Below are 112363 nucleotides of genomic sequence, written 5' to 3'. Positions count from 1 at the left end.
GGACGAGGCCATCGCCGCATTCCAGAGCCGCGAACGCCGCTTCGGCCAAACCTCGGCACAGGTCTCGGCCACCTCGGCCTGAAGACCTCATCACCTCCCGCATGCTCAAACAACGCATCCTCACGGCGATCGTGCTGCTCGCGATCCTGCTGCCAGCGCTGTTCTATCGAAACTACATCCCGTTCGCCTGCGTGATGCTCGTGCTGATCGGTGCGGCCGCGTGGGAGTGGGGGCGTCTCAACGGCTACGGCCACGGGGTGTCGTTGTTCCTGGGCGCCGAGACCGTGGTGCTTTGCGCGTTGTCATGGTGGCTGGGCCTGCTCGAACAACCCCTGGTCCTGATATGGACCCTGGCCAGCGCGGCCTGGGTGCTTGGCGGTGCCGCGCTGCTTCGCGTGGCAGTGCCGGGCTGGCCCCGCATTCCGCGCGGGCTGCGCCTGGTCGGCGGCCTGCTGGCGCTCTGGGTCGCGTGGCTCGCCGCGGTGCAGGCCCGCATGGTCGGCATCAACTTCCTGCTTTCGATCCTCGTGCTGGTCTGGGTGGCGGACGTGTTCGCCTATTTCGCGGGCCGCGCCTTCGGCCTGAAATTCACGCGCGGCAAGCTGGCTCCTGCCATCAGCCCCGGCAAGAGCTGGGAAGGCGTGTGGGGCGGAATGATCGGCGTCGTCGTGCTGGCTTTCGCCTGGGTCTGGGCCGACAAGGGCCTTGGCGCGACGGTGCCCAGCCTCTATACCCGCCTGAACGAACGCGGCTGGTGGCTGCTGCTGATCGGTGCGGTGTTCCTCGCCGCGATGAGTGTCGTCGGCGACCTCGTCGAATCGCTCATCAAGCGCAGTGCCGGCGCCAAGGACAGCAGCCGCCTTCTGCCCGGCCATGGCGGCGTCCTCGACCGCGTGGATGCCCTCTTGCCGGCACTTCCCATTGCCATGATGCTGGCCTTCCTGTGAACACTCCCAAACAACGCGTGACTGTGCTGGGCTCGACCGGGTCGGTCGGGGTGAGCACGCTCGACGTCATTTCGCGGCACCCCGAGCGGTTCGAGGTGTTCGCGCTGTCTGCGGCCACCAAGGTGGACGAGATGCTGGCGCAGTGCGCGCAGTTCTCACCCCGGTTCGCCGTCATGGCCAGCGCGCCGCATGCGGCATTGCTGGCCGAAAAGCTCAAGCAGAACGGGCTGAAGACACGCGTTCTGACAGGTGAGGGTGCTATTGAAAAGATAGCTTCGCACGACGAGGTCGATGCCGTCATGGCCGCCATCGTCGGCGCCGCAGGGCTCGGCCCGTGCCTGGCCGCTGCACGCGCCGGCAAGCGCCTGCTGCTGGCCAACAAGGAAGCGCTGGTCGTCGGCGGCGAGCTGTTCATGCGCACGGTGCGCGAGGGCGGCGCCACGCTGCTGCCGATCGACAGCGAGCATTCGGCCATTTTCCAGTCGTTGCCCGAAGACCCGTCCACCTGGGCCCGGCGCATCGACAAGATCATCTTGACCGCCTCGGGCGGCCCGTTCCGCACCCGCGCGCCGGACACCCTGGGTGCCGTGACGCCCGAGCAGGCCTGTGCGCATCCGAACTGGGTCATGGGCCGCAAGATCTCGGTCGACTCGGCCACGATGATGAACAAGGCGCTCGAAGTGATCGAGGCGCGCCACCTGTTCGGCGTCTCGCCCGATCAGATCGAAGTCGTCATTCATCCGCAGAGCGTCGTGCATTCGATGGTGCAGTTCACCGATGCCTCGGTCATCGCGCAGCTCGGGACGCCCGACATGCGGGTGCCTATCGCGGTCGGGCTGGCCTGGCCCGAGCGCATCGAGAGCGGCGCGGCCCGGCTCGACTTCCGCCAGATGGCCTCGCTGACATTCGATGCCCCGGACGCCGCACTCTTCCCTGGCCTGGAGCTGGCCTGGCAGGCGCTGCGCGCCGCGCCGGGCACCACCGCCGTGCTGAATGCAGCCAACGAGGTCGCCGTCGAAGCCTTCCTGGACCGGCGCCTGCGTTTTGACCGGATTCATGCGGTCAACATGGAAACTTTGGAGGCGGTTGCCCCCTCCAAGCCGGCATCGCTGGCCGACCTGTTGGCGCTCGACGCCAGCGCCCGCGCGGCGGCCAATGCCGCAGCGCTGCGTTTCGCAGCCTGACTCCCCCCAACTCGCAGAGGATCCGGATGCTCACTGTCATAGCCTTTGTGGTCGCACTCGGCGTCCTGATCGCGGTGCACGAATACGGCCACTATCGCGTCGCCGTCGCCTGCGGCGTCAAGGTGGAGCGCTTCTCGGTCGGGTTCGGCAAGGCGCTGCTGCGTTGGCAGCCCAAGCGCCAGCACCCCGGGCAGCAGACAGAATTCRTCATCGGCGCCTTCCCGCTGGGCGGTTACGTCAAGATGCTCGACGAGCGAGAGGGGCCGGTGGCCCCCGAGGAGCGGCATCGGGCCTTCAACACCCAGCCCCTGCGCTCGCGCGCGGCCATTGTGGCCGCCGGGCCCATCGCCAACCTGCTGCTGGCCGTCGTGCTCTACACCGCCGTCAACTGGGTCGGCGTGGAAGAGCCGGTCGCCAAGCTGGCGCGGCCGGTGGCGGCTTCGCTGGCCGAGACGGCTGGCCTGCGCGGCGGAGAGCACATCACGCGCGCCGGCTTCGACGGCGATCTGGAGCCGGTGCAGTCCTTCGAGGACCTGCGCTGGCGCATCACGCGCGGCGCACTTGACGGTCGCGATCTCTCGCTCGAAGTGGCCGGCGAAGACGGCAGGCCTGCGCGTCAGCTGCTGCTGCCGCTGAGCCGGATCGAAGCCAAGGACGCCGATCCGCAGATGTTCCGCAAGATCGGCGTGCTCGCACCTCTGACGCGACCGGAGATCGGCGAGGTCATGGCCGGCAGTGCTGGCGAGCGCTCGGGCCTGCGCAAGGGCGATCTGGTGCGTGCCGTCGGCAACACCGCCATCTACGACGGGCAGCAGCTTCGCGAGGTGATCCGCGCGTCGGTCGACGGTGACCAGCCACGCACCCAGGCCTGGCAGGTCCAGCGTAGCGGCCAGTCGATCACGCTCGACGTGAAGCCCGAGGTACGTGAGGAGGGCGCCGCCAAGGTCGGCCGTATCGGCGCCTATGTCGGTGCACCGCCCGACATGGTGACGGTGCGCCAGGGCCCGGTCGATGGCGTATGGCGCGGCGTGGTGCGTACCTGGGAGATGTCCGCGCTGACCGTGCGCATGATGGTCAAGATGGTGACCGGGCAGGCGTCGCTCAAGAATCTGAGCGGTCCTCTCACGATTGCCGACTACGCCGGCAAGTCTGCGAGTCTCGGCCTGACCCAGTACCTGATCTTCCTCGCGGCCATCAGCGTGAGCCTGGGCGTACTCAATCTCATGCCGCTGCCGGTCCTCGATGGGGGACACCTGATGTATTATCTTTGGGAGGGCCTGACCGGCAAAAGCGTCTCTGACGCCTGGATGGAACGCCTTCAGCGCGGCGGTGTCGCTTTGCTGCTGGTCATGATGTCGGTCGCACTTTTCAACGACGTCACGCGGCTCTTTGGTTAACTTTCTGCCGGCCCTTTCCGTGCCGGCTCAATTCACAGATGAACAAAAACTCCAATCGCTTTCGCCTGCGTAGCGTTGTCGCGGTGGTTGCAAGTGCGCTCGCGGCCACGGCCGCCTGGGCCGTCGAGCCTTTCACGGTGCGCGACATTCGCGTCGAAGGCCTGCAACGCGTCGAGGCGGGCACGATCTTCGCGTCGCTGCCATTGCGCGTGGGCGATACCTACAGCGACGAACGCGGTTCGGCCGCGATTCGCGCGCTGTTCGATCTGGGGTTGTTCAAGGATGTGCGCATCGACGTGAACGGCAACGTGCTGGTGGTGATCGTCGAAGAGCGCCCGACCATCGCGGACGTCGATTTCGTCGGCGCCAAGGAATTCGAGAAGGCAGCGCTGCAGAAGGCGCTGCGTGAAATCGGCTTGGCCGACGGCCGCCCCTACGACAAGGCGCTGGCCGACCGCGCGGAGCAGGAGCTCAAGCGCCAGTACGTGAGCCGCAGCCTCTACAACGCACAGGTCGTGACCACCGTCACGCCCATCGAACGCAATCGTGTCAACCTCACCTTCACCGTCACCGAAGGCGAATCCGCGCGCATCCGCGAAGTCCACGTGGTGGGCAGCAAGGCCTTCAGCGAATCGACGCTGCTGAGCCTGTTCGACCAGGACAGCGGTGGCTTCATGAGCTGGTACACCAAGTCGAACCAGTACTCGCGCGCCAAGCTCAACGCCGACCTCGAAACGCTGCGCTCGTACTACATCACGCGCGGCTATCTCGAGTTCCGCATCGATTCGACGCAGGTCGCCATCTCGCCGGACCGCAAGGACCTGTCGGTGACGGTCAACATCACCGAGGGCGAGAAGTTCGTGGTGGCGGGCGTCAAGCTCGACGGCAACTTCCTTGGCCGCGACGACGAGTTCAAGTCGCTGATCACGATCAAGCCGGGCGAGCCCTACAACGGCGAGCAGGTCACGGAGACCACCAAGGCCTTCAACGACTATTTCGGCACCTTCGGCTATGCGTTCGCCCGCGTGCAGGCGCGTCCCGACATCGACCGCGTCAACAACCGCGTCACGCTCACACTGCAGGCCGAGCCATCGCGCCGCGTCTATGTGCGCCGTGTCTCCGTTGGCGGCAATAACAAGACCCGCGACGAAGTGATCCGCCGCGAGTTCCGTCAGTTCGAAGCCTCCTGGTACGACGGCGACAAGATCAAGCTCTCGCGCGACCGCGTGGACCGCCTGGGCTTCTTCACCGAAGTGAACGTCGAAACCCAGGAAGTGCCCGGTTCGCCCGACCAGGTGGACCTGACCGTCAACGTGGCCGAAAAACCCACCGGCAGCCTGCAACTCGGCGCCGGCTACTCGAGCGCGGAAAAGGTCGCGCTGACCTTCGGCATCTCGCAGGAGAACGTGTTCGGCTCCGGTAATTTCCTGGGCGTGCAGGTCAACACCAGCAAGTACAACCGTACGCTGTCGCTGACCACCACCGACCCGTATTTCACGAAGGACGGCATCTCGCGCACGATCAGCGTCTATCACACGACGACGCGTCCGTACTCGACGAACATCGATGGCGACTACAAGCTGGTCAACCAAGGTGCGTCCATCCGTTTCGGCGTGCCGTTCAGCGAAGTCGACACCGTGTTCTTTGGTGTCGGCCTCGAGCGGTATGCGTTCGACCCGAACAAGTCGACGTCGTTCTCGGGGCTCTTCACGCCGGCGTCCTACCTCCGCTACTTCCAGTGCCAGAGGGATGCCAGCGGCCTGTTCGTGACCGAGTGCGACCAGAAGAGCGTCTGGGGCGTGCCGCTGACCGTCGGCTGGGGCCGCGACAGCCGCGACAGTGCGCTGGTTCCGACCACCGGGCGCCTGCAGCGTGCCAATCTCGAGCTTGGCGCCGCTGGCGACATGAAGTACATCAAGACGAACTACCAGTACCAGCAGTTCTTCGCGATCAACAAGCAATACACCTTCGCCATCAACGGCGACGTGGGCTACGCGAAGGCCCTTGGCGGCAAGGTCTACCCGATCTTCAAGAACTTCTACGCAGGTGGCCTGGGCTCGGTCCGCGGTTTCGAACAGAACTCGCTCGGTCCGCGCGACGTGCCGCTGATCGGCCAGACCGAAGGCGCCGCACTGGGCGGCACCAAGAAGGCGGTCTTCAACGCTGAACTCAGCACGCCGTTCCCGGGCGCCGGCAACGACCGCACCCTGCGTCTCTACGGCTTTTTCGACATCGGCAATGTGTTCGGTTCGCGTGCTGCAGGCCTGACGGACGAGCAGTGGAAGGCGCAGAAGAAGTTGCGCGCCTCTGTCGGCCTTGGGATCAGCTGGATCTCGCCGCTCGGCCCGCTGCGCCTGGCTTATGCCTTCCCCGTCATGTCCCAAAAGGAAGTAATGGGGACGAATCCAGTAACGGGATTGCCTGCTGTCGTGATCCCGAAGGATAGAATCCAGCGCTTGCAATTCCAGATCGGAACGTCTTTCTAAATGAAGCATTTGATTCGCGCCGCGGCAGGCGCGTTGTTGATCCCCGCTCTCGTGTTCGTTGCTGCGCCTGCCCAGGCGCAGGAAACCTTTCGCATAGGTTTCGTCAATCCGGATCGCGTGCTGCGCGAAGCGCAGCCGGCCAAGGCTGCCCAGGCGAAGCTCGAAGCCGAGTTTCTCAAGCGCGAGAAGGATCTGACCACGCAGGGCGACGCATTGAAGACGGCCTCGGAGAAGTTCGAGCGCGAAGCGCCGACCCTGTCCGAAAGCCAGCGCGCCACGCGCCAGCGGGCGCTGGTCGACCAGGATCGCGATTTCCAGCGTCGCCGCCGCGAGTTCCAGGAAGACCTCAATGCGCGCAAGAACGAAGAGCTCCAGCAGGTCTACGAGCGTGCCAACCGCGTCGTGAAGCAGGTGGCCGAGGCCGAAAAGTACGACGCCATCCTGCAGGAAGCGATCTACATCAATCCGAAGCACGACATCACCGACAAGGTGATCAAGGCGCTGAACGCGTCGGTCGGCTCTTCAGCGCCCGCGGCCGGCAAGTAACGCCGCGAACCGGCGTGTCGCTGCAGCTCGGAGCCATCGTTGACGCCCTGGGGGGCGAGCTTCATGGAGACGCCACGCTGTCCATCGAGCGGCTTTCGCCGCTCCAGAACGCACAGCCCGATGCGCTCAGTTTCCTGAGCCATCCCAAGTACCAGCAGGAATTGGCGGTTTCGAAGGCCGCTTGCGTGATCGTGTCGCCCGCCATGCAGGAGGCGGCTGCGGCGCGCGGCGCGTTCATCGTCACGCCCGATCCGTACCTTTACTTTGCGCGCCTGACGCAGCTCTGGAAGGCGCACCATGCGCGTCCGGAGGCCGATTTCATCCATCCCACCGCCGTGATCCACGCCGAGGCCCAGGTCGATGCCACCGCGCGCATCGGCGCGCTCTGTGTGGTGGAGCGGGGCGCACGCATCGGCGCAGGTTCCGTGCTGAAGTCGCGCGTGACGGTCAGCGAAGGCTGCACGATCGGCGAGCGCTGCCTGCTGCATCCCGGCGTGGTGATCGGCGCCGATGGCTTCGGCCTCGCGCTGCACCAGGGCGCCTGGGTCAAGATCGAGCAGCTGGGCGCGGTGCGCATCGGCAACGACGTGGAAATCGGCGCCAACACCTGCATCGACCGCGGCGCGCTCGACGACACGGTGATCGAGGACGGCGTCAAGCTCGACAACCTGATCCAGATCGGCCACAACGTGCGCGTCGGCAAGAATACCGCCATGGCGGGCTGCGTCGGTGTGGCCGGCAGCGCCGTCATCGGCGCCAATTGCACTTTCGGCGGCGGCGCCATCGTGCTGGGCCACCTGACGGTGGCCGACGGCGTGCACGTTTCCGCCGCGACCGTGGTGACACGCTCCATTCACAAGGCCGGCCAGTACACCGGTATGTTTCCCATCGATGACAATGCGAGCTGGGAAAAAAATGCAGCAACGCTCAAGCAGTTGCACAGCCTGCGCGAACGACTGAAGGCGCTGGAGAAGGCTCCCTCGAAAAAATGACGACGATGCAGGAACAGAAAATCATGACGACGACGCTCGATATCCACCAAATCCTCAAGCTGCTGCCTCACCGCTACCCGTTCCTGCTGGTGGACCGCGTGCTCGACATGGAAAAGGGCAAGCGCATCACGGCGCTCAAGAACGTGACGATGAACGAGCCGTTCTTCAACGGCCACTTCCCGCACCGTCCGGTGATGCCGGGGGTGCTGATGCTCGAAGCCATGGCGCAGGCCGCCGCGCTGCTGTCGTTCCATTCGCTCGACATCGTGCCGGACGACAACACCGTCTATTACTTTGCCGCCATCGACGGCGCGCGCTTCAAGCGGCCCGTGGAACCCGGCGACCAGCTCACGCTCGAAGTCGAGATCGAACGCATGAAGGCCGGTATTTCGAAGTTCAAGGGCCGGGCGCTGGTAGGCAGCGAGCTCGCCTGCGAAGCCACGCTGATGTGCGCCATGCGCCAGATCAGCTGATCCGGCCGTTGTTACGACAAGGCATGACCCAGGTTCATTCGACAGCGCTCGTCGACCCCCAGGCCCAACTTGATGCCTCGGTGTCGGTCGGGCCCTATACCGTGATCGGCCCGCACGTGCGGGTCGGGGCGGGCACCACCATCGGCGCGCACTGCGTGATCGAGGGGCGCACCACCATCGGGCGCGACAACCGGATCTTCCAGTTCTCGTCRCTCGGCGCCATACCGCAGGACAAGAAATACGCGGGCGAGCCCACCGAGCTCGTCATCGGCGACCGCAACGTCATTCGCGAGTTCTGCACCTTCAACCTCGGCGTGCCGGGGGCAGGGGGTGTGACACGCGTGGGCCATGACAACTGGATCATGGCGTACACGCACATCGCGCACGACTGCCGTGTCGACAACCACACCACGCTGGCCAACCAGACCACGTTGGCCGGGCACGTGCACCTGGCGGACTGGGTCACGATCGGCGGCCTAACCGGCATTCACCAGTTCGTTTCGGTTGGCGCCCACGCCATGGTCGGCTTCGCGAGCGCGGTGTCGCAGGACGTGCCGCCATTCATGCTGGTCGACGGCAATCCGTTGGCGGTTCGCGGCTTCAACGTCGTGGGCCTGCGCCGGCGCGATTTCTCGGCGCAACGGCTCGCGGCGGTCAAGCAGATGCATCGCCTGCTGTACCGGCAGGGCAAGACGCTCGAAGAGGCGCGCGCCGGCATCCAGGCGCTGGTCACCGAAATGCCGGAGGCCGCCGAAGACGTCGCGCTGATGGAATCCTTCATCGCCGGTTCGACGCGCGGCATCGCGCGTTGAAACGATGGCGATGAGCAAGGACGAGCAGCGACGCTTCGCGCTGGTCGCGGGTGAAGCTTCCGGCGACTTGCTCGCGGGGCTTCTTCTCGACGGCCTGCAGGCCCGCTGGCCCGCGCTCCAGACGGCAGGCATCGGTGGACCCCGGATGCTCGCGCACGGCTTCCAGAGTTGGTGGCCGCAAGAAAAACTCGCGGTGCGCGGCTACATCGAGGTGCTGCGGCATTACGCCGAAATCGCCGGCATCCGCCGCCAGCTCAAGGCCCGGTTGCTGCGCGAACGGCCCGAATTGTTCATCGGTGTCGATGCGCCCGATTTCAATCTCGATCTCGAAGCCGGGCTGCGCAGCCAGGGGATCAAGACCGTTCATTTCATCTGCCCCTCGATCTGGGCCTGGCGCCCAGAGCGCATCCAGAGGGTCCGGGCTGCGGCCGACCATGTGCTGTGCATCTTTCCGTTCGAGCCCGAGCTGCTGGAAAAGCAGGGCGTGGCCGCGAGCTACGTGGGCCACCCGATTGCCAACGTGATCCCGATGACGCCCGACCGTGCCGCAGCGCGCGCCGCGCTGGGCCTGGCGCCCGATGCGCAGGTCGTCGCCTTGCTGCCCGGCAGCCGCCGCTCCGAGATTCGCTACCTGGCCGCCCGCTTCTTCGAGGCTGCTGCCCGGATGCAGAAGGCGCGGCCGACGCTCCAGTTCGTGGCCCCCATCCTGCCGGGGCTGCGCGCGGAGGTCGAAGCCCTGTTGCAGGCCAGCGGCATGATGGGCCGGGTGAAGCTGCTCGACGGCCAGTCGCACGCCGCACTCGCGGCCTGCGACGTCACGCTGATCGCCAGCGGCACCGCCACGCTCGAGGCGGCGCTGTTCAAGCGGCCGATGGTCATCGCCTACAACATGAACGGGCTCTCGTGGCGCCTGATGCAGCGCAAGCAGCTGCAGCCCTGGGTCGGCCTGCCCAACATCCTGTGCCGCGAGTTCGTGGTGCCCGAGCTGCTGCAGGAAGCCGCCACGCCCGAGGCGCTGGCCCAGGCCACGCTGGCCTGGCTCGATGCGCCTGAAAAGACGCAGGCGTTGCAACAAAGATTTTCCGAGCTGCACGTGCAATTGCAGCGCGATACGCCGACACTTTGCGCCGATGCGATCCAGAAAGTTCTTGAAGGCTGAGCAGGCCCCACTGGTGTGGGATGCGCCAGGCCTGCTCGCGGGTGTCGATGAGGCGGGCCRCGGCCCGCTGGCCGGCCCCGTGGTGGCCGCCGCCGTGATCCTCGACGACCAGCGGCCGATCCGCGGACTGGCCGATTCCAAGACCCTCACCGCCCTGCAGCGCGAACGCCTGCATGACCAGATCCTGGCCAAGGCCCTGTGCTGCTCGATCGCGCAGGCGAGCGTCGAGGAAATCGACACCCACAACATCCTGCAGGCCACCATGCTCGCGATGCGCCGTGCGGTCGAGGGTTTGCGCCTGAAGCCGACCAAGGTGCTGGTCGACGGCAACCGCCTGCCGACGCTCGATGTGCTGGCCGAAGCCATCGTCAAGGGCGATGCGCGGGTCAAGGCGATTTCAGCGGCGTCGATCCTGGCCAAGGTGCACCGCGACCGGCTGTGCGAGCAACTGCATACCGAGTTTCCGCACTACGGCTTTGCCGGCCACAAGGGCTACGGCACACCGGAGCACCTCGAGGCGCTGCAGCGCCATGGTGCTTGTGTGCATCACCGCAGGTCGTTCAGTCCGGTGGCGGCGGCGCTGGCGCGGACTGCAGCCGCCACCTTGGTCGTCGAGGCCGCGCCTGTGGTGTTCGCAACGGTCGAGACCGTGCACCTCGACCTGCGCGCCGCGCCCTGAACCGATGACCACCGATCCCGGCGCGAACCACATCAGCTCGCGCGACAACCCGCTGCTCAAGGACCTGCGCAAGCTGGCTCAAGACCCGGGCGCCTACCGCAAGCTGCGCCGCATCTGGCTCGAAGGCGATCACCTTTGCCGGGCGGCGCTGGCGCGCGGCGTGAAACCGGCGATTGCGGTGTTTTCGGAATCTTTCTGGCCGACGGCCCCCGCCGAATGGGCTGCAAGTGCTATCAAAACGGTAGTGGTCAGCGACGATCTGCTGCGCGGTGCCAGCGGCCTGGAGTCACCAGCACCGATGGGCTTCGTGCTCGACCTGCCGGCGCGGCCGGAACTGATCCCCGACGCGCCGAGCGTGGTGCTCGACCGCCTGCAGGATGCCGGCAACGCCGGTTCCATCCTGCGCAGCGCGGCCGCCTTCGGCTTCACCCAGGTGATCGCACTCAAGGGCACGGCTGCGCTGTGGGCACCGAAAGTGCTGCGCGCCGGCATGGGCGCCCATTTCGGCCTGCGGCTGATCGAAGGCGTGGAAGCCGACGCGCTCGATGCGTTGACGATTCCCCTGGTCGCGACCAGCTCGCACCATGGTGAATGGCTCCACAAAGCCCGTTTGCCGCACCCTTGCGCCTGGCTGATGGGCCATGAAGGGCAGGGCGTTTCACCCGCCCTGGAAGCCCGCGCGACCCACCACATTCGCATCGCCCAACCCGGCGGCGAAGAATCCCTCAACGTGGCGGCAGCCGCTGCCATCTGCCTGCACGCAAGCGGCGCGGCCCTCCAGCCCGAATAGGGCCTCAGTCCGAGCTACAATCGGGGGCTTACTCGCAATAGCGTCGCCCGGCCGCCTTTAACGCCAAAATCCCCTTAAGCAGCAGTCCGCAGGCAACGCGCCTGGGGCTCCGGGCGACCGTAACCATCCGGAGAACCCAGTGCTTTTGTCTCTCAAGGGAAGTTTCCCGCCCGCCATCCTGGCGCTCGCAGACGGCACGGTCTTTCAAGGCAATTCGATCGGAGCCGCCGGCTCCACGACCGGTGAAGTGGTGTTCAACACCGCCATGACCGGTTACCAGGAAATCCTCACCGACCCGAGCTACTGCCAGCAGATCGTCACATTGACGTATCCGCACATCGGCAACTACGGCGTCAACGGTGAAGACATCGAAGCCGACAAGATCCATGCCGCGGGCCTGATCGTCAAGGACCTGCCCCTCGTCGCCTCCAACTTCCGCAAGACCGCCACGCTGAGCGAATACCTCGTGGCCGGCAAAACAGTAGCCATCGCGAACATCGACACCCGCAAGCTCACGCGCCACCTACGCACCCACGGCGCGCAGAACGGCTGCATCCTGGGCCTGGCCGAGGGTGAAGCGGTTACGCAGGCGTTGATCGACAAGGCCATTGCGGCGGCCAAGGCCGCACCGAGCATGTCCGGCCTCGACCTCGCCAAGGTGGTGTCTGTTCAGCAGACCTACGAATGGACCGAAACCGAGTGGAAGCTGGGCGCGGGCTACGGCGTGCAGATCACGCCGAAGTTCCACGTCGTGGCCTTCGACTACGGCGTCAAGAAGAACATCCTGCGCATGATCGCCCAGCGCGGCGCCCGCATCACCGTGGTGCCGGCGCAAACGCCCGCGGCCGACGTGCTCAAGCTCAAACCCGATGGCATCTTCCTGGCCAACGGTCCCGGTGACCCGGAGCCCTGCGACTACGCCATCAACGCTGTCAAGGAACTGATCGAAACCGGCATTCCCACCTTCGGCATCTGCCTGGGCCACCAGATCATGGCGCTGGCCTCGGGCGCGAAGACCTTCAAGATGAAGTTCGGCCATCACGGCGCGAACCATCCTGTGAAGGACCTCGACAACGGCCGCGTGAGCATCACCAGCCAGAACCATGGCTTCGCGGTCGACGAGAAGTCGCTGCCGGCCAACCTGCGTCCCACCCACATCAGCCTGTTCGACAACACGCTGCAGGGCCTCGCACGCACCGACAAGCCCGCGTTCTGCTTCCAGGGCCATCCCGAAGCATCGCCGGGCCCGCACGACATCGGCTACCTGTTCGACCGCTTCACGGCGCTCATGGAGCAGGCACGTGGCTGATGCACCCGCGGTGCTCGACGTCTCGGTCATCGCCGCCTTGCGCGATGCCGAGGGCAAGATCTATGTGCTGCGTGGCCTCAAGGTCATGCTGGCGCAGGACCTTGCTGCGCTCTATGGCGTCGAGACCCGGGTGTTGTTGCAGGCCATGCGCCGCAACCTCGATCGTTTTCCCGCGGATTTCGCTTTCACCCTGGAGAACCAGGACCTCGAGAATTTGAGATCACAACTTGTGATCTCAAAGCCGGAGAAACCAGGTTCGGGCGGCGCACGCTACCGAAGCGTGGCCTTCACCGAACAGGGCGTTGCCATGTTGTCGAGCGTGCTGCGCAGCGAACGCGCCGTGGCCGTCAACATCGAGATCATGCGTACCTTCGTCAAGCTGCGCAGCATGCTGTCGGAGCACGCCGATCTCAAACGCAAGCTGAACGCGCTGGAACAGCGATACGACCAGAACTTTCGCGATGTATTCACCGCGATCCATCAACTGATGGATGAACCGAAGCCGGGGGCCTACAGCCGCCGCGGCATCGGTTTCACCAAGGACAAATAAGATGCCCAAGCGCTCAGACCTCAAATCCATTCTCATCATCGGCGCCGGCCCGATCATCATCGGCCAGGCCTGCGAGTTCGACTACTCCGGCGTGCAAGCCTGCAAGGCGCTGCGCGAAGAGGGCTACAAGGTCATCCTGATCAACAGCAACCCCGCGACGATCATGACCGACCCGGCCACGGCCGACGTCACCTACATCGAGCCGATCACCTGGCAAACGGTCGAGAAGATCATCGCCAAGGAGCGCCCCGACGCGATCCTGCCGACCATGGGCGGCCAGACCGCGCTCAACTGCGCACTCGACCTCTGGCGCAACGGCGTGCTCGACAAGTACACCGGCGCGGCCACCAACAAACCGGTTGAACTGATCGGCGCCACGCCCGAAGCCATCGACAAGGCCGAAGACCGCCTGAAGTTCAAGGACGCGATGACCAAGATCGGCCTCGGCTCGGCGCGCTCCGGCATCGCGCACACGATGGACGAAGCCTGGGCCGTGCAGAAGACGCTCGGCTTCCCCACCGTGATCCGCCCGAGCTTCACGCTTGGCGGCACCGGCGGCGGCATCGCCTACAACCCCGACGAGTTCGAGACCATCTGCAAGCGCGGCATCGAAGCCTCGCCGACCAACGAGCTGCTGATCGAAGAGTCGCTGCTCGGCTGGAAAGAGTACGAGATGGAAGTCGTGCGCGACAAGGCCGACAACTGCATCATCGTCTGCTCGATCGAAAATCTCGACCCGATGGGCGTGCACACCGGCGACTCGATCACCGTGGCACCGGCACAGACGCTCTCCGACAAGGAATACCAGATCCTGCGCAACGCCTCGCTGGCCGTGCTGCGCGAGATCGGCGTCGACACCGGTGGCTCGAACGTGCAGTTCTCCATCAACCCGAAGGACGGCCGCATGGTCGTCATCGAGATGAATCCGCGCGTCTCGCGCTCCTCGGCGCTGGCCTCCAAGGCCACGGGCTTCCCGATCGCCAAGGTCGCGGCCAAGCTGGCCGTGGGCTACACGCTCGACGAGCTGCGCAACGAAATCACCGGTGGCGCCACGCCCGCGTCGTTCGAGCCGTCGATCGACTACGTGGTCACCAAGATCCCGCGTTTCGCGTTCGAAAAATTCCCGCAGGCCGATTCGCGCCTCACCACGCAGATGAAGTCGGTGGGCGAGGTGATGGCCATGGGCCGTACCTTCCAGGAGTCGTTCCAGAAGGCGCTGCGCGGCCTCGAAGTGGGCGTCGACGGCCTCAACGAGAAGACACAGGACCGCGAAGTGCTCGAGAAGGAACTCGGCGAGCCGGGTCCCGAGCGCATCTGGTACGTGGGCGATGCCTTCGCCATGGGCCTGAGCGTGGACGAAGTGTTCGCGCTGACCAAGATCGACCCGTGGTTCCTGGTGCAGATCGAAGAGATCGTGAAGATCGAGCTCGAGCTGGAAACCAAGTCGCTGGCCGACATCGACAAGGACACGCTGCTCGCGCTGAAGAAGAAGGGCTTCTCCGACCGCCGCCTCGCCAAGCAGCTCAAGACCACCGACACCGCGATCCGCGAGAAGCGCCGCGCCCTGGGCGTGCGCCCGGTCTACAAGCGCGTGGACACCTGCGCGGCCGAGTTCGCGACCAACAYGGCCTACATGTACTCGACCTACGAGGACGAGTGCGAAGCCGACCCGACGGACAAGAAGAAGATCATGGTGCTCGGCGGCGGTCCCAACCGCATCGGCCAGGGCATCGAGTTCGACTACTGCTGCGTGCACGCCGCGCTCGCCATGCGCGAGGACGGCTACGAGACCATCATGGTCAACTGCAACCCCGAGACCGTGTCGACCGACTACGACACGTCCGATCGCCTGTACTTCGAGCCGCTCACGCTCGAAGACGTGCTCGAGATCGTCGACAAGGAAAAGCCGCTCGGCGTGATCGTGCAGTACGGCGGCCAGACGCCGCTCAAGCTCGCGCTCGACCTCGAAGCCAACGGCGTGCCGATCATCGGCACTTCGCCCGACATGATCGATGCGGCCGAAGACCGCGAGCGCTTCCAGAAGCTGCTGCATGAGCTGGGCCTGCGCCAGCCGCCGAATGCCACGGCGCGCACCGAACCCGAAGCGCTCGAAAAGGCTGCGGCCCTCGGTTATCCGCTGGTGGTGCGCCCGAGCTACGTGCTCGGCGGCCGTGCGATGGAAATCGTGCACGAGCAGCGCGACCTCGAACGCTACATGCGCGAGGCCGTGAAGGTCAGCAATGATTCGCCGGTGCTGCTTGACCGCTTCCTCAATGACGCGGTCGAATGCGACGTCGACTGCATCCGCGACGCCGAAGGCGCCACGCTGATCGGCGGCGTGATGGAACACATCGAGCAGGCCGGCGTGCACTCGGGCGACTCCGCCTGCTCGCTGCCGCCCTACAGCCTGAACGCGGAAACCATTGCCGAGTTGAAGCGCCAGAGCGCCGCGATGGCGAAGGCGCTCAACGTGGTCGGCCTGATGAACGTGCAGTTCGCGATCCAGCAGAAGGATGGCAAGGACGTCATCTACGTGCTCGAAGTGAATCCGCGCGCCTCCCGCACCGTGCCCTACGTGAGCAAGGCCACCGGCATCCAGCTCGCCAAGGTGGCGGCACGCTGCATGGCGGGCCAGTCGCTCGCGTCGCAGGGCGTGACGAAGGAAGTCACGCCACCGTACTTCAGCGTCAAGGAAGCCGTGTTTCCGTTCGTCAAGTTCCCGGGCGTGGACACCATCCTCGGCCCCGAGATGAAGTCGACCGGCGAAGTGATGGGCGTGGGCAAGACCTTCGGCGAAGCCTTCGTGAAGTCGCAGCTCGGCGCCGGCACGCACCTGCCGAAGTCGGGCAAGGTCTTCATCTCGGTGAAGAACAACGACAAGGCACGTGCGGTCGAAGTGGCGCGCGGTCTGGCGAAGCTGGGCTTCGAGCTGATCGCGACCAAGGGCACGGCCGCAGCCATCAACGCCGCGGGCATCGAATGCGCGACGGTGAACAAGGTGACCGAAGGCCGCCCGCACATCGTGGACATGATCAAGAACAACGAGATCGCCCTGGTCATCAACACGGTGGAAGAGCGCCGCAACGCGATCACCGATTCGCGGCAGATCCGCACCTCGGCGCTGCTGGCGCGCGTGACCACGTTCACCACGATCTTCGGCGCTGAAGCTGCGGTCGAGGGCATGGGCTTCATGGACGAGCTCGGCGTGATCTCGGTGCAGGAGATGCACGCGCAGCTGGCTGCGGCCTGAGCGTCATGGAAACCCAGCTCGTCGAACTGGACCTTGCCGACTGGAACGCGGCCACGCCCAACGAGGCGTGGATCGCGGAACTGGAAGCCGGCAAGGTGCTGTACTTCCCGCGCCTGGGCTTCGAGCTGCTGCCTGAAGAACGCAGCCTGCTGACGCCCAGCCTGCTGTCGCCCGACGTGCGCAACATCAGCCTCGATGCCAACGGCAAGCTCAAGGGCGTGGTCGGCGACGAAGCGGTGCAGCGCGCGGCGGCCGCGATGGTCGGGCGGTTCCGGGCGCAAGCCCAGCAACTGATCCACGGCTTGCTGCCGCACTACACGTCGGCCTTGCGCCTTGCGCCGACCAGCTACCGGCCGGCGCAGGTCGAGACGCGCGTGCAGTCTTGGCGTGCGGACGATCGTCGGCTGCACGTCGATGCGTTCCCGTCGCGGCCCAACTACGGCGAGCGCATCCTGCGCGTGTTCACCAACGTCAATCCAGACGGCGCACCGCGCGTGTGGCGCGTGGGCGAGCCTTTCGAGGACATCGCCAGGCGCTTCCTGCCGCGCGCCAAGCCCTATGTGCGCTGGCAGGCCAGGCTGCTGCGCGCGCTGCGCGTGACCAAGTCCTTCCGCAGTGAGTACGACCACCTCATGCTTCAGCTGCACGACGGCATGAAGTCGGACATGGCGTACCAGGAAAACTCGCCGCAGGAAACCGCCAAGTTCCCGCCGGGCTCGGTGTGGGTGTGTTTCTCCGACCAGACCTCGCACGCCGTCATGGCGGGCCAGTACATGCTCGAGCAGACCCTTCATCTGGCCGCTTCGAAGCAATACAATCCAGATTCGAGCCCGCTCGCCATCCTGAGCCGGCTGACCGGACGCAATCTCGTCTGATCCTGTCCCCCAATCGACCGCCGAACGGCATCGTTCGGCGGTTTCGCTTTATGGAGAACCAAACATGGCCACCATTCCAATCACCAAGCGCGGTGCCGAAAAGCTGCGCGCCGAGCTGCACCAGCTCAAGACCGTGGACCGCCCCTGGGTCATCAACGCGATCTCCGAAGCGCGTGCGCAGGGCGACCTGAGCGAGAACGCCGAGTACGAGGTCGCCAAGGACCGCCAGGGCTTCATCGAAGGCCGTATCCAGGAAGTCGAAGGCAAGCTCTCGGCCGCGCAGATCATCGATCCGACAGAGCTCGATGCGGGCGGCAAGGTGGTGTTCGGTTCGACGGTGGAGCTCGAGGAAGAAGAGTCGGGCGAGGCCGTCAAGTACCAGATCGTGGGCGAGGACGAAGCCGACCTGAAGCTCGGCCTCATCAACATCTCCAGCCCGATCGCGCGCGCGCTGATCGGCAAGGAAGAGGGCGACACCGCCGAGGTGCAGGCTCCAGGCGGACTCAAGCGCTACGAGATCGTGGGCGTCCGCTACCTTTGATCTTCCGATGAAGGACCGCCTTGCCTTGTTGCTGGCCGCCTTCTGGTGGGGCAGCCTCACGACGATCGGTTTCCTGGTGGTGCCGATGCTGTTCGCCAGGCTTGGCAATCCCGCCGTGGCGGGTAATTTCGCCGGCCAGCTGTTCGAGGCGCAAAGCTGGGTTGCGATCGGCTGTGGCCTGATCCTGCTGATTCATTTCCGGGCCAAGGCCGACGAGCGCATGGATGGGCCCGCGCTGACGGCGATCTTCCTGATTCTCGGGGCGTTGCTGCTGGCGCTGCTTCAGCAGTACGCCGTGGCGCCGCGCATTCTGGCGCGCGAGAACCTCAAGCTGTGGCATGCCGTCGGCAGCGGCATGTATGTCATGCAGTGGTTGTGCACCGGTGTGCTGCTCTGGCGCATGGGCGCTCGCGCGCCGCGCTGAACGGCGATGGCGGCCTTCGCCGCCATCCACACATTCATTCTTTCCAGAATTTCGCGACCCAGCTCGCGGGCCGGATATAGCGAAAGGCCCGGTTGCGCCTGCCCGCCAGTGCGTCGGGGGGGTTGCACTCGCCATGGAACACCATGATGCGCGCGTCCTCCGGGACGAAGGGCTCTTCCCAGTAGTTGGTCGGCCAGGTCGGGATGCCGTGGTACTTGAAGCTCGGGCACCAGGCCTCGGGCCAGTAGGAGAGCTTGCCCTGCTTGTGCAGCATGTCGGACAGGTAGGTCTGCTCGTTGCGGTAGTCGGCCTGCACCTTGTCCATGTTGGCGCGGAAATACGCCAGCACGTCGGCGTGGGCGCCCAGCTCGAAGCGGTAGACCGATGAATTCCCGGTGATCCGCTCGCGCCGCCAGGGGCGGGCATAGTCGTGAATGATCAGGAACTCGCCGGGTTGCTCGAAAAAGGCGTCGAGGCTGCCGACGATCACCACATCGACGTCCAGGAACAGGGCGGTGCCGCGCAGGCCGTGCAGGTCCTGCTCGAAGGTCGTGAGCTTCTTCCAGGCGCCATCGCGCTGGCCGGGGGCCAGCTGAAGATTCAGCGGGGGAATCGGCAGGCAGGTCACTTCGGGGCGAATGCCGTTGCCGTCATCCGTCAGGCACACGAACTTGAAGTCGCCGCTGAGGTTGCGGCGCACCATCGCGTAAAGGCGGTTGACGTATTCGGGGCCGTACTTGGTGCCCCACTTCATGCAGAGGATATGGCGCTGGGCGCCTTGCGCTGGCGCCAAGTTCAGTCCGCCTGGTTGCGCTTCTTGGCCGACAGCGGCCGCTTCGCCTTGGCGCGCTTGATGGTGCCGCCGGGGGTGAGCCGCTGGTTGCCGAGCACGCGCAGGGTCTTGATTTCGGGGCGCTGGCCGCCGCGCTTGCTGTATTTCACGATCTTCACGTCGCGCGGGCCGGGCATGCGGTCTTCATCGACCGTGCGCTCCTTTTCGGGCTTCGGGCGCCACAGCACCAGCAGCTTGCCGATGTGCTGGATCGGGGCGGCGTCGAGTTCCTCGGCGAGCTCGCGCAGCATGGCGTCGCGGGCGAGGCGGTCGTCGGAGAAGACGCGAACCTTGATCAGGCCGTGGGCCTTGAGGGCCGCGTCGGCCTCTTTTTTAACGGCAGGGGTGAGCCCGTCTCCACCGACCATGACGATCGGATCCAGGTGGTGAGCTTCGGCGCGGTGCACCTTGCGCTCGGCAGGGGTAAGTTGAATGGCGGGCATCCCCGTATTATCGAGGGTAGAAAGCACCTCTTGAGCCGCCGGGCCGTTCCCAAGGCGAATACCGCAGTGCGGAGCACAGAGGTTACCAATGAGCACCAAAGCAAAAAGCAAAAAAGTCAACAAAGCCTGGCTTCACGACCACATCAATGATCCGTACGTGAAATTGGCCACGCGGGAGGGGTATCGCGCACGCGCTGCCTACAAGCTCAAGGAGATCGACGAGTCGCTGGGGCTGGTCAAGCCGGGCCAGCTGGTGGTCGACCTGGGCTCCACCCCGGGAGCCTGGAGCCAGTACCTGCGGCGGCGCATGTCACCCGGCGGCGCCGCGGCTGGCGAACTGAACGGCACCATCATCGCGCTCGACATCCTGCCGATGGAGCCCATCGAGGGCGTGACCTTCCTCCAGGGCGACTTCCGCGAGGCGGAGCTGCTGGAGCAGGTCCTGGGCGTGCTGGCGGGCCGGAAGGCCGACCTGGTGGTCTCGGACATGGCGCCCAATCTTTCGGGCATCCATTCGGCCGACGCCGCCCGTGTCGCCCACCTGATCGAGCTTGCAATCGACTTCGCCCAGCACCATCTGAAGCCCGAAGGAGCGCTGGTGGCCAAGCTTTTCCACGGCAGCGGCTATGACGAGCTGGTGAAGCTGTTCAAGGCCAATTTCCGCATCGTGAAGCCGTTCAAGCCCAAGGCTTCGCGCGACAAATCGTCCGAGACCTTCCTTGTCGGGATGGGGTTGAAGGCGCCGGATACGCCTTGATACCTTGTTGCCATAAGCCCGCAGGGAGCGCAAACCCTTGTCAGGCTATGGCTGCTTTAGGGAAATGCCCGCTTTTCGCAGCTTGAAAAGCCTAAAATGGGGCGCAATTGCGTACCCTCAGCGCGTTTTTTCATATTCCCGTCACGCGCTTTCGACTGGAGCTTCGTTTGAACAATCAGTGGTTTTCCAAAGTTGCCGTATGGCTCGTCATTGCCATGGTGTTGTTCACTGTGTTCAAGCAGTTCGACACCCGCGGTGGCGTCGGCTCGGGAGCAGTCAGCTACTCCGAGTTTCTCGACCAGGTTCGGAACAACCAGATCAAGAGCGCCGTCATCCCCGAGGGTGCCGGCGGCGGCGAGATCGTCGCCGTCACCAATGACGATCGCAAGATCCGCACGACGGCCACGGTCCTCGACCGCGGCCTCGTGGGCGACCTGATCGACCACAACGTCAAATTCGACGTCAAGCCGCGCGAAGAGAGTTCGCTTCTCATGACGCTGCTGGTGAGCTGGGGGCCGATGCTGCTTCTGATCGGCGTCTGGGTCTACTTCATGCGGCAGATGCAGGGCGGCGGCAAGGGCGGGGCGTTCAGCTTCGGCAAGAGCAAAGCCCGCATGATGGACGAGAACAACAACACGGTGACCTTCGCCGATGTCGCAGGCTGCGACGAGGCCAAGGAAGAAGTCCGCGAAGTCGTCGACTTCCTGAAGGACCCGCAGCGCTTCCAGAAGCTCGGTGGCCGCATTCCCCGCGGGCTGCTGCTGGTCGGCCCTCCGGGCACCGGCAAGACGCTGCTGGCCAAGTCGATCGCTGGCGAGGCCAAGGTGCCCTTCTTTTCGATCTCGGGTTCCGACTTCGTTGAAATGTTCGTCGGCGTGGGCGCTGCCCGTGTCCGCGACATGTTCGAGAACGCCAAGAAGAACGCGCCCTGCATCATCTTCATCGACGAAATCGATGCGGTGGGTCGCCAGCGCGGTGCCGGCCTCGGCGGCGGCAACGACGAGCGCGAGCAAACCTTGAACCAGATGCTGGTCGAGATGGATGGTTTCGAAACCAACCTCGGCGTGATCGTGGTGGCTGCCACCAACCGTCCGGACATTCTTGACGCCGCACTGCTGCGCCCGGGCCGTTTCGACCGTCAGGTGTATGTCACGCTGCCCGACATCCGCGGCCGCGAACAGATCCTCGGCGTGCACATGCGCAAGGTCCCGCTGGGCCAGGACGTGAACCCGAGCGTGATCGCCCGCGGCACGCCAGGCATGTCCGGCGCCGATCTGGCCAACCTCTGCAACGAAGCCGCCCTGATGGCCGCACGCCGCAATGCGCGCGTGGTCGAGATGCAGGACTTCGAGAAGGCCAAGGACAAGATCTTCATGGGCCCCGAGCGCAAGAGCATGGTCATGCCCGAGGAAGAGCGCCGCAACACGGCGTACCACGAGTCCGGCCACGCCCTCATCGGCAAGTTGCTGCCCAAGTGCGACCCGGTGCACAAGGTCACCATCATTCCGCGCGGCCGCGCGCTTGGCGTGACCATGAGCCTGCCGGCACAGGACCGCTACAGCTACGACCGCGAGTACATGCTGAACCAGATCAGCATGCTGTTCGGTGGCCGCATCGCCGAAGAAGTGTTCATGCACCAGATGACCACCGGCGCCAGCAACGACTTCGAGCGCGCGACCTCCATCGCCCGCGACATGGTCACACGCTACGGCATGACCGATGCGCTGGGCCCGATGGTCTATGCCGAGAACGAAGGCGAAGTGTTCCTCGGCCGTTCGGTCACCAAGACCACGAACATGAGCGAGCAGACCATGGAAAAGGTCGATGGCGAAGTGCGCCGCATCATCGACGAGCAGTACGCCCTGGCACGCCGCCTGATCGAGGAGAACAGCGACAAGATGCACGCGATGGCGAAGGCGCTGCTCGAATGGGAAACCATCGACTCCGAGCAGCTCGACGACATCATGGCCGGCCGCGCACCGCGTCCGCCCAAGGACTGGACGCCGCGCATCCCGCCGTCGGGCAGCGGCGGCAGTGGCGGCACGCCGGCCGTCAATCCCGACCCGGCGCCGACCGCCGCTTGAGGTGGGCTTGATACCAAGCAACAACGGGGCCTCTGGCCCCGTTTTCCATGGTGCACTGCAAGGTGCGGTCTGGCAGACCTCGCGCTTCAGGATCGACCTTGCGCAGCCGCGCGTGATGGGCATCGTCAATGTCACGCCCGACTCCTTCTCCGATGGCGGCGCGCATGGCTCCACCGAGACCGCGTTGCACCATTGCGAGCAACTGCTGAAGGAGGGGGCCGACATCCTCGATATCGGCGGTGAATCCACCCGCCCAGGCAGCCCCGCCGTGCCACTCGACGCCGAGCTGGCGCGCGTGCTCCCGGTGGTGCGAGAGGCCGTGAAGCTGAACGTGCCGCTGTCCATCGACACCTACAAGCCCGAGGTCATGCGCGCTGTGCTCGACCTGGGCGCGGACATCGTCAACGACATCTGGGCGCTGCGCCAGCCGGGCGCGCGCGAAGCCGTGGCGGCACACCCGTCGTGCGGCATCTGCCTGATGCACATGCATCGCGATCCGCAGACCATGCAGGCCGCGCCGATGCAAGGCGACGTGATCCCCGGGGTGCTGGCGTTCTGGGCAGAGCAGGTGGCGCAGCTTCGCGCGCTGCAGATCGATCCCTCGCGCGTCACGCTCGACCCGGGTGTCGGCTTCGGCAAGACCGTGGCGCAGAATTTCGCCCTGCTGGGGCGGCAACGCGAGCTGCTTGGGGCCGGCTATCCGCTGCTGCTGGGCTGGTCGCGCAAGTCGTCGATCGGCGCAGTCACCGGCATCGAGGCCGCAGGCGAGCGCATCGTGCCCAGCGTCGCGGCCGCAGTGCTGGCCGTGGACCGCGGCGCAGCCGTGGTGCGCGTGCATGATGTGCGCGACACGGTCGCCGCCCTCGCGGTATGGCGCGCCATGAAGGCGACGGAAGAGCCACAACAAACACAAGAGCAAACACCATGACCCGCAAATACTTCGGCACCGACGGCATCCGCGGCACCGTCGGCCAATCGCCCATCACGCCCGATTTCGTGCTGCGCCTCGCGCATGCCGTGGGCCGCGTGCTCAAGAAGAGCCAGTCGCGCCCCACGGTGCTGATCGGCAAGGACACCCGCATCTCCGGCTACATGCTCGAATCGGCGCTCGAATCGGGCTTCAATTCGGCCGGTGTCGACGTGGTGCTGCTGGGTCCGCTGCCCACGCCCGGCGTGGCGTACCTCACGCGTGCGCAGCGTGCCAGCCTTGGCGTGGTGATCAGCGCGAGCCACAACGCCTTTCCCGACAACGGGATCAAGTTCTTCAGCGCCCAGGGCAGCAAGCTCGACGACGCCTGGGAGCTGGCGGTGGAAGCTGTGCTCGAAGAAGCGCCGGTGTGGGTGGACTCCGCCAATCTCGGCAAGGCGCGCCGCCTCAACGACGCGCCCGGGCGTTACATCGAGTTCTGCAAGAGCACATTCGCCAACGACTTGACCCTGCGCGACATGAAGCTCGTGGTCGATGCGGCGCACGGCGCAGCCTACCAGGTGGCGCCCAATGTGTTCCATGAGCTGGGTGCCGAAGTGACCAGCATCGGCTGTGCACCCGACGGCCTCAACATCAACCAGGGCTTCGGCGCCACCCACCCCGAGGCATTGATCGCCGCCGTGACGGCGCAAGAGGCCGACTACGGCATCGCGCTCGACGGCGACGCCGACCGCCTGCAACTGGTCGATGCCACCGGGCGTCTCTTCAACGGCGACGAACTGCTCTACCTGATGGTGGCCGAGCGCATCGCGCGCGGCGAGAAGCCGGCGGGCGTGGTTGGCACGCTCATGACCAACAAGGCCGTCGAAGTTGCGTTGCGGGGCCAAGGGATCGAATTCGTGCGCGCCAAGGTCGGCGACCGCTATGTGCTCGAAGAGCTCGACAAGCGCGGCTGGCTGCTTGGCGGCGAAGGCTCCGGCCATCTGCTGGCGCTCGACCGCCACACCACGGGCGACGGCATCGTGAGCGCACTGCAGGTGCTGCAGGCCTGCGTGCGCAGCGGCAAGACGGTGGCGCAATTGCTTGAAGGCGTCACGCTCTTCCCCCAAACCCTGATCAACGTACGCATTGCACCCGATCAGAACTGGAAGGACAACAAGGCGCTGGCCAGCGAAACGCAACGCATCGAGGCCGAACTGGGCGATGCAGGCCGCGTGCTGATTCGTGCGAGCGGCACCGAGCCGCTGGTGCGCGTGATGGTGGAAGCACGCGATGCGAAGCAGGCCGAGTCCTGCGCGAAGCGCCTCGCTGCGACGCTGGAGCCGGCGCGATGAGCATCGAAACCCTTGTGGCGGACTATCGCGACGCTGCGCAGGCTGCAGCCATGGTCGATCTGCTCGATACCTATGCACGAGATCCGGCCGGCGGCGGCACCCCGCTCGACGCCGCGGTGCGCGAAGGCCTGCCCGCGGCGCTGGCGGCGCGCCCGCAAGCCTTCAGCGTACTGGCCTTCGACGGCGACAAGCCCGTGGGATTGATCAACTGCATCGAGGGTTTCTCGACCTTCGCCTGCAAGCCGCTGGTCAACGTGCACGACGTGGTCGTGCTGCCCAGCCATCGTGGCCAGCGCGTTGCGCAGCGCATGTTCGCGCAGGTGGAGCAGGAGGCGCGCAAGCGGGGCGCCTGCAAGCTCACGCTCGAAGTGCTCTCGGGCAATGCGCCCGCGCTGCGCAGCTACGAGCGCGAGGGCTTCATCGGCTATCAGCTCGACCCGGCCTTCGGGCACGCGGTTTTTCTGCAGAAGAAGCTCTGAAAGTGAAAAGGGCCGGGGCGCATCGATCGCCGCCGGCCCTCGCCCCAACCCTCTCCCGGAGGGGAGGGGGCAGACAGATCAGAAGCGGGTGACAGGCATGTCGGCTTCGGTCTTGTTGGCCGAGTACTTGCCCAGCTCCCACTTGGCGATCGCATTGCGGTGCACTTCGTCCGGGCCGTCCGCGAAGCGCAGCGTGCGCGCACCGGCGTAGGCGTAGGCCAGCGGGAAGTCGTCGGACATGCCGCCGCCGCCGTGGACCTGCATGGCCCAGTCGATCACCTGGCAGGCCATGCTCGGCGCGACCACCTTGATCATCGCGATCTCGTTCTTCGCGACCTTGTTGCCGGCCACGTCCATCAGCCAGGCGGCCTTCAGCGTGAGCAGGCGGGCCATGTCGATCTTGCAGCGCGCTTCGGCGATGCGTTCCTGCGTGACGGTCTGCGAGGCGACGGTCTTGCCGAAGGCGACGCGCGAGGAGGCGCGCTTGCACATCAGCTCGAGTGCGCGCTCGGCCAGGCCGATCAGGCGCATGCAGTGGTGGATGCGTCCCGGGCCAAGGCGGCCTTGTGCGATTTCGAAGCCGCGGCCTTCGCCGAGCAGGATGTTGTCGACCGGCACGCGCACGTTCTCGAAGTACATCTCGACGTGGCCGTGCGGCGCGTCGTCGTAGCCCATCACGTTGAGCGGGCGAACGATGCGGATGCCCTTGGCATCGGCCGGCACGATCACCATGCTCTGCTGCGAGTGCTTCGGTGCGTCCGGGTCGCTCTTTCCCATGGTGATGAACACGGCGCAACGCGGGTCGGCGGCACCCGAGATCCACCACTTGTGGCCGTTGATCACGTACTCGTCGCCCTGGCGTTCGATGCGGGTCGAGATGTTGGTGGCATCGCTGGAGGCGACATCGGGTTCGGTCATCGCGAAGGCCGAGCGGATCTGGCCTTCGAGCAGCGGCTTGAGCCAGCGCGCCTTGATCTCTTCCGAGCCGTAGCGTGCGATGGTCTCCATGTTGCCGGTGTCGGGCGCCGAGCAGTTGAAAGCTTCGCTCGCCCATGGCACCGCGCCCATGATTTCGGCCAGCGGTGCGTATTCCTGGTTGGTCAGGCCGGCACCTGCGTAGCCGGAGGCCGAGGCGCTGTCGACCGGCAGGAACAGGTTCCACAGGCCCTGAGCCTTGGCCTTTTCCTTGACCTTCTCGACCGTCTTCAGTGCGGTCCAGCGCTTGCCGRCAGCCGTGTTCGCGGCCAGCTCGGCGCTGTACTCGGCCTCTGCCGGGTAGATGTTTTCATCCATGAACGCCTTGACGCGTTTCTGCAGTTCTTTGGTCTTGGCCGAATATTCGAAATCCATGCTGTCTCCTGGTGGGTTAGGGGGCTGGTCATGCCTTTTGGGCAAACTGCCAGGCCATCTCGGCCATCGGTCGCGCGCCGCGGCCCGACGCCACGGCTTGCTCGCTCGATGCGGTACCGGCCTCGACCCGCTTGGCAATGCCTTGCAGGATCGCGGCCATGCGGAACAGGTTGTAGGCCTGATAGAAATTCCAGTCGGGCGCCAGCGCTTCCGGCGTGGTGAGGCCGGTGCGCTCACAGTACTTGCGGATGTATTCGCTCTCGGTCGGGAGCCCCAAGCTCTTGTGGTCGAGGCCGCCAATGCCGCGGAAGGTCGCGCCGGAGATGTGCCACGACATGCAGTGGTAGCTGAAGTCGGCCAGCGGATGGCCCAGCGTCGACAGTTCCCAGTCGAGCACGGCAATCGCGCGTGGCTCGGTGGCGTGGAACATCAGGTTGTCGAGCCGGTAGTCGCCGTGCACGATCGACACCATCTTCTCGTCGCGCGCGCTCGCCGGCATGTGGGCCGGCAGCCATTCCATCAGCTTGTCCATCTCGGGGATGGGTTGGGTGATCGAGGCGACGTACTGCTTGCTCCAGCGGCCGATCTGGCGCTCGAAGTAGTTGCCCGGCTTGCCATAGTCGGCGAGGCCGCGGTCGGCGAAATTCACCGTGTGCAGCGCCGCGATGACGCGGTTCATCTCGTCGTAGATGGCCGTGCGCTCGGCGTTGCTCATGCCGGGCAGCGACTGGTCCCACAGCACGCGGCCGGCCATGAACTCCATCACGTAGAAGGCGCGTCCGATGACGGCTTCGTCTTCGCACAGGCAGTGCATGCGCGGCACGGGCACATCGGTGCCGGCCAGACCGCTCATGACCTTGTATTCGCGCTCCACCGCATGGGCCGAGGGCAGCAGCTTGGCGACCGGGCCGGGCTTGGCGCGCATCACGTAGCTCTGCGACGGCGTGACGAGCTTGTAGGTCGGGTTCGACTGGCCGCCTTTGAACATCTCGACCGTCAGCGGGCCCTTGAAGCCATCGAGGTTCTTCTCGAGCCAGGCCGAAAGCGCATCGACGTCGAAGGCGTGCTGCTGCGACACCGCACGGGTACCGACGAAGTTGGAGAAGTCCTGGCTCATTTCAGATGTCCGCTTCCGAGACGCGCATCAATGCCGCGCGGTCCAGCACCACGAGGCCGCCCGGCTCGATCCGGATGGTGCCCTCGCGTTCCATGGTCTTGAGTTCCTGGTTGACCCGCTGGCGCGATGCGCCGAGCAGCTGCGCGAGTTCTTCCTGCGCCAGCTGCAGGCCGATGCGCATCTGGCTGCCGTCGTCCAGGTTGGGCACGCCGTAGCTGCGCACCAGGTGAATCAGCTGCTTGGCCAGCCGGGCACGCAAGGGCAGGGTGTTGAGATCTTCCACCAGTCCGAACAGCGTGCGGATGCGGCGTGCCTGCAGGCGCATCAGCGCCTCGTACAGCTCCACGTGCGCAGCCAGTATCTTCTGGAAATCGGCCCGCGCGACGCACAGGATCGTGCTGTCCCCATGCGCATAGGCGTCGTGCGTGCGCCGGTCCCCGTCGAACATCGCCACGTCGCCGAACCAGATGCCCGGCTCCACGTAGGTCAGCGTCACCTGCTTGCCCGAGACGGCCGTCGAACTCACCCGCACCGCGCCCTTGGCGCAGGCAATCCAGTGTTCGGGAGGGTCGCCGCGAGCGGCGATCAGGTCGCCGTCTTTGTAGCGTTTGACGAAAGCGCATCGGAGGATGTCGTGCCGTAGCGATGGAGATAGAGAAGAAAACCAGCGACCACTGTTGATCGCTTCACGTTCTTCGATAGTAAGAATGGGGTCGTCCATTGGTCTGTCCTCTCGGCGACTGAAAAGCTGAAGGGTGTCACGGGAGCGACGCGGCGCTACTCGTACTGCGGAGGTTTCTTTTCGAGGAACGCGGCAATGCCGATGCCGGCATTCGCGTGGTGGAGATTGCGCACGAAGTGGTCCCGCTCCTGCGAGAGCTGCGAGGCCAGCGTGGCGCCGCGCGCCTCGCTCAGCAGCTCCTTGATGCTGGCCAGCGAGTTCGGTGCGCGTGCGTTGAGCTTCGTGGCGAGCGCCAGGGCACCTGCGAGAGCCTGCCCGCTCTCGGTCAGCTCGTTCACCAACCCCAGTGCATGCAGCCGCGGTGCGCCGATGCGCTCGCCGTTCATGAGCCATTCGCTCGCGAGCTGGCGCGGCAACTGCTGTCCCAGATGCCAGCTCAGGCCGCCATYGGGCGACAGCGCCACATTGCTGTACGAGGCCGCGAACACCGCATCGCGTGCCGCCACCACGAAGTCGCAGGCCAGTGCGAGCGAGAAGCCCGCGCCGGCCGCTGCGCCCTCGACCGCTGCGATGATCGGCTTGGGGAAAGTGCGGATCGAATCGATCCAGTTGTGCAGTCCCTCGAGGCTTTCGGCCTGCACCGAGCGGTCGAGCTGGCGATTGGCCAGCAGCCGCTGCAGCGAGCCGCCGGCGCAGAACCATGCGCCTTCGCCCACGATGACGACGCTGCGGATCTCGGCGCTGCCCTCGGCGCCGTTGAGCGCCTCGATGCCTGCGGCATAGATCTCTGGGCCCAGTGCATTGCGCTGGGTGGGATTGGCGATTGTCAGCACCATGGTGCTTCCTTCGCTCGTGCTCTTGAGTTCGGCGGTCATCGCTGTGGCATTTCCGGTTCGTTGGTTTCTTATTCTTCTTCGTGCAGCAGGCTCAGGCCCAGCGCGCCGCGGCGGCGCAGCCACGGGCTCGGGCGATAGCGTGGATCGCCGTAGACGGTCTGCAGGTTGAACAGCACTTCGAGCATGTTGGTCGGGCCATAGAGATTGCCCATCGCGAGCGGGCCGCGTGGGTAGCCGAGGCCGAGCTGCACCGCAGTCTCGAGGTCGGCCGGCGAGCACACGCGCTGCTGGCACATGTCTGTGGCGATGTTGACGATGGTGCCGATCACGCGCTGCGTGACGAAGCCGCCGCTGTCGCGGATCACGCTCACCGCTTTGCCGTCGCGCGCGAAGAGTGCGTGCGCGGCGTCGCGGATGTCGCGGCGCGTGGCGGGGTTGGTGGCCAGCACGCGGCGCTTGGTGGCGGCGTCGTCGATCAGCATGTCGATGCCGACGGTGCGCGTGGCGTCCAGGCGCTCGACGGCCGCGACCGTGGTCACGTCGAAGCCCAGCGGTGCCACCAGGATCAACGAGTGCGGTGCGGCCGCGGCGCCGCTGTCGATCTGGGCGCCCAGCGTGTTGATCAGGCGCAGCAGTTCGGCGCGGCGTGCAGCGCGGGGGGAGACCCAGACCGAGGGCGTGCCGTCGACCACGGGGGGGGCGGCTTCGGGCGTCTGCTGCATCACGCCGTCCTGGTAGCGGTAGAAGCCTTCGTTGGTCTTGCGACCGAGAGCGCCAGCAGCCAGGCGCTGCGCGGTGATCACGCTTGGGCGGAAGCGCGGTTCCTCGAAGTACTGGTGGTAGATCGACTCCATCACCGGGTGCGACACGTCGAGCGCCGTCAGGTCCATCAGCTCGAAGGGGCCGAGGCGAAAGCCGGCCTGGTCTTTCAGGATGCGGTCGATGGTCGCGAAATCAGCCACACCTTCGCCGACGATGCGCAGTGCCTCGGTGCCGTAGCCGCGGCCCGCATGGTTGACGATGAAGCCCGGCGTGTCCTGTGCCTGCACCGCACTGTGGCCCATCTGCACCGCATAGCCGGCCAGCTGCTTGCAGACTTCCGGTGCGGTCTTGAAGCCCGCCACCACCTCGACCACCTTCATCAGCGGCACGGGGTTGAAGAAGTGGAAGCCCGCGACGCGCTCGGGCTGCGCGAGCCCGGCCGCGATGGCCGTGACCGAGAGCGACGAGGTGTTGGTGGCCAGCGTGGCGGTGGGAGCCACCACGCTCTCGAGTTCGCGGAACAGCTTGCGCTTGACCTCGAGGTCTTCGATCACGGCCTCGATCACCAGGTCGCAACCGGCCAGCGCCTGGATCGAATCGGCGGCCTGCACGCGTGCGATCTGGGCATCGCGCGCCGCGGCGTCGAGCTTGCCCTTTTCATGCAGCTTGTTCCATTGGGCGATGAGGGCTTCGCGTCCGCGCTCTGCGGCGCCCGCAAAGCTGTCAAGCAGCAGCACGTCGCTGCCCGCCTGGGCGGCAATCTGCGCGATGCCGCGACCCATGGCGCCGGCGCCGATGACGCCGATTCGGGTGTAGTTCAAAGTCATTTGCTGGAGATTTTCGCTGGTTGGGTGGTATCCGGACCTGGTGTGCAGGTGTGGGCTGAGGAGCCTTCGCAGACGTCGATTTTGCAACCCTCGGAGTCGGGGGCGTCCCGGGTTTTACGCGGGGCCGCGAATTCAGGCCGGCCGGCGGCTGCGGTCGATGGCCACGCTGAGACCGATGGCGATCAGCAGCAGGGCCAGGCCGACTCTGCTCATCCAGGGCGCGGCGTCGTTGGCCAGCAGCCAGCCGCCCAGCGCCGCACCGACCGCCTGGCCGATGTAGATGCCGGAACTGTTGAGTGCCACGGAACCCGGCGCCAGCGCGGGCGCGAGCCCGACGAGCCGCGCCTGCTGGGCCGAGTTGGCGGCAAAGCAGCCCAGCCCCCAGGGCACGAGCACCACCGCCAGCCAGGCCAGCGTGCTCGCAAAGGGCCACAGCAGGAGGCTCAGCGCGATCAGCGAGGTCGTCAGCAGCACCATGCGGCCAGCGCCCACGCGATCGATGAAGCGGCTGACCGCCATGTTGCCCACCAGGCCGAAGGCGCCGAACAGCGCCCACATCAGGCTCAGCATGGTGGCGTCGGCGCCGAAGCTGTGCTTGAGGATAGGCCCGAAGTAGCTGAACAGGACGAACTGGCCGGCACCCTGCAGCGCCGTGACCGACACGATGCCCATCAGCACCGGGCTGCGCAGTACGCGCGACCATGCGGCAGCCGTCAGCGCGGCGGGCCGGATGTGGCTGGGCAGCGTCAGCCAGATCGAGGCCGCACTCACGACGCTGAGCATCGCAACGGCCATGAAGGCCATTCGCCAACCAAGATGGCCGCCGATCAGTGCGCCGATGGGCAGGCCCAGCACGGAGGCCATCGACCAGCCGAGAAAGACAAAGGTCACGGCCCGCCCGCGGTGCTCCGGCGGCACCAGCATGCCGGCGCAGGCGGCGGCTTGGGGTGTGAAGATGGCCGGCGCCACCACCGTGAGCATGCGCACCGGCAGCAGGGCGCCGAAGCTCGGCATCAGGGCTGCGAGGGCGTGTCCAACGGCGTACCAGATGAGGGACAGGGCCAACAACTGGCGACGGTCCCATCCCGCGACCACGGCTGCCAGCAGCGGTGCACCGAGGCACATCACGACCGCGGCGGCAGTGATCAGTTGCCCTGCTGTCGCAACGGTGACAGCGAGCGACGCGCTGATTTCATTGAGCGTGCCGGGCACCACCATCACACCCGTGCCGATCACGAAATTGCCGGCCAGCAGCGCCCAGAGCGCGCCTTGGTGCGCAGGCCGGCTCATGAACTCACCGGCGGACCTGCAGCGCGCCGGGATTCACGATGTTGGTGGGGTTGCCCTTGATGAAGCTCACGACGTTGTCGAAAGCCTGGCCGAAATAGCTTTCGTAGCTGTCCTGCTCCACATAGCCGATGTGCGGCGTGCAGATGCAGTTTTCGAGGCGCAGCAGCGCATGGCCTTGCAGCGGCGGCTCGCTCTCGAACACGTCGACGGCGGCCAGCCCCGGGCGCCCGCGATTGAGCGCAGCGAGCAGGGCATCGGCCTCGACCAGTTCGGCGCGGGAGGTGTTGACGAACAGCGCCGTCGGCTTCATGCGCGAGAGATCCTCGAGCGTGACCAGGCCGCTGGTTTCCTCGTTGAGCCGCAGGTGCACCGACAGCACGTCGGCCGCAGCGAAGAACTCGTGGCGGTTCTGCGCAACCTGGAAGCCGTCGGACCGGGCCTTGGCGCAACTCGCCTCGCGGCCCCAGATCACGACCTGCATGCCGAAGGCCTGCCCATAGCGCGCGACCAGCTGGCCGATGCGGCCATAGCCCCAGATGCAGAGCGTCTTGCCCTTGAGCACCGACCCCAGCCCGAAATTGGGCGGCATCGAGGCCGACTTGAGGCCCGACTGCTGCCATGCCCCGTGCTTGAGGTTGCTGATGTACTGCGGCAGCCGGCGCATGGCCGCCATGATCAGCGCCCATGTCAGCTCGGCGGGCGCTTGCGGAGAACCGGTGCCCTCGGCCACCGCCACGCCCCGCTCGGTGCAGGCATTGACGTCGATGTGGCCACCGACGCGCCCGGTCTGCGAGATGAGCTTGAGCTTGGGCAGCTTTTCGATCAGCTGGCGCGAGATCTGGGTGCGCTCGCGGATCAGCACGATCACGTCGGCGTCCTTGAGGCGAACCGACAGTTGCCCGATGCCCTTGACCGTGTTGGTGTAGACCTTGGCCGCGTACGCGTCCAGCTTGGCGGCGCAGCGCAGCTTGCGCACGGCGTCCTGGTAATCGTCGAGGATCACAATGTTCATGGCGTGCCATTGTGCCTCGCAGCATTGCAATGTCGCGCCTGTGAACGTTTGGATACCCACCCCGGGCGGCCTGCCAAGGGGTGAAATGGCTCAGTGCAGGTGTGCGGAGCGGGGGGCCGAGCTCACGGCTTCCGCGGCCTCGAGCGCCGCCAAGCGGTCGAGTTCCGCGCAGACATCGGCCATCCGGCCCGAGATCACGACGCGGCTGGCGCTGCGTTGCTGCCCTTTTCCGTCGACGACACGCACCACGCGCAGCGGGCGGGCGGAGGCGGTTGCTGTTGGCACGGCTGCGCCGGCGGACCGCGCCGTGCAGGCCGGGCGCACGGCCACGTAGCGCAGTCCGGCGGCGGTGTCGCCGCTGTTGTCCCGGCGACGAGGGCGGCGCGCAGGCATGAGGCGGCTTGCAAGCGATTGCAGCGGCATCCAGAAATCAACGATGGCGAGGAGGGCGATTCCCATGTGAACTCCAAAAAAGTCTGAGGTTGAACACAGGCAGGATTTCTTGAATCGGCCGCGACAGGGTGATGGCGACTTTGCGCCATACGCCCGCCACCTGTTGCGACCGGATGGGGTGCTGCTGCGTGCAGGCCGCGAGGCCTACATCAGCATGGTGTTGCGGATGAGGCCGACCGCGAGGCCTTCGATTTCGAAGGGCTCGCCAGGCTGGACGATGATGGTTGGGTAGTCGGGGTTTTCGGCGTGCAGCTCGATCACCTGCTTGTTGCGCTTCAGGCGCTTGACGGTGACTTCGTCGCCGAGGCGTGCGACCACGATCTGGCCGTTGCGCGCTTCCTTGGTGGCCTGCACGGCGAGCAGGTCGCCGTCCATGATGCCGGCGTCGCGCATCGACATGCCGCGCACCTTGAGCAGGTAGTCGGGCTGGCGCTGGAACAGCGTGTTTTCGACGTAGTAGGTCTGGTCGACATGTTCCTGCGCCAGGATGGGCGAGCCGGCTGCGACGCGGCCAATGAGCGGCAGCGCCAGCTGGGCCATGCCGGGCAGCGACAGCGAGAACTGGCCGCCTTCGCGGTGGCGTGTTTCGTTGAGCGAGCGCAGCGCATCGCCCTTGAGGCGGATACCGCGCGAGGTGCCGCTGACGAGTTCGATGACGCCCTTGCGGGCCAGGGCCTGCAGGTGCTCTTCGGCGGCATTGGCCGACTTGAACCCCAGCTCATTGGCGATTTCGGCACGCGTGGGCGGAGCGCCAGTGCGCGCGATGGCGCTCTGGATCAAGTCGAGGATCTGCTGCTGGCGGGCTGTAAGCTTCACGGCGAACTGCATATGTGGTTCCTTGCGGCACTGGCTAGATATCCAGTACCTGTATTTTTAACCAGTTTTTAAAAGTTGACAAGCCATGGCCAATTCCCCTTTGCCTGAAGTGCGTCGCGTGGTGGTTCTGGGCACCGGCGGAACCATCGCTGGCAGGGCCGCCAGCAGCGGCGACAACATCGGCTACACCGCCGGGCAAGTGGGCGTGGGAGACCTGCTGGGCGGCATCGAGGCGCCCGAGGGCGTGACACTGGTGGCGGAGCAGGTGGCGCAGGTCGACAGCAAGGACATGGGGTTCGAGATCTGGCAGAAGCTCGCCCAGCGTTGCGTGCATTGGCTGGCGCAGCCCGATGTGGCGGGCGTGGTGATCACCCACGGCACCGACACGCTCGAAGAGACCGCGTTCTTCCTTCACTCGGTGCTTGCTTCAGCCAAGCCCGTGGTGCTGACCTGTGCGATGCGTCCGGCCACCGCGCTCTCGCCGGACGGGCCGCAGAACGTGCGAGACGCCATTGCGGTCGCGGTAACGGCTGGCGCGCGGGGCGTGACGGTGGTGTGTGCCGGCACGGTCCACAGCGGTCTGGATGTGCAGAAGGTGCACACCTACAGTCTCGATGCCTTTGCTTCGGGCGATGCGGGGCCGATCGGCTATGTGGAAGAGGGCGGAGTGCGGCGCGTGAGGGAGTGGCCGGATGCGACGCCGCCCCGGGCCTCGAAGGCCCTGGATGCGCCGGGACCCTGGCCCAGGGTCGAAATCGTCATGAGCCACGCCGGCGCGAGCGGCGCGATCATCGATGCCCTTCTTCGGGAGGGCGCAGAGGAGCCCGTTCGTGGGCTGGTCCTCGCCACGACCGGCAATGGCACCTTGCACCATGCGCTGGAAGCCGCCGCACTGAAGGCGCAGGATGCCGGCATTGCGGTGCTTCGCGCGACGCGTTGCACCAGCGGGCGCATCCTGCCGAAACCCGATGACCGGCTGCGGGACGCAGGCGCGCTCACTCCGGTGAAGGCGCGCATCGCGCTGATGCTGGAACTGCTCGGGAAATAGCCGCCGGTCGACGGGCGGCCGAGAGATCAGCTGCTCAGTGCCGCCAGCGCACGTTGCGTGATTTCGTCGACCGTGCCGACGCCCTTGATGGCGCGGTACTTCGGCGCGGCGGCCGGATCGGCCTTGGCCCAGGCCGAGTAGTAGTCGACCAGCGGACGCGTCTGCTGGCTGTAGACCTCGAGCCGCTTGCGCACGGTTTCTTCCTCGTCGTCCTTGCGCTGGATCAGGTCTTCACCGGTCACGTCGTCCTTGCCTTCGAGCTTGGGCGGGTTGAACTTGACGTGGTAGGTGCGGCCCGACGCGGGGTGGGAGCGGCGGCCGCTCATGCGTTCGATGATGTCGCTGAAGGGCACGTCGATCTCGAGCACGTAATCGAGCTTGACGCCTGCGTCCTTCATGGCATCGGCCTGCGGAATGGTGCGCGGGAAACCGTCGAACAGGAAACCGCCGGCGCAATCGGGCTGRGCGATGCGCTCTTGCACGAGGTTGATGATCAGGTCGTCGCTGACCAGCGCGCCCGCGTCCATGACGGCCTTGGCCTGCAGTCCGAGCGGCGTGCCGGCCTYGACGGCRGCGCGCAGCATGTCGCCGGTCGAGATTTGGGGGATGCCGTATTTCTGGCAGATGAAGGCCGCYTGCGTGCCTTTGCCCGCCCCGGGCGCGCCCAGCAAAATYAGTCTCATGGCGTCTCCGGCATGCATTGGATGTTGCGGGAAATGCCATCGACSACTTCCTTCTTGGCCGCGTCGATGCCTTCCCAGCCCAGCACCTTGACCCACTTGCCKKCTTCCAGGTCCTTGTAGTGCTCGAAGAMGTGGCTGATGGCCTTCAGGCGCATCGGGTTCACGTCGTCGWCCGACTTCCAGTGGCTGTAGATCGGCAGCACCTTGTCGGTGGGCACGGCCAGCACCTTGCCRTCGACGCSGGCTTCGTCTTCCATCATCAGGATGCCGAGCGGGCGGCACGGCACGACCACGCCGGGCAGCAGTGGATACGGCGCGATCACCAGCACATCGGCCGATTCAATTCCTCTGGGCCAACTGCTCCAGAATTGCCGGGTTCTCCAGCGTCGAGGTGTCCTGCGTGATGGCCTCGCCCTTGGCCACGGACCGCAGCAGCCTGCGCATGATCTTGCCGCTGCGCGTCTTGGGCAGGTTGTCGCCGAAGCGGATGTCCTTGGGCTTTGCGATCGGGCCGATCTCCTTGGCGACCCAGTTGCGCAGTTCATTGGCGATCTTCTTCGCTTCATCTCCGGTGGGGCGCGCGCGCTTCAGGACGACGAAGGCGCAGATCGCCTCGCCCGTGGTGTCGTCGGGCCGCCCGACCACTGCGGCTTCGGCCACGAGATCGGTGCATGACACCAGCGCCGACTCGATCTCCATCGTTCCCATGCGATGGCCCGAGACATTGAGCACGTCGTCGATGCGCCCGGTGATCGTGAAGTAGCCCGTGTCCGCATCGCGGATCGCGCCGTCGCCGGCCAGGTAGTAGCCCCTGAGCTCGGGCGGGTAGTAGCTCGCCTTGAAGCGCTCGGGGTCGCCCCAGATGGTGCGGATCATGCTCGGCCAGGGCTTCTTCACGACGAGGATGCCGCCCTGGCCGTTCGGCACGTCGGCACCGGTCTCGTCCACGACGGCCGCCGCAATGCCGGGGAAGGGAAGGGTGCAGGAGCCCGGCACCAGCGGCGTGGCGCCCGGCAGCGGCGTGATCATGTGGCCGCCCGTCTCCGTCTGCCAGAAAGTGTCGACGATCGGGCAGCGCCCGCCGCCAATGTGTTGGTGGAACCACTCCCAGGCCGCGGGGTTGATCGGCTCGCCCACCGAGCCCAGGATGCGCAGGCTCGACAGGTCGTAGCGCCTGGGGTGCACGGTTTCGTTGCCTTCGGCCGCCTTGATCAGCGAGCGGATGGCCGTCGGTGCGGTGTAGAACACGCTGACCTCGTGGTCCTGGATCATCTTCCAGAAGCGGCCCGCGTCGGGGTACGTGGGCACGCCCTCGAACACGACCTCGGTGGCGCCCAGTGCCAGCGGGCCGTAGGCGATGTAGGTGTGGCCGGTGACCCACCCGATGTCGGCGGTGCACCAGAACACGTCGTCCGGCTTCAGGTCGAAGGTCCACTTCGTCGTCAGCGCCGCATGCAGCAGGTAGCCGCCGCTGGAATGCTGCACGCCCTTCGGCTTGCCGGTGGATCCGGAGGTGTAGAGCACGAACAGCGGATGCTCGGCGCCCACCCATTCGGGCTCGCAGACCTCGGGCCGGGACTGCACCTCCTCGTGCAGCCAGCGGTCGCGCGGCGCAACCCAGTGGATCGGGCCGCCGGTGCGGCGATAGACGATGACGTTCTTGACGCTCTCGCAGCCGCCCAGCGCGATGGCATCGTCGACGATGGCCTTGAGCGGCAGTTGCTTTCCGCCGCGCACCTGTTCGTCGGCGGTGATGACCATCACGGCGCCGGCATCCTGGATGCGGTCGCGCAGGCTCTGCGCCGAGAATCCGCCGAACACCACCGAGTGCGTGGCGCCGATGCGAGCGCAAGCCTGCATCGCGACCACGCCTTCGATGCTCATCGACATGTAGATGACGACGCGATCGCCTTTTTTCACGCCGCGCGCCTTCAGCGCATTGGCCATGCGGCAGGTGCGCGCGAGCAGCTCGCGATAGCTGATCCGCGTCACCTGCCCATCGTCGGCCTCGAAGATGATTGCGGTCTTGTCGCCCAGGCCAAGCTCGACCTGGCGGTCGAGGCAGTTGTAGGACACGTTCAGCGTGCCATCCTCGAACCACTTGAAGAAAGGCGCCTGGCTGTCGTCGAGCCCTTGGGTGAACGGCGTTCTCCAGCTCAGGAATTCGCGCGCAAGGCGCGACCAGTAGCCGCTGTAGTCCGCCTCTGCCTCGGCCACCAACCTGTCGTAGGCGACCATGCCGGCCACATGGGCGTCTTTCATGTCCGGGACTGGAAACAGAGGGGGCGTTGCTTCGTTCTTGCTCACGGTGGATCTCCTATTGCTGTCAAGTGGTCTGCACGGCTTTATCGGTCTGCATGGCTGTTCAGCCAGGCCGCGATCGCCGCGGCACTGCGGAAGTCGTCGCAAGCGCGAGCTGGAACGGTGGGGTAGCGCTGATTCCACATGCGCGCCAGCGCCTGGCCCGGGCCGATTTCCAGCACGCAACGGACCTGTCGGGCCAAGACGTTTTCCATGCATTCGTCCCAGCGAACCGTTCGCGCGATCTGGGCCGCCAAGGCAACACGGGCAGACTGTGCATCCCGGATGCGATCGGCCGCGTTACTGAACAACGCGACCCGTGGCCCGTGAAAAGGCACATCGGCAAGCGTGCGCGAGAAGCTCTCGGCCGCCTCGCGCATCCAGGGCGTGTGGGAGGCGACGTTGACCCGCAAGCGCGTGAACTGCGCGCCCAGCGCTGCGGCAATGCGTTCGGCGTCATCCAACGCGGCGATCGGGCCGCCGAGGACCACGCTGGCGTTGCCGTTGCGAATGGCCAGTTCGAGGCCGGCTTCGACACGCAACTGTTCGAGCTTCTGCTCGGAAAGACCGCTCACCGCCAGCAGGCCGCCGGGCGCACGGGCGGCGCAACGATCCATGGCGTCGGCGCGCTGCGCCGCGAGCATCGCGGCCGTGGCGGGCGCTATCGCGCCGGCCGCGCTGAAGGCTGCCAGTTCGCCGACGCTGTAGCCGGCGATCGCGCCGGGCGCCGGAACCATGGGCGCCAACTGGTTCCATGCCGCCAGGGCGAGGCCGGTCAGCAGTGTTTGTGCGTTGTCGTTGCGCTCGGCCCAGGCCGGGTCGGCGAGGGCCGCCCGCCAGTCGTCGACGCCGAGCCGCGCGCACATATCGCGCACGAACCCGTCGTCGGCCAGCCAGGGCAGCATCGCCGGATGCTGGGTGCCCTGCCCGGAAAAGAGCAGTGCGAAGCTCATGGGGCGGGGCACACGCGCCCGATCCAGCAGGCGGCGGCGAGCGTGTCGGCCGCACCGCCGGGCGACAGGCGCCGCCGCACGAATTCGTCGGCAATGGCTTGCGCCTCCCGGAGCCCATCGGGTCGTGCGACGCCTCCTCGATCCAAAAACTCCCGCGCAGCGCGCTGTGCCCAGCGCAGGCCGGCGAGCCCGCCGCGGTGCGCGAGATTGCTGTCGTCCAGCACGGCGACGATATGGAACAGGGTGTCGAGCCGGGCCTGCGAAGGCGCCAGGCCGCAGGCGATGGCTCGCCTCATGGCAGGCAGCGCGGTCTCGAACAACACCGGGAATGCCAGTGCCGCTTCTTCGGATGCGCCGCGCAGGCCGTGCTGGCACGCGGCAATGCCGCCCGGCAGCACGGGCGCACGCCGCGTGCGCCTGGCCAGCGCATCGCCCCAATGCCGGCACAAGGCATCGCGCAGCAACTCGGGGTGTAACGCACCGGCGTGCTCGCGCAGCGCGGCGCCCGCCGCGGCGCACAACAGGCCGAGCATGAAGATCGCGCCGCGGTGCGTGTTGACGCCGCCGGTGGCGGCGAGCATGCGTGCCTCCGCCGCGATGCCATGCCGCTCCAGCACGTGGAAATCCGCGCCGCCGAATCCGGCCTCGGCGATCTGGGCGAAGTAGCGGCGCAACGAGAACAGGCTGCGCATGAACGTATGGGCGTCCATGTCGCCGTGGCTGCCGGAGTCGATCAACGTCACCAGACCAGGCTTGGGTGCCAGCGACAGCTCGTCGTAGAGCGCGAGTGTGGCGGCGCGTCCGATCGCTGCCGGTGTCGGCGGTGGATACGGTGCCTGCGAAAGGGCGAAGTTCCTCACGCGGCCACCTCCACCAGCCTGGCGTGTCCGCACCACGCGGTATCGCGCTGCAAGGACACGCCGTCCAGTCGCTTGACCATCACCGCCCCCGCGCGTCCGGCGCGCCAGGCGGACCATTCGCGCCAGGCCACTGCGGCACCGTCGCCGAACAGGAGCTCGCCGTCCAGTCGCGGCCGTTCGGTGCCAAAGGCCTGCAGCGAACCGGCCACCGCATCCGCATGCGCCATGTCATCGACGCAGACCGACAGATCAAGGTCGGAGCCCGGCCGCACGTGGTCGAGCCCGCTGATGGCTTGCCAGCCGTAGCTGCCGAACACACGCGCCTTTGCATGGCACGCATCGAGTGCGCCGAACAGATCGCGCACAGGGCCTCGTGTCGACGGCGGCAGCAGTTGCAGCACTTCGGTGAGGCGCGGGAACTCGTCAAGACCCAGCACCGCAGCGTGCGGTACCTGCAGCGCCAGCCGGCGCCGGCCCCAGCGCGCGGGTGACGGCAAGCCGAGCGCAACCCATCCGTTGGCCGCGGCATCGGGTGATTGGCGCGTCACCACCAACGGCAGCCGATGCGTCGCCCAGTGCGTCAGGCAGTCGCGCGCCTGGGTGTCCCATGCGCCGTCGAGGAGGGCGGTCCAGCCCGGCTCGGAAAGCCGGGCGAGTTGATGGCGATGCAGGGAAAGCATGGCGGCGATGCGAGGCGGTGTTTGCGTTCAGGCCGCGTCCAGCACGCGCTGCACGACCCCGGCGGCAAGCCGGCGTCCGCCCCGTTCGGCGCCATCGCGCGCGCGCAGGTCGTCGGTCGGTGTGTTGGCGAGCGCGTCGCGCAGGCAGGCCTGCAAGTCGTCCCGCCACAGCGCGCGCACGCCCCCCATGGCCACATAGTTCTCCACGCCCGGTGCGAACACCGGATTGGATCGCGACAGGGCGGTGAGCGTGTCTTCCGGCAGCTTGGTCACGCGCGCCATGGCGGGGATGCGCATCACGCGGATTTCGGCATCCGGCAATGCGAAGCAGGCGTCGGCAATCAACCCCGAGGTGATGAAGCCGCCGGACAAGGCTTGGTCATACACCAGGCCGATCACGCGGTGGCCGCGGCGCCGCGCCAGATCGATGCTTGCGCCCAGGTGCGCCATCGCACGATTGATGCCGAGCAATTCATCGCGTCGACGCAGTTGCTGACCCTGGGTGTCGATCAGCAGCAGGATCGGCCGGCCTGGGTGCTGCTTGATGGTGTCGAGCACCACGCGGGCCTGCGCCAGGGCAAGCTGGACGCCGATCGGTGCATGGTTGGTGGTGCCGATCACCGTGAGCGGCTCGCCTTCGAATATCACTTCGCCCTGCAGGAAGTCACCGGTCGCGCGCATGCCGTGATAGGAGCCGAAGAGCTGGGTGGCAAGGGAGTTCCATTGCATCTGATGTTCCTTGGCTAGTTGGTGCGCAGGGCGCGCACGGCTTCCACCGGAAGGTCCGGGATACGCTGCGCATCGGCGATGCCCAATGCGCTCCAGAGCAGCGTCGCCTCGTCGTGGCCGTCAGTGTCGTCCGGCAAGGCATGCAGGCGCGCCGTGAGCAATGCGTGCTCCTCTTCCAACGCGGCCAGGGTCAATGACTTCGACACATCGATTGCTGCGATGGCCGCTGCGCGGAATTCCGCCACATCGTCTTCGACCAGCGCGTCGCAGTCTCCCGTCAGCCAGCGGTGCTTGCCGCCGGTCGTGCGCCAGACCAGCGCGCGGTCGCGCGAGTCGAACTCCTCCACGCCATGCGAAGCTTCGATCACTTCGGGCCCCGACATCGCCAGCCGCCCGACATCGCTCATCACGATGAAGTCGGCACAGCGCGCCACGATGCCCATGCCGCCGAAGCAGCCGTTGGCGCCGCCGATCAGCACGACGACGGGAATGCCCGCAGCACGCACGTCGAGCAGGGCGCGCATCACTTCCGACACCGCGATGAGGCCGGCGTTGGCCTCGTGCAATCGCACGCCGCCCGATTCGGCCAGCAGCAGCACCGCCGCCGGCCGATCGCGCAGCGCGCGCTGCAGCAGGCCGACCAGCTTGGCGCCGTGCACCTCGCCAACGCCGCCGCCCATGAACGCGCCTTCCTGCGCGGCAACGAACACCTGGCGGCCATCCAGTGTCGCGCGGCCGATGGCCACGCCGTCGTCGAACGCGCAGGGCACGCCGAGTTGCGCCAGATGCGGGCTCATGACCCGCTCGCTCGGAGGCAGCCATTCATGAAAGCTGCCGGCATCGAGCAGCAGGGCCAGCCGCTCGCGCGCCGAGCATTCGGCAAAGCTGATCATGGCTGTCCTCCGCCGATCTCGGCGACCGCCTGGTCGAGCCGCAGGCTCACCACTGCGGGCGTGGCGCCCATGTCGTTGATCGAAATGCGTATGCCGGCCAATGGATGGCGTGCATGGAAGTCGTTCATCACGGCCTGCCAGATCGGCCCGAAGCCGCGCGCCGAGGTCTCCACGCGCACGGCGCAGCCGTTGCCGCCAGTTGGCTCGAGCAGCACCTCCAGGTTGCCGGAGCCGACGACGCCGACCAGGATCGGCGCAAATGCGGCGGCCGGGCGGCCGCCCGGGAAAGAAAAGTCCAGGGTTTCGAGCCCTGCGGGAACGTCGCTCATCGTCGAATCTCCTGCTACCAGTTTCTGAAGCGCTTGGGCGGTTGGTACAGGCCGCCCGAGGCGCGCACCAGGTCGCGCATGCTGCGCGCGGCCAGCAGATTGCGCGTGGCCTGGCGGGGGTCGATGCCCAAGTCCTGCGGCCGGCGGATCACACCGCGGTCGCGCAGGTTCTCGACCGCGCGCTTGTCGCGTGCCAGGCCCACCGCGGTATAGCCGGCCACGCCGCGGATGGCCTGCTCGCGCTCCGCATCGCTGCGGCACAGCAGCAGGTTGGCAATACCTTCCTCGGTGAGGATGTGCGTGACGTCGTCGCCGTAGATCATGATCGGCGGCAACTCCATGCCGGCCTGCTCCTGCAGCGTCCATGCATCGAGCCTGTCGACAAAGGCCGGTTGCATGTGTTCGCGGAAGGTCTCGACCATCTGCACGACCAGCTTTTGCCCGCGCGGCGTGCCGGCCGCACCCGTGCGCCCGGCACGCGCCTCGCGCCCGGCCTTGAGCCAGGCGGGGCTCGCATGGCGACGGCCGCGCGCGTCGGCGCCCATGTTGGGGGCGCCGCCGAAGCCGGCGATGCGGCCCAGCGTGGCGGTGGAGCTGTTGCCATCGAGGTCGATCTGCAAGGTCGAGCCGATGAACATGTCGCACGCGTAGTGCCCGGCCGCCTGGCAGAAGGCGCGGTTGCTGCGCAGGCTGCCGTCGGCGCCGGTGAAGAACACGTCGGAGCGCGCGCGGATGTAGTCCTCCATGCCCAGCTCGGAGCCGAAGGAGTGCACCGACTCCACCCAGCCCGCTTCGATAGCCGGGATCAATGCCGGATGCGGGTTCAATGCCCAGTGCTTGCCGATCTTGCCCTTGAGGCCGAGCGACTCCGCGTAGGTGGGCAGCAGCAGCTCGATGGCCGCGGTGTCGAAGCCGATGCCGTGGTTGAGGCGCTGCACGCCGTACTCGGCATAGATGCCCTTGATGGCCATCATCGCCATCAGTACCTGGACCTCGCTGATCTGCGCCGGGTCKCGCGTGAAGAGCGGCTCGATGAAATTGGGGCGTGGCGCCTTGACGACGAAGTTCACCCAGTCGGCCGGAATGTCGATGCGCGGCAGCGTCGTGGTCTTGCCGTCGACCAGTTCGTTGACCTGCGCGATCACGATGCCGCCCGAAAACGCCGTGGCCTCGACAATCGCCGGCGTGTCTTCGGTGTTGGGGCCGGTGTAGAGATTTCCTTCGGCGTCGGCCGCCTGCGCCGCGACCAGTGCTACCTTGGGCGTCAGGTCGACGAAATAGCGTGCGAACAGTTCGAGGTAGGTGTGGATCGCGCCGATCTCGATGCGCCCGGCCGACACCAGCTTGGCCAGCCGCGCGCCCTGCGGGCCTGAAAAGCTGAAGTCCAGGCGGGCCGCCACGCCGTTCTCGAAGACGTCCAGGTGCTCGGGCAGCGCCAGCACCGACTGCACCATGTGCAGGCCGTGCACCCGCTGCGGATCCACGTTCACCAGCGCCTGCGCGAGGAAGTCGGCCTGCTTCTGGTTGTTGCCTTCGAGGCAGACCCGGTCGCCGGGTGCCAGGACAGCCTCCAGGAGCTTGCCGATGGCTTCGGTGGCGACACGCTTGCCCGCCAGGTCGGCCCCGAGCGCGTTGGCCGCTCGCGCAAGACGCGCCGCGCGGTTCTCGGCCTTGGTGTTCCAGTTCATGTGGTCCATGGAGATCCTCAACCCACCAGTGCCTTGGTGGCAAAAAACAGCACCGATGGCCCCATCAGGCAACCGAGGCCGGTGTGAAAGGTCGCTACGAGTGCGCCGTAGGGCACCAGCTTGCGGTCGGTCGCGGCGAGTCCGGCGGAAACGCCGCTCACGGTGCCCGCAAGCCCGCCGAACACCATTGCCGAGCGCGGCGTCTTCAACGCCAGGAAGCGTGCCGCAATGGGCGTGCCCACCATCACGATGATGGCCTTGACCAATCCTGTCGCGATGCTCAGCGCCATCACGTCCGGGCTCGCGCCGATGGCCGCACCCGTGACGGGGCCGACGATGTAGGTGACGGCGCCCGCACCGATGGTGGTCATGCTCACCGCGTCGGAGTAGCCGAAGGCGCGTGCAATGCATGCGCCGACGATGAAGGGCAGCACGGTGCCCAGCAGCAGCGACACCGCGCCGACCAGCCCCGCCTTGCGCGCCTCGGTGGCCTGGACTTCGAAGGCGGTGGCCACGATCGCGAAGTCGCGCAGCATTGCACCGCCCATCAGCCCGATGCCGCCGAACAGCGACATGTCGGCCAGCCCCTTGTGACCGCCGGTCTGCGTGCCGCCCCAGTAGGCGAGCGCCAGACCGATCACGATCGCGATGGCCGAACCGTGCACGCGGCCGAAGGTCAGCCGGCGCGAGATCTGGCCCRACAGCAGGATGATCAGACCGACCACCGCGAAGGCGGTCACGAGGCCATTCTCGATGGCGGCTTTTTCGAGGATTTCGAGCATGTCGCTCACTCCGCTTCGGTCAGCAGGGGGTTGTCGTGCAACCGGGGCGGGCCCTCTGCTTCAGCGGGGAGCCGTTCCGTGCGGTTGATCACCGCGATCACGCAGGCGCAGACCGCGACGGCGGCGATGGCCGAAAGCACCGCGACCGGGCCGCCGCGCAGCGCCGCGACCATGTCCTGCTGCGCCGCCATGGCGACGACGACGGGGATGTACATGGCGCCCCAGTACTCGACGCCCAGCTCCGTGAGCTTCGGCAGGATGTCGCGCTTTTGCATGTAGAGCCGCGCGAAGATCAGCAGCAGCATGGCGATGCCGACGCCGCCGACGTTGGTCTTCACGCCAAGCGCCTGCCCAAGCAGATCGCCAAGGAAAATGCCCAGCAGGTGGCATACGGCCAGCAGTGCGGTTCCGAGGATGATCATGTGCGTCTCCTGTTTTTGTGCCGCGCAAGATGCGCGGCGTTCTGGAGACGTACGGTATCGGCGGGGTCCCTCGTGATCAATTAACCGAGGGTGGCGATGCTTACGGCGCGCGAAACGGTTGCGGGTAAACCCTTAAGACAATTCGGCCTTCGAGGTGCGGCACAGCGTCAGCAGCGCGAGCAGGTTGGGGTCGCGTTCGCGCGTGCGCAGGAAATTGAGCGCGATGGTCTGGCGCATCAGGTATCTGGGCTGTAATGGGATCAATCGCACGTTCTGCGGCATGACGCCACGTACTCTGCCCGGCAGCAGCGTGTAGCCGACGCCGCCGCTGACCAGGTTCATGAGCGAGAAGATGTCCCCTGTCTTCATCACCACGTTCGGCGTGAAGCCGGCCACGCGAAACGACTCCACGAAACCGCTGTACGTGATGAAGCCTTCGCTCAGGCTGACGAATCGTTCGCTGGCGCACGCCCCAAGATCGATCTCCTTCTGCGCCGAATAGGGGGAGCCCACTGGTGCGGCGAACTGGATGTCGTCCTCGAACAGAGGCTCCGATTCGACGTCGGAGGTCCCTTCGGGGACCGCCATGAGGGCGACATCGATCACGCCATCGCGCAGCTTCTGCAGCAGGTCGGCATTGGACCCCAGCACGAGCTCGGTGTGCAGGTCCGGCATGCGCAGCTTCAATCCCATGATCAGCCGCGGCACCGTTCGGCTTGTCAAGGAGTAGAGTGAGCCGATCCGGATTCGATCGGACGAGTAGCCGGCGACTTCTCGCGTCGCGCGGATGCCCTCGGACATCGCGCGCAAGACATCGCGTGCTACCTCTGCAAGTGCCTGCGCCGCGTCGGTCGGGTGTAGGTTACGGCCCTCGTGCCGAAACAATGCGCAGCGTAGGCCCGACTCCAGCGCATGCAGGGCTCGGTGCACGCTCACCGCGCTGGTCTCGAGCTTTTCTGCCGCACGGGCGAGATTGCCGGTCTCCATGAAGACCAGCAGAATTTCGAGCCGGCGGAAGGTGATTTCTTCGTCGACGTGCAGATGCATGATCGGTTGGCGGATGAAGTGCGGATAGTAAGACAGCTGGGTCTGGTTCACGCTCGTCGGCGCGCTTTGTCCTTGAAGAGCCCACGACCACATGGTTCGACATGTTCCGCATCGAAAATGGCAAGAAATTTGCCTGAAGCACGGCCTCTATCTGCAGACTCAGTGCCTGAAGTGCGGAGGGCGATTCTCAAGCAGTCGGCAATGGCATGGGCCGCTTGATCATTGTCCCCAATGCGGCTGCGACCTTGCGGGCGCCTCGCCTGAGCAGATAGAGCACGCGAGTTTCCGAGCGAAGGAAAGAAGCGAATCCGCGACATTCGATCGCGTAGCCGTTGAACTCTCTGCCGAACTAGTGGCGTCGACAACTCGCATCCTTCGCGAAGAACTTGCCCTCAAGGTCGGTGTCGAACCGTTGCTGGAGCGAGTCGCTTCGCTAGGCATTGCTGACTTGCAGGAGCTCTGGGGCGCCGTGCTCGATTGCAGAAGTCAACGATGCACGATCTGAGTCACGGAAAGGGCGGAGCGAATCTCCCGAACTTGACCCGCTTGGCTATAGTCGCTCAGGTTTCCCTTGCGGGTGTGCTCGTTCCAGTGCTTTGGCGGTTAAACCCCCCCGACGCTGCTTGGGCAATGCAATTGCCACAGCCAAAGCAGCGTTGTCTGCGTGATTGGGCTCGAATTCGTGCGGAGAGTTCGGGGATTGCTGCAGGGCCGGAGGCGGCTTCGCCGACGGCGATTGCAAAGCAGTTGAACATCGATCCCAGGCTTTTTCGGGAGCGAATGGGTGACCTTGCACAGGAGATGAGGCGTCGTGCGCAGGTGGAGCGAGCGCGCCGTGTTGAGGAACGGGTCGCACAGTTGACGCTCCGCATCATGGAGCAGCGCAAGGCTCTCCTCGGCTCAGCCCAGCGACCATCCTGCCGGCGCATCGCCAGCCGGATTCAGTTGTCACGCAACAACAAGATCTTCAAAATGAGTTGGAAGCGCAGTCTGCAGCTTGCCGCACAGCCCGTACAAGTGCGAACTGACGGCTAGTGAGCAGAACGGCAAGCGCTGGTTTTGGGAATCTACGATAGATTGGCCGAGAAAAAATCTACTCAATTCGCGCGAAATGGCCAGAGTTCGCCTCCAGTCACAAGGTAGATGCGATCTACAGAGGGAGATTGATGGCCTGCCCGGAGGGGATCGAACCCCCGACAACCTGCTTAGAAGGCAGGTGCTCTATCCAACTGAGCTACGGGCAGATTCCGGGGCGGACAGAAGCAAAAACGAAATACAGAAGAGAAACTTGATCGGGTGAAAGGATTCGAGTCTTCGACCTTTTGGTCAAAAAAGACAAAATTCCTATATAAATCAACAACTTATCGCTGCTTTCTTCTAACGGACGCATCCGCTTTTTCTATCGTTTTTCCTCTGGCACGGAAACGTCGTTGGAAGGAGTTTAGCGCGTCGCGCCGCTCTTTTTCGCGTGCTTGTGCCAGACATAGTCGGCGACCTCTCCAGGGCGTAGAACCGAGCGACCTGTTACAGCACGCCACTCGGTAGCGCTTGCCCGCTGTTGAGCGTCACATTCGGCGCAGTGATCGCTTTCGGGCAGGTCTGCTACTGCTGAGGCGTGCTGGGAAGTGCGTGCGCGAGATTGCAAAACAGGTCGCGAAGTAGACTCGTAGCTCGTTGCGTTGTCTCGTTGGCCGAACTGCAAGACTTGGCTGATCAAAGCCAACGTGACAGTGTTTTCGAAGGGGCCCACAAAAAATAGCAGATGAGGAGTCATTTTGAAGGATGCACAGAGGTGGGCGCAGGTGGGCGGGCGAATCGATTTCGTTGATTCCCTGAGAGGCTTGGCGGTATTGTTGGTCCTGTGGGACCACCTTGTAGGGAGTTATCTGATCAACCGACACCAGTCTTGGTGGCCTCACGAGTTGATTTCTGAATATGTGAATACGCCTCTGGGAATCATTCAAGATTTTGGATGGTTCGGTGTATGCCTTTTTTTCCTCATCAGCGGATATGTGATCACGCATGTGGCGCAACGCGAAACYGGCAGCCAGTTTACGATCCGGCGGCTTCTGCGCATTTATCCGCCATTGGCGGTGGCCATCCTGCTGGCAGTGGCATTGGCTCCGCTGTCCGGGGAAACCGTAGCCAAAGGGTGGCGGGAAATTCTATGGGGAATGACGTTGCTGAATTACGTCAAGGTTCCGCAGAACGTTGTGCTGGGTGTCGCCTGGACGCTTGTGGTTGAGATAGCCTTTTACTCCCTGGTGGCTCTGCAGACCTTCTTCTTTGGACGCCGCCATCGAATTGCCGTATGCCTCAACTTATCGTTGTGTATTTTGACGATCGCCTGTTGCCGGCGGTTTGGTGACGATTTCTTTCTATTGGCCACCTCGATCAGCTATATCCCGTACTTGATAGTGGGTCAAATCGTTTACCTGAGATCGCGAGGGATCGTCGGGAATTGGTTTATGGCAGCAGCCGGCATTGTTGCGTTTTTGGCCATCCAGTACGGCATCCGCGAAATCCACGTGGGATTTCGTCCTCTGAACAATTCCTATCTGTTGTCGTTCATCTTCGCATTGAGTTTGTTCGTGGTGGCGATGCTGATCAATCTCAAGCCGGTGCGTCTCGTTTCATTCAGCGCCGAGATAAGCTACTCTCTCTATCTTGTGCATGGTCCGGTAGGATATTTGGTGCTTGCCTTGGGCTCTCACTTGGGCTTGCCATTTTCCGTTTCTCTACTTCTAGCCATTGCCGCCGTTTTTGTCGTGGCAGTCGCATTGAACCGGCTGGTGGAGCGCCCCTCTCAAGCGCTTGCGCGAAGATGGACCCAAACGAGAAAGGTCATCTCGCAGGAGGAGGGCAAAGCACCGGTGCCGGCTTTGCATTGAAACGACTGTCGCCCAGTCCTTCGAAGGAGTGAAGCCTCGAGTTCCTTCAAAAGGCGGCTCTTCCCATGAATTGACCCATCAACTTCGTTTTGTGTCTGCGAAGTCGATTCGGGCCTGGGCGTCTCAGTCCTCCGTTAGAAAAATCTCAAACGGTTAGAAAATCGGCGCAGAAAGCAAAATGCCTGCAATAACGTAAGTCATTGCAGGCATTCACTTTTTTTGGTCGGGGCGAAAGGATTCGAACCTTCGACCCTCTGGTCCCAAACCAGATGCGCTACCAGGCTGCGCTACACCCCGACAAGCCTTCTATTCTAGCCCGGATATCGGGCCCTCAGCGTTTCTCGTACTGCGTCTTGCCGAAAAGAATCTCGCGCTCCTTGTCGCCGGTGATCGGCTGGCGTAGATCGGCCAGCACTTTCACGCCGCGCTGCACGGCCGGGCGGGCGGCGATGCCGTCGAACCAGGCCTTCAGGTGCGGGAAGTCGGTGAGGGTGATGCCCTGGTTTTCCCAGCTGCGCAGCCACGGGAAGATCGCGATGTCGGCAATCGAATAGCTCTTGCCGGCAATGAACCTGTTTTTCGACAGCTGCTTGTCGATCACGCCGTAGAGGCGGCGGGCTTCGTTGGTGTAGCGGTCGATCGCATAGGCGATCTTCTCGGGCGCGTACATGCGGAAGTGGTGGGCCTGGCCGAGCATGGGGCCGACGCCGCCCATCTGGAACATCAGCCACTGCAGCACCTCATAGCGATCGCGGTCGCCGGTGGRCAGCAGCTTGCCGGTCTTGCCGGCAAGGTAGACGAGGATGGCGCCCGATTCGAAGAGCGAGATCGGCTTGCCGTCCGGACCGTCGGGGTCGGTGATGGCGGGGATCTTGTTGTTCGGGCTGATCTGCAGGAACTCAGGGGCGAACTGGTCGCCCTTGCCGATGTTCACGGGGTGCGCGTGGTACGGCAGGCCGCACTCCTCCAGCATGATGTGAATCTTGTGGCCGTTCGGCGTAGGCCAGGAATAAACCTCGATGGTCGATGCGGGCATGTCGCGGGCTCCGATGTGCGTATGTGATGCGAGGGAGGCAGCATATACGTGGGAATCCAAACGCGTGCTGGCGCGGGAATTCGTCCCCGCGCCAGCTTTTTTCAGCCCACCTGCCGTTCGTGCGCGTTGCACCACATCCAGTCTTCGCCAGGCTCGAGCGACCGGATCACGGGATGCCCTTCGGCCTGCGAATGCCTCGTGGCATGCCGGTTCTTCGACGAGTCGCAGCAGCCCACGTGGCCGCAGTGCACGCAGAGGCGAAGGTGGATCCAGGTGTCGCCGGTCTTCAGGCAGTCCTCGCACCCGCGCCGGGTGTGGGGTTGCGCGATGGCGGAGGGCACGTGGTCGCAGGCTTTGATGGGCACCGAAGAGCTCCTTGTCGTCTTGTAAGGGTGAATGTGAACGTGCGTCAGGCCACGGCCGTGGCCTGCGACAGGTGTTGATGGATCAGTGCCACCGCGGCGGCGCCTTCGCCGATCGCGCCGCCCACGCGCTTGACCGAACCCGAGCGCACGTCGCCCACGGCGAACACGCCCGACACGCTGGATTCGAGCGCCGTGGCCGGCCGCGCGGGAAAGCCGCTGCTGGCTGCCGCGCCGGTCAGCACGAAGCCGTGCTTGTCGACAGCCACCCCGCAGCCTTCGAGCCATGAGGTCTCGGGCTCGGCGCCGACGAACAGGAAGATATTGCGTGCCGCGCAGTCATGCTCCTTGCCCGTCGTGTGGCAGCGCCACGTCGCGCCCGTGAGGCCCTCGTCCGAGCCGCCATGCAGGCGCACGAGTTCGGTGTGCGGTTGCAGTTCGATGTTGGGCGTGGCCTCGATGCGGTCGATCAGGTAGCGCGACATGCTGGCCGCCAGCGACGGCCCGCGCACCAGCACATTGACCTTGGCCGCGTGGCGCGACAGAAACACCGCGGCCTGGCCCGCCGAATTGCCGCCGCCGACCAGCGCCACTTCCTGCTTCGAGCAGATCCTGGCTTCGATGGCCGAGGCCCAGTACCAGATGCCGCGGCCCTCGAATTCGGCAAGGCGCGGAACATCGGGGCGCCGGTAGTGCGCGCCGCTCGCAATCACCACGGTGCGCGCGTGGATCGTCCGGCCATCGGCCAGGGCCATGGCGAGGCTGCCGAGGGCATTGTTGCGCGTGCAGTCCAGCGACACGACCTTGGCCGGAATCAGCATTTCGACGCCGAACTTCTGGGCCTGCACGAAGGCGCGGCCGGCGAGCGCCTGCCCCGAGATGCCGGTCGGAAAACCCAGGTAGTTCTCGATGCGCGCGCTGGCGCCAGCCTGGCCGCCGAAGGCGCGGCAGTCGAGCACGATCACGCGCAGCCCCTCGGAGGCGGCATACACCGCGGTCGCGAGGCCGGCCGGCCCGGCGCCGACCACGGCCACGTCGAACAGCTCGTCGCGTTCGGCGGTGTCGACCATGCCGAGGCAGCGCGCCAGCGCGTCCTCGGCGGGGTTCACCAGCACGGAGCCGTCGGGGCACACGGCCAGCAGCTGGCAGGTGCCGTACTGTTCCAGCAGCGCGGCGGCGTCGGGGTCTTCGGCCGCATCGACCAGGTGATACGGGTAGCCGTTGCGGCGCAGGAAGTTCTCCAGCCGCGCCATGTCGGGCGACTCAGGCTTGCCGATCAGCACCGGCCCGCTGGCGCCGGATTCGATCAGCGCCACCCGCCGCAGGATCAGCGCGCGGGTGATGCGCTCGCCGAGGTCGGCTTCGGCCACCAGCAGCGCGCGCAGTTGCGCGGGCGGCACGACCAGTGCCTCGACGTCTTCGTCGGCATGGCCGTCGACCAGGGCAGGGCGGCCGCTCAGCTGGCCGACTTCGGCCAGGAATTCGCCCGGCCCCTGGCGCACGATGGGCACCACGTGGCCGAGGCCGTCGCGCTGCGTGACGGAGACCACGCCCTTGAGCAGCACGAACATGCCGGGGCCTGTTTCGCCGGCGGTGAAGAGCCGCTCGCCGCGCGCGAACTGCTGCACGGTGCCGAAGCGCGCAATGCGCGCAATCTCGGTGTCACTGAGGGTGGGAAAGGTCTGGTGAAGACGGCTGTTGCCGGTGCCGCTCAAGTCTGTTGCCATGTGTCCAAGCTCCATTTCGCGAATCCACCGCATTAGACGACGAAGCGCCCCGAACGCGCTGTAACACCGTCATGCACCTGCAATGTTCCTGACATGCCGGTTTCATCGGAGGTGTCGAGACTCCCTCGGCAGAAAGGGACTCCCCATGAAAGAACTGCCCAACCCGACGTTTCCGCTTTCGCAGATCGGGCTGCGCGCGGCCTTGTGGCCCGCACCGGTGGCCGGAACGGCCGCAGCCGCCCGCACGTCGGTGCCCGAGGCGCCGGCGGCCGTCATCGTGCCGCCCGTCATCGAGACGAAGCAGGGCGTCACCGTGAGCTGGGCCCGCCACCTCGACGACGTGCGCGCCGCACAGCGCCTGCGTCACGATGTGTTCGTCGGCGAAATGGGCGCGCGCCTGACCACGCCGCTGGCCGGCCACGACATCGACCTGTTCGACGACTTCTGCGAGCACCTGCTGGTGCGCGACGAGCTCACCCAGCAGGTGATCGGCACCTACCGCGTGCTGACGCCGGCCCAGGCCCGCCGCGTCGGCAGCACCTACAGCGACACCGAATTCGACCTGACCCGGCTGCGCGACCTGCGCGAGCGCATGGTCGAGCTCGGCCGCAGCTGCGTGCATCCGGAGCATCGCCAGGGCGGGGTGATCCTGGCGCTGTGGGGCGCGCTGGCTGCTTTCATGCACCGCAACAAGCTCGACACCATGATCGGCTGCGCGAGCATTCCGATGTCGCACAACGGCGTGACGAGCGGCGACGCAGCGGCCAGCATCTGGCGCCAGCTGTCGGCCAGCCACATGGCGCCGATCCAGTACCAGGTGCAGCCGCGCCTGCCGCTGCCGGTCGAACGGCTCGACAGCGCGCTCGACGTCGAGCCGCCGGCGCTCATCAAGGGCTACCTGCGCCTGGGTGCCAAGGTGCTGGGCGCGCCCGCCTGGGATCCGGACTTCAACACGGCAGACCTGCCGATGCTGATGCGCATCGACGATCTGCCGGCACGGTACCGCAAGCACTTTCTGGGCGCATGAAGCCGGCGGCCGCCCGGCCGGCCGGGCCGCTTGCTTCTCCGCCTGATGCGTCAAGACTGCCGGCGGAGGGGTCGAAGGCGTCACGCGAATGTCATGGAACTGTCACAAGCGAGGCTGACACTGTCATATTTCAGCCTATGTGTGCTCCCGTGCCGCTTGCTCCAGAATCCTTGCTCATGCAATCCGTCCCCGCAGAAGACCTCTCGTTGGCTGTCGAGGCGCCGACGTTCACGCTGCTGGACCGCGACCACAGCATCCTGTCATTCAATGAGCGCGTGCTCGACTGGGCTCACAGGCCCGAGGTGCCGCTGATCGAGCGGCTTCGCTACCTTTGCATCGTTTCGTCGAACCTCGACGAGTTCTTCGAGGTCCGCGCCGCGCCGCACCTGATTGCCGGCAGCGCCGGTGATCAGAAGGGCACCTACACCGTCGATTCGTTCGAGAGGCTGGCCGAGGCGGCGCACAAGCTCGTGGCGCGCCAGTACGCGCTTTACAACGACGAGCTGATGCCGACCTTCGCGACGCACGGCATCCACATCATTTCGCATGGCGAACGCAACCCGGCGCAGCGCAAATGGGTGAGCGAGTATTTCGAGCGCGAAGTGCGCCCGCTGCTGATCCCCGTCGGGCTGGACCCGGCGCACCCGTTTCCGCAAGTGGCCAACAAGTCGCTCAACTTCATCGTGCGGCTGGGCGGCAAGGATGCCTTCGGGCGCGAAAACCCGATCCAGATCGTCAAGCTGCCGCGCGTGCTGCCGCGCCTGATCCGCATGCCGGCCAAGGTGTCGGACGGCAAGACGCTGTTCGTCGCCTTGTCGAGTGTGGTGCGGGCGCACCTGTCGAGCATGTTCCCGGGCCGCGAGGTGGGCGATTTCTCGCAGTTCCGCGTCACGCGGCACTCCGATCTCGCGGTCGACGAGGAAGACGTCAAGAACCTGCGCACCGCGTTGCGCCAGGGGCTGCAGCATCGCCACTACGGGCAGGCTGTGCGCCTCGAGGTGTCGGCCAGCTGTGCCGAATCGCTCGCGAGCTTTCTGCTGGCGCAGTTCAACCTGCCGCCGCAGGCGCTGTACCGGGTGCATGGGCCGGTGAACCTGGCCCGGCTCACGCAGCTGATCGACCTGATCGACGAGCCGCAACTGCGCTTTGCGCCGTATCCGGCGTCCTACCCCGTCACGCTGTCGCCTACCCAGTCGTTCTTCGAGCGGCTGCAGCACGGTGACGTGCTGATCCATCAGCCCTTCGAGAGCTTCGAAGGCGTGCTTGCCTTCCTGCGCGAAGCCGTGTCGGACCCGCAGGTGCTGGCTATCAAGCAGACCATCTATCGCACCGGAGCCGATTCGGAGCTGATGGACCTGCTGCGCGAAGCCGTGCGCCGCGGCAAGGAAGTCACGGTGGTGGTGGAGCTCAAGGCGCGCTTCGACGAAGAGGCCAACATCAACTGGGCCGAGATGCTCGAGTCGATCGGCGCCCAGGTGGTGTATGGCGTGGTCGGCCTGAAGACCCACGCCAAGATGCTGCTGGTGACGCGCCGCGAGGGCAAGCAGCTGCGCCGATATGGCCATCTCTCCACCGGCAACTACAACCCGCGCACCGCCAAGCTGTATACCGACATCAGCCATCTCACGGCCGATCCGCTGCTGACGGCCGACATGGAGGCCGTGTTCGTCCATCTCGCGAGCCAGAGCAAACTGCCCAAGCTCAACCGCATGTGGCTCGCACCTTTCGACCTGCACAAGAACCTGGCCGCGCAGATCGATGCCCTGGGCCTTGCTTCGGCGAACGGCGAGCCCACGCGCATCGTCGCCAAGATGAATGCGCTGACCGACGACGAGCTGATTGCCGCGCTGATCCGCGCGGGGCAGAAGGGCGTGAAGATCGACCTGATCGTGCGCGGTGCGTGCACCTTGCCGGCCCAGGTGCCGGGGCTGACCGACAACATCCGCGTGCGCTCGGTGATCGGCCGCTTCCTCGAGCATTCGCGGGTCTTCTATTTCCGCAGGGGCGAAGAAGAGTCGCTCTACCTCTCGAGCGCCGACTGGATGAACCGCAACATGATGCGCCGCATCGAACTCGCCTGGCCGGTGACCGACCCGGGCCTGCGCCAGCGCCTCATCGACGAGTGCCTGGTGGCCTACCTGCATGACGGCCGCGATGCCTGGGACCTGGGCGGTGACGGTATCTACACGCGCGTCGACCATGACACGCATCCGGGCGAGGCGGGCGCTTCCCGCATGGTCGAGGCGCACGGTGCGCAGGCCGCGCTCATGAACCGTTATGCATCACGAGGGCATCATCGCGATGCATCCAGCAACTGATGTTCGAAAGACGATGACCATGGACTTGATCTTCTGGCGCCACGCCGAAGCCGAGGACTGGACCGAGGGTTGCGACGACATGCAGCGCTCGCTCACCGCACGCGGCGAAAAACAGGCCAAGCGCATGGCAAGCTGGCTGGACCGGCAGTTGCCCGACGGCACCCGCATCATCTGCAGCCCCGCGCGGCGCTGCGAGCAGACCGCCCTGGCGCTGGGCCGCAAGTACAAGCTGCGCGCCGAGCTGGCGCCCGACACCACGGCCGAGGCGATGCTCGGTGCGGCCGGCTGGCCCAACGGCAAGTCGGTGGTGCTGATGATCGGCCACCAGCCGTCGGTGGGGCAGGCCATTTCGCTTCTTCTCGGGCTGAAGCAGGACAGCTGTCCGGTGAGAAAAGGCGCTCTCTGGTGGATTCGCACCCGCGAGCGCGACGGCGACGTGCAGACCGTCGTGGTCACGGTGCAGTCGCCCGAGCTTCTCTAGCTGTTACAGCCGTCCTCCGCCGCGGACACCCATACCTGACGCTCCGGACAGGCGCTTTGTCACGGTCGCGGGCAGAGGTGGCAGGGCGCTTGTCTCCCGGAAGAAGGGGCGAACCGCTCATGTGCGCATGCGGCGCAATTTCTACAGTGACTCCCGCGGCAATGTGCTTTTGACCCCGATGAGGGAAAGAAGCGGTGCCGGTCGACCACTTCACTGGGGAACACGCATGGAACTGCTCAACCCGCTGCCAAGACGCTTCATGAACATGCTGCGTGAAGACGCGGACATGTCGTTGAAGACGCTGATTTCTCTGCTTGTTGCTGCAGCCCTGCTGTCAGGGTGCGCGGCGAACACCTCCCGGCCTGCGCTGCAGACCCGCCACGATGCCGCCCGATCGATCGAGAAGGTCGAGCTCGTCTACAACGAGGAAGACCAATTGATCGTCACGGACGGCGGCGGGTCCGGGCTGACGGGCTTCGCAGGGTTTCTGGGACCCATCGGTGCGTTGTTGGCTCTCTCCGTCGATACCAACAGCCGAATGACGATGGCCGCCCGGACCGACCAGCGCAGCAAGGAGTTCACGGCCGCAGTGAAGAACAGCGGAGCGACCATGGCGCTCAACAGGCAGTTCGCAGAGCGACTGGCGGCGCGCCTGCGGGACAGCGGCCGCGAGGTGAAGCTGACGCCTTTCATGCGCGCGACCGGACAGCTCGCTGAGATGCAGGTGCGGGAACTCCAGCCCACTCCCGGCTACAGCACATTGATCTTGCGGATCACGACGGCTTATGGAGCGGCCGATGCGACATCCAGCTTCAAGCCGTACGTTTCGGTGGAGCAGTTGCTGAGGAACGAGAAGCAGTCCGTCGTGCACCAGACGACACAGACCTCCGACGTGAGCGAACCGACCTATTTCCTGTACGACGGCCTGCTCAAGGACACCGCAGGCGCTCACGAAGGGCTGAAGCAGGGGCTTGACCGGATCGTGCAGTCGGCCTATGCCGGCATGTTCGGGGAAGACGAGCCGCGCAAGGCCGGCGGTGCGGAAGTCACGCGGACGGCCGGCCTCGACGCGAAGTGAAATGAAACGGCTCAGGCGCCGCTGAGTTCCACGCGCCAGTTGCTGGTCTTCTGCCAGGCCAGTACTTCCTCGCGCAGCAGGTGCGCGGACTGCGGATAGGCCTCGGCCCAGTCGGGCGCGCAGGCAATCGTGAAAGCCCGGGCTCCCAGCGCCGCGAGATGCAGCGCCTGAGGATCGGGATCGCGGCGCGCGTGGCACAGGATGAGCGCGAGCCGCAGCGACAGCAGCTGCATCACGAAGGTCTCGTCTTCCAGCGCGGCGTCGAGCTTGCGCAGCTTTCCGCGCTGCCCCAGCACCAGCTGGCCGAGCGCATGCAGTTCGTTGACGGCGAAGCCGGGCGCGTCGGTGTTGTCGAGGATGTAGGCGCCGTGCTTGTGATAGTCGCTGTGCGAAACCAGCGCCCCGATTTCGTGCAGCTGTGCGGCCCAGCCGAGCTTGCGCAGCGCCCGGCCCGCGCGGTTGGAGGTGCTGCCGCCTCGCGCGGCGGGCGCCAGCTGCACGAACAGGGTGGCGGCGGTTTCGCCCACCCGCCTGGCTTGCGCCGGATCGGCCGAGAAGCGGCTCGCCAGCCGGGCCACCGTGGCGGTGCGCATGTCGGCCACGCTCTGGTCGCGTTCCAGCAATTCGTAGAGCACGCCGTGGCGCAGAGCGCCCTGGGCCACCTTCATTTCGTCGATGCCGAGCAGGTCGAACACCGCGCGCAGCACGCTCACGCCGCCGCCGATCACGGCCTTGCGGTCTTCGCGCATGCCGTCGATGCGCAGCTTGTCGGCGCTGCCGGCCTTGAGCAGGCGGTCGAGCAGCCAGTCGAGGCCTTCGCGGGTGACGAGGCCGGGCTCGGCGCCGGCCGCGGCCAACACGTCGCCCACCGCGCCGATGGTGCCGGAGGCGCCGTAGGCGACGTCCCACTGGTCGCGGCTGTAGCTGCCGAGCGCGTCGTCGAGCACCGCCTTGGCGGCCACTTCGGCGGCGCGGAAGGCGGCGGGCGTGAACTGGCCCTCGGCGAAGTGCTTCATCGACCAGGCGACGCTGCCGACGCGGTACGACTCCATCAGGTCGGCTTCGAGCGCGCGGCCGATGATCATTTCGGTGGAGCGCCCGCCGATGTCCACCACCAGGCGGCGCTCGCGGTCGGAGGCGTCGGTGTGCGGCAGCATGTGCGCCACGCCCTGATAGATAAGGCGGGCTTCTTCCCGGCCCGGGATCACGTCGATGCCGAACCCCAGGATGGTGCGTGCACGCAGCAGGAATTCTTCGCGGTTGCGCGCCTCGCGCAGCGTCTGCGTGGCCACGGCGCGCACCTGCGAGCGCTTGAATCCGGCCAGGCGTTCGCCGAAACGCGCGAGCGCGTCCCAGCCGCGCTGCATGGCCTCGGTCGTGAGGTTGCGTGCGCTGTCCAGGCCGTTGCCCTGGCGCACTGTTTCCTTGAGGTACTCGGTGCGGTGGATCTGGCCGTGGTCGACCTGTCCGATTTCGAGTCTGAAGCTGTTCGAACCGAGATCGACTGCGGCGAGGCGGGTGCCGTTTTGCATGTAGTTGTAGTGAAGAGGGCGGTGTCTTTGATCGTAGCGCCGTGACAGGCGTGCCGCCTCCCGAATCGCTTAGCGGCGAGGTTCGGAAGGCTAGGCGTGTCGCATGACGGTTATATGACAGCGTCACACAAGCGGCAGGGCGAATATCGGCATTTTCCCTCGACAGAGGGGTGTCACACCGATGTCACACAAGCTTTTTAGAGTGCGTCCAAGCCCGAAACGGGACTACTTCTTACTTCTAAAGGAAGCTTCATGAAAACAACGTTCAAATTTGCAGCAGCTGGCCTCGTGGCCGCTGCTTTCGCCCAGGTTCCTGCCTTCGCACAAGACGTAACCGGCGCCGGCGCCAGCTTCCCGGCCCCCCTGTACGCCAAGTGGGCTTCCGATTTCAACAAGGCCACCGGCGTCAAGATCAACTACCAATCGGTCGGTTCGGGCGCCGGCCTGAAGCAGATCGAGGCCAAGACCGTCGATTTCGGGGCTTCCGACGCTCCCCTGAAGGACGACGAGCTCCAGGCCAAGGGCCTGATGCAGTTCCCCACCGTCATCGGCGGCGTGATCCCCGTGGTCAACATCCAGGGCATCAAACCGGGCGAACTGAAGCTCAACGGCCAGGTCCTGGGCGACATCTACCTCGGCAAGATCACCAAGTGGAACGACCCCGCCATCAAGGCGCTCAACGGCTCGCTCGCCCTGCCGGACGCCGCCATCGCACCGGTTCGCCGTGCCGACGGTTCGGGCACCAGCTTCCTGTTCACCAACTACCTGAGCAAGGTCAACGCCGAGTGGAAGACCAAGGTCGGCGAAGGCACGGCCGTCAACTGGCCCACCGGCGCGGGCGGCAAGGGCAATGAAGGCGTTGCAGCCTTCGTGAACCGCCTGCCCAACTCGATCGGCTACGTCGAGTACGCCTACGTCAAGCAGAACAAGATGACCTACGCCCAGCTGCAGAACGCCGCCGGTTCGTTCGTCTCGCCCGAAGACAGCGCCTTCAAGGCCGCCGCCGCCGGCGCCGACTGGAACAAGAGCTTCTACCAGGTGCTGACCAACCAGGCCGGCAAGGATGCATGGCCCATCACCGGCGCCACCTTCATCCTGATGCACAAGGTGCAGGACAAGCCCGCCAACGCGACCACCGTGCTCAAGTTCTTCGACTGGGCCTACAAGAGCGGCGACAAGACGGCCGACGATCTCGACTACGTGCCGATGCCCGATGCCGTGAAGGCCACCATCGCCAAGGCATGGGGTGAAGTGAAGGACGCATCGGGCAAGCCCGTCGCGTTCAAGTAAATCCACCCACCAGTCCAGAACGGCGCGACCATGAGCAGCACTTCGCTCGAGGACGCGCCGCTTTCGTCTTTGCCGGAGCGACCCGTGTCATCCACTTTTCCTGCTGCTGCCGCCACGTATGACCTCGCGGCCGACCGCGGCCGCACTGCTGCCTCCCCACCACCGGCCAAGGCGCCGCGTTCCGGCCCCATGGCCGACCGGCTGTTCGGCTGGGCTGCCAAGGGCGCCGCGCTGCTGACGCTGGCGATGCTGATCGGCATCCTGGTGTCGCTGGTCGCCGGTGCCTGGCCCGCCATTGCCAAGTACGGCCTCGGCTTCCTCACGAGCAGCGTGTGGGACCCGGTGCAGAACGAGTACGGCGGCCTCGTGATGATCTACGGCACGCTGGCCACCTCGATCATCGCGCTGGTGATCGCCGTGCCCGTGAGCTTCGGCATTGCGCTGTTCCTGACCGAGCTGTCGCCCAACTGGCTCAAGCGTCCGCTGGGCACGGCCATCGAGCTGCTCGCTGCCGTGCCGTCGATCGTGTACGGCATGTGGGGCCTGCTGGTCTTCGGCCCGATCCTGTCGACCTGGGTGCAGCAGCCGCTGCAGAAGCTGCTCGCCGGCGTGCCGTACCTCGGCGCGCTGGTGTCCGGCCCGCCCGTGGGCATCGGCATCCTGTCGGCCGGCATCATCCTCGCGATCATGATCATCCCGTTCATCGCCTCGGTGATGCGCGACGTGTTCGAAGTGACGCCGCCGCTGCTCAAGGAGTCGGCCTACGGCCTCGGCTCCACCACCTGGGAGGTCGTCTCCAAGGTCGTGCTGCCCTACACCAAGGCCGGCGTGATCGGCGGCATCATGCTCGGCCTCGGCCGGGCGCTGGGTGAAACGATGGCGGTCACCTTCGTGATCGGCAACATGAACCAGCTCAACTCGCTTTCCGTGTTCGAGGCTGCCAACAGCATCACCTCGGCACTCGCCAACGAATTCGCCGAAGCCGGCGCGGGCCTGCACCAGGCTGCGCTGATGTACCTCGGCCTGGTGCTGTTCTTCATCACCTTCGTCGTGCTCTCGCTCTCGAAGATGCTGCTGGCCCAGATGAAGAAGAGCGAAGGGACCAAGTCATGAGTACCGCTCAAAGCCTGCTGAACGCCAAGGCGCTCGCCGAAACGCGCCAGGCCAAGTTTGCCTCGCGCAACCGTGTCAACAAGATCGCGCTCACCCTGTCGCTCGCGGCGATGGTGTTCGGTGTGTTCTGGCTGGTGTGGATCCTCTGGGAAACGCTGCGCCTCGGCATCGGCGGACTGGCGCTCGCCACCTTCACCGAGATGACGCCGCCGCCGAACGAGGTGGGCGGCATCGCCAACGCGATCTACGGTTCGTTCGTGATGGTGGCGCTGGCCACCTTCGTGGGCACGCCGATCGGCATCATGGCCGGCATCTACCTGGCCGAGTACAACCCCAAGGGCTGGCTCGCCGCGGTCACGCGCTTCGTCAACGACATCCTGCTGTCGGCGCCGTCGATCGTGATCGGCCTGTTCGTCTATGCCGTGGTGGTGGCCTATTTCAAGACCTTCTCGGGTCTGGCCGGTGCGCTGGCGCTCGCGCTGATCGTGATTCCGGTGGTGATCCGCACCACCGAGAACATGCTGCAGCTGGTGCCGCCTGGTTTGCGCGAAGCAGCCTATGCATTGGGCGCGCCGAAGTGGAAGGTCATCCTGAGCATCACGCTGCGTGCCGCACGCGCTGGCGTGGTCACGGGTGTGCTGCTCGCCGTGGCGCGCATCGCGGGCGAAACCGCGCCGCTGCTCTTCACCGCGCTCAACAACCAGTTCTGGACCTCCGACGTGAGCCAGCCGATGGCCAGCCTGCCGGTCACGATTTTCAAGTTCGCGATGAGCCCGTACGAGAACTGGCAACAGCTGGCCTGGGCCGGCGTGTTCCTGATCACCGTCGCCGTGCTCGCCCTCAATATCCTGGCGCGGATCCTGACGCGCAACAAACACTGACTGAAGAAGAAGCTTCCATGCCAAATACCGTCGCACAACCGTCGCGCTCGAAGATCTCGGTCAAGGACCTGAACTTCTACTACGGCAAATTCCACGCGCTCAAGGGCATCAACCTCGAGATCCCCGAGAACAAGGTCACGGCCTTCATCGGCCCGTCGGGCTGCGGCAAGTCGACCCTGCTGCGCACCTTCAACCGCATGTTCGAGCTCTATCCCGAGCAGCGGGCCGAGGGCACGATCGCCCTCGACGGCGAAAACCTGCTGACCTCCAAGCAGGACGTGGCGCTGATCCGTGCCAAGGTCGGCATGGTGTTCCAGAAACCCACGCCGTTCCCGATGTCGATCTACGACAACATCGCCTTCGGCGTGAAGCTGTTCGAAAATCTCAGTGCGAGCGAAATGGACGACCGCGTCGAGTGGGCGCTCAAGAAGGCCGCGCTCTGGACCGAAGTGCGCGACAAGCTTCAGCAAAGCGGCTCGGGCCTCTCCGGCGGCCAGCAGCAGCGCCTGTGCATTGCGCGCGGCATCGCGATCAAGCCCGAAGTGCTGCTGCTCGACGAACCCTGCTCGGCGCTCGACCCGATCTCGACCGCGAAGATCGAAGAGTTGATCGCCGAGCTGAAAAGCGAGTACACCGTGGTCATCGTGACCCACAACATGCAACAGGCCGCCCGCTGCAGCGACTACACCGCCTACATGTACCTGGGCGACCTGATCGAATTCGGCGCGACCGAGCAGATGTTCTTCAAGCCGCAGCGCAAGGAGACCGAGGACTACATCACCGGCCGTTTCGGCTAAGGAGACACCATGACCGAAAAACATTTGTCCAGCCAGTTCGACAGCGAACTCAACGGCGTCTCGTCGCGCGTGATGGAGCTCGGCGGCATGGTCGAGTCGCAGATCCACCAGGCGGTGTATGCGCTGCTGCAGTTCGATCCCGAAGCGGCCGACCGCGTGATGGAAACCGAGAACCGCGTCAATGCGATGGAAATCGACATCGACCGCGAACTCTCCTCGATCATTGCGCGCCGCCAGCCGACCGCACGCGACCTGCGCCTGCTGATCGCCATCTCCAAGACCACCGCCAACCTCGAGCGCGTGGGCGACGAGGCCAACAAGATCGCGCGCATGGTCAAGTCGATCATCGAGAGCGGTTCGGCCCGCCAGTTGCCCACGACCGAGCTGCGTATCGCGGCCGACCTGGCCTCGGGCCTGCTGCGCACCGCGCTCGATGCGTTCGCACGGCTCGACACTGCCGCGGCGCTGTCGATCCTGAAGGACGACGACCTGATCGACAAGGAGTTCGACGGCTTCGTGCGCAAGCTGGTCACCTACATGATGGAAGACCCCCGCACCATCTCGGCCAGCCTCGACCTGCTGTTCCTGGCGAAGGCCATCGAGCGCATCGGCGACCACGCCAAGAACATCGCCGAGTTCATCATCTACATCGTCAAGGGCGCCGATGTGCGGCACACTTCGATGCAGGAAATTGAATCGGCACTGCAGTAACCGCTGCAGCAAGACTCCCAAGAAAGCATGAAGAAACCCCGAGTCCTGATCGTCGAAGACGAGTCCTCGATTGCCGAGCTGATCGCGGTCAACCTGCGCCACAACGGCTTCGAGCCGATCTGGTCGGAAGACGGTGCGGCAGCGCAGCGAGAGATCGATGCCTTCCTGCCGGACCTGATCCTGCTCGACTGGATGCTGCCGGGCCAGAGCGGCCTGCAGCTTGCGCGCCAGTGGCGCAAGGACCCGCGCACCAAGGCCATCCCGATCCTGATGCTGACTGCGCGCGGCGACGAGCCCGACAAGGTGGCCGGCCTCGACGCCGGTGCCGACGACTACATCACCAAGCCCTTCTCGACGCAGGAAATGCTGGCCCGCATCCGTGCGGTGCTGCGCCGCCGCGCGCCCGAGGTGGTGACCGAGCGTGTCGAGATCGGCGAACTCGCGCTCGACACCTCCACGCACCGCGTGACCTGGCAGGGCGGCGCGCTCAAGGTCGGACCGACCGAGTTCAAGCTGCTGGCCTACCTGATGCAGCATGCCGAGCGCGTGCACAGCCGCGCGCAGCTGCTCGACAAGGTGTGGGGCGACCACGTCTACATCGAGGAACGCACGGTCGACGTGCACGTCAAGCGCCTGCGCGAATCGCTCGGTGCGGCCGCGCCGATGGTGGAAACCGTCCGGGGAGCAGGCTACCGCCTGACCGCCCAAGTCACGGTTTGAGCGCCGTGGTGTCCCTCGGCCGCGGGCGCGGATAATCGCCCGCCATGCCCTTCCGAATTGCTACATTTTTAATAGCGTCTCTCGCAGTGGGTGCGGGCGCTGTCGCCATTTTGGGCTGGAAGTTCGGCTGGCTGGGCGCCTGGCTGGGCGCGGTGTTGTGGCTGGCGCTCGATGCCTGGCGCGCCGAACGGCTGCTGCAGGTGCTGCGCAACGACGCGGCAGGCCTGCCGACCCGGGCTCCGGGCGTGTGGGGCGAACTCTCCGAGCGCATCCGCAAGCTGCTGCGCGACCGCGAGCAGCAGACGCGGCAGGCCGAAGACCGCCTGCAGGAATTTCTGGCTGCCATCCAGGCATCCCCCAACGGCGTGATCCTGCTCGACGAGCAGGGCCGGATCGAGTGGTGCAACCAGACGGCGGCCAGCCAGTTCGGCATCGATGCGGAGCGCGACCTGCTGCAGCACCTGGCCAACCTCGTGCGCGATCCGGCCTTCGTGGCGTACCTGGCTTCCTGGAATTACAGCCGCGATGTGGTCATCGACGCCTCCGGGCCCGGGCATGCGCATCAACGCAGCCATCCTGTGCGGTTGTCGGTGCAGGTGCACCCCTACGCGGGCAACCGCCGCATGCTGCTCACGCGCGACATCACGGCACTGGAGCAGGCCGAAGCGATGCGGCGCGATTTCGTGGCGAACGTGTCGCATGAAATACGCACACCGCTGACCGTGCTGGCGGGGTTTGTCGAAACGCTGCAGAACCTGCCGCTCGATGCGGACGAGCGCACGCGGTATCTCTCGCTGATGGGGCAGCAGTCGCACCGCATGGAAACGCTGGTGAACGACCTGCTGACACTGTCGCGGCTGGAGGGCAGCGCGGCGCCGTCGGGCAACCAGTGGATCCGCATCCGCGCCTTGCTCGCGCAGTGCGAGGACGAAGGCCGCGGCCTGTCGGGCCGGCTCGCGCCGCTGGGCCATCGCCTGTCGTTCACCATCGACGCCGAGTCCGAGGTATCGGGCGCGCCGACCGAGCTGCAGAGCGCGATGTCGAACCTGCTGAGCAACGCGATCCGCTACACCCCCGGCGGTGGCGAGGTGGCGGTGAGCTGGCGGGTGCTGCCCGATGGCCGCGGCGAATACGCGGTGCGCGATACGGGACCTGGCATCGCAGCAGCGCACATTCCACGGCTGACCGAGCGCTTCTATCGCATCGACCGCAGCCGCTCGCGCGAGACCGGCGGCACGGGGCTGGGCCTGGCGATCGTGAAGCACATCGCGCAGCGGCACGGTGCCGAGCTGCGCATCGAGAGCGCGGTGGGCAAGGGAAGCCGGTTTGCGCTGGTGTTCCCGGCCACGCGGGTCCGGGAGGCCCGGGTGCTGGCGAAGTGAGCCTTCAGGCTGCCTGCTTCGTCATCGTCCACCGCAGCAGCGCGCCGAACAGCAGGGCCGCCAGTGCCAGCGCGCCGGCGCTCATGATCCAGAACGCCAGCGGCGACTGCATCGCGGCCCAGGGCCCCAGGCCGCGATAGGCAAGCAGGTAGCTCCCGCCGAGTCCCAGGCCCCAGAGCATCGTGCAGTAGATGACCAGCGGCGCCAGCGTCACCCGGTAGCAGCGCAGCACGAACACGCAGAGCGTCTGCAGGGCATCGGCGACGTGATAGACCGCGACGACCAGCAGCAGCGCAGCGGCCAGGGCCATCACGGCGGGGTTGTCCGAATACACGTTGGCGAGCCGATGGCGCAGCGTGACCATGGCACCTGCATAGAGCAGCGCGCACAGCGCCGTCAGCTCGAAGCCCAGCCGGCAGGCGTGCCGGGCTTTCGCCGCATCGCCGGCACCGAGCCAGAAGCTCACACGCGCGCTGGTCGCGATGGCCAGCGAGAGCGGCATCATGTAGGCCACCGCCAGCAGGTTCGAAGCGATCTGGTGCGCGGCCGCCGCCGTGGTGCCCAGGCGCGCGATGAACAGCGCCATCAGCGTGAACGAGGTCACTTCCACCAGCACCGCCAGGCCGCCCGGCACGCCCAGCCGCGCGAACTGGCGGATCTGGTGCCAGTCGGGCGCCTCGATGCGTTCCCAGAGCTTGTAGCCGCGGTAGAAGGGGAGCTTGCGCAGCAGCCAGACGGCGCAGCCGAACATGGCCCAGTTCACGCACAGCGTGGCCCAGGCGCAGCCCACGAGCCCCATCGCCGGCAGGCCTGCGCCGCCGAAGGTGAACCAGATCGAGAGCGGCAGCTTCACCACCAGCGAGGCCAGTTGCAGCCAGGTCACGAGCTGCGGCTTGCCAAGGCTCTGGTTCAGCGTGCTGAACAGGCGAAAGAGCAGGGAGGGAGCGAGCGCGAAGGCGAGCACCGCCAGGTAGGCCTCGACCTCGCCGCGCATGTCCGCAGGCACCTGGGTCCATCGCAGGGCGGCACCCGGCAGCAACAGCACCACCATGCCGACCACGATGGCGATGGTGGCCAGGTAGAGCGATTGCCGCACCGAGCGGCCGACTTCGCCGTTGCGGCCTGCGCCATGCAGTTCGGCCCACGCCGGGAGCAACGCCTGCAGCACGCCCATGAGCGAGACGTACACGCTGATGAAGATGGCCGCGCCGACCGAGAGGGCGGCCAACGCGCCTTCGGAGTAGCGGCCCGCGATGATGGTGTCGCTGACGCCGAAGGCCATCACGGCCAGCTGGCCGGCCAGCACCGTGCCGGCATGGCGTGCGATCAGTCCCCGTTCGCCCGCCACGGGTCAGGGCACGATCTTTTGGTAGAGCAGCAGGTCGTCTGCGGCGCTGCTGGGGCGGCGCAGGGTGCCGCTGAAGCGCCATTGCTCGAGGGAAATGATGGTGTGGAGCCGCTCGATCGTGTCGGGGCTCACCAGCAGCCAGGGGCAGTTGGTGCCGAGCAGCAGCGGCTGCAGGTTGAAGTTGCCGTGGTGGCGCAGCGCAGCGACGTGCGGCCGGCTGAGCGCCAGTTCGGCGATGCAACTCGGCTGGCCCACCCGCTCGGCCACGGCGCGCACCTGGGGCAGGTAGCTGCGTGCGTAGTCGATCGGGGGCAGCCAGAGCGTCATCAGCAGCATCCAGCAGAGAGCGGTGCCGCCAGCCGGCAGCACCAGCGTCTTCCAGAGCGCGGAACGGTGACGCCCGGTGCGCCAGCGCACCAGCCAGCACCACGCGATGGTCGCGGCCAGCGCAAGCACGAACGCAATCGGCGAGAACTCGGCCACGAAGCCGGGCACCAGCCGCGCCACGCTGGCTGCCGGCTTGGGCGGCACGCCGGTCTGCATGGCGATCCAGTAGACCCAGCCCAGCACGGCCAGGCCGCTGAAGAAGAGCACGTTGAACCAGTCGATCAGCGCCGCTGCGCTGCGGCGGAAGGTCGGCAGCGCAAAGGCTGCCAGCGTTGCGAAGGCGGGCAGGGCCAGCAGCAGCGAGCGGTCGGAGTAGTCGGTGGTCCAGGTAGCGGCCAGCGGCACCAGTGCGAACCAGAACGGCAGCGCGACGTGGCGCGCCGTGAGCTGGTGCCGCCAGCGCCAGAGCGTCCAGATGGCGAGCGGCCAGACCGGCCAGGTGAACCACAGCAACAGCTTGCCCTGGCTGCGTATCTCGCTGAGCACCGAGTTGCCGTCCAGTGTGATCTTCCATTGCGACAGGCCGAGGCTGAACACCAGCACCGCGGCGAGCGCGGCGATGCCGGCCATCGTGGCGAGGGCGCCGAGGGTGTAGCCCGGGCCATCGTCGGCGCTGGCATCTGCCCCCGCTTTGGCGGTGCGCCGCCGCTCGTAGGCGATGTACAGCGCACTGCCGATGGCGAGGGCAAGGCCGACCGTCGGTGCGCCGCTCAGCGTCATGCCGAGCGTGCCCACCACCAGCGCAATCACCGGACCCACGCGGCGATACGGCAGTGCAGCCACGCCGTAGAACAGGTGTGAGGCGAAGTACAGCTGCGCCAGCGCGGGCGTGGTTTCGTGCCCGAGCTGGGCCAGGCCCAGGCTGGCGATCAGTGCGAGCAGGCCGCCATCGGCAATGGCGCGCGCGTAGTCGGTCGGTCGCGCTTCGCCGCCGAAGGCAAAGGCAACGGGCTGGGCGCGTGCCGTGCGGGCAAGGTAATAGACGGCGTACCAGGTGGCGGTGAAGGTGCCCCACAGCAGCAGTGCGAAGACGAATCGCACGGCCAGGTCGGGGTTCAGCCACGAGGGGGCGATCTTGATCGCCAGGGCGCCGATCCAGTAGGGGACCAGCGCGGGCGTTTCGGGCTGCATGCCCAGCAGCAGGGGATCGAACCAGCGCGCGATGCCTTCGGTGCTGCGGGCCAGTTCGGCCATGTAGCCGAAGGCGGTGATGTCAGCGCTCTTCCACGGCCCGCGGCCGACGAGGCCCGGCAGCAGATAGGCCGCGCACAACAGCAGCAGCGCAATGCGCGGCAACCGGCGCACGGCATTCTGGGCAACGATCGCGGGAGTGGGCTGGTTCAAAGGGCGAGAGGCGGGGGAGAAAGGGGAGAGAAGTATCCCGGAAAGAAAAAGGGCAGCGCGGTAAACCGGGCTGCCCTCGACGCCAAAGCGCGTGCTTTACTTCGAAGCAGCGCCGGTGGTCTTGCCGAAGCGGTTGCGGAACTTCTCGACGCGACCGCCCATGTTGTCGACCGACTTTTGCGTGCCGGTGTAGAACGGGTGCGATTCGCTCGTGGTGTCGAGCTTGAACAAGGGCAGCTCGCGGCCGTCGTCGGTCTTGCCCATTTCCTTGGTGTTCGCGCACGAACGGGTCACGAACTTGAAACCGTTCGACATGTCGACGAACAGAATTTCGCGGTAATTCGGGTGGATGCCTTCTTTTGCCATGGTCTTTCCTTTGGGGTCGTTGCGAGAGCCACAAGCGCGCCAACTGTTGGCGGYTGTCCCGTGGGAACGGGATCGCCGGGCAAGACGCCCGGCTGCACTTTTCGCGGAGCCAGCGATTATCGCATACTGGCCGTTTTGAGCAAAAGTGGCCCACAGATGACTTCCACAGCGTTGCGCGCCGGCCTCGTCGGCTACGGTTTTGCCGGCCAGACCTTCCATGCGCCCGTGCTTTCGGCCGTTCCGGGGCTCGAATTGGCTGCCGTCGCCAGTTCGCAACCGCACAAGGTCCACGCGGACTGGCCGGGCGTGGCCGTGGTGCCCGACGTGGCGGCGCTCGTGGCCCGGGCGGACATCGACCTGGTCGTTGTGGCCACCCCCAATGCCCAGCACCATCCGGTCGCCAGGGCGGCCCTGGAGGCCGGCAAGCACGTGGTGGTGGACAAGCCTTTCACGCTCGATGTGGCCGAAGCCAGGGAACTCGAACTGTTGGCTAAGCGCAACAATCGTGTCCTGGCGGTCTATCAGAACCGGCGTTTCGACGCCGATTACCTGACGCTGAAGGACGTGCTGGCGAGCGGCGAACTGGGCCGTCCGGTGTACCTGGAGTCGCATTTCGACCGTTTCCGGCCCGAGGTGCGCGAGCGCTGGCGCGAGCAGCCGGTGCCCGGCTCGGGCCTTTGGGTGGATCTGGGCGCCCATCTGGTCGACCAGGCGGTGCAGCTGTTCGGCCGGCCCGATACGCTGCAGCTCGATACGGCCGCCCTGCGCGACGGGGCGCTGGTCGAAGACTATTTCCACGCCGTGCTGCGCTACGAAAGCGGCCCCCATGCGCCCCTGCGCGTGGTGCTGCACGCCACGACGCTGGCGGCCCAGGCGGCGCCGCGCTACATCGTGCACGGCACGCGTGGCAGCTACGTCAAGCACGGCGTCGACACGCAGGAAGATGCGCTGCGCGCTGGGGAGCGACCGCCAGCCGCGGGGTGGGGCGCCGATCCGCTCGACGGCGAACTCACGCTGATCGGCAGCGATGGAGCGCCGCACTTTCGCGCCGTGCCAACGCGGGCCGGCAACTACGTCGACTACTACGCTGCGGTCCGCGATGCGATCCTCGGCAACGGTCCGAACCCCGTTCCGCCCGAGCAGGCCGTCGCACTGATGGAGTTGCTCGACATCGGCCGCCAGAGCGCCGCCGAAGGCCGCGCCATCCGCATCGCACGCCCATGAAAAAAGCGCGTTGACCCGTGAGGGCCAACGCGCTTTTGCGGGAGAGCGTGGTGCTCAGCCGCCGCGACGCATCATGTCGAAGAACTCGACATTCGTTTTCGTCGCCTTCATGTTCTTGAGCATCAGCTCCATCGACTCGATCTCGTCCATGTTGTACATGAGCTGACGCAGGATGCGGGTCTTCTGGAGGATCTCGGGTGCCAGCAGCAATTCTTCGCGGCGCGTGCCGCTGCGGTTGAGCTGGATCGAGGGGAACACGCGCTTTTCGTACAGGCGGCGATCGAGGTGGATTTCGGAGTTGCCGGTGCCCTTGAACTCTTCGAAGATCACTTCGTCCATGCGGCTGCCGGTGTCGATCAGCGCGGTGCCGATGATGGTCAGCGAGCCGCCTTCTTCCACGTTGCGCGCGGCACCCAGGAAGCGCTTGGGGCGCTGCAGCGCGTTCGAATCGACACCGCCCGTGAGCACCTTGCCCGACGAGGGCACGACGTTGTTGTAGGCCCGGGCGAGGCGGGTGATCGAGTCGAGCAGGATCACCACGTCCTTCTTGAGTTCGACCAGGCGCTTGGCGCGTTCGATCACCATTTCGGCGACGTGGACGTGGCGTGCGGCGGGCTCGTCGAAGGTCGAAGCGATGACTTCGCCCTTCACGGTGCGCTGCATTTCGGTCACTTCTTCAGGGCGCTCGTCGACGAGCAGCACCATCATGTGGACGTCGGGGTAGTTGGCGCTGATCGCGTGGGCGATGTGCTGCATCATCACCGTCTTGCCGCTCTTGGGCGGCGCCACGAGCAGGGCGCGCTGGCCCTTGCCGATGGGGGCGATGATGTCGATGATGCGGCCCGTGATGTTCTCGTCGCCCTTGACGCCGTCGCGCTCCAGCTTCATCTGTTCCTTGGGGAACAGCGGCGTCAGGTTCTCGAACATCACCTTGTGCTTGTTCTGCTCGGGCGGACCGTCGTTGACCTTGTCGAGCTTGGTCAGCGCGAAGTAGCGCTCGCCGTCCTTGGGCGTGCGCACTTCGCCTTCGATCATGTCGCCGGTGTGCAGGTTGAAGCGCCGCACCTGGCTGGGCGAGATGTAGATGTCGTCGGTGCTGGCGGTGAAGCTGGTGTCGGGGCTGCGCAGAAAGCCGAAGCCGTCGGGCAGGATTTCGAGCACACCGTCGGCGAAGACCTGTTCGCCGGCCTTTGCGCGCTTCTTGATGATCGCGAACATCAGCTCCTGCTTGCGCATGCGGCCGACGTTTTCGATCTCAAGCGCTTCAGCCTGCTTGAGGACTTCAGACACGTGGAGTGCCTTGAGTTCGTTTAAGTGCATGGAATGACCCCTCGCGGGGTAATCGAACGGAAAACGGGGGGAGGTTGAATGTGTAGCGAGAACTGCTGCACTAACCGGGGAACTCGAACCGGTTGCCTGAAAGGGCCGGTGATCTGTGGGAGATTATGACAGGAAAAACGCTCCGGCCAAGCGCATTGCGCGCTGGCCGGATCAAATGTCTCTTAAGCGAGTTGCTGGTCGATGAAGGCCGTGAGTTGCGCCTTGCTCATGGCGCCGACCTTGGTGGCGGCCAATTGGCCGTCCTTGAAGAGCATGAGCGTCGGGATGCCGCGGATGCCGAACTTGGCGGGGATGTCGCGGTTTTCGTCGACATTCAGCTTGGCGATCTGCAGCTTGCCTTCGTAGGTGGTCGAGACTTCGTCGAGGATCGGAGCGATCATCTTGCAGGGGCCGCACCACTCGGCCCAGTAGTCGACCAGCACCGGCTGGCTGGACTTGAGCACGTCGGCTTCGAAGGAGGAATCGGAGATGTGTTTGATCAGGTCGCTGGCCATGTGAAGTGTCCTTGTGCGCAGAGAGTTTCGGTGCAGCTAAAGTGCAGGTCATTGTGACAGAAACCAAGAGGTGACGTGCCATGCGGGGACGCTATGGCGGCGATAGCCAAAGCCCCTGCGGGTCACGTCAACGCGCTCTCAAACCCCTCGATAGAACATGAACGAAGGCCACCCCGTCCAGGCCCTGTGGTGCGACCCCGCCGACGGCATCGTCGCGCGGATCGTCCGTGCGCTCGCCGAAAGCGAGCTGCATGCGGCGCGCACCGTGGTGCTGGTGCCCTATGCCCAGCTGATGGGCGTGGCGCACGGCATGTGGGCGCGCTGCGGCAGCCCCGGCTTCGTGCCGCGCTTCGAAACCACGCACAACTGGGCGCGCAGCGCGGGCGGCTTTCTGCCGTCGGGCTACGACATCGCGTTCGACATGGCGCGCGACCTGATCACGGCCCAGGCGCTGCTGTCGCAGGCTGGTTTCAATGCCGAACGCTTTGCACTGGCCGGGCGCGTGGTCGAACTGGTCTATCAATTGGCGCCGCTCGCGGCCGCCGCATTGCCGGAGGCGCGCAGCGGCGAATGGGCGGGGCGTGCGGCGCAAGTGGCCGAGGCGGGCAGCGAGTCGGAATGGTTCCGCATCGAAAGCGCGCTGATCCGCATCGCTGTCGCCTGGGCCGCGAATTCGGGCTATGCCACCGATGTGCTGCTGCGCGATACCGCACGTGCCCAGGTCGATGCGCTCATCGTGCTCGAAGGCTTCCAGACCGATCCGCTGACGCAGACGCTTTGTTCCCTGTGGGGCGAGCGTGCACTGCATCTTTCATTGGCGCCTGCCAATTCGCCCGTGGATCCTGCGGCTGCGCATGTGGCGGCAGACCCGGAAGACGAAGCCGAGCTCGCCGCAGCCTGCGTGCTTCGCCATCTGGCCGAGGGTCGCGCGCCGGTCGCGCTCATTGCAACCGACCGTGCGCTCACGCGCCGCATCAGCGCGCAGCTCAAGGCGCAAGGCGTCGTCACGCACGACGAAACCGGCTGGAAGCTCTCGACCACGCGCGCCGCCGCTACGCTGATGAGCGCATTGCGCGCCTGCGCCCACGACGCTGCCAGCGACCAGGTGCTCGAATGGCTCAAGAGCGGTGCCGATGGCGACGCGCTGGCCGTGCAGGCGCTCGAAGCGCGGTTGCGTCGCGAAGGATTGCGCGACTGGTCGGCCTGGTGCGCGCTGGTGGCCCGCAGCGAGAAGCCGCAGGACATCGCGCTGCTGCCTTTCACCGAGGGGATCGAAGCACGCCGTGCGCCGATGGCGAAATCGAGGCCTGTGGCCGAATGGCTGCGCGCCTTGCGCGAACTGCTGGAAGCCAGCGGGCAATGGACGCCGCTGGCCGACGACCTCGCAGGCGGAAAGGTGATCGCCGCGCTGTGGCTCGATGCCGATGCGCATGGCGACGCGGACGAATTCCCCGGCGGCCGCCACACCCTGGCCGAGTTCACCGCCTGGGTGCGCGACGTGCTCGAAGACGCGAGCTTCGTGCCGCCTGCCGGCGACCAGGCGCCCAGGGTGATCGTGCTGCCGCTGTACCAGCTGCTGGGCCGCGCGTTCGGCGCCGTGGTCATCCCCGGCTGCGACGACCGCCGCCTGCCCGCATCGCCTGAGCCGCCCGGCAACTGGAGTGCGGCCCAGCGCCTCGAACTGGGCTTGCCCTCGCGAGAGATCCTCGAAGCCGCGCAGCGCGCAGCCTGGGCCGCGGCCCTGCACAACCCCTGGTGCGAACTGATCTGGCGTCAGTCCGACGCCAGCGGCGAGCCGATCCGTCCGAGCCCGCTGGTGCAGGCGCTGCAGCTCGACCACGTGCTGCAGCCCGCAGCCGACCCGCGCACGGAGCGCGACGTGGCCGTGCAGCCCACGCTGTACCCCACGCCGTCGGGCGCCTTGCTGCCGCTCGAGAAAATCTCGACCAGCGTGTACGAAGACTTGCGCCGCTGCCCCTATCGCTTCTTCGCCTTGCGGCAATTGGGGCTGCGCAGCGCCGACGAACTCGATGTCGAAGTCGACAAGCGCGACTTCGGCAACTGGCTGCATGCCGTGCTCGGGCATTTTCACGAAGCATTGGTCGAAGCACCCACGCAGGATGCGCAAGAACGCGCCGCACTCATCTCCGAAGCCGCCCAACGCGCCACGCGCGAGTACGGCCTCTCCGATGCCGAGTTCCTGCCCTTTGCCGCGGCATGGCCGGCGGTGCGCGACGGCTACCTCGAATGGCTGGCCGGGCACGAGGCGGGCGGGGCGGTGTTCGTCGAATCCGAACCCTGGAAGGAGCAGCCGCTGGGCAACCTGCGACTGATCGGTCGCCTGGATCGGATCGACCGCACATCCGACGGGCAGTCGTTCGTGATCGACTACAAGACCGAGTCCTCCAACGTCACCAAGGAACGCGTCAAGGACCCGACCGAGGACACTCAGCTCGCGTTCTACGCGGCCCTGGTGGCCGACGACACCTTGCGCGCAGCCTACGTCAACGTCGGCGAGAAATCCTCCGGCACGCAGACCGTCGAGCAGCCCGCGGTGGTCGAAGCCCGCGATGCGCTCGTGGCCGGAATCATCAATGACTTCACCCGCATCGCGGAGGGCGCAGCACTGCCGCCGCTGGGCGAGGGCGGGGTCTGCGACTACTGCGCCGCGCGCGGACTCTGCAGAAAAGACTTCTGGGGTGATGAAACCCCCCGGCTTGCCACTGCGTGTGCTTCGCCACCCCCCGAGGGGGCGGCGCCTCCGCCTTGGGGTGGCCCGGCGGTCGGAGGCGATACGAAGTGAACGGCGCTGCCTACGAACACAACGGCCAGCACGTTTCGCGCGAGGCCTTCTACACCGTCGCCTGCGATCCGCGGCGATCGGTCGCCGTCGAAGCCTGCGCCGGCGCAGGCAAGACCTGGATGCTGGTGTCTCGCATCGTGCGCGCGCTGCTCGAAGAGGGCGAGTCCGCCTGCGAGCCGCACGAGATCCTGGCGATCACATTCACCAAGAAAGCTGCGGGCGAGATGCGCGAGCGTCTCGACCAATGGCTCGAACAGTTTTCCAGGCTGAGCCCGGAAGAGCTGGTGGGCCAGCTCGTGATGCGCGGCGTCGAGCCTGCTGCTGCGCTGGCTGCCGTGCCGCGCCTGCAGGGTCTCTACCGGCGCCTGCTCGAAGGCGGCAGGCCGGTGCAATTCCGTACCTTCCATGCCTGGTTCGCGGGCCTTTTGCGCAACGCGCCGCTCGCGGTGTTGCGCGAGCTGGGGTTGCCGGCCAACTACGAACTCCTCGAAGACGATGCCGAGGCGCGAGGCCACACCTGGCGGCCTTTCTTCGAGGCGGTCACGGCCGACAAGAATGCGCTGGCCGACTATTACGCCGTCGTTGCCACGCATGGCCGTTCGCAGACGGCCAAGGCGCTGGGCGAGGCGCTCACGAAGCGGGTCGAGTTCTCGCTGGCCGATGCCGCAGGCGTCGTCGACAACGGGGTGCAGCCCGTCGGCGTCCTGTTCCCTTCCTATGCCGATGCGGCCGATCCAGCCCAGGTGCTGTTCGACACGCCGGCGATCCGCGATGCGCTGTGGGCTGCCGCGCAGGCATTGGGTCGTGCCAGCGCGGTCACTTTCTCGGCCAAGGGCAGCGAGCTGGAGCAGGCCATCGGCGCACGCCATGCGCAGGGCGTGCTCGATGCGCTGCTGACGCAAAAGGGCGAGGCACGCAAGTTCAGCGAAAAGCTCGCCGGCCTGGAGCAGGTGCGCATCGCGCAGGGTCATGCCATCGAACACAGTGCCGCGCAGGCCCAGCACGCGGCATGGCTTTTTCAGCAGCGCATGACGCGGCTCACGCGCCTGTTGATCGCTGCCTTCGCCGACGTCAAGCGCGCCCATGGCTGGGTCGACATGAACGACGTCGAACAGGCCGCGCAGCTGCTGCTCGGCCAGTCGGCGTTGTCGGGCTGGGTGCAGGAGCGGCTCGACGCGCGCATTGCGCACCTGCTGATCGACGAATTCCAGGACACCAACCCGCTGCAGTGGCAGGCGCTCTACGGCTGGCTCAGCGCCTACACCGGCGCGGGCGGCCGGGCGCCGCGCGTGTTCGTCGTGGGCGACCCGAAGCAGAGCATCTACCGCTTCCGCCGCGCCGAACCGCAGGTGTTCATCGCCGCGAAGAAGTTCGTGCGCGAAGGGCTCGACGGCGAGCTGCTCAATTGCGACCACACCCATCGCAACGCACGCGCCGTGGTGGGTCTGGTCAACCAGGCCATGCTGGCCGCGCAGGACGCGGGCGAGTTCGACGGCTACCGTGCGCACACCACGGAGCGTGGCGACGAAGGCGAGCTGCTCAAGCTGCCGGCCATCGATCGCGATGCGCTGGGCGCTGCCGCCGAAGCGGCACCCGCCGACGACGGCATGCTGCACTGGCGCGACAGCCTCGTCACGCCGCGCGTGCTGCCCGAAGAGCAACTGCTGCAGAAGGAATGCGAACAGGCCGCGCGCTGGGTCGCGCAGCGCATTGCCGACGGCACGCAACCCCGGCAGATCATGGTGCTGGCGCGTCGGCGCAGCCGGTTGTCCGCGATGCAGGACGCGCTGCGCCAGCGCCACATCCCCGTGCAGCAGCCCGAGAAGAACGAACTGCACGACGCGCCCGAGGTGCAGGACATGGTCGCGCTGATCGATGCGCTGGTGTCGCCTGCGCACGATCTTTCGCTGGCGCGGGCGCTGAAGTCGCCGTTGTTCAGTGTCGATGACGAGGCGCTGGTGCAGTTGGCCTTGCGGCAGCGCGAGCATCCGTCGTCGAGCTGGTTCGCATTGATCCAGAAGGGCGAGGGCCTGCCGCCGGTGCTGGTCGAGGCGGGCGCCAGCCTGAAGAAGTGGCAGCGCTGGCTGGTGACCTTGCCGCCCCACGATGCCATCGACGCCATCTTCCACGACGGCGACGCGCTGGCGAAGTTCGGCGCCGCCGTGCCCGCCGCCATGCGGCAGGGCGCGCTGGCGAATCTGCGCGGCCTGATGTCCGCATCGCTCGAGATCGAAGGCGCCCGCTTTGCCACGCCCTATGCGCTGGTGCGTGCCTTGCGTGCTGGTGGCGTGCGTGCGCCCTCCGTTGCGGCGCCCGATGCGGTGCAACTGCTGACCGTGCACGGCGCCAAGGGCCTGGAGGCCGATACCGTGCTGATGCTCGATTGCGATGCCGCACCACCGCGTGCGCAGACGATGGGCGTGCTGGTCGAGTGGAAGGGCAGCGACAGCGCGCCGACGCGCTTCGTGTTCCTTGCGAGCGAGAAGACGCCGCCGGCCTGCGCCGCTGCGTTGCTGGAAGAAGAGCAGCGCGCGCGCCATCGCGAGGAACTCAACGGCCTTTACGTGGCGACCACGCGGGCGCGCGAACGGCTGGTGCTGTCGTCGGTGCGCCCGGCGCGTGCCAACGAGGGCAGCTGGTGGACCCGGCTGGAATCGGCCTGCGAACCGGCCGAGGCCGATGAGCCGCTGGTCGCGCTGCCCACGGAGACCGGGGTGGCCAGCTTCTCGATGAAGCAGATGCCTTCGGTGCCTGTCGCCGCCGAGCTGCCGGCTGTCAAGAAGGCCGTGGACGCCACGGTCGACGCACGCGCCGCCGCCTTCGGCCAGGCCATGCACCGGCTGCTCGAATGGGCGGTGCCGGGTGAGGCGCTGCCATCGGCCCATGTGCGTGCGGCGGCCCGCGAGTTCATGCTCGAGCCCCAGCAGGCGCGCGGCGCTGCGACGCTGGCCGAACGCATCCGTGCGGGAGCGGGCGCCTGGGCGTGGGACGATCGCAGGGTCGACTGGCATGGCAACGAAGTCACGCTGGTCCACGAAGGCGAAACCCTGCGCATCGACCGACTGGTGCGCGAGCGCGAGAGCGGCGCCTGGTGGATCCTCGACTACAAATCCGCAGCGCACCCCGAACGGGACGCGACGTTGATCGCACAGATGCAGCGCTACCGCGTTGCCGTGCAACATGCCTACCCCGGTGCYACGGTCCGCGTCGCGTTCCTCACCGGGCAGGGCGAACTGGTAAATCTCGAATGACCCTTTCCCATACCGTCGCCGTGATCGGCGGCGGACCTGCCGGCCTGATGGCGGCTGAAGTTTTGAGCGCATCCGGTGCGCAAGTGCACCTGTACGACGCCATGCCCTCGGTGGGCCGCAAGTTCCTGCTGGCCGGCCGCGGCGGGCTGAACCTGACCCATTCGGAGCCCTTCGACGTGTTCATGAGCCGGTTCGGCGAGCGCCGTGCGCAACTCGAGCCGATGCTGGCGCAGTTCGGTCCGCAGCAGGTGCGTGAATGGGCGACCGGCCTTGGCATCGAGACTTTCGTGGGTACCTCGGGGCGCGTGTTTCCGACCGACATGAAGGCTGCGCCGTTGCTGCGTGCGTGGCTGCACCGGCTGCGTGCGGCTGGTGTGCAGTTTCATATGCGTCATCGCTGGCTCGGCGGCGAAAGCGCGCCATTCGACGCAGCCTCGTTGCGGTTCGCGACCCCCGTCGGCGAGACCTTGGTGAAGGCCGATGCCGTGGTGCTTGCACTGGGCGGTGCAAGCTGGGCGCGGCTCGGTTCCGATGGCGCGTGGGCGCCGTGGCTGCAGGCGCGCGGTATCGACATCGCGCCGCTGCAGCCCGCCAACTGCGGCTTCGACGGAGCCGGATGGAGCGAACATTTCGCGAGCCGTTTCGCGGGCCAGCCGTTCAAGTCGGTCGCTATTTCGTTCACCGACAGCCAGGGGCGCCGCTTCGCGCGCAAGGGCGAGTTCGTTGCAACCGCGACCGGCATCGAAGGCAGCCTGATCTATGCGGCCTCGGCCTTGCTGCGCGACGAGATCGCCGCGCAAGACAGCGCGACGCTGCTGCTCGATCTGCTGCCCGACCGCAGCGTCGAGCAGGTGCTGGCCGCAGTGAAGCATCCGCGCGGTGCCCGGTCGCTCAGCAGCCATCTGAAGAGCCGGCTGGGGCTGGAGGGCATCAAGGCCGGCGTGCTGCACGAGGCGCTGAGCCGCGAGGCGATGCAAGACCCCGCGCAACTGGCAGCGACGATCAAGGCCGTGCCGCTGCGGCTGGTCGCAACCCGGCCCATCGACGAAGCCATCAGCACCGCAGGCGGCGTGCGCTTCGAGGCGCTCGACGAACGGCTCATGGCCAGCGCGGTGCCGGGCGTGTTCGTGGCGGGAGAAATGCTCGACTGGGAGGCGCCGACCGGCGGCTACCTGCTGACGGCGTCGATGGCCAGCGGGGCGGCTGCGGCGCGCGGAGCGATCAAGCAGCTGGGTCTTTGAGGGTATAACTGAATACTTTTGTATTGTTTATTGCGCGCGCAAGGAATAAGCTGCGATCAGACAAAATAAAGGAGCAGCGATGACCAGCGTTCCATCGCCGCGCGCCGCGCGCGGGCTTGCTTATGCATCCCTGGTGTTCCTGGTTTGGTCCGGCGGTGACGCAGGAGGCGGCGCCCACGCGCAGGGCGCAAATCCGACGCCGGCGGGCACGTCCGCATCGGCAAGCAAGCCGGCRCCACCAGACGGACAGCCGGCGTCCCTCACCAGTCCGTCSCCCGGCACCAAGTTCGCCAGCCGCAGCGCGACCTTCGTCTGGAACAACACGGGTGCCAACCAGTATGGCTTGACGATCCTGTCGGCCTCTTCGGCGACACCCGTGGTGGACACATCGACAAGTGCGACAACGCTGACGGTGACAAACCTTCCCATAGACGGCGCGGGGCTCGTGGTCCGGCTGCGCTCCCGATTCAAGGGGAAGTGGCTGCCGGCCAACGAGTACCTGTTCACGGCAGCCGGATACACCGCAGCGCAATCGACCGCCGCGGTGAAGCCCTGGTCCGATCCGATCGCGCTGCCACTCGTGCCCGCATCGGCCGCCAACCTCCCCGACGGCAAGCTGCTGCTGTGGGCAGCCCGCTCGCCCACCAGCTTCAGCACGAGCAGCAGCGAGGCGTACACCTACACCTCGGTGTTCGACCCCGTCACGCGAAGCGCCAGCCCGCTGGTGGTCACGGCCACCGGCCACCAGATGTTCTGCCCTGGCCTGAGCATGCTGGCCGATGGCAGCGTGCTGGTCAGCGGCGGCAGCGATGCGACGAAGACCTCGATCTACGACCCGGCGCTGGGCGGCTGGGTGACGGGTGCGCAACTCGGCATTGCACGTGCCTACCAGGCGAGCACGACGATGTCCGACGGCTCCGTGTTCACAGTCGGCGGGTCGTGGAACGGCGGGCAGGGCGGCAAGTACGGCGAGGTGTGGTCGGCCGACACCAAGACCTGGCGCACGCTGTCCGGCGTACCGGCCAACATGCCCGATGCGAGCAATGTCTCGAACCCGCCGCTGGCCGGCCCGGACGCGGCCGGGGTCTACCGGGGCGACAACCACATGTGGCTGTTCGGCGCCGCCAACGGCTGGGTATTCCACGCCGGGCCTGCTGCCGCAATGCATTGGATCGACACGCGCGGCAGCGGCGCCATCCTGCAGGCCGGGCCACGCAGCGACGACCCCTATGCCATGACCGCCAGCGCCGTGATGTACGACATCGGCAAGATCCTCAAGCTCGGCGGCGCGCCCAACCACGACAGCGGCAACGCCTTCAAGACCGCCTACATCATCGACATCAGCGCGGGCGCGCCGACGGCGCCCACGGTGCGCAAGCTTTCGCCGATGGCCTATGGCCGAACCTTTGTCAACAGCGTGGTGCTGCCTAACGGCGAGGTGTTCGTGATAGGCGGACAGACGCAGCCCGTTCCGTTTTCCGACTCCTACAGTGTGCTGGCGGCCGAGCTGTGGAGCCCGGGGCTGGAGAGCTTCATCACGGTGCCGCCGATGCAGAAACCGCGCAACTATCACAGCGTGGCCCTGCTGCTGCCGGACGGACGCGTGCTGGCGGGCGGCGGCGGGCTRTGCGACTGTGCGGGCGACCACCCGGATGCGGAGATCTACACGCCTCCGTACCTGCTGGCGAGCGACGGTTCGCCGGCGTCCCGCCCGGCCATCACGGCCGCGCCGGCCAGCGCCACATGGGGGAGTCAGATCGCCGTGGCGACCGACCGCGCAGCGGCCCACTTTGCGCTGGTGCGCATGGCATCGGCCACTCACTCGGTCAACACCGATCAGCGCCGCATCCCGCTGTCATTCACGGGCACGGCAGGCAACTACCAGTTGGGCATTCCGACCGATCACGGGACGGTGCTGCCGGGCAACTACATGCTGTTCGCACTCGACAGCAGCGGCGTGCCGAGCGTGGCGCGCACCATCAACATCCGGTAGCGGCCGGCGCGCTTCGCGAAGCCGAGGCTTTCGATGATGATGCTGGCGCYGGCGCTCGGAACCGCACTGGCCGTTGGCCCGGCGTGGTCCGGAAAGCCTGAAGCCGCCGTGCCTTCCTCGGTGGCGCGTGGCGCGCGCCTGTTCGATGGCACCGAGCCACTCGCCGGCACGCTGTCCGGCCACAGCACGCCGCTGCCGGGCGCAGCGACGCGCTGCATCCAGTGCCACGCGGGCCCCGGCAAGTCCACTGCCGCTGTCTCCGGTTTCGCGCCGCCGCTCGACCGGCGCCAATTGCGCGAAGTCCTCCCGCGCCGCGGCGGCCCGCCCGTCGCGTACGAGCGCGCATCCTTCTGCCGCACGCTGCGCACCGGCATCGACCCGGCCCATGTCGCGCTGCCCCGAGCCATGCCGCGCTTCGATGCCGACGAAGGCCAGTGCGCGGCGTTGTGGGACTACCTGACGCAAGCCCTTTCTCAATGAACCCAATGAACGCGCGGAGCCCCTTCATACCCTCGCGGGTTGCATCCCGCGGGCGCCGGCGCCTGCTTGCCGCCGGTGCACTGGCGTGGCTGGGTGTGCCTCCGGCCCGCGCAAACACCAGCATCGGCCCGGTGCTGCCGGCGGTRCCGGCTCCGGCCCTGCCGCTGCGGCGCCACGACGGCGCCACACCGATGCTCGCGGCGCAGTTGCGAGGCGCTCCAACCGCCGTTCAATTGATGTTTACCGGATGCAGCACGGTCTGCCCGATCCAGGGGGCCCTGTTCTCGACGCTGCAGGCGGCATTGCTGTCGGAGCGCTACACGGCGGTGCACCTGCTGTCGCTGAGCATCGACCCGCTGTCCGACGACCCTGTTGCACTGAGCGCCTGGTTGCGGCGCTTCGGCGCAAGGCCAACGTGGAGCGCGGCGGCGCCAGCCCCCGAGGCACTTGAGTCGATGCTCTCGCTGTTCACGGGAGGCGCGGCAGCGGGCGACCGCCATACCGGCCAGGTTTATCTGTTCGATCGTCACGCCCGGCTGGTCTGGCGAACCAGCGAATTGCCGCCGACCGAAGAGGTCATGGCCGGACTACGGCAGATTGGTTAGTTGGATGCAGCGGCTGCGGATTCGGCGCCGGTGAGGGGGCCGCCAGCCATGCCTCGTCCTTTTGATGTTAGGTTGACGAGCCTTACCCCTGGCACTGACTACGCAGTTAGGGCTGCTTGGTTCCCCACCTGACCCGGTTGGCCACTTCACCATGCAGGGAGGCCCGTCAAGGCTTATTGTAACCCCCCAGGATGCGCGCACTTCGTGTCGCTTCTCCTTCCCCCTGCTGGGGGCGACACCGGAGGCCCGGCGAAGCCGGTTCCTCGGTGTCCCACGAAAAGGCCAGCCCTTTTTGATTGGCGCGTGGGCTCGGATCATGGCGCCGCGCCTTTTAGAATGCCCGCAATGTCTTATCTCGTGCTCGCTCGCAAGTTCCGTCCGAAAACCTTCGGTGAGATGGTCGGTCAGGGGCATGTGGTGCAGGCGCTCGAGAACGCACTGACCACGCAGCGCCTGCATCACGCCTATCTCTTCACCGGCACGCGGGGCGTGGGCAAGACCACGGTTTCGCGGATTCTGGCGAAATCGCTCAACTGCCAGGGGCCGGACGGGCAGGGCGGGATCACCGCCACGCCTTGCGGCGTCTGCCAGGCGTGCCGCGATATCGATTCGGGTCGCTTCGTCGACTACACCGAGCTGGACGCGGCATCGAACCGCGGCGTGGACGAGGTGCAGTCGCTGCTCGAGCAGGCGGTGTACAAGCCGGTGCAGGGGCGCTTCAAGGTCTTCATGATCGACGAAGTGCACATGCTCACCAACACCGCGTTCAACGCGATGCTGAAGACGCTCGAAGAGCCGCCGGAATACCTCAAGTTCGTGCTCGCCACCACCGATCCGCAGAAGGTGCCCGTCACCGTGCTGTCGCGCTGCCTGCAGTTCAACCTGCGGCCGATGGCGCCCGAGACGGTGCTCGAACACCTGACGAGCGTGCTGCAGACCGAACAGGTGCCGGCCGAGCCGCAGGCCTTGCGGTTGCTGGCGCGTGCCGCGCGCGGTTCGATGCGCGATGCGCTGTCGCTCACCGACCAGGCCATCGCCTTCGGCAACGGCGAGCTGCTCGAAACCGGCGTGCGCCAGATGCTCGGCAGCGTGGACCGCGGCCATGTGTTCAAGCTGATCGAGGCGCTGGCACAGGGCGACGGCAAGACGGTGGTCGACACCTCCGAGGCGCTGCGCCGCGACGGCATGTCCGCCGCTTCCACGCTGGAAGAAATGACCGCGGTGCTGCAGGCCATGGCCGTGCTGCAGGCGGTGCCTTCGCGCGCGGAGTCGGCAGATTCGGCCACCGACCCTGATGCGGCCGAAACGGCACGCCTCGCGTCGCTGATGCCAGCCGACGAAACGCAATTGCTCTACAGCCTGTGTCTGCACGGCCGCGGCGAGCTGGGCCTGGCGCCCGACGAGTACGCAGCGCTGACCATGGTGCTGCTGCGGCTGCTGGCCTTCAAACCTTCCAACGCGGCTGCTTCGACAGCTTCCACGGAAAAAAAAACTCTGAATGAAGCCCAGGTCGCGGCGCCGAGGGCTCCGGCCCCTGTCGCGACCCCGGCGCCCGCGGCCGAATCACAGCCTGCACCAGCTCCCACCCCGCCTGTGCCGGCGCCCACGGTTGCGCCGCACACGGCATCTCCGGTCCCCGCGGGGCATCGTCTTGCCGTGGTCGACGAACCCTTGCGGCAGTCGGAACCCAGGACCGCCTCCACGGATGCCCCAGCCAAGGTCGTCGGCGTGCCGATGCGCGTTCAGCCGCCGCCGGGCCTGCGCGATGCGCCGCGTGCCGATGAGCAGCGCGGTCCTTCGACGCCCATTCCACCCAGCGAGGATGGCGATTTCTGGTACGCCACCGTCACGCAGCTCGTGGCGGCCGAAACCATCACCGCCCTCGCGCGCGAACTCGCGCTGCAGTCGCAGTTGGTGGGACGCGACACCGACCAGTGGATCCTGCGCATCGAGCGCGAAACGCTCAACCAGCCTTCCAGCCGCGAGAAGCTGACCGTTGCGCTCAACGGCCTTGGCCACGACATCAAGCTCGCGATCGAAATCGGCGGCGTGGTCGACAGCCCCGCGCGCCGCAACAGGCAGGCGGCCGACGAGCGCCAGCGCGTGGCCGAGGAGGCCATTCACAGCGACCCCGAGGTGCAGATGCTGATGCGCGACTTCGATGCGAAGATCGTGCCCGGAACGCTGCGGCCGGCCTGAGGCGGGCACTGCCGCCGGGTCTCGTATCCTTCACCCATTCTCTTCACAACCTACACAGGACCAACGATGTTCAACAAAGGACAACTGGCCGGCCTCATGAAGCAGGCGCAGGCAATGCAGGACAACCTCAAGAAGGCCCAGGAAGAACTGGCGCACATCGAGGTCGAAGGCGAATCCGGCGCCGGCCTCGTCAAGGTCGTCATGACTTGCAAGCACGACGTCAAGCGCATCACCATCGACCCGAGCCTCCTGGCCGACGACAAGGACATGCTCGAAGACCTCGTGGCCGCAGCCTTCAACGCCGCGGTGCGCAAGGCCGAGGAAACCAGCGAGCAGAAGATGGGCAAGCTCACGGCTGGCATGCCGGGCCTCCCGCCTGGCATGAAGCTGCCGTTCTGAGCCATTGATGGCCGACGCCAGTTCGCTCGACGCCCTGGTCGATGCGCTGCGCCGCCTGCCCGGTGTCGGCGTCAAGTCGGCCTCGCGCATGGCGTTTCACCTGCTGCAGCACGACCGCGAGGGCGCGCAGCTGCTGTCGCGCGCATTGCAGCAGGCGGCCGGCAATGTGCGGCATTGCGAACGCTGCAACACCTTCACCGAGGCACCGATCTGCAACGTGTGCCTCGACGCGCGCCGCGACGCGACCAAACTCTGCGTGGTGGAGACACCCGCCGACCAGGCGGCGCTCGAGCGCACCGGCGCTTTCCGCGGCTATTACTTCGTGCTGATGGGCAAGCTCAGTCCGCTCGACGGCATCGGCCCCAAGGACATCGGCCTGCAGAAGCTGTTCGACCGCGCGCTCGACGGCACGGTGAGCGAAGTCATCCTCGCCACCAACTTCACCGCCGAGGGCGAAGCCACCGCGCACGTGATCGGCGAAGCGCTCAAGCAGCGCGGCCTCAACGTGACGCGCCTCGCGCGCGGCGTGCCGGCCGGCAGCGAACTCGAATACGTGGACCTCGGCACCATCGCGCACGCACTGGTGGACCGCCGATAGCACGCCCGCAGCGGCCGTTGCAGCCGCTGCCGAACGGAGACAACGCGACATGACTCTTTCCCTGCTCACGCTCGCCTACTGGTGCGTGTTCATCGCCTGCGGCCTRCCGTATCTCGCGGCATGGATCGCCAAGGCCGGCGGTTTCGGTCCGCGCGACAACATGCATCCGCGCGACTGGGCCGCGAAGCAGAGTGGCTGGCGCGCGCGTGCGAACAGCGCACAGGCCAACAGCTTCGAAGGACTTCCGTTCTTCATCGGCGCGGTGATCATTGCGCACCAACTTGGCGTTGCACAGGCGCGGCTCGACATGCTGGCCGTGACCTATGTCGTTCTGCGTGTGATCTACATCGCGATCTACATCAAGGGCATTGGCGCAGTGCGCAGCGCGGTCTGGGCGCTCGCATTTCTCGTCAACGTCGCGATTCTTTTTCTCGCGAAATAAGCCGCGACAGGGCATTCGGCACAAGCCCCGCGGTGGCCTTCGTGCTTACGTGGAAACCCGCACGGGATGACCCCGATGCAGGCAACAGGGGCGCACCCCTAAGCTCGATTCACCTCACAAGAATCGAAGAGCCCGCAGGATCCGCTTCATGCTTCATCGCAGAACCCTCATCACCGCCTCCGCAGTCGCTGCCGCAACGATTGCGCTGCCACGGGTTTTTGCGCAAGCCAAGCTGGAAAAGACAAAGGTTTCCATCGCAGTCGGCGGCAAGGCCGCGTTCTACTACCTGCCCCTCACCATCTCCGAACAGCTCGGCTACTTCAAGGCCGAAGGGCTCGAGGTAGAGATCTCCGATTTCGCCGGCGGCGCGCGTGCGCTGCAGGCCGTGGTGGGCGGTTCGGCCGACGTGTGCTCCGGTGCCTACGAACACACCATCAACCTGCAGGCGAAGAACCAGTTCTTCCAGGCCTTCGTGCTGCAGGGCCGCGCGCCGCAGATCGCGGTGGGCGTGTCGACCAGGAACATGGCGGGCTACACCGGCATTGCCGACCTGAAGGGCAAGAAGATCGGTGTCTCGGCACCGGGCTCGTCGACCAACATGGTGGCCAACCTCGTGCTCTCGCGCGGCGGGCTCAAGGCCAGCGATGTGAGCTTCATCGGCGTGGGCGTCGCGGCCGGTGCGCTCACGGCACTGCGTTCGGGTCAGATCGATGCCATCAGCAACACCGACCCGGTGATGACGATGCTCGAGCAGAAGGGCGACGTGAAGATCATCAGCGACACGCGCACGCTCAAGGGCACGCAGCAGGTGTTCGGCGGGCCGATGCCCGCGGCCTGCCTCTATGCGCCGATCGACTTCATCCAGAAGAACCCCAACACCTGCCAGGCGCTGGCCAACGCCATCGTGCACGGCCTCAAGTGGCTGCAGACGGCCGGGCCGGGCGACATCATCAAGACGGTGCCCGAGACCTACCTGCTCGGCGACCGGGCGCTGTACCTTGCTTCTTTCGACAAGGTGCGCGAATCGATCGCCACCGACGGCCTCGTGCCGGCCGAGGGCCCCAAGACGGCGCTCACGGCCATCGCGAGCTTCGACACTTCCGTGAAGGCCGACAAGATCGATCTTGCCAGGACCTACACCAACGATTTTGCAAGGCGCGCGAAAGACAGGTTCAAAGCCTGACTCCGAACGTCCCGCGACCCGGCTTCGGCCGGGTTTTTTATTGTGGCGGCCGATGCCAGAATCCCTGCCAGACATGTCCGACTACGCACTCGAACTTCTCTCCATCAGTTGCACCTTCCACTCGAAGGACGATCCGGGCCAGCGCTACACCGCGGTGGCGGACACCACGCTGCGTATCCGTGCCGGAGAGTTCGTGTCGGTGGTGGGGCCCACGGGATGCGGCAAGTCGACATTGCTGAATGTGGGCGCCGGGCTGCTCGAACCTTCGTCGGGCGCGATCAAGGTCTTCGGTCAGACGCTCGCGGGCGTCAATGCGCGCGCCGGCTACATGTTCCAGACCGAGGCGCTGATGCCGTGGCGCAGCGCCATCGACAACGTGATGGTGGGGCTGCAGTACCGCGGCGTGCCGGACGCCGAGGCGCGCAAGCAGGCCGAGGCCTGGCTCTCGCGCGTGGGCCTCTCGGGTTTCGGTGATCGCTATCCGCACCAGCTCTCCGGCGGCATGCGCAAGCGCGTGGCGCTGGCGCAGACGCTGGTGCTCGACCCCGACATCATCCTCATGGACGAGCCCTTCAGCGCGCTCGACGTCCAGACACGGCAGCTGATGGAAAACGAGGTGCTCGACCTGTGGAGCGCAAAGAAGAAGGCGGTGCTGTTCATCACGCACGACCTCGACGAAGCCATTGCGATGAGCGACCGCGTGGTGGTGCTGTCGGCCGGCCCGGCGACGCACCCCATCGGCGAATTCGCCATCGACCTCGCGCGCCCGCGCGATGTGGCCGAGGTGCGCACGCAGCCGCGCTTCGTCGAACTGCACACCCAGATCTGGGAAGTGCTGCGCGACGAGGTGCTCAAGGGCTACGCGCAACAACTGAAGAAGGCGGCCTGAGATGAACCTCCGACTCGACGAACGCAATGCGCGCTTCTGGCAGTTGGTGCTGCTGGCGATCATCCTTGTGGGCTGGCATGTGGCGTCGCGCAACCAGCAGATCGCCTTTTTTCTCGGCGAGCCGATCCAGGTGGCGGGCCGCATCTGGAGCTGGTTCCTGCCGGTCGAGGTGCCGCCGAACCTGCTGTTTCCCGAAGGGCTGAAGGGCAATGCCGACATCTACCGGCACCTGGGCACCACGCTGCTCGAAACGGTGCTGGCCTTCGGCATCGGTACCGTGCTCGGCCTGGCCTGCGGGCTCTGGCTGGCGCTGGCGCCCACGGCGAGCCTGATCCTCGACCCCTACATCAAGGCCGCCAACTCGATGCCCCGCGTGATCCTGGCGCCGATCTTCGCGCTGTGGTTCGGCCTTGGCATCTGGAGCAAGGTGGCGTTGGCCGTCACGCTGGTGTTCTTCATCGTGTTCTTCAACGTCTACCAGGGCGTGCGCGAAGTGAGCCCGGTGGTGCTGGCCAACGCGAAGATGCTGGGTGCCAACCAGCGGCAGCTGCTGCGCACCGTGTACCTGCCCAGTGCCACCAGTTGGGTGTTCTCGAGCCTGCACACCTCGGTGGGGCTGGCCTTCGTCGGCGCGGTGGTGGGCGAGTACCTGGGCTCGGCGCGCGGGGTGGGCTACCTGATACTTCAGGCAGAGGGGACGTTCGACGTCAACACCGTCTTTGCCGGCATCGTCGTGCTGACGGCCTTCGCGCTGCTGCTCGACGGGCTTGTCGGGCTGATCGAGAAGCGCCTCATGAAGTGGCAGCCACGCAGCGGAGAAACCGAAAAACTCTAGCTGCCCGGAAGAAAGGGGAGAGGTCATGCCGAGCGAGAAGAATGAACAACCATCGACCTTGCGATCGCGCAGCGAGGCCGCCAGGGTCTCGAACGAAGAGCTGTTCTTCGACCTGGTCTATGCGTTCTCGGTCACGCAGCTGTCGCACTACCTGCTGGACCACCTGAGCCTGCTGGGCGCGCTGCAGACGCTGGTGATGTGGTTCGCCGTCTGGCTCGGATGGCAATACACCGCCTGGGCCACCAACTGGTTCAACCCAGGGTCGCTCCGCATCCGAGGCATGCTGTTCGGCGTGATGCTGCTGGCCATGGTGATGGCGTCGGCGCTGCCGGGCGCGTTTGCCGAGCGCGGGCTGGTGTTCGCTTCATGCTTCGCGGCCATCCAGGTGGGGCGCAGCTTCTGCATGCTGATCGCGGTCGGCTCCAAGAGCGAACTGGCGCCGAACTTCCGGCGCCTGCTGGCATGGAACTGCGTGGCGGCCGTGTTCTGGGTTGCGGGTGGCCTTGCCGAAGGGCCTGTGCGGCTCGGGCTCTGGTCCGTCGGCGTGCTGTGCGAATACGTCGCGCCGATGGTCGGGCTGATCTTTCCGGGGCTCGGCCGCTCGTCGACCGCGGAGTGGACCATCGACGGCGGCCATCTGGCCGAGCGCTGCCAGCTCTTCGTGATCGTGGCGCTGGGCGAGTCCATCCTGGCCAGCGGCATCGCGTTCGGCCATCACGCCGAGTGGCACTTGATCGACGTGTATGCGCTGCTCGTGGGATTCGCGGGCAGCCTGGCGATGTGGTGGATGTACTTCGACACCAGCGCCAAGGAGGCCACGCACGCGATCGAGCATTCGAAGGACCCGGGCCGCATGGGCGCTAACTTCCACTACACGCACGTGATCCTGGTGGCCGGCATCATCGTCTCGGCCGTGGCCGACGAACTGGTGATCGGGGAGGGCTCGCACCATGCCGAGCTCAAGTACCTCGGGCCGCTGCTGGGCGGCCCGGCCATCTACCTCTTCGGCAATGCGCTGTTCAAGCGGGTGGTGCGCGGCTTCCTGCCGCAGTCGCACCTCTACGGGCTGATCCTGCTCGCGGCGCTGGCAGCCTTCGCGTCGCACCTGTCGGTGCTGGTGGTGGGCACGCTCACCACGGTGGTGATGATCGCCGTGGCCACGCTCGAAGCCGTGGTGCGCCGCCGGGCGTGGGCCGCCCCGGCGCGTTGAAGAGGCTCAGCGCTTCTTCTTCGACGGCGTACCGCCGCGCTTCTCGTGCACGACCTGCGGGCCGGCCGGCACCTTGACGATGTTCTTGCCCCGGACCACGGAGGCCTTGGCGGGCGCGCTGCCGCGCTTCGACGTGGCGGTGACTGCACCACGGCCGCGTGCCGACGCAGCGCCGGAGCCGACATGGGCCGCAGGCGTTGCGCGAACCGGCAGGTACACCACCACGCTGTAGCCACGCTTGAATGCATGGTTGGGCGCCACGTCGTTCCATTCGGCCACGTTGGTGGGCTTCAGGTTGTAGCGGCGCGCGATGCTTGCAACGCTGTCGTTGCGTCCGGCCCTGACCGTGGTGCGGCGATTGACGATTTCGGGCTGGAAGCTCAGGTGGCCGCCGTCGGCCACCACCGCGGCGACGTCTTCCTTGACGCGGGCACCACGCGGCACGATGAGCGTCGAGCCGGTCTTGATAAGCATGCGCGGCGGCACGTTGTTGAGTGCGCGCAGATCGGCTTCGCTCATGCCCGCGCGCTGGGCGGCATCGGCCACCGTCATGGTGTTGGGCACGACCCAGGCCGTCCAGCTGGCGTACTGGCCTTGCGAGTAGGCGTCGAAGTTGCGCTGGAACACGGCCGCGTTGTCCCAGGGCAGCAGGATCTGCGGCGTGCCCGCGGCAATCAGCACCGGCTTGTGCGCGGCGGGGTTGAGGGCGCGGAAGTCCTCGATGCGCACGTCGGCCAGCTTGGCCGCCAGTTCCACGTCGAGGTCGCGCGTGAGCGTGACGGTCTGGAAGTAGGGGTGGTTGGCGATCAGAGGCAGATCGGCATTGAAGGCCTGCGGATTGGCAACGATGTTCTTTACCGCCTGCAGCTTGGGCACGTAGAGCCGCGTTTCGGCCGGCATCGAGAGGTCGCTGTAGGTGGTGGGCAGGCCCAGGCGCTGGTTCTTGGCGATGGCGCGGCTCACGCTGCCTTCGCCCCAGTTGTAGGCGGCGAGCGCGAGCTGCCAGTCGCCGAACATGCCATAGAGCTTCTGCAGGTAGTCGAGTGCGGCGCGGGTGGAGGCCACCACATCGCGGCGGTCGTCGCGGAAGATGTTCTGCTTCAGGTCGAAGTCGGTGCCGGTGGCCGGCATGAACTGCCACATGCCGGCTGCGCGTGCGCTGGAGACGGCCTGCGGGTTGAACGCGCTCTCGATGTACGGCAGCAGCGCGAGCTCGGTCGGCATGTTGCGCCGCTCGAGTTCCTCGACGATGTGGAACATGTACTTGTTCGAGCGCTCGGTCATGCGCTGGATGTAGTCCGGCCGGCTGGCATACCACTGCTCGCGGTCGCGCACCAGGTCGCTCTCGAGGTTGGGCATCTTGAAGCCGCGGCGGATGCGGTCCCACATGTCGGTCGGCGGTGCCAGCGTGACCACGCTCTGGGAACGGGCCTCGCTGCTGGACAGGGGCGACAAGGCGTCACGCGGGTAGACCGGTGCGGCCCTGGGGCCGGTGCCGCCGGCGGTGGTGCCGGTCTTGGGGGAAGTGCTGGAAGAAGACGAGGAATTGTCGGTCGGTGCCGCGCAGCCTGCGAGCATCAGAGAACCTGCAAGGCAGGTGGCAGCGATAAATTTCATCGGAAGTCGTTTTTCCATTGGCGCAATGCGGCAAACACATCGGCTTCGGCCGCATCGGCGAAAAGCTCGGCATGGTCACGCACCGCTCGAAGGACAGTGGCTTCGCGGCTGCGAAGAAAGGGGTTGATCAGGCGCTCTGTTGCCAGTTGCGAGGGCAGCGTGGGCTGCCCCTGTGCGCGCAGGCTTTCGCAGCGCGCGTTGTAGTGAGTCAGATCGGCATTGCCGGGTTCCACCGCCTGGGCGAAACGCAGGTTAGCAAGTGTGTATTCGTGCGCACAGCAGACGCGGGTGTCGCCCGGCAGCGCAGCGAGCGCATCGAGCGAGGCCAGCATCTGTGCCGGCGTGCCCTCGAAGAGGCGGCCGCAGCCGCCGGAGAACAGCGTGTCGCCGCAGAAGAGCAGCGGCGCGCGGCCTTCGCCGGCGGGCAGGAAGTAGGCGATGTGGCCGGCCGTGTGGCCCGGTACATCGATGACCTCGAAGCGCAGGCCGAGCGCTTCGGCAATATCGCCTTGCGAATACGGCGTGAACGGTTGGGGAATACGCTCGCGGGCGGGGCCATGCACCGCCGCGCCCGTGGCGGCGTGCAGCGCGGCCACGCCGCCCGTGTGATCGGGGTGATGGTGCGTGACTAGAATCGCGGCCAGCTGCAGCTTGTGGCGCGCCAGCGCGTCGAACACCGGTTGGGCGTCGCCCGGATCCACGACGATGGCGTTGGACCCGTCGTGCAGCATCCAGATGTAGTTGTCGGCGAAGGCGGGCAGCGGAACGAGGGTCATGAGCGGTCAAATTATAGGTTTGCAGGATTGGTTCGCGACCCCCCCGGGCCGCTACCTCCTGGCGTGGGAGCAGGCCCAGTTCGACCAGGCGGTGGCCGACGTGTTCGGCTACCACGCGCTGCAGCTCGGCGCGGCCGAGGTGGACGGCCTGCGCGCCAACCGCATGCCGCACCGCTGGCTGGCCCTGACCGACCCAACGCGGCCCGCCAAGGCCACGCTCCTGACCGACTTTGCGGCGCTGCCATTCGCGGCCAACAGCCTCGACCTGGTAGTGATGCCGCATGCGCTGGAACTCAGTCCCGACCCGCACGCGACACTGCGCGAGGTCGAGCGGGTTCTGGTGCCCGAGGGCCGCGTGGTGATCTGCGGGCTCAACCCGGCGAGCCTCTGGGGCATGCGGCAGCGCCGCGCGCATCTGTATCGGAAGCTCGGGGTCGGCGACCTGTTCCTGCCGGAAGGCGGGGAGTTCATCGGCTACTGGCGCATGCGCGACTGGCTGCGGCTCTTGAGTTTCGAGGTGGAGTCGGGGCGCTTCGGTGTCTACCGGCCCGCGGTGCGCAGCGAAGCCTGGCTCGAACGCTGCCGATGGATGGACRGCGCCGGCGAACGCTGGTGGCCTATCTTCGGCGCGGCGTATTTCCTGGTGGCGGTCAAGCGGGTGCGCGGCATGCGCCTCTTGAGCGCAGACTGGCGCCGCGCTGCGGCGCGGGCTACCGCGCCGGTGTCGATCGCGGGCAAGGTGCATCGGCACCTGCCGGATCAAACGGATTGAATTGAAAGAAGAAGGAAAAGAAAGCTTGAACGAAGTCGTGATCTACACCGATGGTGCATGCAAGGGCAACCCCGGGCCGGGCGGCTGGGGCGCATGGCTCAAGTCGGGCGCCACCGAAAAGGAAATGTTCGGCGGCGAACTCAACACCACCAACAACCGCATGGAGCTGACCGCCGTGATCGAGGGCCTGGCCGCGCTCAAGCGGCCCTGCAAGGTGCTGCTCTACCTCGACAGCCAGTACGTGCGCATGGGCATCACCGAGTGGATCCGCGGCTGGAAGGCCAAGGGCTGGCGCACCTCGACCAAGCAGCCGGTGAAGAACGTCGAACTCTGGCAGCGGCTCGACAAGCTGGTGGCCGAGGGCGGCCACGAGATCGAATGGCGCTGGGTCAAGGGCCACTCGGGCGACCCGGGCAACGAACGGGCCGACATGCTCGCCAACAAGGGCGTGGACAAGGCCCTGGGGCGGATCTGACGCCCGGCTAGATGACGCCGTCGAATACCATTACATCGACTTCCTCGCCGGCCGCGATGTGACCCTGGTCGTGATGCAGCACCACGAGCCCGTTGGCTTCCACCATCGAGCTCAGCACGCCCGAACCCTGGTTGCTCGCGATGCAGACCTCGGGCAATGAGCCCGCCACGGCCTTGACGAAACCGCGCTGGTATTCGGTGCGGCCGGGCTTCTTGCGAATGGGGCCGACGCTGCGTGCGCGCAGCAGTGGCGGCGGGGCCGAGGCCGCGTCGTGGCAGCCCATCATGCGCAGCAGGGCGGGCCGTACGAAAGCGAGGAAGGTGACCATCACGGCCACCGGATTGCCCGGCAGGCCGAACAGCACGGCCGGGCCTGCCTGCGGTGACGCATCGCGCGGAATCAAGCCCACGGCCAGCGGCCGGCCGGGACGCATCGCGACGCGCCAGAAGGCCATGTCGCCGAGTTGCTGCATCACCTCGCGCGTGTGGTCGGCCGCGCCGGCGCTGACGCCGCCGCTGGTGACGATGGCATCGGCCTCGCGTGCCGCGCGCTGCAGCGCCGCTGCCAGCGTGGCGGGGTCGTCCTGCACCAGGCCGAGGTCGATCACCTCGCAGCCCAGCCGCGTGAGCAGGCCGAACACGGTGTAGCGGTTGCTGTCGTACACCGCACCTTCGCGCGGCGGCTCGCCGAGGCTCAGGATTTCGTCGCCGGTCGAGAAGTAGGCAACGCGCAGCCGTCGCATCGCGGGCACGCCCGGCAGGCCCAGGCTCGCGACCATGCCGAGTGCGGCGGGCGAGAGGCGTTCGCCGCGCCGCAGGGCGGGCTGGCCCTTCATCAGGTCCTCGCCCGTCAAGCGGCGGTTGTCGCCGCGGTGCAGCACCCTGGCCGGGAAGCTCACGCAGTCGCCGTCGACCTTGCAGAACTCCTGCGGGATCACGGTATCGAGGCCGGCCGGCATCATCGCACCGGTCATGATGCGCACCGCATCGCCGGCAGACAGGGCGCCGCGCCAGGCCGCACCGGCAAGGGCTGTGCCCACGACGCGCAGCTTGACGGAGCGATCGATGGGAGCGTCGGCCGGCAGGATCGCGCCGTCGAAGGCAAAGCCGTCCATCGCCGAGTTGTCGTGCGGCGGCACGCTGACGGGCGAGACAATGTCCTCGGCCAGCACCCGGCCCAGCGCATCGCGCAGCGAAACGCTTTCGCGCTGCGTGACGACGAGCGGCGCGACCAGCTGGGCCAGGAAGGCCTGGGCGGCGTCGACGCCCAGCGCGTCGGCGTCATAACCCGCGAGGGTGGCGGCGATGTCGGCGATGCGGCTCATCGGTTCTCGAGTGCTTGCAGTTCGGCCAGGGTGTTGGCGTTGAAGAAGGCGCCGGGCGCATCGCCGGCCCGGTCGAAGGGGACGAGCACGGTGCGGTGCCGGGCCGTCCACGCCTGGACCTTGCGGCCGCCGGCTGTGGTGAAGTGCAGCAGGCTTTCGCGCAGGCTGGTGCGCAGCAGGCAGAACACCGGCTGGGGGCGCAGCGCCGGGGCGGCATCGCCTTCGGCTTCAGGGGCGCAGACCATCGCGATCTCCGCATCGTCGGCCGCCAGCGCTTCGGACAGGCGGGCCGCAAGATCGAGCGGGAAGAGCGGCGTGTCGCAGGGCACGGTGAGCAGATAGGGCGTGGCGCAATGCTCCAGTCCGGTCAGAAAGCCCGCGAGCGGCCCCGGATAGTCCGACAGGCTGTCGGCCCAGACCGGAACGCCGAAGGCTTCGTAGGCGGCGAAGTTCCGGTTGGCGTTGATCATCACCCGGTCGACCTGCGAGGCCAGCCGCCGTACCGCGTGCATCGCGAGCGGTTGGCCGTTGAAGTTCTGCAAGCCCTTGTCGACGCCGCCCATGCGCGAACCGAGTCCGCCGGCCAGCAGCAGGCCCGTGATGTCGGCAGGGGCGATGGCGGCATGCACGGGCATGGCAGCGGCCCGCGTCATCCGCCGATGTAGCTCATCTCGACGCGGCGTGGCGCCTTGTCGTTGGCATCGCCGCGGTCGGCGTGGTCGGGCCCGCGCAGTGCGCGCAGTTCGGAATACCGGTCGGCCCGGCCCTGCCAGATGTGGCCGATGGCGGAGGTGATTTCTTCGTCGCTGGCGGTGCCGCGCAGCAACGGCCGCAGGTCGTGGCCGGCGCTGGCGAAAAGGCAGAGGTACAGCTTGCCTTCGGTCGACAGGCGCGCGCGGCTGCAGTCGTGGCAGAAGGCCTGGGTCACGCTGCTGATCACGCCGATCTCGCCGCCGCCGTCGGCATAAGCCCAGCGCTGGGCCGTTTCGCCGGGCGTGGCGGCTTCGAGCGGCACCAGCGGGAATTCATCCGCGATGCGCGCGATGACGTCGGCCGAGGGCAGCACTTCGTCCATGCGCCAGCCGTTGGTAGCGCCCACGTCCATGTATTCGATGAAGCGCAGCACCACGCTGCCACCGTGGTGTTTGCGGAAGTAGCGCGCCATCGGCAGGATCTCCTGCTCGTTGGTGCCGCGCTTGACCACCATGTTGACCTTGATCGGGCCCAGGCCCGCGGCCTGCGCCGCATCGATGCCGGCCAGCACGTCGGCCACCGGAAAATCGACGTCGTTCATGTGGCGGAACACCGCGTCGTCCAGGCTGTCGAGGCTCACCGTCACGCGCTGCAGGCCGGCGGCCTTGAGCGCGGCGGCCTTGCGTGCGAGCAGCGAGCCGTTGGTGGTGAGGGTGAGGGCCAGCGGCCGGCCGTCGGGCGTGCGGATGTCGGCGAGCTGTTCGATCAACCCCTCGATGTTCTTGCGCAGCAGCGGCTCGCCGCCGGTGAGGCGGATCTTGCGCACGCCGTGCGCTGCGAACAGGCGCGCCAGGCGCGTCATTTCCTCGAAGCTCAGCAGCGCGCTGTGCGGCAGGTACTTGTAGTCCTTGTCGAACACGTCCTTCGGCATGCAGTAGCTGCAGCGGAAGTTGCAGCGGTCGGTCACGCTGATGCGCAGGTCGGTCATCGGACGGCCCAGGCGGTCGCGCAGCATCCCCGTGGCGGGCACGGCGATCTCCGGCAGGGCCACGGCGGGTCGTGCGCGGCCGATCTCGGAGATCGGAATGACGGTACTGCTGCTGTTCTTCATGGGCGGGTTCCGATTTTGCGCCACGGCCCAAGGGCCTATGAACCGCAGGCTACTTGATCACCGCCGCATAAATCATGTCCCGGGTCAATGTTCTGTAATGTGTCCGGTATTTGGGCGACTGCAGCATCAGCACGACGAACATCTCGTTCTTCGGGTCGACCCACATGTAGGTGCCGCCCGCGCCGCCCCAGTTGTATTCGCCGCCGGCCGACGGGTGGGGCGCCTCGCCGTCGTTGCGGCGCACCGCGAAGCCCAGCCCGAAGCCGTAGCCCGGGCCCGGCAGGTAGAGCGGACCGGGCACGATGCCGGCGCCGGCGTTGGAATGATCGGCGGTCATCAGCGCGATGGTGCGCGGGCCGAGGTAGCGCTTGCCGTCGAGCGAGCCGCCGTTGAGCAGCATCTGCAAGAAGCGCGCGTAGTCGCTGGCTGTCGACACCAGCCCGCCGCCGCCCGATTCGAGCTTGCGCGCGATGCGCGGATCGTTCAGGTCGGCGCCCACGCCGAAGCTGCGGTCGGTGGGCAGCGGCTCGGCAATGCGCGGCTGGCGCGCCGGCTCGGGCACGTAGTAGGTGGTGTCGTTCATGCCCAGCGGGTCGAACAGGCGCGCCTTCTCGAACTGGTAGAGCGACTGGCCCGACACCACCTCGATCACGCGGCCGAGGATGTCGGTCGACTGGCTGTAGTCCCAGGTCGTGCCGGGCTGGTAGGCCAGCGGGAGCTTGGCGAGCCGCTGCGAGAACTCGGCATTGGTCGGATCGTTGGCGCCCAGGCCGGCCGCGTTGTAGGCCTGCTTGACCAGGCCCGGCCCGAAGAAGCCGTAGGTCAGGCCGGAGGTGTGGCGCATCAGGTCCTGCACGGTGATCGGGCGGCGCGCCGGCACGGTCTCGAGCACTGGCTTGCCGTCGGCCCCGGGCTTCTCGACGCCGACCGTCATGCTGGCGTACTCGGGGAGGTAGGTCGAGATCGGGTCGTCAAGCTTCAGGCGCCCGTCCTCGACCAGCATCATCGCGGCGACCGAGGTGATGGGCTTGCTCATCGAGTAGATGCGGAAGATGCCGTCGCGCTGCATCGGCGTGCCGGCGGCGGGATTGAGCTGGCCGACCGGCTCGAACCAGGCCACCTTGCCCTGTCGCGCCACCAGCAGCACCGCGCCCGGGATCTTGCCGGCGGCCACGTCGGCCTTGAGCAGGTCGGTGAGCATCTGCAGGCGCTCGGTCGAGAGCCCGACCCGCTCCGGCGTGGTGGTCGGCAGCGACTGCGCGGCGGCCAGCAGGGGAATGGCAAGGCTCAGGCCGAGCACGGCCGTGCGCAGGGTGCGCTTCAAGAACTTCATGGTGTTGTCTCCGTCCTGTCGTTGATGGAAAGTCGGCATGACGGTCTTGGCGCCGCCTGGGGTTTTCGGGTGCGGGGCTACCCCCGGCAGAGCTTCAGGTTCGTGCGGGTCGCGCGGACCACGGGCAGGAAGATGTCGGCGTCGGCCGGCGGGTAGCTCTCCTTGATGCCGTCGTCGGTCTTGGCGGCATCGTCGGCCAGCGGCTGCAGGGTCTTGAGGCAGGCTGCGCGGTCGCCGCCTCTCCATTGCGACAGCGCCAGGTCGTTGCGGATCCAGCCCTTGGTGATCCAGTCGAGCGTCTTGTCGCAATCGCCGAGCACGGGGGCGAGGGTGGTCCGGGCGGCCGCGTAGTCCTTGGCGTCGTACAGGTGCTTGAAGGTCTTGCGCGAGGCCGTCACGGCCTTGTCGGTGCAGGCCGGGCTGGGCTTGGTGTACGTGCCTTCGAAAGAGGCGCGCATGCCGCAGCTTTGGCGGCACTCGTCCGAGCCGTTGGTGCCGACCTCGACCGTGCCGGCCTTGAGGATGAAGTTCACCACGCAGCGGGTGTCGTCGATCTTGGCCTTGCCGCGCACGATGGAGCCGTCGAGTGCGCAGGTGTGGGCGTTCGAGCCGATGGTGGTGATGTCGAAGTGGCCGTCGGGCTTGACGCGGAGCGATCCGCCGCCGCTCTCGTAGATGTATTCGCCGGCCGGCGGGGTGGCGAGCTGGGCACTGGCGATGCCGGCGCCGAACAGCAGCACGAAGGGCAGGATGCGTTGCAGTCTCATCGGTGCGAAGCCTTTCATGGGACGCGAGGCAGTGTATCGGGCCGATCGCGGGAGCGCTGGCATCTGGCTTGTTTGCGGCATCGTGGCCGAGTATGTCTTGACCGAGTCAATGAGAATTATTATCATTTGAATGCCTGAATACGCAGCACGTCGACGACGCAAAGGGCTCCTTCCAACCTGGGAGCTTCCGAACCGTGCCGCACACCCTGCCAGCCTTGCCTCATGCCTTCGATGCCTTCAAGGCGGCCTTCCACAACGTGGCGAACTCGGCCGAGGTGGCCCCGGGCTACGCCGTGGCAGGCGGCCGCCGGGGAGCCTGCCCATGAACGACGAGCCACAACAGCAGCAGGGCACGGTCGCCAGGGCGCGGCCGAAGGCCGTTCGTTCGGTGCGCGAGTGGATCGGACTCGTGATCGTCGCTGCTGGCGCCCTGGCGCTGGTGGCACAGTTCTGGCAGTTCGTGCGGGCCGACCCTGTCGTGTGGAACGCCTTGCTCGGCGGCTCGGTGGCCGCGCTGGCGACGGCGCTCGGCACGCTGCCGGTGGTGTTCTCGCAGAAACTGCCCGAGCGCCTGCAGGACACGCTGTTCGGCTTCGGCGCCGGCGTGATGCTGGCGGCCTGTGCCTTCTCGCTGATCATCCCCGGCCTCGAGGCCGCCAGATCCGTGGGCGTCTTCGGCGGCGGCGACTGGGCGGCGGGTGGCGTGATCGGTGCGGCCATTCTGCTGGGCGGCATCGTGCTCATGGCGATGGACCGCGTGTTGCCGCACGAGCACTTCATCAAGGGGCGCGAGGGGCAGTCGGCCAAGCAATTGCGCCGCACCTGGCTCTTCGTGTTCGCGATTGCGCTGCACAACGTGCCCGAAGGCCTGGCCATCGGCGTCGGCTACGCGGCCGACAACGGGCTGCGTGCCGACGCGCTGGCCACCGGCATTGCGATCCAGGACGTGCCTGAGGGCCTGGTGGTCGCGGTGGCGCTGCTGGCGGCCGGCTATCGGCGCTGGTTCGCGGTGGCGATCGGCATGGCGTCGGGGCTGGTCGAGCCGCTGGGCGCGGTGCTGGGCGCCGCAGTGGTCGGCCATTCGGCGCTGCTGCTGCCTTGGGGGTTGGGCTTTGCAGCGGGCGCGATGCTGTTCGTGATCAGCCACGAGATCATTCCCGAGTCGCACCGTAAAGGGCACGAAGCCTTCGCCACCAGCGGACTGATGATCGGCTTCGTGCTCATGATGCTGCTGGACACCGCGCTGGGCTGAGCCCGGTGCGGGCCGGTGTTCGGCTTCAGCCGTGCTTGACGGCGACGGTTTTCAGCGTGGTGAAGCCATACAGCGCCTCGAAGCCCTTTTCGCGGCCGTAGCCCGAGGATTTGACGCCGCCGAAGGGCAGCTCGACGCCGCCACCTGCACCGTAGTTGTTGATGAACACCTGGCCGCTGCGCACGCGCTTGGCCATGCGGAACTGGCGCGAGCCATCGGCCGTCCACACGCCGGCGACGAGGCCGAACTGCGTAGCGTTGGCGAGCGCCACCGCCTCGTCTTCGTCGGCGAACTGCATGGCGGCGAGCACCGGGCCGAACACCTCTTCCTGCGCGAGACGGTGGTTCACCGGCACGTCGCGCAGCAGGGTGGGGGCCTGGTAGAAGCCGGTTTCGGGCGCTTCGTCGACGACGATGCCTTGCGCCACCATCGGAATGCCGGCATGTTGCGCATCGCTCAAAAAGTCCCACACGCGCTGCTGTTGCGTCTGGCGGATCAGCGGGCCGACATCGAGGTCCATCGCCGCGGGRCCGACGCGCAGGGCTTCGAAGGCATGGCCGAGGCGCTCGAGCAGCGGCTCGTAGATGTCGCGCTGGACCAGCACGCGCGAGCCGGCCGAGCAGGTCTGGCCGGCGTTCTGCACGATCGCGTTGATGACCACCGGAATGGCCGCATCGAGATCGGCATCGGCAAAGATGATCTGGGGGCTCTTGCCGCCCAGTTCGAGCGTGACCGGGCAGTGCCGTTCGGCCGCCACCTGCTGGATCAGCGTGCCGATCTTCGGGCTGCCGGTGAAGCTGATGTGGTCGATGCCTTCGTGCCGCGCGAGCGCGTCGCCCACTTCGTGGCCGTAGCCCGTCACGATATTGAGCGCGCCGGCCGGAAAGCCGACCTCGGCCGCGAGCTGCGCCACGCGGATCAGCGAAAGGCAGGCGTCTTCGGCCGGCTTCACCACGCACACATTGCCCGCCGCCAGCGCACCGCCCACGCTGCGCCCGAAGATCTGCATCGGGTAGTTCCAGGGAATGATGTGGCCGGTGACGCCGTGCGGCTCGCGCCAGGTGAAGACGCTGTAGCCGTCCTGGTAGGGGATGGTTTCGCCGTGCAGCTTGTCGCAGGCGCCGGCATAGAACTCGAAGTAGCGCACCAGCGCGACCGCATCGGCGCGCGCCTGCTTCACGGGCTTGCCGCAGTCGCGCTGCTCGATCAGCGCGAGCTCGTCGACATGCGCGGCGATCTTCTGGGAGAGCTTGTAGAGCAGGCGGCCGCGGTCAGCGGCGCTGACCTTGTGCCAGACACCCTCGAAGCAGTCGCGCGCGGCGCGAACGGCGGCGTCGATGTCGGCGGCATTGCTGCGCTGGATTTCGTCGAAAGCCTGACCGTCGGACGGGTCGATGACCGGGAGGGTGCGACCGGAGGAGGAGGGGACGTCCGCGTTGGCGATGTAGTTGAGTTGCATGGGCGGATTTTGCGCGAAGCACGCCAAACCCGTGGCACCCGGGCCGGTTCGCCTTACTTCGCCRCTGTGGCCTTCGGCAGCGCCCGCACTGCATTCAGCATGCGCTCCACATGCTTGTCCGGATTCAGGTTCTGGTAGTAATAGGCCACCTTGCCGTTCGGTGCGATCACGTACGAAAGCCGGTTGGCGAAGTCCGGCCGGGTCTGCATCAGCGCATCGAAGCCCTGGATCACGGTCTTGGCTTCGTCCGAGGCTACCGGAAAGCGGCTCTGGCAGGACTTGACCGAGAACTTCGACAAGGTGTCGATGTCGTCGGCCGAGACACCGATCACGCTGGCGCCCATCGCCGCGAACTGATCGACAGCCTCGGCGAAGGCGTGGGCTTCGATCGAACAGTCGTTGGAGTCGGCGGCCGGAAAGAAGTACAACACCACCGGGCCCTTGGCCAGCGCGTCGGCCAGCGAATATCGGAAGGTTTTGCCCCCCAGCGCAGCGTTGGCGGTGAATTTGGGCACGGGGTCGCCGATGTCCAGAGCGGCCCAGGCGGAAGGGGAAGGGGCCAAGGCGGCAATGACAGTCATCAGGGCGATGCGTGAGAGGATCGGTCGGGCCATGATGTAACTCCGGACAGGTATATGAAGCGAATTCTAGGACGGAGCCCCCTCCCGAGGGGGCGGATGAAACCGGTACATCCCGGCCGGCGTATTCATGACAGTGACTAACGAGGGAATGACCATCATGAACGCCTGGACTCGATTTCTGCGCATGGCGCTTGCGGGCGTCCTTCTGGCGGCGCTCGGCGCTTGCGGCTCGCTGCCGCCGGCGCGCGAGAGGCCTGCCGAGCAGGCGACCGTAGCCGACCCGTCGACCGCGCTGGCCAAGATCGCCGCAGCTTCCACGCCGCCGGGCGAGCATTCGGGTTTCCGGCTGATGCCGCTCGGTGTGTACTCGCTCGACGCGCGCATCCAGCTCGCGCAGCGGGCTCAGCAATCGCTGGTGGTGCAGTACTACCAGCTCGAGAACGATGCCGTCGGGCGGCTGCTGCTGCGCACGCTGCGCGAAGCCGCTGCGCGCGGCGTGAAGGTGCGGGTGCTGGTGGACGACCTCTACACCGTCAAGAGCCAGCAACTGCTGCTGGCGCTGTCGGAGACGCCCAATGTGCAGGTGCGGCTCTACAACCCCTTTTGCTGCGGCCGCAACGGTTTTCTCTCGCGCTTCGCGGCTTCGCCGTTCGAGATCGCTCGGCTCAACCACCGCATGCACAACAAGCTGTTCATTGCCGACGGCGTGATGGCGGTGGTGGGCGGGCGCAACATCGCCGACGAGTATTTCGTGCTGAGCGAAGCCCAGAATTTCATCGACATGGACGCGCTGGTGGTCGGCAAGGTGGTGCCGCAGCTCGAATCGATCTTCGACGCTTACTGGAACAGTGTGCAGGTCTGGCCTATTGCCGACATCGTGAAGGGCGAGGGGGGGCGAATGCCCGGCAGCGCCGAGTTCGACGACTGGATCGGCATGGCCGCCGCGCCGCCGAAGATCGTGCTGCCGCCCTCCGACGTTCTCGGCTACGGCCCGATCGCCGAGGAACTCGACGGCGGCCGCATGGGCCTGCTGTGGGGCGAGGCACGCGCCATTGCCGACCCGCCGACCAAGCCCGAAACCATGACGGCCGAGGAGGCCATCTCCACCAGCGTGACGATGAAGGTCTGGGCCTTGCTGCTCGACGCCAAGACCGAGGTCGACCTGACCTCGCCGTACCTCGTGCCGGGCGAGCGCGGCATGGCCGCCTTCGAGGACCTGGCCAAGCGCAAGGTCAAGCTCACGCTGCTGACCAATTCGCTGGCCGCCAACGACGAGCCCTTGGTGCACACCGGCTATGCGCGCTATCGCGAGCGGCTGCTGCAAAGCGGCGCCGACCTGTACGAGCTGAGTCCGCAGCGCACCAGCGCGGGCGAGCGCTTCGGCATGTTCGGCAAGTCGCTCGGCCGGCTGCATGCCAAGACCGCCGCCATCGACAAGACGCGCATCTTCATCGGCTCGATGAATCTCGACCCCCGTTCGGCCAGCCAGAACACGGAGATGGGCGTGGTGGTCGACAGCCCGCAGCTGGCGCGCGAGATGCTGCGCATCATCAACATCAGCAAGCTGCAGAACTCCTACCGCCTGCGCCTGGCCAAGGACACCGGCACGCTGCAGTGGCTCACCAACGACGGCGAGAAGGAAATGATCCTGACCTCCGAACCCGAGTCGGGATTCTTCCAGCGGTTCTACAACATGCTCATTGCACCCATCGTTCCCGAGATGCTGTTGTAGCCTCGGGGGATGGCGCAGACCTTCATTTCACTGTCCGCCCTCCAGGTCATGCTGTGGGGCGTGCTTTTTTTCGGCGGCATCTACCTGGGCTTCGGCGCCATCACCTGGCTGCTGACGAAGCGGGTGCTGCCGGCGCTGGGCATCGGGCGCGTGCTCGATCCGCGGCCATTGCAGCCGGGACAGCTGCGGCGCGAGCTGGGGCAGTCGACTGTCTCGGTGCTGATCTTCGGGCTCGGCATGGTGTTTCCGTGGGGCCTGCTGCAATTGGGCTGGGCACGGCTCGACCCCGACGCAGGCTGGCGCCAGATCGCCGTTGAAATCCTCGTGCTCGCGATCTGGAACGACGTGCATTTCTGGATCAACCACCGCCTGCTGCATACGCGGCTGCTGCGCCGCTTTCATGGGCCGCATCACCGTTCGTTCGTGACCACACCGTGGGCCACCTACAGCTTTCACCCGATCGAGGCGCTGATGCTCGGCAACGTGATCCTGCTGCCGATGGTGGTGCACGACTTCAGCTTCTGGTCGCTGGCAGCGGTGCCGGTGTTCAGCCTGTTCTTCAATTGCATCGGGCATTCGAACTACGACTTCTTTACCGGGGTGTCGTACAGCCACTGGTTTGCCGCGAGCCGCCGGCATCACCTGCACCATGCCTGCCACAACGGCAATTACGGCTTCCAGTTCACCTTCATGGACCGGTTGTTCAGGACCCGCATCGCGGCGGATGCGGCCGAGCCGCAGTTCCAGGCCTTCCGCGAGAAGCAGGAGCGGCAACAGCGGCAGCCCGGGCAGCATGTCACGCCCGCCTGACGCGCCGCGCCTGCGCCATTGGCGCGACTGGCAAAGCGTCGCGTACCTGATCGCGCTGCCTGCGCTGGCGGCCTGGCAATGGGTGAACGGCTTCAACCTGCTGCTGTATGCGCTGGTGCTCTTCCTCACGCTCGGCATCGGCGTGATCCACCACAACCATGTGCACCTGCGCATGTGGCGCGGGCGGCGCATGAACCGGCTGACCGATTTCTGGATCACGCTGCTGCAGGGGCACCCCACCTTCGTGTTCTGGCCTGCGCACGTGGCCAACCACCATCGCCATCGGCATGGCCCGAAGGACGTGGCGCGCACCTACCGCTTCGGCGGCGACACCAACCACCTGAGGGGCTACCTGCTGCATCCGTTTCAGGCCGTCTGGGTGCTGGCGCCGGTGTTTGCCACCTGGCTTGCGCGGCTGCGGCAGCATCGGCGCGGCGCCTGGCGCTATTGCATGGCGCAGTACGCGGTGTGGCTGGGCTGCTGGGCCGTGCTGCTCGCGCTCGACTGGCGCCGTGCGCTGCTGTTCGTGATCGTGCCGCAACTGCATGGCCTGCACTGGCTGCTGGCGACCAACTACCTGCAGCACGCCCACGCCGACGGCCGGAAGACGCCGCGAGAGGGAGCGTTGCGCGATACCCCCGGGGGCAGACTGAACTACGCACGCAATTTCGAAGGGCTGGTGAACCCGTTGTTGTTCAACATTGGCCTGCACACCGCACATCACGAGAACCCGCATGCCCATTGGTCCGAGCTCACGCACCTGCATCGCACGCGCTACCGCGCGCAGGTCGATCCCGTGCTCAACGAGGGCGGGCTGGTTCCCTACATGGTGCGCGTGTTCGTGCTGGGGACCGTGTGGCCGCGTTTTCGCAGCCGCTCGCTGATGCCTCCCGATTCCTCCATCCACTGAACCATGCCCGTTTCATTCCAACGCGTTTACCTCGAAAGCGCCGGCTATTTCATGCCGGGCGAGCCCATTCCCAACGACCGCATGGACGCGTACATCGCGCCGCTCAACCGCATGTCGGAGCGCATCAAGCGGCGCATCCTGGCGGAGAACGGCATCCTCACGCGGCACTACGCCATCGACGCGGAAGGCGTGACGCGGCACACCAATGCGCAGCTGGCCGCCGGCGCGATCCGCGATTGCCTGCAGCGCGGCGGCGCGGAGCTGTCGCGCGTGTCGCTGCTGACCAGCGGTTCTTCCGGCGGCGATACGCTGATGCCGGGGTTCGCCAACATGATCCAGGGCGAGCTCGCGGCGCAGCCGATGGAAACGCATTCGGTCCACGGCATCTGTGCCGCCGGCGTCTCGGCGATCCAGACGGCCGCGCAAGGCATCGAGCTGGGGGCGCACCGCACCGCGATGGCGGTGGCGAGCGAGATGCCTTCCCGGCTCTTCAAGCGCTCGCGGTTTGCGGCGCGCGGCTATGAAACCGACTTCGACTCACACTTCCTGCGCTGGATGCTGTCCGATGGCGCGGGTGCGCTGCTGCTGTCCGATGGCACGCCCGCACTGGCCGGCGCCCCGGGGCTGCGCTTGCGGCTGAAATGGGTGCACCAGCGCGCGTTCTCGGGCGACTACCCGGTCTGCATGCAGCTGGGGCTGACCGAAGACCGCGCGCGGGGTCACCTCGACTTCGGTTCATGGGCCGAGGCCGAAGCCGCCGGCGCGCTGTCGCTGCGGCAGGACATTCGCCTGCTGCCGCACCTGTTCGACATTGGCATCCACGAATACGCGGGACTGGTGCGCGACGGCTGGGTCGATCCGAAACGGGTCGACCACTTCCTGTGCCACTACTCGTCGGAAAAATTCATCCCGGTGGTCGAAGACCTGATGACCAAGGCCGACCTTGCGATTCCGCGCGAGCGCTGGTGGAGCAACCTGGCGTGGCGCGGCAACACGGGGGCGGCGTCGATCCTGATCATGCTGGCCGAATTCCTTCACACCAGGACGTTGAAGCCCGGCGAACAGATCTTCTGCTACGTGCCCGAGTCGGGGCGCTTCATGGCGGCGTACATGCTGCTCGAAGTCGAGGCGGCCGATGCCGTGGTGTCGACGGCGGCAGCGCCTCGCGCGGCTGTTGCAGCGGTGCCTGATGACGATCTCGTCATCGCGCCCCCGCACGATCCAGCCGCCGCCCCTGAAGGCCTGGGCGCCTTGCTGACCGAGCTGGCAGCCATCTGGCACGACTACCGCTCCCGCGTCTGGCGCACGCCGCTGATCCGCCAGATCCGCGAGCGCCGCTTCGCCTTGCCCGACTACCTGAACTGGATGGAGCAGTGGGTCCCGCAGGTGCGTGAGGGCAGCCTCTGGATGCGCGAAGGCGCGGCCTCGCTGAGCGAGCCATACCAGATGCTGGCCTCGTTGATCGGCGTGCATGCCGGCGAGGAGCAGAACGACTTCAACATCCTGTTCACCGACTACAGGAAGGCCGGCGGCACCGTCACGCAGATCGACGACCTGCGCCGCAATCCCGGCGGCGAGGCACTCAACGCCTACCTGCATGGCCTGGCCGCCACGCGCGACCCGATCGGCCTGCTGGGCGCGATCTACATCATCGAGGGCACGGGCCAGCGCATCGTGCCGGCGCTGCTGCCGCTCATCAAGGCCAGCCTGAAGCTGCCGCCCGATGCCTTCCGCTTCCTCGAGTACCACGGCCACAACGACGAGAACCACCTGAACCGCTGGCTCGCCGCGGTCGAGATGGTGATGGCCGTGGAAGGGCAGGCCCGCGCAGCCCGCCAGATCATCGACACCGCGCGCCATACCGCCGCGCTGTACCTGATGCAGTTCCAGCACATCACGGAGCGAATGCCACATGAGCCGCCGGGCCGCCCCAAGGCGAATACCGCAGCCGCAGGCGGAAGTTTCCAATGAGCCGAACGCCTGAATTCCTGACGCAGGGGCACGACGAGCGCGACCCCAGTCCGTGGCTCGCGCTCTACCTCGACCAGAGCACGCCGCTGCCCGACAACGTCAAGTCGGCGTGGCTGGCCGATTCGAGCTCGGGCTCGCGGCAGTACCTGCTGCCGTTCCTGCGGCCGATTGCGCGGCTGACGATCATCCTGATCCAGATCGTGAAGGTGTTCGTGCCGCGCAACTGGTCGCATTCGATGCTGCTGCACCGCTTCCTGGCCTGGGGGCTGAACCGCTTCGTGTCGCCGGAGGCCAACTGGCTGATCCTGCGGCACTTTCACCTGGGCTCGCAGGTGCTGGCCTTCATCGGGCGCAATTCGCCGGCGCCTGTGTCCACCAACCCGCTGGAGCCGGCCGACATCGACGCGCTGAAGGACGAGATGTTCCTGAAGCACGACCTGAACCTCTTCAACTTCGTGATCCGCCTCAACACGGCGCTGCGCGAGAAGGGGCTCGCGCTCTGCAAGGCCGAGAAGGTCGATTTCTCGATGATCAAGGAGCCGGGGCTTCGACTGGAAGACATGCCCCACGGCAGGCTCAATTTCCTCGACCTGCAGAGTGCGATCGAGCTGTTCACGCCGCTTTATCAGCTGATGCTGACCGATAACGATTTCTGGCGCGCGGCCAATTCGTTGCAGCTGGACGAAACCATCGGCATCTATACGGCCACCCTCCTGAATGCACCCGAGCACCTGATCCTGGTCAACAACAAGCATCCGCTGGTACCCCTGTCGACCCTGCGTGCCGGGCACCGGCTGGTGATCCACGGACTGTCGACGGAAATGCTCCACAGCCTGCTCCAGCGCATGCAGGCGGCGCAAAAAACCGGCGAGGAGGGGGCTTCCCCGTTCGAGCAGCCACTTGCATAGGCGTATGCTGCCCCCAGATGCAAACCATGACCACGACCCACAATCCGTCTCCCAAGACCGATCTGGCAGTGACCCAGGTGCTGGCTCAACTGCTGGAACGGCTCGAACACAGTGCCGTGCCGGTCGGCGCCGAGCAMTACCGCTCGGTGGTCGAGCACCTGGTGCACGAGTTCGAAGATGTCGCGCCAGGCGCCGATCTGGGCCGCCTGCTCGATGCCTATCCGGCCGCTTCCGAGGTGTACGAGAACCTCAATTACCAGCACGCCGGGCTCTGCCGCTCGGCGTTGGACGCTTCCCTTGCAGCTGAAGTCGGCGCCAGGGAAGTCATTGCACGTGCCATGGGCAGTGCCAAAACGAACAAGGACAAGACGAATGGCGAAGGGTGAAGTGAAGACTGCAGTGGTGGCGGACGGCCTGCGCTACAAATCCAAGACACCGGGTTCGCCGTTTCGCGCGTCGGCGTCTTTCAGCGGGGCGACCATGTCCTGCTTCATGTGCGGAAAGCACCGTGTACGCTCGCAGTTGCGCACACGCCAGGTGCTGGGCAAATCGCAAACCGTCTGCGCACCTTCGTGCAAGGCGCTCGACGAAGCCCTGGAGCAGTCGGAAGCCTCTTCCGGTTAGCACGTCGGTGCGACGCTTTTGCGACAAGTCCGTGCGGTCATGTCGCAGATTGCCTTCCATATCGGCCGCAATAGTTATACAGTTAGAAACAATTGATGCATGTGATTGCATTCATTCAAAAGTTCTAACTTGTAGCCGATGACAAATCAATTCCAGCAAGGCCATGGCTGCCCCGCGTTGGGCGTGGGTTTCGACGCGTGCGAGAGGGGCGAACGATGAGCAAACCACGCCATGTCGTCATGCAGGTGGTCAAGCGCTCGTCGGGCAGCGCCACTCACCACGTCGAATTCCTCATGGACGACAACTTCGCAGAGCGCCTGCGGCAGTTGCGTTCGCTGGTGCCGCCCCTGGGCAGCCTCAACAAGCAGCGCGATCTGGTGATCGACAAGGTGAGGGTGCGTCTGCCGAACGCCATCTGGCGTTCCGGCAACGAGATCGACATGGACGGGGGCGTGGAAGGCTCCTGCATCGTCATTGCGGCGGAAGGCTCCTTCAACTGCGGTGGCAAGGACAGAAAGACGCGCGAGAAGCTCGTGACGTACAACTTCTCGATCGCGCGTCTGGTCGAGCTTCACGCCGAGCGTCCCGAGGGCGAAACCCTCTACATCCGCGACGGCACTTTCGCCAACGACGAGCCGTCCGATTCGGCCGCCGGCCGCTGGGTCGCTTCGATGCACGAACTCGAGGTGGTGATGCGGGTGCCCGATGCCCCGTCGGACTTCGACACCCTGCATGACCTGTCGCTGCGCCCCGAGCAGCAACGGGCGAGCGGCGGCAACTCGCAGCGCGCCGGCCTCTACTGAGCCGCAGCAGCGGCTTCGGGCGCAGCGCCCACAGGCGTGTACTGCGAACGGTTATCGGCCAGCCAGCGTGTGGAGAGGCTGCTGTCCTGCTGCGCCGGATGGAAGTCGGCCCGCAGATAGCTGCGCCAGCCGCGCAGGTTGCCGCGCAGCAGACCGTCGCGGCGCAACAGGATGCGCACGGCACTCTTCCAGGTTGCCCACTTCCACAGCTGCTTTTCGTGGCGCAGGTTGTCGATGGTCTGGTGCATCAGGTCGCCGAGGAACATGACCGTCACGCGGCGGAACCAGCGCGTGCGCCATTCGTCCGAACCGCCCGTGGCCTTGTAGATGTCGAAGGCGACGGACTTGTGCTCCAGTTCTTCGGCGCTGTGCCACAGCCACATGGTGCGCAGGCGCGGCTCGGCGCCGTGCAGTATTTCGGGGCGGGCCAGCAACCACTCGGCGAACATCGCCGTGAAATGCTCGGTGGCCGCCGTGACCGCCAGCGCGTGGCGCGGGTCGGCCTCCTCCATCAGGGCCATGCGCTTGCTGGCGCGCGCCGTCCAGCCGTCGACCAGGCCCTGGTTCCTGAGGTGATCATTGAAGAGCGAGTGGATGCGCCGGTGCGTGGCTTCCTGGCCGATGAAGCCACGCACGTCGGCGCGGTATCTTTCCTCTGCCTCGGGTGGCAGCGTGGCCACCGCGTCGCGCACGGCGTCGATGAAGAATTGCTCGCCGAAAGGGAAACTCATCGACAGGGCGTTGAAGAAGGCGGTCGAGAATGCATCGCCGCCACACCAGTTGCGAGCAAAGGGCGACTGCAGGTCGATCAGAAGGCGGCGGACAACGAGTTCGGTCATGAAAACAATCCTCGGGCAAGGCGTGGGGCGAAAGATTGGTACAACTCCGTACCGCATGCGTCATGGTGTGAGCGAGGATTGGTACTGTCAAGTACCGGGGCGTAGGAAAATGTGCCATTCATGAGCGTCATCATCGAAAAACCAGCCGCCCCCAAGTCCGCCGAAGGTCCGCCGAACGAGCACTACGCCCGTCTGCTCCAGGGCATGGCGCAGGCCGTGGCGGCTAAAGGCTACGCCGACACGACCATTGCCGATATCGTGCGCGAGGCCGCGGTTTCGCGCCGCACGTTCTACGAGCATTTCAGCACCAAGACCGAGTGCCTGATCGCGCTGTACGAAACCGCCAGCCACCTCGCGCTGCAGGCGGTGAGCGAGGCTTTCGACCCGGCGCAGCCGTGGCATGCGCAGGTCGAGCAGGCGATGACCGCGTACTTCGACTACCTGGCACAGGACCCGGTACTGCTGCGAACCCTCTTTGTCGAGATCCTGGGGCTGGGCATGCCGGGCCTGATGGCGCGGCGCCGCGTCAACGACGAGATCGCCAACTTCATCCAGGTGGCGATCAACAGCAGCGGCGCGGAGGAGGGCCCGGCAGCGCACCTCACGAGCGAAATGGCGATGACGGTGGTCGGCGGCATCAACGAACTGGTGCTGCAGGCCATCGAGCAGGACCGTGCCGGCGACTTGCGCGAGCTGGTGGCGCCCGCCACGCGGCTCGTGCGTGCGGTGGCTGCCGAGAGCCGGCGCTAGAAGCGAGTGCGGCGCTGCCGACGTCAGGAGGGCGCGTTGAGCATTGC

General features: G+C 66.4%; 106 protein-coding genes, 2 tRNA genes, 1 other RNA gene and 1 pseudogene. 64 read left to right on the top strand and 46 right to left on the bottom strand.

The genetic code is table 11. From position 1 onward, the window contains the following. Nucleotides 1-101: 101 nt before the first annotated feature. From AC1DXX_RS08725 to AC1DXX_RS08645, 17 genes are all read left to right on the top strand, one after another. Nucleotides 102-947 carry a phosphatidate cytidylyltransferase gene (locus AC1DXX_RS08725; RefSeq protein ID WP_478133773.1) on the top strand — a complete coding sequence of 282 codons (846 nt, stop codon included), beginning with the start codon at nucleotides 102-104 and terminating at the stop codon, nucleotides 945-947. Beyond that, the gene (gene ispC / locus AC1DXX_RS08720) at nucleotides 944-2131 is read left to right on the top strand and encodes a 1-deoxy-D-xylulose-5-phosphate reductoisomerase (protein WP_478133772.1); all 1188 of its coding nucleotides are present in this window, start codon (nucleotides 944-946) and stop codon (nucleotides 2129-2131) included. The genes AC1DXX_RS08725 and ispC overlap by 4 nt, the downstream gene beginning before the upstream one ends. Nucleotides 2132-2157: 26 nt before the next feature. Beyond that, entirely contained in the window at nucleotides 2158-3528 is a 1371-nt protein-coding gene (rseP, locus tag AC1DXX_RS08715; RefSeq protein WP_478133771.1) for an RIP metalloprotease RseP, read from the top strand. Nucleotides 3529-3566: 38 nt separating this feature from the next. Further along, complete coding sequence (bamA, locus tag AC1DXX_RS08710; protein ID WP_478133770.1) at nucleotides 3567-6014, top strand: outer membrane protein assembly factor BamA; 2448 nt, start codon at nucleotides 3567-3569, stop codon at nucleotides 6012-6014. Next, nucleotides 6015-6560: an OmpH/Skp family outer membrane protein gene (locus AC1DXX_RS08705; RefSeq protein WP_478133769.1), complete on the top strand. Its 546-nt coding sequence runs from the start codon at nucleotides 6015-6017 to the stop codon at nucleotides 6558-6560. A gap of 14 nt (nucleotides 6561-6574) precedes the next feature. Beyond that, nucleotides 6575-7552: a UDP-3-O-(3-hydroxymyristoyl)glucosamine N-acyltransferase gene (lpxD, locus tag AC1DXX_RS08700; RefSeq protein WP_478133768.1), complete on the top strand. Its 978-nt coding sequence runs from the start codon at nucleotides 6575-6577 to the stop codon at nucleotides 7550-7552. A gap of 23 nt (nucleotides 7553-7575) precedes the next feature. Continuing rightward, entirely contained in the window at nucleotides 7576-8025 is a 450-nt protein-coding gene (gene fabZ / locus AC1DXX_RS08695; protein ID WP_013541729.1) for a 3-hydroxyacyl-ACP dehydratase FabZ, read from the top strand. A gap of 23 nt (nucleotides 8026-8048) precedes the next feature. Continuing rightward, the gene (gene lpxA, locus AC1DXX_RS08690; protein WP_478133767.1) at nucleotides 8049-8837 is read left to right on the top strand and encodes an acyl-ACP--UDP-N-acetylglucosamine O-acyltransferase; all 789 of its coding nucleotides are present in this window, start codon (nucleotides 8049-8051) and stop codon (nucleotides 8835-8837) included. A 10-nt stretch (nucleotides 8838-8847) separates the two neighbouring features. Next, nucleotides 8848-9996, top strand: a complete 1149-nt coding sequence (gene lpxB, locus AC1DXX_RS08685; RefSeq protein WP_478133766.1) for a lipid-A-disaccharide synthase — start codon at nucleotides 8848-8850, stop codon at nucleotides 9994-9996. Next, nucleotides 9968-10675 (top strand): ribonuclease HII, encoded by a 708-nt coding sequence (gene rnhB / locus AC1DXX_RS08680; RefSeq protein ID WP_478133765.1) that lies wholly within the window; start codon nucleotides 9968-9970, stop codon nucleotides 10673-10675. Before lpxB ends, rnhB begins: the two co-directional genes overlap by 29 nt. A gap of 4 nt (nucleotides 10676-10679) precedes the next feature. Continuing rightward, nucleotides 10680-11465 (top strand): TrmH family RNA methyltransferase, encoded by a 786-nt coding sequence (locus tag AC1DXX_RS08675; protein WP_478133764.1) that lies wholly within the window; start codon nucleotides 10680-10682, stop codon nucleotides 11463-11465. A 139-nt stretch (nucleotides 11466-11604) separates the two neighbouring features. Further along, nucleotides 11605-12774: a glutamine-hydrolyzing carbamoyl-phosphate synthase small subunit gene (gene carA, locus AC1DXX_RS08670; RefSeq protein WP_478133763.1), complete on the top strand. Its 1170-nt coding sequence runs from the start codon at nucleotides 11605-11607 to the stop codon at nucleotides 12772-12774. Then, the gene (locus AC1DXX_RS08665; protein WP_478133762.1) at nucleotides 12767-13324 is read left to right on the top strand and encodes an ORF6N domain-containing protein; all 558 of its coding nucleotides are present in this window, start codon (nucleotides 12767-12769) and stop codon (nucleotides 13322-13324) included. Before carA ends, AC1DXX_RS08665 begins: the two co-directional genes overlap by 8 nt. A gap of 1 nt (nucleotide 13325) precedes the next feature. Beyond that, nucleotides 13326-16574: a carbamoyl-phosphate synthase large subunit gene (gene carB / locus AC1DXX_RS08660; RefSeq protein WP_478133761.1), complete on the top strand. Its 3249-nt coding sequence runs from the start codon at nucleotides 13326-13328 to the stop codon at nucleotides 16572-16574. A gap of 5 nt (nucleotides 16575-16579) precedes the next feature. Beyond that, a complete protein-coding gene (locus AC1DXX_RS08655; RefSeq protein ID WP_478133760.1) occupies nucleotides 16580-17449 on the top strand; it encodes a Kdo hydroxylase family protein in 870 nt (289 codons plus the stop codon). A 64-nt stretch (nucleotides 17450-17513) separates the two neighbouring features. Then, complete coding sequence (gene greA / locus AC1DXX_RS08650) at nucleotides 17514-17990, top strand: transcription elongation factor GreA (RefSeq protein WP_478133759.1); 477 nt, start codon at nucleotides 17514-17516, stop codon at nucleotides 17988-17990. Between the two features lie 7 nt (nucleotides 17991-17997). Then, on the top strand, nucleotides 17998-18414 hold the full coding sequence (locus AC1DXX_RS08645; RefSeq protein ID WP_478133758.1) for a DUF4149 domain-containing protein: 417 nt from the start codon (nucleotides 17998-18000) through the stop codon (nucleotides 18412-18414). A 34-nt stretch (nucleotides 18415-18448) separates the two neighbouring features. Here AC1DXX_RS08645 and AC1DXX_RS08640 read toward each other — a convergent pair whose 3' ends face one another. Next, the gene (locus tag AC1DXX_RS08640; RefSeq protein ID WP_478133757.1) at nucleotides 18449-19207 is read right to left on the bottom strand and encodes a glycosyltransferase; all 759 of its coding nucleotides are present in this window, start codon (nucleotides 19205-19207) and stop codon (nucleotides 18449-18451) included. 2 nt (nucleotides 19208-19209) lie between these two features. Continuing rightward, nucleotides 19210-19689 carry a YhbY family RNA-binding protein gene (locus tag AC1DXX_RS08635; RefSeq protein WP_478133756.1) on the bottom strand — a complete coding sequence of 160 codons (480 nt, stop codon included), beginning with the start codon at nucleotides 19687-19689 and terminating at the stop codon, nucleotides 19210-19212. Between the two features lie 88 nt (nucleotides 19690-19777). On the opposite strand from AC1DXX_RS08635, the gene AC1DXX_RS08630 reads away from it, so the two are divergent. The 5 genes from AC1DXX_RS08630 to AC1DXX_RS08610 all read left to right on the top strand — a co-directional run bounded on the left by AC1DXX_RS08630 (nucleotide 19778) and on the right by AC1DXX_RS08610 (nucleotide 25271). Continuing rightward, nucleotides 19778-20446 carry an RlmE family RNA methyltransferase gene (locus AC1DXX_RS08630; protein WP_478133755.1) on the top strand — a complete coding sequence of 223 codons (669 nt, stop codon included), beginning with the start codon at nucleotides 19778-19780 and terminating at the stop codon, nucleotides 20444-20446. 167 nt (nucleotides 20447-20613) lie between these two features. Next, nucleotides 20614-22530 (top strand): ATP-dependent zinc metalloprotease FtsH, encoded by a 1917-nt coding sequence (gene ftsH / locus AC1DXX_RS08625; RefSeq protein ID WP_478133754.1) that lies wholly within the window; start codon nucleotides 20614-20616, stop codon nucleotides 22528-22530. A gap of 115 nt (nucleotides 22531-22645) precedes the next feature. After that, nucleotides 22646-23458, top strand: a complete 813-nt coding sequence (gene folP / locus AC1DXX_RS08620) for a dihydropteroate synthase (RefSeq protein ID WP_478133777.1) — start codon at nucleotides 22646-22648, stop codon at nucleotides 23456-23458. Next, a complete protein-coding gene (gene glmM, locus AC1DXX_RS08615) occupies nucleotides 23455-24792 on the top strand; it encodes a phosphoglucosamine mutase (RefSeq protein WP_478133753.1) in 1338 nt (445 codons plus the stop codon). The genes folP and glmM overlap by 4 nt, the downstream gene beginning before the upstream one ends. Next, a complete protein-coding gene (locus AC1DXX_RS08610; protein WP_478133752.1) occupies nucleotides 24789-25271 on the top strand; it encodes a GNAT family N-acetyltransferase in 483 nt (160 codons plus the stop codon). The genes glmM and AC1DXX_RS08610 overlap by 4 nt, the downstream gene beginning before the upstream one ends. Before the next feature lie 78 nt (nucleotides 25272-25349). Here the strand turns inward: AC1DXX_RS08610 and AC1DXX_RS08605 are convergent, their stop codons facing one another. The 9 genes from AC1DXX_RS08605 to lexA form a co-directional block, all read right to left on the bottom strand. Next, complete coding sequence (locus tag AC1DXX_RS08605; RefSeq protein WP_478133751.1) at nucleotides 25350-26621, bottom strand: acyl-CoA dehydrogenase family protein; 1272 nt, start codon at nucleotides 26619-26621, stop codon at nucleotides 25350-25352. Nucleotides 26622-26649: 28 nt separating this feature from the next. Beyond that, entirely contained in the window at nucleotides 26650-27738 is a 1089-nt protein-coding gene (locus AC1DXX_RS08600) for a phosphotransferase (protein ID WP_478133750.1), read from the bottom strand. A 1-nt stretch (nucleotide 27739) separates the two neighbouring features. After that, a complete protein-coding gene (locus tag AC1DXX_RS08595; RefSeq protein WP_478133749.1) occupies nucleotides 27740-28459 on the bottom strand; it encodes a Crp/Fnr family transcriptional regulator in 720 nt (239 codons plus the stop codon). Between the two features lie 56 nt (nucleotides 28460-28515). Next, nucleotides 28516-29295: an oxepin-CoA hydrolase, alternative type gene (locus AC1DXX_RS08590; protein WP_478133748.1), complete on the bottom strand. Its 780-nt coding sequence runs from the start codon at nucleotides 29293-29295 to the stop codon at nucleotides 28516-28518. A gap of 29 nt (nucleotides 29296-29324) precedes the next feature. Continuing rightward, nucleotides 29325-30845, bottom strand: coding sequence for a 3-hydroxyacyl-CoA dehydrogenase (locus AC1DXX_RS08585; protein ID WP_478133747.1), 1521 nt, complete (start codon nucleotides 30843-30845; stop codon nucleotides 29325-29327). A 132-nt stretch (nucleotides 30846-30977) separates the two neighbouring features. Further along, on the bottom strand, nucleotides 30978-32135 hold the full coding sequence (locus tag AC1DXX_RS08580; RefSeq protein WP_478133746.1) for an MFS transporter: 1158 nt from the start codon (nucleotides 32133-32135) through the stop codon (nucleotides 30978-30980). Nucleotides 32136-32139: 4 nt separating this feature from the next. Further along, nucleotides 32140-33147 carry a D-2-hydroxyacid dehydrogenase family protein gene (locus tag AC1DXX_RS08575; protein WP_478133745.1) on the bottom strand — a complete coding sequence of 336 codons (1008 nt, stop codon included), beginning with the start codon at nucleotides 33145-33147 and terminating at the stop codon, nucleotides 32140-32142. Nucleotides 33148-33237: 90 nt separating this feature from the next. Further along, on the bottom strand, nucleotides 33238-33606 hold the full coding sequence (locus tag AC1DXX_RS08570; protein WP_478133744.1) for a hypothetical protein: 369 nt from the start codon (nucleotides 33604-33606) through the stop codon (nucleotides 33238-33240). A gap of 138 nt (nucleotides 33607-33744) precedes the next feature. Beyond that, nucleotides 33745-34428 carry a transcriptional repressor LexA gene (gene lexA / locus AC1DXX_RS08565; RefSeq protein ID WP_013541704.1) on the bottom strand — a complete coding sequence of 228 codons (684 nt, stop codon included), beginning with the start codon at nucleotides 34426-34428 and terminating at the stop codon, nucleotides 33745-33747. Between the two features lie 73 nt (nucleotides 34429-34501). Between lexA and AC1DXX_RS08560 the strand changes: the two genes are divergently transcribed. Continuing rightward, the gene (locus AC1DXX_RS08560) at nucleotides 34502-35464 is read left to right on the top strand and encodes an asparaginase (RefSeq protein ID WP_478133743.1); all 963 of its coding nucleotides are present in this window, start codon (nucleotides 34502-34504) and stop codon (nucleotides 35462-35464) included. A 26-nt stretch (nucleotides 35465-35490) separates the two neighbouring features. Here AC1DXX_RS08560 and adk read toward each other — a convergent pair whose 3' ends face one another. From adk to AC1DXX_RS08495, 13 genes and pseudogenes are all read right to left on the bottom strand, one after another. Next, complete coding sequence (adk, locus tag AC1DXX_RS08555) at nucleotides 35491-36147, bottom strand: adenylate kinase (RefSeq protein ID WP_478133742.1); 657 nt, start codon at nucleotides 36145-36147, stop codon at nucleotides 35491-35493. Next, nucleotides 36144-36488: pseudogene (locus AC1DXX_RS08550) on the bottom strand (inorganic diphosphatase); the annotation flags it as partial. The pseudogene AC1DXX_RS08550 and the gene adk, both read right to left, overlap by 4 nt. Next, nucleotides 36487-38409, bottom strand: coding sequence for an acetate--CoA ligase (gene acs / locus AC1DXX_RS08545; RefSeq protein ID WP_478133776.1), 1923 nt, complete (start codon nucleotides 38407-38409; stop codon nucleotides 36487-36489). The gene acs and the pseudogene AC1DXX_RS08550, both read right to left, overlap by 2 nt. A gap of 83 nt (nucleotides 38410-38492) precedes the next feature. After that, nucleotides 38493-39401, bottom strand: coding sequence for an acyltransferase domain-containing protein (locus AC1DXX_RS08540; protein ID WP_478133741.1), 909 nt, complete (start codon nucleotides 39399-39401; stop codon nucleotides 38493-38495). Then, nucleotides 39398-40261, bottom strand: a complete 864-nt coding sequence (gene mdcB, locus AC1DXX_RS08535; protein WP_478133740.1) for a triphosphoribosyl-dephospho-CoA synthase MdcB — start codon at nucleotides 40259-40261, stop codon at nucleotides 39398-39400. Before mdcB ends, AC1DXX_RS08540 begins: the two co-directional genes overlap by 4 nt. Further along, nucleotides 40258-40941: a malonate decarboxylase holo-[acyl-carrier-protein] synthase gene (gene mdcG / locus AC1DXX_RS08530; RefSeq protein WP_478133739.1), complete on the bottom strand. Its 684-nt coding sequence runs from the start codon at nucleotides 40939-40941 to the stop codon at nucleotides 40258-40260. The genes mdcB and mdcG overlap by 4 nt, the downstream gene beginning before the upstream one ends. A 27-nt stretch (nucleotides 40942-40968) precedes the next feature. Beyond that, nucleotides 40969-41670 (bottom strand): biotin-independent malonate decarboxylase subunit gamma, encoded by a 702-nt coding sequence (locus AC1DXX_RS08525; protein ID WP_478133738.1) that lies wholly within the window; start codon nucleotides 41668-41670, stop codon nucleotides 40969-40971. Between the two features lie 14 nt (nucleotides 41671-41684). Continuing rightward, entirely contained in the window at nucleotides 41685-42563 is an 879-nt protein-coding gene (locus AC1DXX_RS08520; protein ID WP_478133737.1) for a biotin-independent malonate decarboxylase subunit beta, read from the bottom strand. Continuing rightward, the gene (gene mdcC, locus AC1DXX_RS08515; protein WP_478133736.1) at nucleotides 42560-42892 is read right to left on the bottom strand and encodes a malonate decarboxylase acyl carrier protein; all 333 of its coding nucleotides are present in this window, start codon (nucleotides 42890-42892) and stop codon (nucleotides 42560-42562) included. Before mdcC ends, AC1DXX_RS08520 begins: the two co-directional genes overlap by 4 nt. 14 nt (nucleotides 42893-42906) lie before the next feature. Further along, entirely contained in the window at nucleotides 42907-44589 is a 1683-nt protein-coding gene (gene mdcA, locus AC1DXX_RS08510; RefSeq protein WP_478133735.1) for a malonate decarboxylase subunit alpha, read from the bottom strand. Between the two features lie 8 nt (nucleotides 44590-44597). Then, the gene (gene madM / locus AC1DXX_RS08505) at nucleotides 44598-45362 is read right to left on the bottom strand and encodes a malonate transporter subunit MadM (RefSeq protein ID WP_478133734.1); all 765 of its coding nucleotides are present in this window, start codon (nucleotides 45360-45362) and stop codon (nucleotides 44598-44600) included. 5 nt (nucleotides 45363-45367) lie between these two features. Continuing rightward, entirely contained in the window at nucleotides 45368-45784 is a 417-nt protein-coding gene (gene madL / locus AC1DXX_RS08500; RefSeq protein ID WP_478133733.1) for a malonate transporter subunit MadL, read from the bottom strand. Nucleotides 45785-45916: 132 nt separating this feature from the next. After that, the gene (locus tag AC1DXX_RS08495) at nucleotides 45917-46831 is read right to left on the bottom strand and encodes a LysR family transcriptional regulator (RefSeq protein WP_478133775.1); all 915 of its coding nucleotides are present in this window, start codon (nucleotides 46829-46831) and stop codon (nucleotides 45917-45919) included. Between the two features lie 630 nt (nucleotides 46832-47461). On the opposite strand from AC1DXX_RS08495, the gene AC1DXX_RS08490 reads away from it, so the two are divergent. Next, nucleotides 47462-47866 carry a hypothetical protein gene (locus AC1DXX_RS08490; protein ID WP_478133732.1) on the top strand — a complete coding sequence of 135 codons (405 nt, stop codon included), beginning with the start codon at nucleotides 47462-47464 and terminating at the stop codon, nucleotides 47864-47866. 132 nt (nucleotides 47867-47998) lie between these two features. On the opposite strand, the gene AC1DXX_RS08485 is transcribed toward AC1DXX_RS08490, so the two are convergent. Continuing rightward, nucleotides 47999-48075: transfer RNA gene (locus AC1DXX_RS08485), tRNA-Arg, on the bottom strand. A 531-nt stretch (nucleotides 48076-48606) separates the two neighbouring features. Between AC1DXX_RS08485 and AC1DXX_RS08480 the strand changes: the two genes are divergently transcribed. Next, nucleotides 48607-49722 (top strand): acyltransferase family protein, encoded by a 1116-nt coding sequence (locus tag AC1DXX_RS08480; RefSeq protein ID WP_478133731.1) that lies wholly within the window; start codon nucleotides 48607-48609, stop codon nucleotides 49720-49722. A 220-nt stretch (nucleotides 49723-49942) separates the two neighbouring features. Here the strand turns inward: AC1DXX_RS08480 and AC1DXX_RS08475 are convergent. From AC1DXX_RS08475 to AC1DXX_RS08460, 4 genes are all read right to left on the bottom strand, one after another. Further along, nucleotides 49943-50019: transfer RNA gene (locus tag AC1DXX_RS08475), tRNA-Pro, on the bottom strand. Nucleotides 50020-50053: 34 nt separating this feature from the next. Then, nucleotides 50054-50758 carry a glutathione binding-like protein gene (locus tag AC1DXX_RS08470; RefSeq protein WP_478133730.1) on the bottom strand — a complete coding sequence of 235 codons (705 nt, stop codon included), beginning with the start codon at nucleotides 50756-50758 and terminating at the stop codon, nucleotides 50054-50056. Nucleotides 50759-50859: 101 nt separating this feature from the next. Continuing rightward, the gene (locus AC1DXX_RS08465) at nucleotides 50860-51123 is read right to left on the bottom strand and encodes a UBP-type zinc finger domain-containing protein (RefSeq protein ID WP_478133729.1); all 264 of its coding nucleotides are present in this window, start codon (nucleotides 51121-51123) and stop codon (nucleotides 50860-50862) included. A gap of 44 nt (nucleotides 51124-51167) precedes the next feature. Then, nucleotides 51168-52847 (bottom strand): FAD-dependent oxidoreductase, encoded by a 1680-nt coding sequence (locus AC1DXX_RS08460; protein ID WP_478133728.1) that lies wholly within the window; start codon nucleotides 52845-52847, stop codon nucleotides 51168-51170. A 145-nt stretch (nucleotides 52848-52992) separates the two neighbouring features. Here AC1DXX_RS08460 and AC1DXX_RS08455 point away from each other — a divergent pair, with 145 nt between their 5' ends. From AC1DXX_RS08455 to AC1DXX_RS08440, 4 genes are all read left to right on the top strand, one after another. Beyond that, entirely contained in the window at nucleotides 52993-53874 is an 882-nt protein-coding gene (locus tag AC1DXX_RS08455) for a GNAT family N-acetyltransferase (RefSeq protein ID WP_478133727.1), read from the top strand. Nucleotides 53875-54050: 176 nt separating this feature from the next. Next, the gene (gene ppk1, locus AC1DXX_RS08450) at nucleotides 54051-56192 is read left to right on the top strand and encodes a polyphosphate kinase 1 (RefSeq protein WP_478133726.1); all 2142 of its coding nucleotides are present in this window, start codon (nucleotides 54051-54053) and stop codon (nucleotides 56190-56192) included. Between the two features lie 19 nt (nucleotides 56193-56211). Continuing rightward, complete coding sequence (locus AC1DXX_RS08445) at nucleotides 56212-56673, top strand: SixA phosphatase family protein (protein WP_478133774.1); 462 nt, start codon at nucleotides 56212-56214, stop codon at nucleotides 56671-56673. Nucleotides 56674-56899: 226 nt separating this feature from the next. Further along, on the top strand, nucleotides 56900-57751 hold the full coding sequence (locus tag AC1DXX_RS08440; protein WP_478133725.1) for a hypothetical protein: 852 nt from the start codon (nucleotides 56900-56902) through the stop codon (nucleotides 57749-57751). An 11-nt stretch (nucleotides 57752-57762) separates the two neighbouring features. Here AC1DXX_RS08440 and AC1DXX_RS08435 read toward each other — a convergent pair whose 3' ends face one another. After that, on the bottom strand, nucleotides 57763-59283 hold the full coding sequence (locus AC1DXX_RS08435; RefSeq protein WP_478133724.1) for a Ppx/GppA phosphatase family protein: 1521 nt from the start codon (nucleotides 59281-59283) through the stop codon (nucleotides 57763-57765). Between the two features lie 252 nt (nucleotides 59284-59535). Here AC1DXX_RS08435 and pstS point away from each other — a divergent pair, with 252 nt between their 5' ends. From pstS to phoR, 7 genes are read left to right on the top strand one after another with little or no spacing between them, the layout of a single operon-like run. Next, nucleotides 59536-60573, top strand: coding sequence for a phosphate ABC transporter substrate-binding protein PstS (pstS, locus tag AC1DXX_RS08430; RefSeq protein WP_478133723.1), 1038 nt, complete (start codon nucleotides 59536-59538; stop codon nucleotides 60571-60573). A 30-nt stretch (nucleotides 60574-60603) separates the two neighbouring features. After that, nucleotides 60604-61686 (top strand): phosphate ABC transporter permease subunit PstC, encoded by a 1083-nt coding sequence (gene pstC, locus AC1DXX_RS08425; RefSeq protein ID WP_478133722.1) that lies wholly within the window; start codon nucleotides 60604-60606, stop codon nucleotides 61684-61686. Next, on the top strand, nucleotides 61683-62567 hold the full coding sequence (gene pstA, locus AC1DXX_RS08420) for a phosphate ABC transporter permease PstA (RefSeq protein ID WP_478133721.1): 885 nt from the start codon (nucleotides 61683-61685) through the stop codon (nucleotides 62565-62567). The genes pstC and pstA overlap by 4 nt, the downstream gene beginning before the upstream one ends. Before the next feature lie 17 nt (nucleotides 62568-62584). Beyond that, nucleotides 62585-63364 carry a phosphate ABC transporter ATP-binding protein PstB gene (pstB, locus tag AC1DXX_RS08415; protein WP_478133720.1) on the top strand — a complete coding sequence of 260 codons (780 nt, stop codon included), beginning with the start codon at nucleotides 62585-62587 and terminating at the stop codon, nucleotides 63362-63364. Nucleotides 63365-63373: 9 nt separating this feature from the next. Further along, nucleotides 63374-64075 (top strand): phosphate signaling complex protein PhoU, encoded by a 702-nt coding sequence (gene phoU / locus AC1DXX_RS08410; RefSeq protein WP_478133719.1) that lies wholly within the window; start codon nucleotides 63374-63376, stop codon nucleotides 64073-64075. A 27-nt stretch (nucleotides 64076-64102) separates the two neighbouring features. Then, nucleotides 64103-64795, top strand: coding sequence for a phosphate regulon transcriptional regulator PhoB (gene phoB, locus AC1DXX_RS08405; protein ID WP_007836652.1), 693 nt, complete (start codon nucleotides 64103-64105; stop codon nucleotides 64793-64795). A gap of 44 nt (nucleotides 64796-64839) precedes the next feature. Then, on the top strand, nucleotides 64840-66177 hold the full coding sequence (gene phoR, locus AC1DXX_RS08400; protein ID WP_478133718.1) for a phosphate regulon sensor histidine kinase PhoR: 1338 nt from the start codon (nucleotides 64840-64842) through the stop codon (nucleotides 66175-66177). 4 nt (nucleotides 66178-66181) lie between these two features. On the opposite strand, the gene AC1DXX_RS08395 is transcribed toward phoR, so the two are convergent. The 3 genes from AC1DXX_RS08395 to AC1DXX_RS08385 form a co-directional block, all read right to left on the bottom strand. Further along, complete coding sequence (locus tag AC1DXX_RS08395; protein WP_478133717.1) at nucleotides 66182-67525, bottom strand: MATE family efflux transporter; 1344 nt, start codon at nucleotides 67523-67525, stop codon at nucleotides 66182-66184. A gap of 3 nt (nucleotides 67526-67528) precedes the next feature. Then, the gene (locus AC1DXX_RS08390) at nucleotides 67529-69256 is read right to left on the bottom strand and encodes a hypothetical protein (protein WP_478133716.1); all 1728 of its coding nucleotides are present in this window, start codon (nucleotides 69254-69256) and stop codon (nucleotides 67529-67531) included. Between the two features lie 96 nt (nucleotides 69257-69352). Next, nucleotides 69353-69622, bottom strand: a complete 270-nt coding sequence (locus AC1DXX_RS08385; protein WP_007836661.1) for a type B 50S ribosomal protein L31 — start codon at nucleotides 69620-69622, stop codon at nucleotides 69353-69355. A 156-nt stretch (nucleotides 69623-69778) separates the two neighbouring features. On the opposite strand from AC1DXX_RS08385, the gene AC1DXX_RS08380 reads away from it, so the two are divergent. Continuing rightward, on the top strand, nucleotides 69779-70846 hold the full coding sequence (locus AC1DXX_RS08380) for an oxidoreductase (RefSeq protein WP_478133715.1): 1068 nt from the start codon (nucleotides 69779-69781) through the stop codon (nucleotides 70844-70846). A gap of 54 nt (nucleotides 70847-70900) precedes the next feature. Here the strand turns inward: AC1DXX_RS08380 and rho are convergent, their stop codons facing one another. Both rho and trxA read right to left on the bottom strand, forming a co-directional pair. Beyond that, nucleotides 70901-72166, bottom strand: a complete 1266-nt coding sequence (gene rho, locus AC1DXX_RS08375) for a transcription termination factor Rho (RefSeq protein ID WP_478133714.1) — start codon at nucleotides 72164-72166, stop codon at nucleotides 70901-70903. A gap of 182 nt (nucleotides 72167-72348) precedes the next feature. After that, on the bottom strand, nucleotides 72349-72681 hold the full coding sequence (gene trxA / locus AC1DXX_RS08370) for a thioredoxin TrxA (RefSeq protein WP_478133713.1): 333 nt from the start codon (nucleotides 72679-72681) through the stop codon (nucleotides 72349-72351). A gap of 157 nt (nucleotides 72682-72838) precedes the next feature. Between trxA and AC1DXX_RS08365 the strand changes: the two genes are divergently transcribed. From AC1DXX_RS08365 to AC1DXX_RS08340, 6 genes are all read left to right on the top strand, one after another. Further along, on the top strand, nucleotides 72839-75484 hold the full coding sequence (locus AC1DXX_RS08365) for a PD-(D/E)XK nuclease family protein (protein WP_478133712.1): 2646 nt from the start codon (nucleotides 72839-72841) through the stop codon (nucleotides 75482-75484). Next, nucleotides 75481-78735, top strand: coding sequence for a UvrD-helicase domain-containing protein (locus AC1DXX_RS08360; RefSeq protein ID WP_478133711.1), 3255 nt, complete (start codon nucleotides 75481-75483; stop codon nucleotides 78733-78735). The genes AC1DXX_RS08365 and AC1DXX_RS08360 overlap by 4 nt, the downstream gene beginning before the upstream one ends. Further along, nucleotides 78732-79976 (top strand): TIGR03862 family flavoprotein, encoded by a 1245-nt coding sequence (locus AC1DXX_RS08355; protein WP_478133710.1) that lies wholly within the window; start codon nucleotides 78732-78734, stop codon nucleotides 79974-79976. The genes AC1DXX_RS08360 and AC1DXX_RS08355 overlap by 4 nt, the downstream gene beginning before the upstream one ends. Before the next feature lie 79 nt (nucleotides 79977-80055). Then, on the top strand, nucleotides 80056-81969 hold the full coding sequence (locus AC1DXX_RS08350; protein ID WP_478133709.1) for a galactose oxidase-like domain-containing protein: 1914 nt from the start codon (nucleotides 80056-80058) through the stop codon (nucleotides 81967-81969). A 33-nt stretch (nucleotides 81970-82002) separates the two neighbouring features. Continuing rightward, nucleotides 82003-82449 carry a hypothetical protein gene (locus AC1DXX_RS08345; protein WP_478133708.1) on the top strand — a complete coding sequence of 149 codons (447 nt, stop codon included), beginning with the start codon at nucleotides 82003-82005 and terminating at the stop codon, nucleotides 82447-82449. Then, nucleotides 82446-83054, top strand: a complete 609-nt coding sequence (locus AC1DXX_RS08340; protein ID WP_478133707.1) for an SCO family protein — start codon at nucleotides 82446-82448, stop codon at nucleotides 83052-83054. The genes AC1DXX_RS08345 and AC1DXX_RS08340 overlap by 4 nt, the downstream gene beginning before the upstream one ends. A gap of 71 nt (nucleotides 83055-83125) precedes the next feature. On the opposite strand, the gene ffs is transcribed toward AC1DXX_RS08340, so the two are convergent. After that, nucleotides 83126-83222: signal recognition particle sRNA small type (ffs, locus tag AC1DXX_RS08335), an RNA gene on the bottom strand. A gap of 177 nt (nucleotides 83223-83399) precedes the next feature. On the opposite strand from ffs, the gene dnaX reads away from it, so the two are divergent. From dnaX to AC1DXX_RS08295, 8 genes are all read left to right on the top strand, one after another. Next, on the top strand, nucleotides 83400-85253 hold the full coding sequence (gene dnaX, locus AC1DXX_RS08330) for a DNA polymerase III subunit gamma/tau (protein WP_478133706.1): 1854 nt from the start codon (nucleotides 83400-83402) through the stop codon (nucleotides 85251-85253). A 66-nt stretch (nucleotides 85254-85319) separates the two neighbouring features. Next, complete coding sequence (locus AC1DXX_RS08325) at nucleotides 85320-85652, top strand: YbaB/EbfC family nucleoid-associated protein (RefSeq protein ID WP_007836669.1); 333 nt, start codon at nucleotides 85320-85322, stop codon at nucleotides 85650-85652. A 7-nt stretch (nucleotides 85653-85659) separates the two neighbouring features. Further along, complete coding sequence (gene recR, locus AC1DXX_RS08320) at nucleotides 85660-86250, top strand: recombination mediator RecR (RefSeq protein WP_478133705.1); 591 nt, start codon at nucleotides 85660-85662, stop codon at nucleotides 86248-86250. Between the two features lie 49 nt (nucleotides 86251-86299). Then, complete coding sequence (locus AC1DXX_RS08315; RefSeq protein ID WP_478133704.1) at nucleotides 86300-86692, top strand: MAPEG family protein; 393 nt, start codon at nucleotides 86300-86302, stop codon at nucleotides 86690-86692. Nucleotides 86693-86840: 148 nt separating this feature from the next. Then, nucleotides 86841-87875, top strand: coding sequence for an ABC transporter substrate-binding protein (locus tag AC1DXX_RS08310; RefSeq protein ID WP_478133703.1), 1035 nt, complete (start codon nucleotides 86841-86843; stop codon nucleotides 87873-87875). Nucleotides 87876-87948: 73 nt separating this feature from the next. After that, a complete protein-coding gene (locus AC1DXX_RS08305) occupies nucleotides 87949-88764 on the top strand; it encodes an ABC transporter ATP-binding protein (protein ID WP_478133702.1) in 816 nt (271 codons plus the stop codon). Between the two features lies 1 nt (nucleotide 88765). After that, nucleotides 88766-89599 (top strand): ABC transporter permease, encoded by an 834-nt coding sequence (locus AC1DXX_RS08300; protein ID WP_478133701.1) that lies wholly within the window; start codon nucleotides 88766-88768, stop codon nucleotides 89597-89599. A 25-nt stretch (nucleotides 89600-89624) separates the two neighbouring features. Then, nucleotides 89625-90809: a low temperature requirement protein A gene (locus AC1DXX_RS08295; protein WP_478133700.1), complete on the top strand. Its 1185-nt coding sequence runs from the start codon at nucleotides 89625-89627 to the stop codon at nucleotides 90807-90809. Nucleotides 90810-90815: 6 nt separating this feature from the next. Here the strand turns inward: AC1DXX_RS08295 and AC1DXX_RS08290 are convergent, their stop codons facing one another. Both AC1DXX_RS08290 and gloB read right to left on the bottom strand, forming a co-directional pair. Then, complete coding sequence (locus AC1DXX_RS08290) at nucleotides 90816-92426, bottom strand: transglycosylase SLT domain-containing protein (protein ID WP_478133699.1); 1611 nt, start codon at nucleotides 92424-92426, stop codon at nucleotides 90816-90818. Next, nucleotides 92423-93202 (bottom strand): hydroxyacylglutathione hydrolase, encoded by a 780-nt coding sequence (gloB, locus tag AC1DXX_RS08285; RefSeq protein ID WP_478133698.1) that lies wholly within the window; start codon nucleotides 93200-93202, stop codon nucleotides 92423-92425. The genes AC1DXX_RS08290 and gloB overlap by 4 nt, the downstream gene beginning before the upstream one ends. On the opposite strand from gloB, the gene AC1DXX_RS08280 reads away from it, so the two are divergent. Both AC1DXX_RS08280 and rnhA read left to right on the top strand, forming a co-directional pair. Further along, the gene (locus AC1DXX_RS08280) at nucleotides 93201-93974 is read left to right on the top strand and encodes a class I SAM-dependent methyltransferase (RefSeq protein WP_478133697.1); all 774 of its coding nucleotides are present in this window, start codon (nucleotides 93201-93203) and stop codon (nucleotides 93972-93974) included. The two genes, gloB and AC1DXX_RS08280, sit on opposite strands and share 2 nt — an antisense overlap. A 25-nt stretch (nucleotides 93975-93999) precedes the next feature. After that, on the top strand, nucleotides 94000-94449 hold the full coding sequence (gene rnhA / locus AC1DXX_RS08275) for a ribonuclease HI (protein WP_478133696.1): 450 nt from the start codon (nucleotides 94000-94002) through the stop codon (nucleotides 94447-94449). A gap of 7 nt (nucleotides 94450-94456) precedes the next feature. On the opposite strand, the gene moeA is transcribed toward rnhA, so the two are convergent. The 5 genes from moeA to AC1DXX_RS08250 all read right to left on the bottom strand — a co-directional run bounded on the left by moeA (nucleotide 94457) and on the right by AC1DXX_RS08250 (nucleotide 99677). After that, entirely contained in the window at nucleotides 94457-95773 is a 1317-nt protein-coding gene (moeA, locus tag AC1DXX_RS08270) for a molybdopterin molybdotransferase MoeA (RefSeq protein WP_478133695.1), read from the bottom strand. Beyond that, on the bottom strand, nucleotides 95770-96426 hold the full coding sequence (gene mobA / locus AC1DXX_RS08265; protein ID WP_478133694.1) for a molybdenum cofactor guanylyltransferase MobA: 657 nt from the start codon (nucleotides 96424-96426) through the stop codon (nucleotides 95770-95772). Before mobA ends, moeA begins: the two co-directional genes overlap by 4 nt. Beyond that, complete coding sequence (gene moaA, locus AC1DXX_RS08260; protein ID WP_478133693.1) at nucleotides 96423-97577, bottom strand: GTP 3',8-cyclase MoaA; 1155 nt, start codon at nucleotides 97575-97577, stop codon at nucleotides 96423-96425. The genes mobA and moaA overlap by 4 nt, the downstream gene beginning before the upstream one ends. A gap of 49 nt (nucleotides 97578-97626) precedes the next feature. Then, nucleotides 97627-98910, bottom strand: a complete 1284-nt coding sequence (locus AC1DXX_RS08255) for a serine hydrolase domain-containing protein (RefSeq protein ID WP_478133692.1) — start codon at nucleotides 98908-98910, stop codon at nucleotides 97627-97629. A gap of 77 nt (nucleotides 98911-98987) precedes the next feature. Continuing rightward, nucleotides 98988-99677, bottom strand: coding sequence for a hypothetical protein (locus AC1DXX_RS08250; protein ID WP_478133691.1), 690 nt, complete (start codon nucleotides 99675-99677; stop codon nucleotides 98988-98990). A 194-nt stretch (nucleotides 99678-99871) separates the two neighbouring features. Here AC1DXX_RS08250 and AC1DXX_RS08245 point away from each other — a divergent pair, with 194 nt between their 5' ends. Beyond that, nucleotides 99872-100003: a hypothetical protein gene (locus tag AC1DXX_RS08245; protein WP_478133690.1), complete on the top strand. Its 132-nt coding sequence runs from the start codon at nucleotides 99872-99874 to the stop codon at nucleotides 100001-100003. Then, nucleotides 100000-100929 (top strand): ZIP family metal transporter, encoded by a 930-nt coding sequence (locus tag AC1DXX_RS08240; protein WP_478133689.1) that lies wholly within the window; start codon nucleotides 100000-100002, stop codon nucleotides 100927-100929. The genes AC1DXX_RS08245 and AC1DXX_RS08240 overlap by 4 nt, the downstream gene beginning before the upstream one ends. 25 nt (nucleotides 100930-100954) lie before the next feature. Here AC1DXX_RS08240 and AC1DXX_RS08235 read toward each other — a convergent pair whose 3' ends face one another. Beyond that, the gene (locus AC1DXX_RS08235; RefSeq protein ID WP_478133688.1) at nucleotides 100955-102388 is read right to left on the bottom strand and encodes an aldehyde dehydrogenase family protein; all 1434 of its coding nucleotides are present in this window, start codon (nucleotides 102386-102388) and stop codon (nucleotides 100955-100957) included. Nucleotides 102389-102441: 53 nt separating this feature from the next. Next, nucleotides 102442-103002 (bottom strand): peroxiredoxin, encoded by a 561-nt coding sequence (locus AC1DXX_RS08230; RefSeq protein ID WP_478133687.1) that lies wholly within the window; start codon nucleotides 103000-103002, stop codon nucleotides 102442-102444. 124 nt (nucleotides 103003-103126) lie between these two features. Between AC1DXX_RS08230 and AC1DXX_RS08225 the strand changes: the two genes are divergently transcribed. The 8 genes from AC1DXX_RS08225 to AC1DXX_RS08190 all read left to right on the top strand — a co-directional run bounded on the left by AC1DXX_RS08225 (nucleotide 103127) and on the right by AC1DXX_RS08190 (nucleotide 110727). Continuing rightward, a complete protein-coding gene (locus AC1DXX_RS08225; RefSeq protein ID WP_478133686.1) occupies nucleotides 103127-104701 on the top strand; it encodes a phospholipase D-like domain-containing protein in 1575 nt (524 codons plus the stop codon). Between the two features lie 9 nt (nucleotides 104702-104710). Then, the gene (locus AC1DXX_RS08220) at nucleotides 104711-105511 is read left to right on the top strand and encodes a sterol desaturase family protein (RefSeq protein WP_478133685.1); all 801 of its coding nucleotides are present in this window, start codon (nucleotides 104711-104713) and stop codon (nucleotides 105509-105511) included. Beyond that, entirely contained in the window at nucleotides 105495-106421 is a 927-nt protein-coding gene (locus AC1DXX_RS08215; protein ID WP_478133684.1) for a fatty acid desaturase, read from the top strand. The genes AC1DXX_RS08220 and AC1DXX_RS08215 overlap by 17 nt, the downstream gene beginning before the upstream one ends. Nucleotides 106422-106424: 3 nt before the next feature. Next, entirely contained in the window at nucleotides 106425-108392 is a 1968-nt protein-coding gene (locus AC1DXX_RS08210) for an iron-containing redox enzyme family protein (protein WP_478133683.1), read from the top strand. Further along, nucleotides 108389-109300: a DUF6999 family protein gene (locus AC1DXX_RS08205; RefSeq protein WP_478133682.1), complete on the top strand. Its 912-nt coding sequence runs from the start codon at nucleotides 108389-108391 to the stop codon at nucleotides 109298-109300. The genes AC1DXX_RS08210 and AC1DXX_RS08205 overlap by 4 nt, the downstream gene beginning before the upstream one ends. 26 nt (nucleotides 109301-109326) lie before the next feature. After that, complete coding sequence (locus AC1DXX_RS08200) at nucleotides 109327-109686, top strand: hypothetical protein (protein WP_478133681.1); 360 nt, start codon at nucleotides 109327-109329, stop codon at nucleotides 109684-109686. Next, nucleotides 109673-109924, top strand: coding sequence for a hypothetical protein (locus AC1DXX_RS08195; protein ID WP_206173785.1), 252 nt, complete (start codon nucleotides 109673-109675; stop codon nucleotides 109922-109924). The genes AC1DXX_RS08200 and AC1DXX_RS08195 overlap by 14 nt, the downstream gene beginning before the upstream one ends. A gap of 215 nt (nucleotides 109925-110139) precedes the next feature. Further along, the gene (locus AC1DXX_RS08190; RefSeq protein ID WP_478133680.1) at nucleotides 110140-110727 is read left to right on the top strand and encodes a hypothetical protein; all 588 of its coding nucleotides are present in this window, start codon (nucleotides 110140-110142) and stop codon (nucleotides 110725-110727) included. On the opposite strand, the gene AC1DXX_RS08185 is transcribed toward AC1DXX_RS08190, so the two are convergent. Next, complete coding sequence (locus AC1DXX_RS08185) at nucleotides 110721-111566, bottom strand: metal-dependent hydrolase (RefSeq protein ID WP_478133679.1); 846 nt, start codon at nucleotides 111564-111566, stop codon at nucleotides 110721-110723. The two genes, AC1DXX_RS08190 and AC1DXX_RS08185, sit on opposite strands and share 7 nt — an antisense overlap. Before the next feature lie 120 nt (nucleotides 111567-111686). Between AC1DXX_RS08185 and AC1DXX_RS08180 the strand changes: the two genes are divergently transcribed. Further along, nucleotides 111687-112316 carry a TetR/AcrR family transcriptional regulator gene (locus AC1DXX_RS08180; protein WP_478133678.1) on the top strand — a complete coding sequence of 210 codons (630 nt, stop codon included), beginning with the start codon at nucleotides 111687-111689 and terminating at the stop codon, nucleotides 112314-112316. Nucleotides 112317-112363: the final 47 nt, after the last annotated feature.

This window comes from Variovorax sp. P4_B10 (assembly GCF_056402375.1).
This window is presented reverse-complemented; position numbering and strand designations above follow the sequence as displayed.

Bases quoted from the DNA above. Each gene is read 5' to 3' on its own strand.
- trxA (WP_478133713.1), bottom strand. From the start codon at position 72,681: ATGGCCAGCGACCTGATCAAACACATCTCCGATTCCTCCTTCGAAGCC.
- AC1DXX_RS08255 (WP_478133692.1), bottom strand. From the start codon at position 98,910: ATGAAGTTCTTGAAGCGCACCCTGCGCACGGCCGTGCTCGGCCTGAGC.
- rho (WP_478133714.1), bottom strand. From the start codon at position 72,166: ATGCACTTAAACGAACTCAAGGCACTCCACGTGTCTGAAGTCCTCAAG.
- greA (WP_478133759.1), top strand. From the start codon at position 17,514: ATGGCCACCATTCCAATCACCAAGCGCGGTGCCGAAAAGCTGCGCGCC.
- AC1DXX_RS08610 (WP_478133752.1), top strand. From the start codon at position 24,789: ATGAGCATCGAAACCCTTGTGGCGGACTATCGCGACGCTGCGCAGGCT.
- AC1DXX_RS08600 (WP_478133750.1), bottom strand. From the start codon at position 27,738: ATGAGCCAGGACTTCTCCAACTTCGTCGGTACCCGTGCGGTGTCGCAG.
- AC1DXX_RS08630 (WP_478133755.1), top strand. From the start codon at position 19,778: ATGAGCACCAAAGCAAAAAGCAAAAAAGTCAACAAAGCCTGGCTTCAC.
- AC1DXX_RS08525 (WP_478133738.1), bottom strand. From the start codon at position 41,670: ATGCAATGGAACTCCCTTGCCACCCAGCTCTTCGGCTCCTATCACGGC.
- AC1DXX_RS08190 (WP_478133680.1), top strand. From the start codon at position 110,140: ATGAGCAAACCACGCCATGTCGTCATGCAGGTGGTCAAGCGCTCGTCG.
- folP (WP_478133777.1), top strand. From the start codon at position 22,646: ATGGGCATCGTCAATGTCACGCCCGACTCCTTCTCCGATGGCGGCGCG.
- AC1DXX_RS08325 (WP_007836669.1), top strand. From the start codon at position 85,320: ATGTTCAACAAAGGACAACTGGCCGGCCTCATGAAGCAGGCGCAGGCA.
- AC1DXX_RS08580 (WP_478133746.1), bottom strand. From the start codon at position 32,135: ATGAGCCGGCCTGCGCACCAAGGCGCGCTCTGGGCGCTGCTGGCCGGC.
- AC1DXX_RS08460 (WP_478133728.1), bottom strand. From the start codon at position 52,847: ATGGCAACAGACTTGAGCGGCACCGGCAACAGCCGTCTTCACCAGACC.
- pstB (WP_478133720.1), top strand. From the start codon at position 62,585: ATGCCAAATACCGTCGCACAACCGTCGCGCTCGAAGATCTCGGTCAAG.
- gloB (WP_478133698.1), bottom strand. From the start codon at position 93,202: ATGACCCTCGTTCCGCTGCCCGCCTTCGCCGACAACTACATCTGGATG.
- fabZ (WP_013541729.1), top strand. From the start codon at position 7,576: ATGACGACGACGCTCGATATCCACCAAATCCTCAAGCTGCTGCCTCAC.
- AC1DXX_RS08210 (WP_478133683.1), top strand. From the start codon at position 106,425: ATGCCCGTTTCATTCCAACGCGTTTACCTCGAAAGCGCCGGCTATTTC.
- mdcC (WP_478133736.1), bottom strand. From the start codon at position 42,892: ATGAGCGACGTTCCCGCAGGGCTCGAAACCCTGGACTTTTCTTTCCCG.
- lpxB (WP_478133766.1), top strand. From the start codon at position 8,848: ATGAGCAAGGACGAGCAGCGACGCTTCGCGCTGGTCGCGGGTGAAGCT.
- AC1DXX_RS08655 (WP_478133760.1), top strand. From the start codon at position 16,580: ATGGAAACCCAGCTCGTCGAACTGGACCTTGCCGACTGGAACGCGGCC.
- phoB (WP_007836652.1), top strand. From the start codon at position 64,103: ATGAAGAAACCCCGAGTCCTGATCGTCGAAGACGAGTCCTCGATTGCC.
- AC1DXX_RS08385 (WP_007836661.1), bottom strand. From the start codon at position 69,622: ATGGCAAAAGAAGGCATCCACCCGAATTACCGCGAAATTCTGTTCGTC.
- AC1DXX_RS08445 (WP_478133774.1), top strand. From the start codon at position 56,212: ATGGACTTGATCTTCTGGCGCCACGCCGAAGCCGAGGACTGGACCGAG.
- acs (WP_478133776.1), bottom strand. From the start codon at position 38,409: ATGAAAGACGCCCATGTGGCCGGCATGGTCGCCTACGACAGGTTGGTG.
- recR (WP_478133705.1), top strand. From the start codon at position 85,660: ATGGCCGACGCCAGTTCGCTCGACGCCCTGGTCGATGCGCTGCGCCGC.
- bamA (WP_478133770.1), top strand. From the start codon at position 3,567: ATGAACAAAAACTCCAATCGCTTTCGCCTGCGTAGCGTTGTCGCGGTG.
- phoU (WP_478133719.1), top strand. From the start codon at position 63,374: ATGACCGAAAAACATTTGTCCAGCCAGTTCGACAGCGAACTCAACGGC.
- AC1DXX_RS08195 (WP_206173785.1), top strand. From the start codon at position 109,673: ATGGCGAAGGGTGAAGTGAAGACTGCAGTGGTGGCGGACGGCCTGCGC.
- AC1DXX_RS08310 (WP_478133703.1), top strand. From the start codon at position 86,841: ATGCTTCATCGCAGAACCCTCATCACCGCCTCCGCAGTCGCTGCCGCA.
- pstA (WP_478133721.1), top strand. From the start codon at position 61,683: ATGAGTACCGCTCAAAGCCTGCTGAACGCCAAGGCGCTCGCCGAAACG.
- AC1DXX_RS08495 (WP_478133775.1), bottom strand. From the start codon at position 46,831: ATGCATCTGCACGTCGACGAAGAAATCACCTTCCGCCGGCTCGAAATT.
- AC1DXX_RS08290 (WP_478133699.1), bottom strand. From the start codon at position 92,426: ATGAAATTTATCGCTGCCACCTGCCTTGCAGGTTCTCTGATGCTCGCA.
- AC1DXX_RS08645 (WP_478133758.1), top strand. From the start codon at position 17,998: ATGAAGGACCGCCTTGCCTTGTTGCTGGCCGCCTTCTGGTGGGGCAGC.
- AC1DXX_RS08575 (WP_478133745.1), bottom strand. From the start codon at position 33,147: ATGAACATTGTGATCCTCGACGATTACCAGGACGCCGTGCGCAAGCTG.
- AC1DXX_RS08185 (WP_478133679.1), bottom strand. From the start codon at position 111,566: ATGACCGAACTCGTTGTCCGCCGCCTTCTGATCGACCTGCAGTCGCCC.
- AC1DXX_RS08635 (WP_478133756.1), bottom strand. From the start codon at position 19,689: ATGCCCGCCATTCAACTTACCCCTGCCGAGCGCAAGGTGCACCGCGCC.
- AC1DXX_RS08180 (WP_478133678.1), top strand. From the start codon at position 111,687: ATGAGCGTCATCATCGAAAAACCAGCCGCCCCCAAGTCCGCCGAAGGT.
- AC1DXX_RS08250 (WP_478133691.1), bottom strand. From the start codon at position 99,677: ATGAGACTGCAACGCATCCTGCCCTTCGTGCTGCTGTTCGGCGCCGGC.
- ppk1 (WP_478133726.1), top strand. From the start codon at position 54,051: ATGCAATCCGTCCCCGCAGAAGACCTCTCGTTGGCTGTCGAGGCGCCG.
- AC1DXX_RS08540 (WP_478133741.1), bottom strand. From the start codon at position 39,401: ATGAGCTTCGCACTGCTCTTTTCCGGGCAGGGCACCCAGCATCCGGCG.
- madL (WP_478133733.1), bottom strand. From the start codon at position 45,784: ATGATCATCCTCGGAACCGCACTGCTGGCCGTATGCCACCTGCTGGGC.
- AC1DXX_RS08380 (WP_478133715.1), top strand. From the start codon at position 69,779: ATGACTTCCACAGCGTTGCGCGCCGGCCTCGTCGGCTACGGTTTTGCC.
- AC1DXX_RS08365 (WP_478133712.1), top strand. From the start codon at position 72,839: ATGAACGAAGGCCACCCCGTCCAGGCCCTGTGGTGCGACCCCGCCGAC.
- AC1DXX_RS08205 (WP_478133682.1), top strand. From the start codon at position 108,389: ATGAGCCGAACGCCTGAATTCCTGACGCAGGGGCACGACGAGCGCGAC.
- AC1DXX_RS08295 (WP_478133700.1), top strand. From the start codon at position 89,625: ATGCCGAGCGAGAAGAATGAACAACCATCGACCTTGCGATCGCGCAGC.
- pstC (WP_478133722.1), top strand. From the start codon at position 60,604: ATGAGCAGCACTTCGCTCGAGGACGCGCCGCTTTCGTCTTTGCCGGAG.
- mdcG (WP_478133739.1), bottom strand. From the start codon at position 40,941: ATGCTTTCCCTGCATCGCCATCAACTCGCCCGGCTTTCCGAGCCGGGC.
- AC1DXX_RS08490 (WP_478133732.1), top strand. From the start codon at position 47,462: ATGCAATTGCCACAGCCAAAGCAGCGTTGTCTGCGTGATTGGGCTCGA.
- dnaX (WP_478133706.1), top strand. From the start codon at position 83,400: ATGTCTTATCTCGTGCTCGCTCGCAAGTTCCGTCCGAAAACCTTCGGT.
- AC1DXX_RS08595 (WP_478133749.1), bottom strand. From the start codon at position 28,459: ATGGACGACCCCATTCTTACTATCGAAGAACGTGAAGCGATCAACAGT.
- AC1DXX_RS08215 (WP_478133684.1), top strand. From the start codon at position 105,495: ATGTCACGCCCGCCTGACGCGCCGCGCCTGCGCCATTGGCGCGACTGG.
- phoR (WP_478133718.1), top strand. From the start codon at position 64,840: ATGCCCTTCCGAATTGCTACATTTTTAATAGCGTCTCTCGCAGTGGGT.
- AC1DXX_RS08305 (WP_478133702.1), top strand. From the start codon at position 87,949: ATGTCCGACTACGCACTCGAACTTCTCTCCATCAGTTGCACCTTCCAC.
- AC1DXX_RS08570 (WP_478133744.1), bottom strand. From the start codon at position 33,606: ATGGGAATCGCCCTCCTCGCCATCGTTGATTTCTGGATGCCGCTGCAA.
- AC1DXX_RS08675 (WP_478133764.1), top strand. From the start codon at position 10,680: ATGACCACCGATCCCGGCGCGAACCACATCAGCTCGCGCGACAACCCG.
- AC1DXX_RS08300 (WP_478133701.1), top strand. From the start codon at position 88,766: ATGAACCTCCGACTCGACGAACGCAATGCGCGCTTCTGGCAGTTGGTG.
- AC1DXX_RS08455 (WP_478133727.1), top strand. From the start codon at position 52,993: ATGAAAGAACTGCCCAACCCGACGTTTCCGCTTTCGCAGATCGGGCTG.
- AC1DXX_RS08355 (WP_478133710.1), top strand. From the start codon at position 78,732: ATGACCCTTTCCCATACCGTCGCCGTGATCGGCGGCGGACCTGCCGGC.
- AC1DXX_RS08725 (WP_478133773.1), top strand. From the start codon at position 102: ATGCTCAAACAACGCATCCTCACGGCGATCGTGCTGCTCGCGATCCTG.
- moaA (WP_478133693.1), bottom strand. From the start codon at position 97,577: ATGAAGAACAGCAGCAGTACCGTCATTCCGATCTCCGAGATCGGCCGC.
- mobA (WP_478133694.1), bottom strand. From the start codon at position 96,426: ATGACGCGGGCCGCTGCCATGCCCGTGCATGCCGCCATCGCCCCTGCC.
- AC1DXX_RS08240 (WP_478133689.1), top strand. From the start codon at position 100,000: ATGAACGACGAGCCACAACAGCAGCAGGGCACGGTCGCCAGGGCGCGG.
- glmM (WP_478133753.1), top strand. From the start codon at position 23,455: ATGACCCGCAAATACTTCGGCACCGACGGCATCCGCGGCACCGTCGGC.
- AC1DXX_RS08520 (WP_478133737.1), bottom strand. From the start codon at position 42,563: ATGATCAGCTTTGCCGAATGCTCGGCGCGCGAGCGGCTGGCCCTGCTG.
- moeA (WP_478133695.1), bottom strand. From the start codon at position 95,773: ATGAGCCGCATCGCCGACATCGCCGCCACCCTCGCGGGTTATGACGCC.
- AC1DXX_RS08585 (WP_478133747.1), bottom strand. From the start codon at position 30,845: ATGACTTTGAACTACACCCGAATCGGCGTCATCGGCGCCGGCGCCATG.
- pstS (WP_478133723.1), top strand. From the start codon at position 59,536: ATGAAAACAACGTTCAAATTTGCAGCAGCTGGCCTCGTGGCCGCTGCT.
- lexA (WP_013541704.1), bottom strand. From the start codon at position 34,428: ATGCAGTTCGCCGTGAAGCTTACAGCCCGCCAGCAGCAGATCCTCGAC.
- AC1DXX_RS08435 (WP_478133724.1), bottom strand. From the start codon at position 59,283: ATGCAAAACGGCACCCGCCTCGCCGCAGTCGATCTCGGTTCGAACAGC.
- AC1DXX_RS08220 (WP_478133685.1), top strand. From the start codon at position 104,711: ATGGCGCAGACCTTCATTTCACTGTCCGCCCTCCAGGTCATGCTGTGG.
- AC1DXX_RS08560 (WP_478133743.1), top strand. From the start codon at position 34,502: ATGGCCAATTCCCCTTTGCCTGAAGTGCGTCGCGTGGTGGTTCTGGGC.
- AC1DXX_RS08705 (WP_478133769.1), top strand. From the start codon at position 6,015: ATGAAGCATTTGATTCGCGCCGCGGCAGGCGCGTTGTTGATCCCCGCT.
- AC1DXX_RS08440 (WP_478133725.1), top strand. From the start codon at position 56,900: ATGGAACTGCTCAACCCGCTGCCAAGACGCTTCATGAACATGCTGCGT.
- AC1DXX_RS08225 (WP_478133686.1), top strand. From the start codon at position 103,127: ATGAACGCCTGGACTCGATTTCTGCGCATGGCGCTTGCGGGCGTCCTT.